Annotated in this window: 80 protein-coding genes, 1 tRNA gene and 3 pseudogenes; 41 read left to right on the top strand and 43 right to left on the bottom strand. The window is 58.3% G+C overall.

What is annotated here, in order from left to right; all coding sequences use genetic code 11:
- Positions 1 to 48 precede the first annotated feature (48 nt).
- From JWS10_RS03370 to JWS10_RS03385, 4 genes are all read left to right on the top strand, one after another.
- A tRNA-Met gene (locus JWS10_RS03370) sits at positions 49 to 125 on the top strand.
- A gap of 190 nt (positions 126 to 315) precedes the next feature.
- Entirely contained in the window at positions 316 to 585 is a 270-nt protein-coding gene (locus JWS10_RS03375; RefSeq protein WP_299504769.1) for a hypothetical protein, read from the top strand.
- Entirely contained in the window at positions 582 to 899 is a 318-nt protein-coding gene (locus tag JWS10_RS03380) for a type II toxin-antitoxin system RelE/ParE family toxin (RefSeq protein ID WP_299504771.1), read from the top strand. The genes JWS10_RS03375 and JWS10_RS03380 overlap by 4 nt, the downstream gene beginning before the upstream one ends.
- A gap of 37 nt (positions 900 to 936) precedes the next feature.
- On the top strand, positions 937 to 1,770 hold the full coding sequence (locus JWS10_RS03385) for a DUF4365 domain-containing protein (RefSeq protein WP_299504772.1): 834 nt from the start codon (positions 937 to 939) through the stop codon (positions 1,768 to 1,770).
- A 201-nt stretch (positions 1,771 to 1,971) separates the two neighbouring features.
- Here JWS10_RS03385 and JWS10_RS03390 read toward each other — a convergent pair whose 3' ends face one another.
- The 20 genes and pseudogenes from JWS10_RS03390 to JWS10_RS03480 form a co-directional block, all read right to left on the bottom strand.
- Positions 1,972 to 2,103, bottom strand: a complete 132-nt coding sequence (locus tag JWS10_RS03390) for a hypothetical protein (protein ID WP_299504773.1) — start codon at positions 2,101 to 2,103, stop codon at positions 1,972 to 1,974.
- Positions 2,093 to 4,150, bottom strand: coding sequence for a TrlF family AAA-like ATPase (locus JWS10_RS03395; RefSeq protein ID WP_366943510.1), 2,058 nt, complete (start codon positions 4,148 to 4,150; stop codon positions 2,093 to 2,095). The genes JWS10_RS03390 and JWS10_RS03395 overlap by 11 nt, the downstream gene beginning before the upstream one ends.
- On the bottom strand, positions 4,048 to 4,908 hold the full coding sequence (locus tag JWS10_RS03400; RefSeq protein WP_299504778.1) for a PHP domain-containing protein: 861 nt from the start codon (positions 4,906 to 4,908) through the stop codon (positions 4,048 to 4,050). Before JWS10_RS03400 ends, JWS10_RS03395 begins: the two co-directional genes overlap by 103 nt.
- A 337-nt stretch (positions 4,909 to 5,245) precedes the next feature.
- On the bottom strand, positions 5,246 to 5,413 hold the full coding sequence (locus tag JWS10_RS03405; RefSeq protein ID WP_299504781.1) for a hypothetical protein: 168 nt from the start codon (positions 5,411 to 5,413) through the stop codon (positions 5,246 to 5,248).
- 13 nt (positions 5,414 to 5,426) lie between these two features.
- Positions 5,427 to 6,080: a TIGR02594 family protein gene (locus JWS10_RS03410; RefSeq protein ID WP_299504784.1), complete on the bottom strand. Its 654-nt coding sequence runs from the start codon at positions 6,078 to 6,080 to the stop codon at positions 5,427 to 5,429.
- Between the two features lie 85 nt (positions 6,081 to 6,165).
- Entirely contained in the window at positions 6,166 to 6,474 is a 309-nt protein-coding gene (locus tag JWS10_RS03415) for a hypothetical protein (protein WP_299504786.1), read from the bottom strand.
- A 43-nt stretch (positions 6,475 to 6,517) separates the two neighbouring features.
- Complete coding sequence (locus tag JWS10_RS03420; RefSeq protein WP_299504787.1) at positions 6,518 to 7,264, bottom strand: hypothetical protein; 747 nt, start codon at positions 7,262 to 7,264, stop codon at positions 6,518 to 6,520.
- Entirely contained in the window at positions 7,264 to 8,715 is a 1,452-nt protein-coding gene (locus JWS10_RS03425; RefSeq protein WP_299504789.1) for a DUF2793 domain-containing protein, read from the bottom strand. The genes JWS10_RS03420 and JWS10_RS03425 overlap by 1 nt, the downstream gene beginning before the upstream one ends.
- Positions 8,716 to 8,725: 10 nt before the next feature.
- A pseudogene (locus JWS10_RS03430) lies at positions 8,726 to 12,699 on the bottom strand (glycoside hydrolase TIM-barrel-like domain-containing protein).
- Between the two features lie 10 nt (positions 12,700 to 12,709).
- Entirely contained in the window at positions 12,710 to 13,144 is a 435-nt protein-coding gene (locus JWS10_RS03435; protein WP_299504791.1) for an NlpC/P60 family protein, read from the bottom strand.
- Complete coding sequence (locus JWS10_RS03440; RefSeq protein ID WP_299504793.1) at positions 13,141 to 14,025, bottom strand: DUF2163 domain-containing protein; 885 nt, start codon at positions 14,023 to 14,025, stop codon at positions 13,141 to 13,143. The genes JWS10_RS03435 and JWS10_RS03440 overlap by 4 nt, the downstream gene beginning before the upstream one ends.
- Positions 14,022 to 14,648: a DUF2460 domain-containing protein gene (locus tag JWS10_RS03445; protein WP_299504795.1), complete on the bottom strand. Its 627-nt coding sequence runs from the start codon at positions 14,646 to 14,648 to the stop codon at positions 14,022 to 14,024. Before JWS10_RS03445 ends, JWS10_RS03440 begins: the two co-directional genes overlap by 4 nt.
- A complete protein-coding gene (locus tag JWS10_RS03450; protein WP_299504797.1) occupies positions 14,648 to 17,083 on the bottom strand; it encodes a phage tail tape measure C-terminal domain-containing protein in 2,436 nt (811 codons plus the stop codon). The genes JWS10_RS03445 and JWS10_RS03450 overlap by 1 nt, the downstream gene beginning before the upstream one ends.
- On the bottom strand, positions 17,076 to 17,240 hold the full coding sequence (locus tag JWS10_RS03455; RefSeq protein WP_299504799.1) for a hypothetical protein: 165 nt from the start codon (positions 17,238 to 17,240) through the stop codon (positions 17,076 to 17,078). Before JWS10_RS03455 ends, JWS10_RS03450 begins: the two co-directional genes overlap by 8 nt.
- Before the next feature lie 62 nt (positions 17,241 to 17,302).
- Positions 17,303 to 17,761: a hypothetical protein gene (locus tag JWS10_RS03460; RefSeq protein ID WP_299504800.1), complete on the bottom strand. Its 459-nt coding sequence runs from the start codon at positions 17,759 to 17,761 to the stop codon at positions 17,303 to 17,305.
- A pseudogene (locus JWS10_RS21210) lies at positions 17,758 to 18,408 on the bottom strand (phage tail tube protein); the annotation flags it as partial. The gene JWS10_RS03460 and the pseudogene JWS10_RS21210, both read right to left, overlap by 4 nt.
- Positions 18,409 to 18,444: 36 nt before the next feature.
- Positions 18,445 to 19,029, bottom strand: a pseudogene (locus tag JWS10_RS21215) (phage tail tube protein); the annotation flags it as partial.
- A 24-nt stretch (positions 19,030 to 19,053) separates the two neighbouring features.
- Positions 19,054 to 19,476: an acyl-CoA transferase gene (locus JWS10_RS03470; protein WP_299504804.1), complete on the bottom strand. Its 423-nt coding sequence runs from the start codon at positions 19,474 to 19,476 to the stop codon at positions 19,054 to 19,056.
- Between the two features lie 95 nt (positions 19,477 to 19,571).
- Positions 19,572 to 20,684: a ParB N-terminal domain-containing protein gene (locus tag JWS10_RS03475; RefSeq protein ID WP_299504806.1), complete on the bottom strand. Its 1,113-nt coding sequence runs from the start codon at positions 20,682 to 20,684 to the stop codon at positions 19,572 to 19,574.
- On the bottom strand, positions 20,681 to 21,940 hold the full coding sequence (locus tag JWS10_RS03480) for a site-specific DNA-methyltransferase (protein WP_299504809.1): 1,260 nt from the start codon (positions 21,938 to 21,940) through the stop codon (positions 20,681 to 20,683). Before JWS10_RS03480 ends, JWS10_RS03475 begins: the two co-directional genes overlap by 4 nt.
- 638 nt (positions 21,941 to 22,578) lie before the next feature.
- Between JWS10_RS03480 and JWS10_RS03485 the strand changes: the two genes are divergently transcribed.
- A complete protein-coding gene (locus JWS10_RS03485) occupies positions 22,579 to 22,821 on the top strand; it encodes a sulfurtransferase TusA family protein (RefSeq protein WP_299504810.1) in 243 nt (80 codons plus the stop codon).
- 172 nt (positions 22,822 to 22,993) lie between these two features.
- Here the strand turns inward: JWS10_RS03485 and JWS10_RS03490 are convergent, their stop codons facing one another.
- Together JWS10_RS03490 and JWS10_RS03495 are read right to left on the bottom strand one after the other, a co-directional pair.
- Positions 22,994 to 23,407: a hypothetical protein gene (locus tag JWS10_RS03490; RefSeq protein ID WP_299504812.1), complete on the bottom strand. Its 414-nt coding sequence runs from the start codon at positions 23,405 to 23,407 to the stop codon at positions 22,994 to 22,996.
- 484 nt (positions 23,408 to 23,891) lie between these two features.
- Positions 23,892 to 24,347 (bottom strand): Lrp/AsnC family transcriptional regulator, encoded by a 456-nt coding sequence (locus tag JWS10_RS03495; protein ID WP_299504815.1) that lies wholly within the window; start codon positions 24,345 to 24,347, stop codon positions 23,892 to 23,894.
- 127 nt (positions 24,348 to 24,474) lie between these two features.
- On the opposite strand from JWS10_RS03495, the gene JWS10_RS03500 reads away from it, so the two are divergent.
- Genes JWS10_RS03500 through JWS10_RS03515 form a run of 4 tightly spaced genes read left to right on the top strand, consistent with a single transcriptional unit; the run spans position 24,475 to position 27,710 of the window.
- Positions 24,475 to 24,792 carry a DUF1330 domain-containing protein gene (locus JWS10_RS03500; protein ID WP_299482325.1) on the top strand — a complete coding sequence of 106 codons (318 nt, stop codon included), beginning with the start codon at positions 24,475 to 24,477 and terminating at the stop codon, positions 24,790 to 24,792.
- A 5-nt stretch (positions 24,793 to 24,797) separates the two neighbouring features.
- Positions 24,798 to 25,535 (top strand): SDR family oxidoreductase, encoded by a 738-nt coding sequence (locus JWS10_RS03505; RefSeq protein WP_299504817.1) that lies wholly within the window; start codon positions 24,798 to 24,800, stop codon positions 25,533 to 25,535.
- Between the two features lie 8 nt (positions 25,536 to 25,543).
- Positions 25,544 to 26,737, top strand: coding sequence for a PLP-dependent aminotransferase family protein (locus JWS10_RS03510; protein ID WP_299504818.1), 1,194 nt, complete (start codon positions 25,544 to 25,546; stop codon positions 26,735 to 26,737).
- A gap of 40 nt (positions 26,738 to 26,777) precedes the next feature.
- Entirely contained in the window at positions 26,778 to 27,710 is a 933-nt protein-coding gene (locus JWS10_RS03515) for a cyclase family protein (protein ID WP_299504819.1), read from the top strand.
- Between the two features lie 306 nt (positions 27,711 to 28,016).
- Here JWS10_RS03515 and JWS10_RS03520 read toward each other — a convergent pair whose 3' ends face one another.
- Positions 28,017 to 29,027: a C-terminal binding protein gene (locus JWS10_RS03520; RefSeq protein WP_299504820.1), complete on the bottom strand. Its 1,011-nt coding sequence runs from the start codon at positions 29,025 to 29,027 to the stop codon at positions 28,017 to 28,019.
- A 164-nt stretch (positions 29,028 to 29,191) separates the two neighbouring features.
- Between JWS10_RS03520 and JWS10_RS03525 the strand changes: the two genes are divergently transcribed.
- The 11 genes from JWS10_RS03525 to JWS10_RS03575 all read left to right on the top strand — a co-directional run bounded on the left by JWS10_RS03525 (position 29,192) and on the right by JWS10_RS03575 (position 43,507).
- Positions 29,192 to 31,741 (top strand): molybdopterin-dependent oxidoreductase, encoded by a 2,550-nt coding sequence (locus JWS10_RS03525; RefSeq protein WP_299504822.1) that lies wholly within the window; start codon positions 29,192 to 29,194, stop codon positions 31,739 to 31,741.
- Positions 31,742 to 32,266: 525 nt separating this feature from the next.
- A complete protein-coding gene (locus JWS10_RS03530; protein ID WP_299504824.1) occupies positions 32,267 to 33,904 on the top strand; it encodes an ABC transporter substrate-binding protein in 1,638 nt (545 codons plus the stop codon).
- Positions 33,905 to 33,962: 58 nt separating this feature from the next.
- Entirely contained in the window at positions 33,963 to 34,967 is a 1,005-nt protein-coding gene (locus JWS10_RS03535; protein WP_299504826.1) for an ABC transporter permease, read from the top strand.
- Positions 34,964 to 35,812, top strand: a complete 849-nt coding sequence (locus tag JWS10_RS03540) for an ABC transporter permease (protein WP_299504829.1) — start codon at positions 34,964 to 34,966, stop codon at positions 35,810 to 35,812. Before JWS10_RS03535 ends, JWS10_RS03540 begins: the two co-directional genes overlap by 4 nt.
- Positions 35,791 to 37,464 carry an ABC transporter ATP-binding protein gene (locus JWS10_RS03545; protein WP_299504831.1) on the top strand — a complete coding sequence of 558 codons (1,674 nt, stop codon included), beginning with the start codon at positions 35,791 to 35,793 and terminating at the stop codon, positions 37,462 to 37,464. Before JWS10_RS03540 ends, JWS10_RS03545 begins: the two co-directional genes overlap by 22 nt.
- The gene (locus tag JWS10_RS03550; protein ID WP_299504834.1) at positions 37,461 to 38,561 is read left to right on the top strand and encodes an LLM class flavin-dependent oxidoreductase; all 1,101 of its coding nucleotides are present in this window, start codon (positions 37,461 to 37,463) and stop codon (positions 38,559 to 38,561) included. Before JWS10_RS03545 ends, JWS10_RS03550 begins: the two co-directional genes overlap by 4 nt.
- 285 nt (positions 38,562 to 38,846) lie before the next feature.
- Positions 38,847 to 39,956, top strand: a complete 1,110-nt coding sequence (locus tag JWS10_RS03555) for an LLM class flavin-dependent oxidoreductase (protein WP_299504837.1) — start codon at positions 38,847 to 38,849, stop codon at positions 39,954 to 39,956.
- Between the two features lie 81 nt (positions 39,957 to 40,037).
- Positions 40,038 to 41,252, top strand: coding sequence for an acyl-CoA dehydrogenase family protein (locus JWS10_RS03560; RefSeq protein WP_299504840.1), 1,215 nt, complete (start codon positions 40,038 to 40,040; stop codon positions 41,250 to 41,252).
- 40 nt (positions 41,253 to 41,292) lie between these two features.
- The gene (locus JWS10_RS03565) at positions 41,293 to 42,297 is read left to right on the top strand and encodes a ketopantoate reductase family protein (protein ID WP_299504843.1); all 1,005 of its coding nucleotides are present in this window, start codon (positions 41,293 to 41,295) and stop codon (positions 42,295 to 42,297) included.
- A gap of 59 nt (positions 42,298 to 42,356) precedes the next feature.
- Complete coding sequence (locus tag JWS10_RS03570) at positions 42,357 to 42,908, top strand: TetR/AcrR family transcriptional regulator (RefSeq protein WP_299504929.1); 552 nt, start codon at positions 42,357 to 42,359, stop codon at positions 42,906 to 42,908.
- A complete protein-coding gene (locus JWS10_RS03575) occupies positions 42,905 to 43,507 on the top strand; it encodes a DsbA family protein (RefSeq protein ID WP_299504846.1) in 603 nt (200 codons plus the stop codon). Before JWS10_RS03570 ends, JWS10_RS03575 begins: the two co-directional genes overlap by 4 nt.
- A 124-nt stretch (positions 43,508 to 43,631) precedes the next feature.
- Here JWS10_RS03575 and JWS10_RS03580 read toward each other — a convergent pair whose 3' ends face one another.
- From JWS10_RS03580 to JWS10_RS03645, 14 genes are all read right to left on the bottom strand, one after another.
- Positions 43,632 to 45,017, bottom strand: a complete 1,386-nt coding sequence (locus JWS10_RS03580; protein ID WP_299504848.1) for an FAD-linked oxidase C-terminal domain-containing protein — start codon at positions 45,015 to 45,017, stop codon at positions 43,632 to 43,634.
- A 150-nt stretch (positions 45,018 to 45,167) separates the two neighbouring features.
- On the bottom strand, positions 45,168 to 45,443 hold the full coding sequence (locus JWS10_RS03585; protein ID WP_299504851.1) for a hypothetical protein: 276 nt from the start codon (positions 45,441 to 45,443) through the stop codon (positions 45,168 to 45,170).
- A 593-nt stretch (positions 45,444 to 46,036) separates the two neighbouring features.
- Positions 46,037 to 47,248, bottom strand: coding sequence for an NTP transferase domain-containing protein (locus JWS10_RS03590; protein ID WP_366943511.1), 1,212 nt, complete (start codon positions 47,246 to 47,248; stop codon positions 46,037 to 46,039).
- Positions 47,178 to 48,491: a polysaccharide biosynthesis/export family protein gene (locus JWS10_RS03595; RefSeq protein ID WP_299504857.1), complete on the bottom strand. Its 1,314-nt coding sequence runs from the start codon at positions 48,489 to 48,491 to the stop codon at positions 47,178 to 47,180. Before JWS10_RS03595 ends, JWS10_RS03590 begins: the two co-directional genes overlap by 71 nt.
- Positions 48,481 to 49,515: an SDR family NAD(P)-dependent oxidoreductase gene (locus tag JWS10_RS03600; RefSeq protein ID WP_299504859.1), complete on the bottom strand. Its 1,035-nt coding sequence runs from the start codon at positions 49,513 to 49,515 to the stop codon at positions 48,481 to 48,483. The genes JWS10_RS03595 and JWS10_RS03600 overlap by 11 nt, the downstream gene beginning before the upstream one ends.
- Positions 49,516 to 49,522: 7 nt before the next feature.
- Positions 49,523 to 50,182: a sugar transferase gene (locus JWS10_RS03605; RefSeq protein WP_299504862.1), complete on the bottom strand. Its 660-nt coding sequence runs from the start codon at positions 50,180 to 50,182 to the stop codon at positions 49,523 to 49,525.
- Positions 50,183 to 50,229: 47 nt separating this feature from the next.
- Entirely contained in the window at positions 50,230 to 51,372 is a 1,143-nt protein-coding gene (locus JWS10_RS03610) for a DegT/DnrJ/EryC1/StrS aminotransferase family protein (protein ID WP_299504865.1), read from the bottom strand.
- 83 nt (positions 51,373 to 51,455) lie between these two features.
- Positions 51,456 to 52,178, bottom strand: coding sequence for a nucleotidyltransferase family protein (locus JWS10_RS03615; protein WP_299504867.1), 723 nt, complete (start codon positions 52,176 to 52,178; stop codon positions 51,456 to 51,458).
- 448 nt (positions 52,179 to 52,626) lie between these two features.
- A complete protein-coding gene (locus JWS10_RS03620; RefSeq protein WP_299504869.1) occupies positions 52,627 to 54,483 on the bottom strand; it encodes a calcium-binding protein in 1,857 nt (618 codons plus the stop codon).
- A gap of 485 nt (positions 54,484 to 54,968) precedes the next feature.
- Entirely contained in the window at positions 54,969 to 56,960 is a 1,992-nt protein-coding gene (locus tag JWS10_RS03625) for a Calx-beta domain-containing protein (RefSeq protein ID WP_299504870.1), read from the bottom strand.
- 223 nt (positions 56,961 to 57,183) lie between these two features.
- Positions 57,184 to 59,184, bottom strand: coding sequence for a GNVR domain-containing protein (locus JWS10_RS03630; RefSeq protein ID WP_299504871.1), 2,001 nt, complete (start codon positions 59,182 to 59,184; stop codon positions 57,184 to 57,186).
- 290 nt (positions 59,185 to 59,474) lie between these two features.
- On the bottom strand, positions 59,475 to 60,749 hold the full coding sequence (locus tag JWS10_RS03635; protein ID WP_299504872.1) for an O-antigen ligase: 1,275 nt from the start codon (positions 60,747 to 60,749) through the stop codon (positions 59,475 to 59,477).
- Positions 60,750 to 60,756: 7 nt separating this feature from the next.
- Positions 60,757 to 62,007, bottom strand: a complete 1,251-nt coding sequence (locus JWS10_RS03640; RefSeq protein ID WP_299504873.1) for a glycosyltransferase — start codon at positions 62,005 to 62,007, stop codon at positions 60,757 to 60,759.
- A gap of 42 nt (positions 62,008 to 62,049) precedes the next feature.
- A complete protein-coding gene (locus JWS10_RS03645; RefSeq protein WP_299504875.1) occupies positions 62,050 to 62,976 on the bottom strand; it encodes a hypothetical protein in 927 nt (308 codons plus the stop codon).
- A 798-nt stretch (positions 62,977 to 63,774) separates the two neighbouring features.
- On the opposite strand from JWS10_RS03645, the gene JWS10_RS03650 reads away from it, so the two are divergent.
- Genes JWS10_RS03650 through JWS10_RS03660 form a run of 3 tightly spaced genes read left to right on the top strand, consistent with a single transcriptional unit; the run spans position 63,775 to position 67,261 of the window.
- Positions 63,775 to 64,317: a hypothetical protein gene (locus tag JWS10_RS03650; RefSeq protein ID WP_299474891.1), complete on the top strand. Its 543-nt coding sequence runs from the start codon at positions 63,775 to 63,777 to the stop codon at positions 64,315 to 64,317.
- Positions 64,314 to 65,735 (top strand): polysaccharide biosynthesis C-terminal domain-containing protein, encoded by a 1,422-nt coding sequence (locus tag JWS10_RS03655; protein WP_299504878.1) that lies wholly within the window; start codon positions 64,314 to 64,316, stop codon positions 65,733 to 65,735. Before JWS10_RS03650 ends, JWS10_RS03655 begins: the two co-directional genes overlap by 4 nt.
- The gene (locus JWS10_RS03660; protein ID WP_299504880.1) at positions 65,732 to 67,261 is read left to right on the top strand and encodes a hypothetical protein; all 1,530 of its coding nucleotides are present in this window, start codon (positions 65,732 to 65,734) and stop codon (positions 67,259 to 67,261) included. Before JWS10_RS03655 ends, JWS10_RS03660 begins: the two co-directional genes overlap by 4 nt.
- Before the next feature lie 361 nt (positions 67,262 to 67,622).
- Here JWS10_RS03660 and JWS10_RS03665 read toward each other — a convergent pair whose 3' ends face one another.
- Entirely contained in the window at positions 67,623 to 68,357 is a 735-nt protein-coding gene (locus JWS10_RS03665) for a response regulator transcription factor (RefSeq protein ID WP_299504882.1), read from the bottom strand.
- Between the two features lie 695 nt (positions 68,358 to 69,052).
- Here JWS10_RS03665 and JWS10_RS03670 point away from each other — a divergent pair.
- Positions 69,053 to 69,712 (top strand): VPLPA-CTERM sorting domain-containing protein, encoded by a 660-nt coding sequence (locus tag JWS10_RS03670; RefSeq protein WP_299504884.1) that lies wholly within the window; start codon positions 69,053 to 69,055, stop codon positions 69,710 to 69,712.
- 228 nt (positions 69,713 to 69,940) lie between these two features.
- Complete coding sequence (gene fnrL / locus JWS10_RS03675; protein WP_299504886.1) at positions 69,941 to 70,687, top strand: transcriptional regulator FnrL; 747 nt, start codon at positions 69,941 to 69,943, stop codon at positions 70,685 to 70,687.
- A 27-nt stretch (positions 70,688 to 70,714) separates the two neighbouring features.
- On the opposite strand, the gene JWS10_RS03680 is transcribed toward fnrL, so the two are convergent.
- Complete coding sequence (locus tag JWS10_RS03680; protein WP_299504888.1) at positions 70,715 to 71,569, bottom strand: universal stress protein; 855 nt, start codon at positions 71,567 to 71,569, stop codon at positions 70,715 to 70,717.
- Between the two features lie 301 nt (positions 71,570 to 71,870).
- On the opposite strand from JWS10_RS03680, the gene ccoN reads away from it, so the two are divergent.
- The 11 genes from ccoN to JWS10_RS03735 all read left to right on the top strand — a co-directional run bounded on the left by ccoN (position 71,871) and on the right by JWS10_RS03735 (position 83,853).
- Entirely contained in the window at positions 71,871 to 73,472 is a 1,602-nt protein-coding gene (gene ccoN / locus JWS10_RS03685) for a cytochrome-c oxidase, cbb3-type subunit I (protein ID WP_299474911.1), read from the top strand.
- A 13-nt stretch (positions 73,473 to 73,485) separates the two neighbouring features.
- Positions 73,486 to 74,211 carry a cytochrome-c oxidase, cbb3-type subunit II gene (gene ccoO / locus JWS10_RS03690; protein WP_299504890.1) on the top strand — a complete coding sequence of 242 codons (726 nt, stop codon included), beginning with the start codon at positions 73,486 to 73,488 and terminating at the stop codon, positions 74,209 to 74,211.
- Positions 74,212 to 74,221: 10 nt separating this feature from the next.
- Positions 74,222 to 74,413, top strand: coding sequence for a cbb3-type cytochrome c oxidase subunit 3 (locus tag JWS10_RS03695; protein ID WP_299504892.1), 192 nt, complete (start codon positions 74,222 to 74,224; stop codon positions 74,411 to 74,413).
- Positions 74,413 to 75,282, top strand: coding sequence for a cytochrome-c oxidase, cbb3-type subunit III (ccoP, locus tag JWS10_RS03700; RefSeq protein WP_299504894.1), 870 nt, complete (start codon positions 74,413 to 74,415; stop codon positions 75,280 to 75,282). The genes JWS10_RS03695 and ccoP overlap by 1 nt, the downstream gene beginning before the upstream one ends.
- A gap of 87 nt (positions 75,283 to 75,369) precedes the next feature.
- Positions 75,370 to 76,788 carry a cytochrome c oxidase accessory protein CcoG gene (gene ccoG / locus JWS10_RS03705; RefSeq protein ID WP_299504895.1) on the top strand — a complete coding sequence of 473 codons (1,419 nt, stop codon included), beginning with the start codon at positions 75,370 to 75,372 and terminating at the stop codon, positions 76,786 to 76,788.
- A gap of 1 nt (position 76,789) precedes the next feature.
- Complete coding sequence (locus JWS10_RS03710; RefSeq protein WP_299504898.1) at positions 76,790 to 77,257, top strand: FixH family protein; 468 nt, start codon at positions 76,790 to 76,792, stop codon at positions 77,255 to 77,257.
- A gap of 3 nt (positions 77,258 to 77,260) precedes the next feature.
- On the top strand, positions 77,261 to 79,447 hold the full coding sequence (locus JWS10_RS03715; RefSeq protein ID WP_299504900.1) for a heavy metal translocating P-type ATPase: 2,187 nt from the start codon (positions 77,261 to 77,263) through the stop codon (positions 79,445 to 79,447).
- 3 nt (positions 79,448 to 79,450) lie between these two features.
- Positions 79,451 to 79,624, top strand: coding sequence for a cbb3-type cytochrome oxidase assembly protein CcoS (gene ccoS / locus JWS10_RS03720; protein ID WP_299504903.1), 174 nt, complete (start codon positions 79,451 to 79,453; stop codon positions 79,622 to 79,624).
- A gap of 355 nt (positions 79,625 to 79,979) precedes the next feature.
- Entirely contained in the window at positions 79,980 to 82,154 is a 2,175-nt protein-coding gene (locus tag JWS10_RS03725) for a catalase (RefSeq protein ID WP_299504931.1), read from the top strand.
- Between the two features lie 89 nt (positions 82,155 to 82,243).
- On the top strand, positions 82,244 to 82,744 hold the full coding sequence (locus JWS10_RS03730) for a ferritin-like domain-containing protein (protein ID WP_299474938.1): 501 nt from the start codon (positions 82,244 to 82,246) through the stop codon (positions 82,742 to 82,744).
- 155 nt (positions 82,745 to 82,899) lie between these two features.
- A complete protein-coding gene (locus JWS10_RS03735) occupies positions 82,900 to 83,853 on the top strand; it encodes an NAD(P)/FAD-dependent oxidoreductase (RefSeq protein WP_299504906.1) in 954 nt (317 codons plus the stop codon).
- Positions 83,854 to 83,892: 39 nt separating this feature from the next.
- Here the strand turns inward: JWS10_RS03735 and JWS10_RS03740 are convergent, their stop codons facing one another.
- The 3 genes from JWS10_RS03740 to JWS10_RS03750 all read right to left on the bottom strand — a co-directional run bounded on the left by JWS10_RS03740 (position 83,893) and on the right by JWS10_RS03750 (position 87,409).
- Positions 83,893 to 84,411 (bottom strand): alpha/beta hydrolase, encoded by a 519-nt coding sequence (locus JWS10_RS03740; protein WP_299504909.1) that lies wholly within the window; start codon positions 84,409 to 84,411, stop codon positions 83,893 to 83,895.
- Positions 84,412 to 84,735: 324 nt separating this feature from the next.
- The gene (locus JWS10_RS03745; protein ID WP_299504912.1) at positions 84,736 to 86,199 is read right to left on the bottom strand and encodes an NAD-dependent succinate-semialdehyde dehydrogenase; all 1,464 of its coding nucleotides are present in this window, start codon (positions 86,197 to 86,199) and stop codon (positions 84,736 to 84,738) included.
- A 10-nt stretch (positions 86,200 to 86,209) separates the two neighbouring features.
- The gene (locus JWS10_RS03750) at positions 86,210 to 87,409 is read right to left on the bottom strand and encodes an iron-containing alcohol dehydrogenase (protein WP_299504914.1); all 1,200 of its coding nucleotides are present in this window, start codon (positions 87,407 to 87,409) and stop codon (positions 86,210 to 86,212) included.
- 283 nt (positions 87,410 to 87,692) lie between these two features.
- Here JWS10_RS03750 and JWS10_RS03755 point away from each other — a divergent pair, with 283 nt between their 5' ends.
- The 5 genes from JWS10_RS03755 to JWS10_RS03775 all read left to right on the top strand — a co-directional run bounded on the left by JWS10_RS03755 (position 87,693) and on the right by JWS10_RS03775 (position 92,579).
- Positions 87,693 to 88,382, top strand: coding sequence for a GntR family transcriptional regulator (locus JWS10_RS03755; protein ID WP_299504917.1), 690 nt, complete (start codon positions 87,693 to 87,695; stop codon positions 88,380 to 88,382).
- A gap of 65 nt (positions 88,383 to 88,447) precedes the next feature.
- Complete coding sequence (locus JWS10_RS03760; protein WP_299504934.1) at positions 88,448 to 89,947, top strand: sugar ABC transporter ATP-binding protein; 1,500 nt, start codon at positions 88,448 to 88,450, stop codon at positions 89,945 to 89,947.
- Entirely contained in the window at positions 89,944 to 90,927 is a 984-nt protein-coding gene (locus JWS10_RS03765; protein ID WP_299504920.1) for an ABC transporter permease, read from the top strand. The genes JWS10_RS03760 and JWS10_RS03765 overlap by 4 nt, the downstream gene beginning before the upstream one ends.
- Before the next feature lie 45 nt (positions 90,928 to 90,972).
- Positions 90,973 to 91,935 carry a substrate-binding domain-containing protein gene (locus JWS10_RS03770; RefSeq protein ID WP_299504923.1) on the top strand — a complete coding sequence of 321 codons (963 nt, stop codon included), beginning with the start codon at positions 90,973 to 90,975 and terminating at the stop codon, positions 91,933 to 91,935.
- A 56-nt stretch (positions 91,936 to 91,991) separates the two neighbouring features.
- Positions 91,992 to 92,579: a DJ-1/PfpI family protein gene (locus tag JWS10_RS03775; RefSeq protein WP_299504925.1), complete on the top strand. Its 588-nt coding sequence runs from the start codon at positions 91,992 to 91,994 to the stop codon at positions 92,577 to 92,579.
- A 163-nt stretch (positions 92,580 to 92,742) separates the two neighbouring features.
- Here the strand turns inward: JWS10_RS03775 and JWS10_RS03780 are convergent, their stop codons facing one another.
- Positions 92,743 to 93,801 (bottom strand): PRC-barrel domain-containing protein, encoded by a 1,059-nt coding sequence (locus tag JWS10_RS03780; RefSeq protein WP_299504927.1) that lies wholly within the window; start codon positions 93,799 to 93,801, stop codon positions 92,743 to 92,745.
- Positions 93,802 to 93,847 lie beyond the last annotated feature (46 nt).

The following is a 93,847-nucleotide window of genomic DNA, read 5'->3' on the forward strand; positions in this document are numbered from 1 at the left end:
AGCAAAACTTGCTGAGACGTTCCCACCCAAACACACGGGAACAACCGTCGCGGGGTGGAGCAGCCCGGTAGCTCGTCAGGCTCATAACCTGAAGGCCGCAGGTTCAAATCCTGCCCCCGCAACCAAATCTAAGAAACATATCAGATGCTTAGAGCCTGACTTAAACAGTCAGGTTTTTTCGTTTGCATTTTGTGTCAACGCCATGTCAACGTTTCGAGAGTCGCGCTGAAATCGACTGCCAAAGCGCCCTTTCCACCAACGTTGAAACCATCGCCCTTCCCTGCTATATGACTCAGTCATACCAAGGAGGCGCGGATGACCGTCAAGACGACCCTCAGCTTTACCGACCGCCACCATCACTTCCTCTCGGAAAAGGTGGGGCAAGGCATCTTCGCAACGCAGAGCGCCGCTGTTGCGGCCGCGCTGGAGCAGATGATGCAGGACGAGGAAGAACGAGAAGTAGCCCTCTCGGCCCTCGGCCAAGAAATCCGCGCCCGCATGGAGACGCCCCGCACAATGTTCATCGACCAAGGCGACGCGTTCGCCGCTGCTCGTGGCACCATAGGCGCGGCTCGTGGGGCGTGATCTACCGGATCCGGTTCCACCCTCTTGTCTCCCGTGACCTCGACGCCATTGCCCAATGGATCATCGACTATGCAGGGCCGGAGGCGGCGGCTCGTAAGTTGGCCGAGATCGAAGCCGCCATCGCCACACTGAAGACCACGCCGCATAAGGGCAGCATGCGAGATGAAACCGCCCCTGGCCTGCGCGCCATCCCGGCAGGCCGGAAGGCCGTGGTGGCCTTCCTGGTTGACGATGACGCGAGCGAAGTGCTGATTTACGCGGTAACCTATGGCGGCGCGGATTGGATCGGACGCACCGGCGGGCGTCGACGATAATTGCTGTTGAGTTAGTTCCATAAGCTTCGATGCAAGCATGCCACTGCCGACGCTCTATGGTATGAGTTGCGGCCAAATCACTAGGAAATTCCATGAGCCTGAGAACGCAACGACAAGGACAGATGGGGTCAATGCAGTTGAAAAGATCGTTCTCGCGGAATGGAATGCTCGATGGCAACCTCTGGAAGCGCACAACGATGACGCAGTCGACGGCCTTATCTTCTTAGAAAGAGACGGCGAACTATCTGGTCAAATTATTTTTACGCAGGTCAAGTGTGTCAAAGCCAAAAAGCGAAGTGACGGCAAGCTCGCCGTTTCAATCGCAGCAAATCAGCTAGCAAGGAATTTGGCTGCTTGGCGGAAAGTTGTCGGCGCCGCAATTGTTGTGCTGGTCGATCCGGATGACCTAAGTGCGCGGTGGGTGGACATCAGGCCCAGTGACGCGAGAACTTCAGCTCAGATCCTTGTGCCCGGAGACCAAATGTTCGACCGTCGGGCGAGGAAGTCGATTAGTCAGTTGTGCGGAACATTAACTCAAGATTTGCAGGCTCAGAAAATCCACACTTTCGCCGGAGACTTTCCTCATCTCCGATGCTCAGAGCATGTCCAACAAGCATCCCGAAGCATCTACAAGTCCATGGCGCAGACAGCCACGACTCTCGGGCGCAACGGAGAGCGTGTTCATTTTGACCGTGAAGGTTGGCGGCACATTACCAGACCTGGCCGTAGTGAGCTCTCCAGATACCAGAGCTTCGTATTGCTTGGAGCAGCCCGCAAAATTATCGAAGAGTGCGTCACTCCGCCGATAATCTCGGCAGCAGCTTCGGCGACGATCGTAACTTCCGTTTATTTCAGATCGATAGCATGGTGACTTTTCCGTTCCGGCAGACGGGATTAGTTCGCCTGATCCTGAGGAAGTCGATGCTTGAACCTGTTCAGGAGCAGAAGCTCAAATTCTGGACCATTTACGAGCCGCGACGCAAACTTAACGGGATGGGTGTGCAAGAACCACGACGCCCATAAACCCTAAGGCTGCTTGGGGCTCTGAGTAGCTCTTGCACACTTGCGGGTCTTAGCCCAACTGGCTGACTTTTTCCACCAAAAAGGACGGGGGATGGTCGAACAGCCCAGCGAGTTCGTTCATCACCAGGCAGCACCGACCTTGGGCTTCCGCACCTCGAAACGGCGGACTATCAAAATCCATACTTCTCTCTGCGAAGATTGAACGCTGCCGCGCCGCCTTCCATGATGCGTTTTATCGCCTCACGTATATCGGGTATGTCGATAGCCCCTTCTCCAGCAATCTTGCCACCGGATTGGTCCCCAGCCTTGCGATAATCGCACCAAGCAACAAGTTCGGCATCCCCATTGACGACCAGATTGGCATTGTGGCTTACGAAAATCAGCTGACGCCGTTTTTTCGCGGCCCATATCTGCTCAACAATTTCCTGCATAACTGGATTGTCCAGGTCCTCTTCCGGTTGATCGATGAGAAGGGGCGGCCCTGCCTGGTTCAACAACGTGCGCAACAGCGCGGTCGCTTGTTGGCCTGACGATGCGTTGGAAAAATTGATGTATTCCCCTTCGCGCGAACGGTACTCAAAACGGGGCTCACTGGTAATTTCAATCAGGGATAGTGACAGCCAGTCATCCGGAGTCAATTTGCTGGCAAGCTTTTCGCAATCCGCCTTGGTCGCGCCTGCGCTTGTAAGGAACGGTGTTTCGGGCAGATGTTCCGTGGAATCCTTTGCGGAATCGAAGTTCGCAAGTGTTTCCAGGTCTTCAAGTGTGCCTATCCAGGTGCGATGAGGATCTTCCGCATTAAGTACAGATTCGGCGATCTGTTCGATCCGGTCTTTGCGGATTCCCGATCCGCTCAGCCGCTCTCTCATCAGGTCGGAGAACAGGTTGGCGTTTGAATATCTGCGAACGATAGCCCGGATTGCACCACCGGAGCGCTCGGTCAGGGCATCACACTGAGCTTGGATCAAGGCATCGCGCTGTCTTCTGAGATCGTGAAGCTGATCTTGTTCAGCTTTGTAGGATTCGCCTGCTTTCTGGAGCGACAACAGTTCGTCCGACAGACGAGTGAGCTCTCGCTGAAGTGCCGCAACCTTTGCCTCAAGCTCTTTCATCTGCTCCATGCGGTCCTTGTGAGCAGACGATTTTTCCAGAGCGGTAGAATTAGATTGGCGGTAAGCCACCAGCCGGGCGTTCCAAGCCGACCACTTACTGCCGTCTCTCTCCTCTGTGGCCCGATCAATTTTTAGCCTTGCACCGCGAAGCGCTTCAGCGATTTCAGCGACTAACACACCATATTCGGCAGACAATTCCTCTACGAGCGCTTTTTCGGGAAACTCTTCAGGCAGTTCGGTGAGTTCTCCTCGCACTTCACCGCCAGCCAACTCAAGCAGTTGATCAATGCGTGTACCTGCATCTTTGAGACGATGCCTGCGCGCGTCGACGGCCTGTTCGGCGCGATCATATTGCGAGCTGAGATCAAGGAGAGACCGGTCCTCTTCTGCAAGGCCGCCCAGTGACGCCCTTATCTTGGAAGCCTGTTCTTGGTATGAGCGCACCTGTAGCGCCACGCGGGCAGCGTCCTTTTCGATGGCCTTCTGGCGCTGTCTCGTGGAATAGCTCTTGCGGAGCTTCTCGCTTTGTTCTCCCATCTGCCTCTCAAGTTGACCGAGTTCGGTTCGGATGGGGGCGGAGATAAATCGTGCGAGTTCGTCCAGCCTTACGCTGACGTTGCTGAGTTGCTTCTGGCTGTAGGCTTGAACAGGAAGAAGCGTGCGTACTTCGTTCTCTGAACATGGCCGCAATTCATCGTCTCCGACCTTGATCTGGACGATCCCCTCTTTGCTGGACCTTCGCACAGAATGCGGCACGCCGTTCAAGGTGAACGTGACATCAACGGTCGCCCCTAGAGGCTTGAGACTGCCCTCAATTAGCCGGGAGCGGCGAGCCTGATAGTCCGGGGTATCGTCATCGCTTCCAGCAGGAGGCTGGTCACACAACGCCCAGCGAAGATACTCAAGGATCGTCGACTTTCCCGTGCCACGACCGCCGATCAGTGCATTGTACTGGGGATTGAAGGCAAGCTCCAAAGGACCGAGAAAAGAGCTGTTCTGAACGCTGATCGACGTTATGACGATTGATGGGACGCTCGGCTCTGAGTCTGAAATCCGTGACTCTTGGGCAAGGCATGCTTGGCGCAGCGCCTCCGCCGTAGGGCTGGCCCATTTGATCCAGGAAGAGTGTTTACCGAGTCAGCGTGATCTTCGCGCCGGTTGTCTGAAGTCTGGATGCAGGCTATCCGCTTGTTTCCCCAAGCTTTTTCTTTTCCGGCAATGATATTAAGGGTGCCCGATTTCAAGCCGTCTCTTGACCCATCCAAATAGCCGCCCACGCAAGGCATATCCTTGTATTTGGGAGCCATGCCGCTGCGGAGCAGCGAGAATTTCCCTTCGCCGCTGACATTGGGAAGAATTATGTAGCGGTCCTTTAGCCAGCTATGTTCGTCCAGCTTAATCTTTAGGGCTTTTAAAGAGTCGATGTGGTCAAGCCGTTCTGTCTGAATTGTCTTTGCTTCGTTTGCTGGGGCAGAAGTAATCGTCAATGCTGTAAGGACGGCGTCAAAGCGGTTGTCCTCGAAATCCGCGCCAAGCAATAGGATGGCTTGGCAAGGCACTGCGAGCGTCAACTCAATTCCCGGAAAGACGACGATACGGTCGCGACCCTGCAAAGGGCTCCCCATTGCATCGGTTTCCTGTAAGGCGGCCTGCCGGACGAATGGAATAAATGCCATGTCGTGGTGGTCGGTGACTGCAATTGCGTCGAGACCCTTTTCCCGGCACGCTGCGATGAGCGATGTGGCGTACTCTGCGCGCTCTTCATCGGTGACGCGCGCCTGGCCCGTCCATTGGCGATCCCTAGGGCTGTGAACTTGGAAGTCGCAGCGGAAGAAATGTGCACCTTTGTCCGCGCTGCTTAGTTCGCCGCCCATCCTTCGGTCTCCAATTCCTGTGCGCAATCGATTATCTTCATGGTCGTCACGCTGACCTCAGCGATGCAATGGGAAATTTCGATCTTACCCAAGGTTGTCTGCCTTCTTGCCCTCTCCGCGTCGTCCTTCAAGCTTTGCAAAGGGTCAAATACTCACTGGCCGCACAAATTGCTGACTGCCGCAGTCGGCCACCGTCCATTTTCCGGTGTTCGGCAGTCAGCCAAACTGGTTATTCGCCCGCTATTCGGCAAAGGTTTGCTTGTCTCCTGGCACTGCTAATGGGGAAACGCAGGACAAGTCGACTCGCTGGCGCATGCTGGCCGTCATCCCCCCAAGTTTACCTCCTCCGCTTGTCGGCGACAGACCAGACCGCCGAGCCGATGGTCAGAAGAGCGCCGATCACCGGCTCAAGGTCGGAGGCTTGGACAAGTCCTTTGGCGACGAGGGCGGTGCCCGCGAGAGTCAGGATTTGGCGGATGAGAGCGAGGATTGCAGGTTTCAGCATGGTGTTCTCCAGTTCACATTTCATTGGTGGTGGTGAGGAATTCGCCCGGCCTCATGGTCGGCAGGCGCTGGGGGTGGGGTGGGAAGGTGGCGGGCCAGCGCGCGCCGAGCATGCGGGATTTGGCAACGCGCGCGATGGTGACGGCGTCGGACTGGTTGCCGCCGAGGACGAAGAAATTGGCATCATCCTGGCCGACGGCGAAACCGACATGCCCGCCTGATCCGCGTTCGAACACCAGCACGGCACCTGGGACCGGCTGCACCGGCTGCCCGAACAGCAGACAATTGCGGGCCCAGTACGGATTGGTGCCCAGCGCGCCGAGCAGCGGCTCATCGGGCAGACCCATGCGGATGCAGGTTTCCACGAAATCGCCGCACCAGGGGTTCTTGCCCGGATCGCCCAAGCTGCGGCCATCGCGCTTCAGCCAATCCATCAACCAGGTGCGGTCGCGGGCTTCGTTGCGGCCCAGCGCGGTTTTCGCTTCGGTGATCCACGGCAAGGGGCCCGGCGGGGCGACGGAAGCAGCGCGGCCATTGGCGGCGATCAACTGCTTCAGGGCGCGGGCGGTGCGGACGCCCCATTGGCCATCGATGGCGCCGGGGGTGTGGCCGAGTTTGTCCAGTCCGCTCTGGATCAGTCGGATGGCGTCGATTGGGTCGGTGGTCATAGGATGGCTCCTTCTGCCCGCTGCCGGGCAACAAAAAACCCGCCGTGCAGGCGGGCTGGGGTGGATCAGGATGGTGTGTTTCGGGTCAGTCGCCCCGACTGCGCTGGAATGCCTCGAACATCAGATCCCGCATGGCGCGGATGTCGGTTTCGATGCGCTCCAGCCGGTCGGCGTCGGCCTTGCGGTCTTCAGCGCGCTGCTTATCGTAACGGTCGCGTTCGGCGGCCAATTCGTGCTCCAGGCGTTCCAAAACGGCTTCGTTGGTGAAGGCTTTGCGGGTGACGGTGGCCGCGATGGCGAGGCTACCACCCATCAGGGCGGTGATGGCGGCGGTCAGGCCGTGGTCGCGGAAGGCTTGGGCGACGCCTTCGAGAAAGGTCGGTGGTTCGGTCATGATGGGGCTTTCCAAGGTTCAAGTTTGGTGGGCGGCGCGGCCGTCACGGCGCGACATAGAACGTGGCGCTGAGCCGCCAGATCACGCTGGTGGTCAAGGGCGCGACAATGGTCGTGGCAGTATTCTGGGCCGAGGCCATGATTGCCCGCGCTGGCTCCATGGATTTCTCATAGACGCTGCCCTGCGCTGCCGCCTCGACCGGGATGGAAAACGCCAGTGCGCCCGGCAGATTGGTCGTCGTGATCACCACTGGGGTCGTGCCCGCCGTGAGGAGCGCTGCCGCATGCCGTTCGATGCGCAGGCCGGTTATGTAGTGGCGCAGGCCTGCGCCGGGCGCTGTCAGCGTCAAGGTCGCGGCTGTGCTCAGCGCAGCGGTGATCGTGGCGGCGTTGGAGGACACCTCGCCCAGCAGACGGTCGTCGAGAAGCCCGGTCGCCGCCAGAAGCGTCGCCGTAGCCGCGCCCGAGGTATAGGCCGTCACCCGAGCACGGATCTTGGCAAACCCGGCACAGGCCGCCACCCATGCGCCCGCTGCGGCGCCAGTGACGGCAGCCAGGTAGGTGCCGCCCGAAATGGACCGCACCGCCAGCAGGGTCCAGTTGGTGCCATCGACCGAACCAGCAACCTCAACCGTCAGGCTGAAGGTGCCGCGCAGGTCGAGGGAGACGGTCGAAGCGCCATCGGCGTTGATCACGTTCTCAGCGTTCAGCGCACCCAGCGCACCAGACCCCGAGATGTTCTCACGCGGATGCAGGGTGCCGGAAGTCAGGTCACGAGATAGTTTGGCCATCAGTTTGCACTCCAGTTGATTTTGACCGCACCCGAGGTCGGGTCGGAAAAGGTGGCGTTGAGGGTGATCTGGTCGGTTCCGGCCTCGGCCCAGAGGGTGACGAGATCGAGGAGGTCGGGGCTGTTCTCGTCGGCATCAAGCGACGGGGCGAGCGATACGTTAATGATGGAGGTGGTGGCGACGCCGGGAGCGGAAATCACGGTGGAGGCCTCAAGGGCGTTGTCGGCGACGGCGAGAACGCCCGTGCCGGTGATAGGCCCCAGGTTAAAATCCGCCCCGTCCGCCCGTGCGCGAAGACGCTGGGCGGTGGTGTTGAACCAGATCCAACCGTCGGCTCGGCCGGAAGGATCGGCGGCCAAGCCCCCCAGAATTGCCCCCTGCGGCAGGGTCGGACGTCCGCGGGTCCGGTCGATACTCAGTGCAGTGTTCCAGGTCGAGCCATCCGGACTGATCTTGAAGCTGAAGTCGTCGCTCCCCAGCAAACCGATCAGCGCCCGCGCCGAGAACCCGGTCTTGAAGGCAAAGGCGGCATCGTTGCCTGCTGCGGCCTTGTTCACCGTCACCTCGATCCCGGCGCCCGCGTTGTTCATCAGAACAGCGGGTGCGTTCAGCGACAGCCGGTTGGTGGCGTCAGCTGTCGCTCCGCCGAGGCCAAGTAACTGGGCCGTGAGGTTGGCCTGAGGCATGCCGACGGCCGTCACCGCATTGGCAAAGGTCACCGTCGGTGTATTCACGACCGTTGTGCCACCCGCGCCCGACGTGGCCGCGCCGATGTTGACGACAGTGTTCGATCCCGATGCGCCGCCGGTGCCGAGGTTGACGGTCTTGGTGAGGCCGGTCGTCGTTGCCCCGGTCCCCATCCCATAGGTCGAGGTTGCCGCAGAAGTGCCAATTGTGGCTGTCGCCGCCGACACGGTCATCGTGCCGGAAAAGGTCTTGTTGCCCGTGAAGGTCTGTGTCCCCGCGAGGATCGCCAACTCGCTGGATGTGTTGGGCAAGGTGAAGGTCCGTGTCGTGGCCGTCGTGATACCCGACAGAGAGAACAGCGCCCGTTTTGTCGGATCGGCATCATTCACCAGGCTGAAGATGGCGTCCGACACATCCTGTGGCACGCCGACCAGTTTCCAGATCGTCCCGGTCCAGACGGCGGCGGCGGTCTCGTCCGCGATCCATGCCAGCCAGCCGGGGCGCGGCACCAGACGCATCCAGACGCCATCGACCCAAGTTGTAACGTTCAGATCCCAGCCTGCCCAAAGCCCCGTCGCCCCCGAAGCGACGATGTAGCGATCCCCATCGGTGGGGGAACCGGGCGGGGTCGTCAGGTCGCGGTCCAGCACCGACAGTTGCACCACGGCGTCGAGGAGCCGCAGGGCTTCGTTGTGGGTGACATGCTTCTGGGCCTGGGCTGCTAGAATATAGGGCAGCAGCAGGTGCGGGGAGATATCGGACATTGTCCTGCTTTCAGAAGGTTAGAGTGACGGATCGCACGGCACCGCGCCCGATCAGGGCGGAGAGCTGATAGATGCGGATGTCGAGCTGTTGCCGGGGCCGAGCGATGCGCCCCAATCGGTGGTCTGCTGGGCTGCGGTGTAGAGGGCGCTGGTGGCCGCGGTGGAAAGGGTCCGCTTAACGGTCGCGCCATCGAGGATTTCCACCACATAAGCTTCGCTGTCCTCGGCCAGCGGTACCTCTGCCGCCTCCCAACTGTCGGCCGCCAGCGCCCTCGACCTGCGCGTCCAGCGGATTGTCAGATCGCCGGGGCTGCGCGCTGTCCGCCAAGGCTGTTCGACTTGGGCTACCGAGAAGGGCCGCAGCCCAGCGCCCTCGGGTGCGAAACTCGTGGCGACAAAGGTTTCATCGCTGACCGGACGCGACGCCGGGCCTACGCGCCAGTTCCATGGCAGACCCAGATCGGCCTCGCTGATCGGCAAGGATGCCACGGAGGTGTCGAGAACGACGACGCGCGCGCCGGTCGGCACGAGGCTGGCGACCGCGTTTTCCGTGCCGCGCTGGCCGCGCAGCAGGCGGGTCAACCGGTAGCGCCCGGCTGCGATCAACTCGGCCGAGCCTGCCTGAACGATCTCCCATTGGCCGGGGCTGGTTTCCACCGCCAGCGCATTGGCCCCGCCCAAGAGCGTGATGTCGGTGACGCTTTCCAAAGTGCCTGAGAACAGATCGACCACCAGCGCATTGCCGAGATCGAAGCGCGATACCGGCCCGGCATAAAAGTCTGCCGTCAGCACACCCATCCGGGCGCGAGTTCCAAAGGTGGTCAGCAGTGCAAAACCATCCATAGCAGGGCTGCGAAATACTGCCATCTCGCCCGGCCACGGTATGGCATGGGCTGCGACAAAGGGGCGGTGCGCAGCTTGATCGTCGCGCAACTGTGGCAGGTCCAGGAGAACGACCTCGGGTGCTCCGAACACTGTGGGCGTCGAGAGTGAGGCCGGGCGGGGATCGCCGGGTGGCAGATCATAAACCGCGCGATCCTGGCGAACGGCATCGATGCCGCGCACATCCGAGTCGGCAATAGACACCAGCTGCAGTTCTGTCAGGCGGCCATCATGATCGAGCAGGATCACATCGCAGGGATCGAGCGCCAGCCGTGAAGGCGGCAAACGGAACACCGCACTTTCCCGTCCGACCCAAGCCTCCATCAACGCGCGGCGGCAGCGGCGCTCGGCTTCCTCCGTCGGCACCGCCATCGGGAAACTCTCCGAAGCAATGCGGCTGGTGTCGACGGTGATGCGCCGCGCCTCGACTTGCGCCGCGTCATAATCCTCGTCGGCGCGGGCGACTTGCCATTTCAACGCTTGCGGCAGCTCGGATTCCTGCGCCCGGGTCAATTCCATCACGTCGCCGTTGGCGGAGGAAGCGGCGACCATGCCATCCGGGGTGATGGTGGCAGTAGCGACGCGACCGCGCATCAGAAAGCAGATGCGGCCTTCGCTTTCAACCGCATCAAAGCCGAAATGTCGGGCCAGTGTGGAAATCGAGGCGCGCGGGGATTCCAGCGCCGAAATCACATAACCCTCGACCGCGCCCCAGAGGCCTGAGACATCGATCAGGCTCGCTTCCAGCCCGGCGCGCAGGCAAAGGTGCCGCACGAGGGCCGCCAGCGATACCGCACCCAGCCGCCCGGTCAGCCAGTGACCCAGCCGCCAGTTCGGTCCATCGGTCCAGATATCGGTCAGTTCCGGAAAGAACGGATAGGGACGTGCATCCCAAGTCCAGGCGGCACATTCGGGGACGTGCACCATCGGGGCGGAATAGACCGTCGAGGCCGGGTTGTTGGTCAGATCGGACCAGAAGAGATATGTGGCTTCGAGATAGGCGCGCTGGATCGCGTCATCGCGCCATCCGCGCGAGAAATAGGGTGTAAAGCTTTCGGACGACTTCGGGTCAAAGAACACGTTGGGCTGGTTGGTGCCCCGGTCGATGGCAGGGCAGCCCAATTCAGTGAACCAGATCGGTTTCGATTGCGGCACCCATGCGGTGGCCGTCCCGCTTTCGATCCCGCCAGGGCGGTTGAAATGCGGGTTTTGCCACCAGGCCCGCAGATCCTTGAAGCGGAACACCCATGGTTTGGCCGCAGCACCATCGGTGATTGCGGTTCTGATCTGCGCCGCACGATCCGATGGGCTGGCGTAGAACCAGTCAAATCCCTCGCCGCCCACGATGTTCGATTGCAGATAGGCGCGGTCATAAATTGCCGGGGCAACGGCGGCATCGGCATGATCAAAGCCGTCGCGCCAATCGGAGAGTGGCATGTAGTTGTCGATGCCGATGAAATCGATAGCGCTGTCCGACCACAGCGGATCGAGGTGGAAGTACACATCGCTCGACCCGTCCGCAGGGTGGTGACCAAAATACTCCGACCAGTCGCCCGCATAGCCAATCTTGGTACCGGCGCCGAGGACGGAATGTGCGGCCGTTGCCAGATCGCGAAACGCTTGCACTGCCGGATAAGTTGCCGCCGCCGAGCGGATCGTCGTCAGGCCGGGCATTTCCGAGCCGATGAGGAAGGCATCGACGCCCCCGGCCGCGACGCAGAGATGCGCATAATGCAGGATCATCCGGCGCAGGCTCCATTCCCCGGCCGGGCCGGTCCAGCTGACGTTTTGCCCGGAAATGCTGAAATTGGCTGGCGTTGCCGTGCCAAACAGGGCTGCGACCTGTGTGGCGGCGGCGCCGGTCTTGTCCACGGTTCCGACATAGCCAGCCGCCGGGGAACAGGTAATCCGGCCGCGCCAAGGGAAGGTCGGCTGGCCAGCGGTGGCCGCATTGTTGGAATAGGGGTTCGGCAGGGTATTTCCGGATGGCACATCCAGCAGCAAAAAAGGGTAAAACGTCACCCGCAACCCACGCGCCTTCATCTCCCGGATCGCTTGCACCACTGCGAAATCCTTAGGCGTGCCGCCATAAACCGGTCTGTCCTCGGCATCGCGGCTTACCAGAAAGGCATTGGCGCGCGAAACGCCATCCACCACCCAAGCGGATGGTGTCGTGGCTTTTGCTGCAACCTCGACGCCGGGGCGGACCTTGCAGACGCCCGCCCGCAGGTCATCGCCGAACCACGCCACCACCAGCGACACGCTTTCCACCGCCGGGGCCATGGATTGCAACCGCTCCAGTGCCACGACAATATCCGGCGTTTTCGGGATCGCGTTCAGGTTCTCGGCCACTGTGGCACTGCCTGAACCGCTTGATTTCTTGACGGGGACGGTCGCGTAGGCGAACTCGCCCGAGGCCGGGATCATGGTGACCGCCCGTACCAGCCCTTCGGCGGTGTCGGCATCGGCCAGCGGCCGAAACACCTCAAAGCTGATCTGTGGTAGGCAGTTACCGAAGAGGGTGAGGTCCAACTCCTCCAGAACCACATATGCAGTGCCGCGATAGGCTGGCGTGTTCGCGGCCCCCATTTTGGCGAGGATGAACGGATCGGCAGTCTGCGCTTCATCGCCCGGATACCAGCGCCAGGTGACACCGGTCATGTCCATCGGCTTGCCATCGGCCCAAACGCGGCCAATGCCGGTGATTGGCCCTTCACACAGGGCAACCGCGAAGGAAGCGAAATACAAGTATTCGGTGGTCGCGACCTTTGCACCACCACCGCCCTTGCCGCCGCCGTGACTGGTGGTCCTGGTCTCTTCGCGGAAATCCGTCGCCCAGATGATGTTGCCGCCAAGTCGCATCCGGCCATAGAGTCTTGGGATTACGGCCCCTTCGGTGGAAGAGGTGATCCGCAGGCTGTCGAGCCGCGCGCCCTCGATGCGCTGCGCGGGCGCCAAGGACGACACGATCCAGCTGTCTACCGCCGAGCCAATCGTCGATCCGATAAACCCGCCAATAGCAGCACCTGACAGGCCAAGAATGGTGCCGCCGAATCCGGCACCGATCGCGGACCCAACCGCGCCGAGAACAAGAGTGGCCATGTGTGGGGCCTCAGCTGATGGGGAACAGGAAAGCGAAGGCGATGCGCCGCCGCCAGATCAGAGTCATGACTTCCTCGATGACGCCAAGGCGTTCGTAGGAATGGATGAAGCTGTCGGGCCCGGTCAGGATGCCGACATGCTTGGCGATGGCGCGCGGGGCCATGCGGAACAGTATCAGTGCGCCGGGCACTGCATCGGTGGGTGCGATTTCCGACATCATACGACGCGCGCGCTCCGCCAACACTTCGTGCGGCCCCGTCTCGCCCCAGTCCCGGCTGTAGGGGGGGATCGCGAAAGACTCCGCGCCCACCACTTCACGCCAAACGCCCCGCGCCAGACCAAGGCAATCGCAGCCGACGCCGCGCAGGCTGGCCTGATCATGGTAGGGAGTGCCGAGCCAAGAACGGGCCGTGGCGATAACAAGGTAGGGATCGGCGGCGCTCACAGCACATTCCCCTGATTGCCATCGCCCGGGCTGGCATAGCGCAGGACTGCATCCTGACCGGGGATGTTGGGAAAGCCGCGAAAGTTGCTGGTGTTGGCGAACTTCGTCCCGCAGGTCGCCATGCGCTTGTCGCAACCTGCACGCGCGATGAAACTGTCGCCCACCGCAATGGCGCGTACCGCTGCTTCCAGCAGTGTCAGCAGGGCAATGCTGCCCGCCAGATCATGCGTCAGCACTTCGGTGACGCGCCCGGCATTTGTGCCGCTGGTCCAGGTAATGGTCCCAGACGCGAACCAGCCTGAGGTGAATGCAGCCAAGCCGGTGGCCATGAACGCCCGGTCGCGCAGCAGGTCGGTCACCACGCCGGTGCCCTTGAAGGCAGCATTTTCCAGATCGATCCCGCAGCGCGTGTCGCCCAGCGCCGCGTCGCAACTGGCCTGAAACGTCCGTCCCACGGTCTGGCCCAACACATGCGCGAGGCTGCGCACCTCGGCCACGAAAGCCATGCGGCCGCGCCGGATTTGACCGACCGCCCCACGACGCAGCAACACCCGCTGGCTGGTATCGGCCCAGTTCACCCGCCAAAGCTCGACCTCCGCCGCATCCCACCGCCCATCCACGATGTCGGTCTCCGTGATCCGGTCGGAGGTCAGCACGCCTTCGGCATCCTGCGCATCGACCGAAAGGTCAGAACCAGACCTGACTTCTGAAGCCGCAAAACCGCTTTCCGGCTCAAAATCGGTGCCATCGAAGGTCAGGATCTGGTCGTGATCGGTGAAACCCAGCGTCATGCCGTCGGTGCGAGATATCCGCCAGCACCAAGACAGGGTGGTGGTGCCCTCGTCGAGATGGGCTTGAAGCAATGAGGAAAGCGACTTCATCGCCTGATCTCCAAAAGGGGGATGGAGGTGATCGACCCGAGCCGCTCGACATCCAGCGTGACGTCGAGGCTGTCGCTGTCAAACCGGACCGGCACATCGAATTCAAACCCGGCCCGGATGATCGCGCCGCTGCCAGGGGCGGTGGTGAACGTGACGGCTCCGGTCGTGGCATCCAGCGTCCAGCCCGACATCTGCTCAACCGTGCCCAGCGCCACGCGAACTGTGCCAGTGACCGGTTTGGCGATGGTTCTGACCCAAGTCTGCGCCCCGGAGGTGTAGCGTTTGGCCAGTTGGAAGGTCTTCAGGCTTCCCGTGCCGGTGCCGATCTGCTGGTCTGTCGGGGTGATCGACTGCGACGGCATGCTGGATTTGTAATCCGCCCAATCCTTGTAGCGAAACCCATAAAGGCGCGCGTTGCGGGCTTCGAAGAAACCGACCACCGCCGCCAGATCATCGGCACGGCGGATGCCGTAAGCCACATCATACCGCCGTCGAGAATTTGCCCATGACGCGTTGCGCTCTTCATCACCGCTCGCCAGTTCAACCACTTGCGTGCGGCGTTCCGGCCCACCGCGCGCGCCTCGGCTGATGTTGTCAGGAAACCTGATCTCGTGAAATGCCACTACATTCCCCTCCGGCCCAGCGACACCGTCCGGGCGATGTCCGATGCGACCTGCGTGCGCGACTGCCTGAAACTCTCGGCGTCGCGGGTCTGGATCGTGATGCTGACGTTGCCACCCGCGCCGTATCCTGAAGTCTCCTGCCGCGAGAGCACCCGCTCGCCCTTTTGCAGGATGGCTGGGACCTCGTCAGGTCGCAGCCCGGCAAAACCCCCGGAATGCATCCTCGGCGCTCCTGCAAAAGCCCACATCGGCACTGCGCGCATCGGAGCGCTGCCGCCGACGATCCCGCCCGCATGCTGGACGGCTGCTCCCACCATGGTGCCGAACAGCCCGCCACCGCCGAGACTGCCCAGCACCCCATCCAGCGCCGAAGCAATCGGGCCGAGGATGAACTTGCGCGCCGCGAGTTTCGCCAGATCGGCCAGGATCGATGTAACGAGATCGCCGAAACTCAATTTGCCGGTCTTGACGAAACTGGCCACGGCGTCTTCCGCGCTCTGGAAGGCCCCGACCAGCGTCTGGCCAACATCGCCGCCAATGTCGCGGGACTTGGCCGCATAGTCCGACAAAGCCGCCGTCACCGCTGCCCATCCGGTTGCCGCTGCATCCGCCGCCGCTTTGCCCGCCGCCCCGGCACCGCCTGCAGCCGTTCCCGCAGCGTTAAGCGCATCGGTCGTGCCATCGGCTGCAGTTGTTGCGCCATCAAGGGCTGCAGCGCCATCCGTCCCGGCTTTGGTCATTGCATCCTGCAGTGCCTGCCAGCTGGACAGAGGCCTTGAGGCGGCATCGGCCAGCATACCAGCTGCCTCGTTGTAAGCTGCGGCCCGGTCGCGGGCATCATTGGCCATTGTGCCAAGACCGAGGTCGGGTGTTTCGAGGTAAGTCTTCCCCATCGCCGCCTTGAATGCATCGGCCGCGGCAGCACCAGCAGCGGTTGCCGCACCCTCAAACGGATTGCCAACCCGGCCCAGAGTGACCGGATCGAGCGTGCCGATCTGAATGCCGCCCTCGCCGGTGGCCCAATCGGGCAGCATGTCGAGTGCCGCGTTCAAGCCCGAGATGAAGGTGTTGATCCGGGTCACCACGCCGTTCAGCATCGCCTCGACGCCGCTGATCAACCCGTTCGCGGCCTGGAAGGCGAAGTCTCCGATGGCGGACGGCAGGGCCGACCAGATCGCCTTCATCGCATCGAAGGCTCCCTGAAACACCCCGGTTGCGGAGTTTCCAAACCCCACGACGGCCACCAGCGCGCCTTGCATCGCATCGGCGATGGTTGCGGTGATGCCAGACCAACTGGCGTGCAGGCTGGCGACCACCGCATCCACGCCCAGTCCGATCCGGTCCCAGACCTCGCTGGCGAGATTGGACAACAAACCGAGGGCCGCTCCAAAGCCTCCGGCCCCTTCGACCAGTTTGGAGAACTGATAGACCAGCTCGCCCGCTCCGACGATCAACGCGCCGATGCCGGTGCGGATCAGGGCCCCTTGCAAGACGTTGAGCGACAGGGAAAAACCACTGACGCCGAGTGCGGCCGCGCCCAAAGCGATGATAAAGCGCCCGGCAAAGAAAGTGGCGAAGGCTCCAGCGATGCTGGCAATCTCTCCGATATGGTCGCCGAGAAAGCTTTTGCTGGTCTGGAAGATGCCGCCCGCCCGGGTCGCATCGGCCAGCGCGTTGGCCACGGCCTCCAAGGCTGGTGCGACGGCGACGGTGAGCTGGTTGGTCAGACCGAGCCAGACGAGGCCAAGCCGGTCGATGGCATCACCAGCGGTCCTGATTTGATCGGCATCCTGATCTGACACCGCCACGCCGAAATCGGTTATGTCCTGCGATGCCTGGCGCAGCGTCGCGCTGTCGATCCGACTGAAGGCTAGCGCGGCCTTGTCACCGAAAAGAGCCGAGGCCACAGCCGCCCGTTCCGCAGGAAGCACAAACTTTGTCAGCGCATCCTGAATTGCCACGATGCGCTCGTCGAGCGGAAGAGCCTGAAGATCTGTGGCCGTCAGGTGTAACCGCTGCAAAGCTGCCACGGCTGTGCCTGTGCCGCCCGCCGCATCGGACAGTTTCAGCGTCAGTTTCTTGGTGGCGGCCGTGATCTCGTCCATCGAGACCCCGGCCAAGTCGCCCGCAAAGGTCAGCACTTGAATACTGCGGGTCGTGGTGCCGAGCGATTGCGCAAGATTGGCCTGCGCGTCGATGGTCTCGAGGCCCGACCGGATCATCGCGATGCCAGCGGCAGCCGCAGCCGCGACGGCCACTGCCGCGGCGATCTTTACCCGGGTGGAAAAGGCCGCCAGCCGCGCGTTGGCAATTTTGGCCTCTTTTGACATGCGGCCGAAACCTTTGACTCCGGCATCGCCGACACCATCCAGTTCAGCGCGGACCTGTTTGCCGCCAACGGCCGCGAGGCGGACGGATACGCGCTTTTCAGCCATCAGGCTCTCCGATCTTTTCGTTGATGCGGCGGACCATCACCGCCTCCAGTTCCGGCAGCAGTTCGGCCACCACCATGGAATTCAGGCCCAGCGCTCGCGCCAAGGCCAAGGCCGCGCCCATGTCCCAGCCGATGACGGCTTTGCCCGCGACGCGCATCTGGCCACCTAGACGTCCGACCAGATACCAGACCTGCCAGCCGTCATCGGTCTGCGGCTGGTTCAGTCGGGCCGGGCAGTCCGCGCATTGGGTGCCGCAGGCCGCGCATTGGGTGCCGCAGGCCGCGCAGTAGCTGTCGCCCCCACCGAAGTGCCAGTCGGTGAGGGCGCAGAGCCTTTTTTTTCGGCATCCAGCAACATGCCGCGGCTGACATATTGGAGGTTGAAAGCCTCGAAGATCGGCCAAAGGGATAGAAGGGCGTCGATGCCTTCGGGCGTGACAGCCAGCGCGATTCCGTCTTCGTCGCCGACGCCCTCCCAACCCACCACGGCGCGGCGAGCCAGCGCCCCAGCAAAGACAGCCGCCCGTTCGTCGTTGCTGGCATCGACGTCCAGCGATTGAACTTCAGGGTCAGACCGGGTCGCCACCATCAGCGAGGTGGTCAGTGGCAGAAGCTGCAACCGCACGCCGTGGCCAAGGTCGAGCCATTGCGGTTCGGGTGAGAGATTGATCCGGATCATGGGTAACCTGCCAAGTTGTTGACGAGAACGACGGTGCAAATGCGGGCAGGGCTGATGGCGAGGGCTGCTTGCCAATCGAAACTGGCCTGCACACCCTTGGGGCCTTTGATCTCGATGCGCGGGCGGGGGAGATAGACGGCATGGGCGGTCAGCGTCAGGCTCTCGCCGCTGCCCAGCACGTAGCTGAATTCCAACGCTGCCGCCGTGCCATTGATTGCTTGGGTCAGCAGGGTCGTCTCAGCGAACCGCACTTCGACCTTGCCGGTCAGAGCCGCAATGGTGGGATCAGCACCGTCGATCTTGGCATCGGATCGGATGGTTTCGATCCGGTCGAGGTTGTTGGCGTAGGTCACATCGGCGGAAACGATGTTGCCCAGCGCCACGCCATCGCGCTTGATTGCCCCGTTGAAGTGGCCGAACCGTTTGAGGGCGATGGCCGCCGGTGTGCCCGCAGCCGTGGCGCCTGCAATGGTCTCGCCCTGCGCCACCAGCATGACCTTGGAACTCAAGAGGCCCGAGCGTTCCATCGACCAGGACAGCGCATCGAGGACGCAGCCCGAATACATCGCGAAGCGCGGCACTTCGGGCATACCGACTTCGATGGACATGCTGGGCAGGGTCAAGTTGCCCGACATGAATGTGTGCGAATTCAGTCCGCCGGTCAGTGTTGCCGCCGATAGGGTCCCGTTGGACGCGGGTGAAACGGACGTCGCCAGAGTGAACGTATTCCCTGCGCTGCCGAGGACATCGTAGACCATCGTCAGCGCGGTGGCCGTTCCGGTGTAGGTCGCCAGCGCCACGCCCGGCACGACGCTGGCGTTCAGCGCCACAGCAAGGGCTGTCATCGTGGCCGCCAGGTTGGCACCGATATTGACCTGGCTGCCGACAGCCCCCGAAGCCACAAAGGTAAAGGCCGTGGCGTTGATCGTAACCGTAGCGTTGACAACCGGTTGGGCCGGGAAGGTGATTGCCCCCGTCGCGGCGACCGTCCCGGCTGTGGTTGGGGCCCCGAAGGCCGCCTTTAGCCAGAACCCAAAGCCCACGGCGTCGATCGGCACCTCGACATCGCCATCCGTGGTGATCGCATCCAGCAGCGGTGCGCGGGGATCGCGGCCATAGCCCAGAAGCTCGGACGCCAGCAACGGTTGCTCCGCCGCAAGCGAACTTGTGATGAAGGGCATCTGGGTAAATCCGGACCCCGGCGGAATGCCGTAAACAGACTCGAACGCAAGCGCCATTTGCGCCCGCGCTCCTTGTGCGCGTGCCATGTCAGTGTCCTTTTGTGAGGGAAATCAGATCAGTGGGTCGGAAGTCGCATAGTGCAGCACGATGATGATCACAGCAGCTTTGAGCGCAGCCGCACCTTCGATGGGCAGATCGACCGGCTCGGGTGCTTCTGCTTCGACCCAATCGCAAAGCCCACCCAAGGTGCGATCAGCCGCCAGTGCCGAGCCGATGGATGCGGTTAGCGCATCGAACAGGGCATCGCGCCCAGTCCCCGCCTGGATCACCACTTCCAATTCGGCCCGATGCTCATAGAAATGGGTCAGCGGCGACAGCGTCACCTCGGGTTCGCCCGGCTTGCCGTCGCGCAGGATGATCAGGCCAGTGGCAGGAACGCGTTCGGGCAGCACCTCGCCGCGCAGCACCGGGGCGGCGAGGTTCAGCAGCCGCGCGTGTAGGGCGGCGAGGATGGTTTCGCGTTTGCTGGGCATAGGGTTTTCCTAGTGCCGAGTTTCCTGCGGCTTCGTTCTGACGACTGGCCGCCCGGAAATGCTATTCAACTTAAGGGGTTGGTAGTTGAACGATTTTAGGTCCACTTCCAACTCCGACGTAAATGGCTTCTTGTAGGTCTCAGCGTCGAAACCTTTGAAGTTGGCGCCAACCTTAGGCTCTGGATCGCATTGCCGGTTCCGGTCTTGGCGTGGACGGTGCCGTCGGCCCCGCGCAGCCCACCGCCGCCCAGGGTTTCGCCCGCGTGCTTGGACGGGACGGTTTTGTGCGGCTTGCGAGGCGCGCGATTGAAGTGGAAAATGAACTCGTGCGAGGGCGCCAGGCGGCCGTTCCAGTCGCCAGGCAGGCCCGGGCCCTGATCCCAGACATACCAGCCAAACCGCCGCCAACCACATTTGCGCATCCATTCCACCCATTCCTCCCAATAGGGTTGCCATTCGCTGTCGCGATGCACGAGGCCTAGGTTGACCAGGACCTGCGCGTAATGCGCGACCGGCGCTGCCGTGAACACGCCCTCCATCAACGCATCCCAATCCCCGACCTTTTCCTTCGCCGCCCCGTAGTCGCGCTGCTGGGCGTAGGGCGGTGACGTGAACATCAGCGTGGCCTGCTCGCCTTGCATCAGTTTGGCCACGGCGGATGGATCGGTGGCATCACCGCAGCAGAGGCGATGCTTGCCCAGCGCCCATATGTCTCCCGGCCGGGTGATCGGTTCGGCGGGCGGGTCGGGGATGGCGTCAGCCGCACCATCAGAAATCGACCGGTCGTCAGCATCGGCCAGCAAAGCGTCCAGTTCATCCTCGGGGATACCGATCAGCCCGAGGTCGAAATCTTCTGCCAGCAATGCCTGCAGTTCCTGCAAGAGCAGGGCTTCGTCCCAGCCGCCCAGCTCGGTCAACTTGTTGTCGGCAATCCGATAGGCGCGGCGCTGGGCTTCGGTCAGATGGCCGAGCACGATGACCGGAACCTCAGTCAGCCCAAGATGCGCCGCCGCCAAGATGCGTCCATGGCCCGCGATCAAATCGCCGTCGGCGGCGACCAGCACCGGCACCGTCCAGCCGAACTCGGCCATGCTGGCGGCGATCTTGGCCACCTGATTGGCGTCGTGGGTTTTGCCATTACGGGCATAGGGCTTCAGCTGGGCCAGGGGCCAGTATTCGATCTGCTTGGGCGAAAGGGGCGCGTTCATGCCGCAAGCCTCTTGGCCTTCAGATCGGCAAATTTCTCGCCGGTATCGGCCAGAACGGCATTGGCACCGGTGAATGACTGCCAGCGCTCGATGGCCACATCGACATAGGCCGGGTTCAACTCGATCCCGAAGCACACTCGCCCCGTTGTTTCTGCCGCGATCAGCGTGGTGCCTGATCCCATGAAGGGCTCATACACCGCCTGGCCGGGGCTGGAATTGTTCAGCATCGGGCGGCGCATGCATTCCACCGGCTTTTGCGTGCCGTGCACGGTGGCCGCGTCCTGGTCCTTGCCAGAGATGTGCCACAGAGTGGTTTGCTTCCCGTCCCCGGCCCAGTGGCCCTTGCCGGTCTTTTTCACCGCGTACCAGCAGGGTTCATGCTGCCAATGATAGTCGCCGCGGCTCAGGACGAGGCGATCCTTGGCCCAGATAATCTGCGACCTGACGGCGAAACCTGCCGCCGCCAGGCTCTCGGCCACGGTCGTGGCATGCAGCGCACCATGCCAGACATAGGCCACGTCGCCGGGGAACAGCGCCCAAGCCTCGCGCCAATCGGCGCGGTCGTCGTTCAGCACCTTGCCGGTCCGTTTGGTTCTGGCCGCACCCGCCTGGTTGCGCCAGGACGGGTCATATTCCACGCCGTAGGGAGGGTCGGTGACCATCAGCAGCGGCCTCACATCGCCCAACAGCTGCCCGACCACATCGGCGGACGTGCTGTCGCCGCAGATCAGCCGGTGCGATCCGAGTTGCCAAAGATCGCCCGCGATGGAAATCGGCGTGACCGGCGGTTCAGGAATGTCATCTTCACCCTCGACAGCACCACCTTCCGGCTGATCCGGATCGCGCAGCAGGGCGACCAGATCCTCGTCGGTAATCCCGAGGAGCGACAGGTCGAAATCCTCGGCCAGCAGCCCCGCGATCTCGTCGCGCAGCATCGCCTCGTCCCACTCGCCCAACTCGGTCAGCTTGTTGTCGGCGATCCGGTAGGCGCGGCGCTCGGCCTCGTCGAGATGACTGAGCCGGATCACCGGTACGTCCTTCAGCCCCAGCATCGCTGCTGCCAGCACCCGGCCGTGACCAGCAATCAACTCGCCATCGTCGGCCACCATGCAGGGCACTGTCCAGCCGAACTTGGCCATGCTGGCAGCAATCTTCGCGACTTGGCCCGTGCCGTGGTTCTTGGCATTGCGGGCATAGGGGCGCAGGCGGTCAATCGGCCAGGTCTCGATCTGGCTGGGCGCGAAGACGAGGTCCATCGGCGATTCTCATTTCAGGCAGGCGGACATGCCAAGGCGCGCTGGGCGATGCCAACGGCCGGAATGGGATCCGCGATATGGGGAAAAAGAAAGCGCCCGAGAGAGTTATCCTCCGGGCGCAATTCTTCGATGATCAAGGGGTAGGTCAAGGGGGGCAGCTTTGTCAAACGAAAAATGCGCGTAGATTCAACGGCTTCCCGGCAGGTGGCTTCCGTCGGCTGGCATTCGGCGCGGTGGCTTCCGCAAACTGGCTTCCCTGGATTCCGCAAAAGAATCCAGCGCGCCGGGATCGTGATTCAGCAAGCCTTTGATATTGAGTCGCTTTTTCCAAGATCAGACTGCAAGTGGCTTCCGCCTGGATTCCCAGGTGAAAGTGCCTGTCGCTAGCGAACTGCCGCGCTGCGCCCCCCCGCATACAAACAGGGCTGGGGAGGAACCATGCCAGGGGGGTAGGGCAGAAACGAAGCCGCGCGAAGTCGTTTCCAAGGAGCGCTGTTCGTAGATGCTTACTGCAACTGTCGAGAAGGGCAGGGTTGCCAAGTGCATGCCAAGTTGAGATAGCAACAATCAACAACTCTAGCCCGACCTGCAGCATGCTGAAAAGCTTTGGCTGGGCTAGCCCACAAAGGTCGACCAAAATGAACGAAGTAGGCACCCCAAACCTAACTCTGGACGTTCAAGGCATGCTTTGCCCACTACCGGTCATCAGAGCGAAGAAGTCCCTCAAATCGCTGAACGTTGGGGAAACCCTTCTCGTCATTACGACAGATCCAGTCGCGCTAATTGACATACCTCACATGTGCACTCAACTCGGCCACACGCTGCTTCAAACAAGGGATACCGATACCGGTCACTCCTTCTTGATTGAGAAGGCTAGCTAGACAAGTTACTGCGCCTTCCATGACTGGATTTTCCGCGCTGACGGATCGCCGCGACGCTTAACATACGCTTGGCCCGTGGAAAGCGTCGCCAAATTGGCCGTTTTTCCGAGAATGCGTGTGGCGTTTCTAGACGGTGCATTGGTTGAGAACGCAGCAACAAGGCCCATCTCACTTAGGAAATCATCGTCTTCTCCAGTGAAATCATCGGGGGATTGGGAACAAACTCGGCGCGGTTCAAAACTCCCTCGCGCCGTATGCCGCCGTGCCATTTCCACCGCGATGGCTCGCCAAACCCGCTGCTGTTGGCATTGGTCTGTGCATCTTTCGAGATCATAGAAGCTAGAGATTGACGGCTGAATTGCCCCTCTGCGCATTGGCCACCAACGTGTCGACAATCTTTGGCAGTTCGGTCGTAGCCGTCAGCCCCGCTTTGCAATCGGGCGTGCAGTGCGGCGATGGCTATGATGCGGTCTTGCACCAAACGATCAAGCCGCTCAATACTGAAGCGAACATCGGTCCCGGCTTGTGCAACCCCCGCCGGGGGCACGTCACCTGTGGCTTCATAACGTGCAACCCGGCGTTCCAACGCTTCGGCTTGAGCAACAAATCGGCCACACGCTCGCGGCGCGCATCTTCTGTGGTGACGGCTGCAAGTTCGGGGGCAACCACGACAATTCGGCTGATTTTCGCGGTAAAGCCGCGCACCTCCGAGATCGCGGGATGGTTTCCTCGATCCCATTGTTTTGGTTGCGCGCGACCTTTTGCAACGCGACCCAGCCAAGATCCCCAGTCAGAGTCGGCAAGCCAGCGATGACCAAAAAGGCCATCGACAACATGCGTCCCAAACTGGCGCGGGTTGGGCTGGACTTGTACTGCATCTTGCATAACCTTGAGCCCGATCAGGCTTGAGATTATGGGGAAAAATCAAAAGGCCTGAGAGTTTTTCGACCCTAGTGTGTGGCCTTTGTGGCAGCCAGCAACCAAACCGCCAATGCCGGAACCTCGCAATTGCAAGTGCCGAGCGTGCCGTTTGATTGTGATAGCGCCACGCAGCCGCTTTCGTTTTTATATTATCGCCGCGACGGCTGCATATCTTGCTTCAGAATCACCATCGTCGATGTTTCCGCCACTGCGGGAATTGATTGAAGAACATCGCGGATAAAGGTGCCAAGGGCGTCTATATCGCGCACCCAAATCCGCAGCACGTAATCTACGTTTCCCGTCACCAGCAGACACTCGGTGATTTCCCGATGCTTCGCGATGGCCGATAGAAATTGCTCTGTGCCATCGGTGCCGTGTCGCGCCAATCGCACTGACACCAGCACGCTGACATTCAGCCCCAACGCCACTTGGTCAATCTGCGCGGCATATCCGCGGATAATCCCCGCCGCCTCCAACTGCTTGACACGGCGGCCGCAGGGCGTCGACGAAAGCCCCACCCGATCCGCTAGATCAAGCATCGAAATCCGCCCGTCCCGCGCGAGCACATCAAGGATTCTGTGATCAATCGAGTCTAGCTGGGGCATAGTGATATTCTCTAAAATTTCCGTAAATCTTAGCGCATTTGCGCGTCACCTCAATCAAATTTACCGATCTTCGCAGACATTCATCGAAATTTTACGACTAGCATGGTCTGATAGCGGAGAACTCAATATGCCCTCATACTTCATCTGCACGATGTCAGTGCACGACCCTGAGACTTATCGCAAATACACCGCCCTCACCCCGGCCACTCTGGCGCGGTATGGTGGCAAGTTTCTCACCCGTGGCGACCCCATAGAGACAGTCGAGGGCCCGACCTTCACCGAGCGGATGGTCATTCTGGAGTTCCCCGACAAGACCACCGCGCTGGCATGGTATAATGACGCAGATTACCAAAGCGCGTCGGTATTTCGCCGCCTTTCATCAAAGGGTCGGATGTGCCTGCAGACTAGCGATGGCAACACCGCAAATCCCGATCCTAAGGTTTAGGGTAGATGGATTTGCAGCTTCACGGCAAAACTGCGCTGGTGTTCGGCGGCTCGCGCGGGTTGGGTCGCGCGATCGCGGCGGAACTTGTGCAGGAAGGCGCGACAGTGGTGATTGTCGCGCGCGATGCGGCACGCGTGCATAAGGTGGCAGCTGAAATCGGGTGCTTTGGCCTGCCGGGCGATTTGTCGGTAGAGGGTGTGGGCACGGCACTGGTAAAGGCCGCCACGGATCTGCTGGGTCGGACGCCCGACATTCTGGTGACCAACACCGGGGGACCGCCGACAGGCAGCTTCAGCGCGACCACGTCCGCCGCTTGGGCTGCGGGGTTTCAGGGTCTTTGGATGAGCGCTGTGGACAGTATTCAAGCGGTCTTACCCGGTATGCAAGCCAATGGCTGGGGCCGCATCCTCGCCGTCACGTCGGTTGCCGCGAAAGAGCCGCAGCCGGGACTGGTGATCTCAAACGCCTTGCGGGCGGGGATTTTGGGCATGCTAAACACGCTTTCGCGCGAAGTTGCTGGCCAAGGTATCACCGTAAACGCGTTATTGCCGGGCTATACCAACACTGACCGTATGGCCGAGCTGGGCGTGGACAATGCCTCAATGGGGGCCAAGATCCCCGCGGGCCGACTGGGAGAGCCCGCCGAGTTTGCGGCCCTCGCGGCCTTTCTTGCATCCGGGCGCGCGTCTTATATCACCGGTCAGGCCATAGCGGTCGATGGCGGTTTTCTACATTCGATCTAGGGGTTTTCATGCCGCGTCCCGCCTTTGCCAACTGGCTGTCCGAGACCAATAACGTAACGCAGATCTTCTTGGCTGCGGGTCAAATACCCGGACTTATTAACATGGCAGGCGGCTTACCCGATCCTTCGACATGGCCGATTGCCGAGCTGTCAACAATGGCGGCCCGTGCCATCGCCGATCACCCACAAGACGCGCTGGCCTATGTACCGATTGAGGGCCTGCCTGAGTTGCGAGATGCGATTGCCGCAAGGTTTTCCGCGCCTAATTTGAACCTTTGCCGTGACAACGTGTTGATCACCACAGGTGGTATTCAGGCGCTTGATCTGATCGGCAAGGTTCTGCTGGAAGAAGGCGGTCTGATCGCTGCACAAACCCCGGCTTATCTTGGCGCGCTGGATGCTTGGCGCCCTAGACGCCCCAGCTATAGACCCATGCACCTGCATGCCAATGATTTCGATCCCGAAGCTGCACTTCAGTCCGCTCAGTTTGCCTATGCCGTACCGAATTTCTCTAATCCCACTGGGCAACTGGTCGGCGTTGAAGATCGCATCGCTTTGGTTGCTGCCGCTTATGCTACCGAGACTTGGCTTATTGAGGACGACCCCTACGGCACCCTTTATTACGACGCTGCCCCGCTGCCGCGCATGCTCACGATGTCTGGCAGAAACGAGCCCATCTACACTGGCCCGGTGATCTATCTAGGCACCTTGTCAAAGGAACTTGCCCCCGGCTTTCGTGTCGGCTGGGTGATCGCAGCGCCCGAGATGATCCGAGCGCTCGTGGCCGCCAAACAAGGCTCTGACATGTGCACCTCGGGCTTATGCCAGCGCATCGCACAGGATGCTTTTGCCAGCGGCTTGACCGACCGCATCTTGCCCAACATACTGACGCTTTATCGTGACCGTCGCGATGCTTTGTGCCAAGCCATGACCACGCATCTTTCGGATTTCTTTGATTGGCAGGTGCCGTCGGGCGGCATGTTCGTCTGGGCCACAGCGCGCGATCCCGGTCTGAATACAGATCACCTGCTGGCCCAAGCCATGAAGCATGGCGTCTGTATCACGCCCTCTAGCGTGTTTGACCCTGAAGGCCGCAATCGCAGCTCGATCCGCATCAACTTTACCCTGAACGGCCCTGAAAAGTTAAATGAGGGGGTGATCAGACTGGCCGCCGCCCTGACTACTCTGACCAATGCCGCCTGATTTATTGAACCAATGCAACCTCGATTTGAAAGGGACTACAATGCGCCTAAAATCCCTCCTCAGCGCTTGCTTACTTAGCGCCACTTGCCTTGCAAGCGCGGCACAAGCTGACGATCCCGGCTTGTGGAAAGTCTACAACGATACGTTCAAATCAGCCAAATACGTCGATCTGACCCATACGATCACGCCGGATATTCCGGTTTGGGCCGGGTTTGGTGGCCCAACCTTTGCCCCCGCAACCGCTGGTGTGGCGATGGAGGGCTATGTCGCCAAGGACGAGGCGTTTACATACGAAAAACATGGGTTTGAGGCCACCAATTACATCCTGCGCACTGACCAGCTTGGCACGCAACTCGACCCGCCCGCGCATTGGGCGCCGGAGTATCCGGCGATTGACGAGTTGCCCGCAACCTACACCCTGCGCCCACTTGTGGTGATCAATATAGAGCCGCAAGTCGCCAAGGACTTCGGCTATGCCTTGCAAGTCTCCGACATTGAAGCGTTTGAAAAAGAATACGGCACGATCCCAGAAGGTTCTGTGGTGATGGTGCGCTCTGGTTGGTCAAAAGGTTGGCCCGATAAGGAATTTGCCGCGCGGGCACCCTTCCCCGGGGTCGGTCTGGACGCGCTGAAATTCTTGCATGAGCAGCGCAAGATCCTGTTCCACGGCCATGAACCGCTGGATACCGATGCCACTCCGACGTTAGAAGGTGAGCACTGGCTCATGCACAACGGCTATGCGCAGGCCGAAGGCGTGGCCAACCTTGACAAAGTTCCGCCAGTGGGCGCGCTGATTGCCATCGGGTATCCGAAGTTCGGCGGCGGGCTGGGCGGCTACGCGCGCTACGTCGCGATTTGCCCGCCTGACTGGCAGTACGGCATCTCTGTAGGTGAAGTCGCGGAGGCACCGCTGCCGAAATCAGACAAGTTGCTGAAATTCGATGCCGCGCGCGGGATGCGTATACGCGAATAACCGCGCGAATAGTGAAATGCGCGTCAGTAAATAAGCCTTGCTGACGCGCATGCAGGGTAGAAACTCCTTCGTATCAGCGCCCCGGGCACGCATTGGCAGATCAAGCAATAGCAGATACTCGACTGTAATCGGGCGGCTGAATTTTGTTTCGCCTCATCTTCAAAGGGTTCGAATTAATTGAGCCCACGCCACTGCGTTGCCACGCTTTGTCATCATCGAGCGAGGAAAGATTGCGAGGACTACGGCAAACCGGCGGCTTTGGTTTCAACTAACAGACGACGCGGAATGTCTGCGCTATGACTTCGGTCAGTTCAGCACCTGATTGCGCATCCGTCCTTCGATCAACAGGATCTGAACGGTTCGAGCGGCGTTGCTGCGCATCTCGATTGCCGCGTCGTCCGAGTAGAAAGCATTGTGCGGTGTTATGACCAGTCGCCCGGCAAGCCAAGCCGCACGTTGCCGCCAGTCGTCCAGCAATGGGTGAGGGCCCGGAGGCTCTTGCGGCAGCGTGTCAATCGCAGCAGCGGCCAGACGCCCGCTTCGCAGTGCCGCCTCCAGCGCGTTCAAATCACTGGTCAACTCGCCACGTGCGGTATTAACAAGGATTGCGCCCGGTTTCATTTGTGCAAGGCCATCTGCGCCCATCAGGTCCTTGGTGCTGGGGGTGGCCGGGCAGCGCAGCGTTACCACATCGGATTGTGCCAGCAGATCCTCTAACCGTTCTGCCCGTTCGTAGCCGACGGCTTTTTCATGGCCAGGCGGCTGGTGCGGATCATAGCCCAAAATGCGAAAACCAAAGGGTTTCAACCGGTTGATGACCGCCGTGCCGATGCGTCCCACCCCCACCACGCCTATCGTGCTACGGTTTGAGCGTGAGAGACGCTTCAAACTGTGAACCTGCCAGCCATCGGAAAAGTTGCGCGCACGGGCGTCATGTTCCCAAAGCCTGCGGTGCAATGATAGTATCATCGCCATGGCATGGTCGGCCACTTCCTCTGTGCCGTAATCTGGGTTGTTGGCAAAGCGGATGTCCGCATGCGTCAGCGCTGCAACGTCGATCTTCTCATAGCCTACACCATATCGCACAACACCCCGGCATCGGCTCAGATGGTTTATGCTGCGCGGTCCAAGACGCGCGCCCCAGACCATCAAAGCGTCCAGCCGCGCCAATCGGGCTGGATCAAAGAGCGTCTCATCGGTGGTGTCGAAGAAGTCGATCTCAACAGCGTCGCCTAAGATCGATGCTTCAAGGTCGGGCTGACCGATCATGTGATCGGTGATGCCGACCACATACTTGGTCATCGAAGTTTTTGCCATCTGTTACAGAGTTCCTTAAAGTTCAACTTAGGGCAGCGCAGTCGATAGCGGCCCGTAGGGATACGCGGTCAAGTCTAGCGCAGAATTGCTGTATTAGGTTTTCGATAATTTCTGCAGAAAGCTAAAGTTTCACCATATTGTGCCGCCGAAACGCGGGTAATCTGTTGTTTGCCCAAACATGGCCCGAAGCGGTTTATTCTTCGGCCCGCGTGCTGCGCAGCTTGGTTGTGCTGTTAAACAACAGTCCTTTGGGATGGCCTTTGTATGGCTTCGAAGTTAAAGCTCTGTCCGAGCGTGGACATGACGAGGTGTGTTATCGCTTTGCATTGCTGTCGCGGGACGCTCAAGGGCGGCCTCTCCCCGCCCTGATCCATCGGACTCCTGACATGACAGAACTGTCGCGCTTTCGCCAACATAGCAGTCACTGGGGCGCGTTCCGAGCGCGTCGTGGTGTCGATGGCGCGATCGAGATTGAGCCTTTCGTGGACGACCCGGAACCGTCAGCTTTGCTCGGCAACATTGCCGCATCGCTGGATCATCCGGCTCGTCTGCGCCGCCCAATGGTGCGCAAGGGCTGGCTGGAAAACGGACCGGGGCCTGATATGCGTCGCGGGCGTGATACTTACGTCGAGATCGACTGGGACGCGGCACTTGATCTGACCGCGCGCGAACTGATCCGGCTTGGGGCTAGGCCGGATATGGCTGATGCGGATACTCTGCCCGGCGCGCATGTTTTCGGCGGATCTTATGGCTGGGCCTCTGCCGGGCGGTTTCATCATGCGCAAAGCCAGTTGCACCGGTTTCTGAACACCAGTTTTGGCGGCTATGTCGCAGGCGTTGACACCTATTCTTCGGCGGCGGGGACGGTGATTTTGTCGATGGTTTGGGGCAATTCCCTGAAGTTGAACCGCGATCATCCGTATCTGGCGGAGCTTGCTACAGATACCGAATTGCTGATTAGTTTTGGCGGATTGCCTCTGCGCAACACCGCAATCAGTCCTGGCGGTAATTCACAGCACTCTGTCCGTCAGGCTTTGGAGGATGCTGCTGCGCGGGGCTGCGGATTTGTGTCGATCAGCCCGATTGCCGACGATATGGACGCGCTGCCGGGCTTGAGCAGGCTTGCGCCTCGGCCCGGCACTGATGTGGCGCTGATGCTTGGGATGGCGCATCATCTGCATACGACGGGTCGGGCGGATCGAGCTTATCTTGATCGCTACACCACTGGATATGACCGCTTCGTGGCCTATCTGACGGGCGAAACCGATGGTGTTCCTAAGACTGCCGATTGGGCGGCGGCAATCTGTGATGTGCCTGCGAATGAGATCACGGCGCTGGCCGAGCGTGCATCGAAACTGCGCACGCTGATTAATGTAACCTATTCGCTGCAACGGGCTGAGAATGGCGAGCAACCGATCTGGATGGCGCTGACGCTTTCGGCGATGCTGGGGCGTTGCGGCGAGGCTGGGGCGGGGTTTTGCTATGGGCTTGGCTCGATTGGCAATATTGGCAAGCCACCGCTGGAGGTACCGCTGCCGACTTTGCCACAAGGCAAGAACCGGGTCGGCGATTTCATTCCCTGCGCGCGGATCGCGGAATTACTGCTGCATCCGGGTAAAGTCTATGCGTATATGGGCGAGACGCGGCACTATGCCGATATCCGGCTGGTCTATTGGGCAGGCGGCAATCCGTTTCACCATCACCAAGACCTGACCCGTCTGACCGATGCGTTCGCGCGACCGGACACGATCATCGTGCATGACAGCGTTGGCACCGCCACGGCAAACCACGCGGACATCATCTTTCCGACCACAGTGACGGCAGAGCGCGAAGATATTGGGGCGGGCGGCAATGACCCTTTCCTTATCGCGATGGAGCAACTTGCTGCGCCCTATGGCGAGGCCCGCGATGATTTTGAGATTTTCGCAGGTCTTGCCGAGCGGATTGGTTGTGGCGCTGCCTTCAGCGAAGGTCTCGACAGCAACGGTTGGTTGAAGCGGATTTATGCTGTCACGCAGCAGGCGTTGACCGCGCAAGGGCTGCTCGCACCGGATTATGGCACGTTCCGGCAAGGCATGGTTCTTTCGCTGCCTACGCGGAAAAGCGATGGCGATATCCGGCGCTTTCACAGCGATCCTGCGGCGCATCCGTTGAAAACTCCGTCGGGTCGGATCGAGATTTTCTCGGACCGCGTGGCGGCGGCTGGCCTGCCGGGGCATCCGGCTTGGATAGCGCCGCTAGCGTGGTTGGGGGCTTCGTCTGCGGCAGAGCATCCGTTTCACTTGGTGGCAAACCAACCGGCGAACAGGCTGCACAGCCAGCTGGATTTTGGCGCGACCAGTATGGACAGCAAAAATGCAGGGCGGGAAGTTGCGCGGTTGAACCCCGCCGATGCTGCAAGTTTGGGTATTTCCGACGGCGATGTGATCAGGATTTGGAATGGCCGTGGCGCGACTTTGGCATCGGCCTTGCTGTCCGATGCGATCCGCAGCGGTGTTGTGCAGTTGGCAACCGGTGCATGGTATGCGCCGATTGATCTCGCCGGGTCGGGCAGGACTTGCGTGAACGGCAACCCGAATGCGGTGACTTCTGATATTGGCGCGTCGATTTTAAGCCAAGGCTGCGCGGGTCAGCTTTCGCTGGTTTCGATTGAGCGTCTGACCACTGAGCCGCCGCCAGTTGTGCCGCATGTGGATATCCTGCGCCGCGTCTGATCTCGGCAAACCCCAGAACCTAGAGCGCGTGACTGATTACGTAGCGCAGTCGCGCGCGGCCAAGCCCAAGCATGAATCGTGAGGCTCCGGGCGTTGGATAGGGGCTTGAAGCCCGCCCAGAGAGCCGACAGGAAAACTCGACTGTTTAGGTCGTGAAAGCGGGAAAATGCTTCCCCATCTCTACCTATCTACGAAATAGACAATAAGGACAGGTCGGTCTATCTCTTTCCATAACGAAACCGCAGCAATCGAAACCGCTTTTTCGACGTTGGTTCCGGGGAAGATCGCCCAAGTGCGCCCGGACACGACGAAAGCTGCATCATAGCGAAGCAAGGAACCCGGCATGACGGCATACCTCTGTATGCCATTGAAATAGCTATGTCTTTTTGTAGCCGTATCTGTGGCCGCTTTTGAAGTTTTGTCCCTATGCGGCCGCAGCGGCTTGTGGATCGCATATAACTATCGCCCCGCTCGTGCTGCTTTTTGCAGCCGTGGGCACAAAATCCAATCATCAGGAATTGTTCCATGACTGACCATCTGACTTCTCTTCGACTGTCGCGCCGCAGCCTGCTTGCTGGCTCTGCCGCGCTGACCATTGCCTCGTTCAGCGGAGTTTCGGCCTTTGCGCAGGCTCCGGCAGGCGGCGATATCGTCTTCTTGATCAACTCACTGGGCGACACATGGATTCCGAACAACAGCGCGATTTCCAGTTTCCAGGGCCATATCTGGGGCCATGTCTCTGACAAGCTGGTCTATGTCGATGTTGATGGCACCCCAAGCCCGTGGCTGGCCGAAAGCTGGGAGCAAAACGACACTGCCACTGAGTTCACCCTAAAGCTGAAAAGCGGCGTGACGTTCTCGGATGCCACCCCATTGGACGCAGCGGCTGTAATCGCCAACCTTGATATCTGGTATGCCGGTCGCACCGATGACGGGATTAACCCGATCGGCTTGTTCCCGAAAACATATGACCACGCCGAGGCGGTCGATCCGCTGACGGTTAAAGTGGTGTTCAAAGCCCCGACCTTGGGCTTTATTCCCACACTGGGCTATCACGGATCTATTTTGATTTCGCCTAAGACACTGGCGACGCCTGCGACCGAGCAAGCTGACCTGAGCAAAACTGCAGGCAGCGGGCCTTATGTGGTCGACTCGTGGAAAGAGGGCGATTTCGTCAAGCTGATGAAGCGCGCTGATTACAACTGGGGTCCGGCGGCGGTTGGGCATACTGGTCCGGCGTTCTTGGACAGCATCACCTACAAGCTGGTGGCTGAGCAATCGTTGCGAGTGGCGGCTGTGCAAGCGGGTCAAGCCGATATCGCCTATAACGCTTCGCCCCAAGAGTTGCAGTCGCTTCAGGAAGCTGGGTTTACCGTGGCGACACCGCGCTATCTGGGCTTTGTGAACGGCTGGGCGATCAACACCAAGCTGGCCCCGTATAACGATGTAAAAGTGCGCCAAGCCCTGCAAGTGGCGATCAATCGGCAAGAGATTATCGACACGGTTTACACGCCGGATTGGAAGCTTGCGACCTCGTTCATTCAAAGCAACGTGCCGGGGGCGACCGATCACAGTGCGCTGCTGGCCTATGATGCCGCTAAGGCGGAGGCTTTGCTGGATGAGGCAGGTTGGGTCAAAGGTGCCGATGGCATCCGAGTGAAGGATGGCGTTGAATTGCTGCTGACGCTGCATTCTAACCCGTATCTCGCGACCTCGAAATCGGTGGACGAGTTGATCGCGCAGCAACTGGGCCGGATCGGCTGGAAAGTCGAAATCCGCGCCTACGACGTGGTGACGTTTGGCGAGAAGGTCCATTGCGCGGGCGACACGATCCCTGCCTACGAAGTGACCCGCAGCTTTATCGACGCGGGCACTGTGGCGGGCATTTTGACCGACGCCAACAAAGGTGAGAACTGGTTCAACCTTGGCGAAAGCGATGCACGGATCAATGATCTTCGCGATCAGATTGCCGGAGCAGGCTCGCTGGAAGTGCGCGCACCGCTGCTGGATGAGCTGAAGGCCTATGTACTTGAGCAGGGCTACTTTATTCCCCGCACCCAGATCGTCCAGCGCATCTATGTGCAGTCGCCCGAGGTGAAAGGCGTCGTTTACAACGGCGTCGCCTACGCCAGCTACTACGCCGCGACCAAAGGCACCGCCTGATCCGGCGAAACGCTGAACCGGTCTAACCAAGCCCGGTCTAACCAAGAAAGTGAATGGCATGAGAAACGCCTATTTGAACTATGCGGGCAAACGCCTTCTACAGGCCGCCGTTGTGGTGCTGTTGGCTTATGTCTTCACCTTCTTGGTGGTCAGCATCCTGCCCGGTGATCCGATCACCAACGTGCTGCACGATCCACAGAACGCGTTCACCATGGCGCAGATTCAAGAGATCATCGAAGCGCAGGGGTTGAATGATCCTGTTGCCTTGCAGTTGTGGCACGCGCTGTCTGGCTTCGTTACTGGCGATCTGGGGCTGTCGATGCGCTCTAGCCGTCCGGTGGCCACGTTGATTTCCGAGGTGCTGCCCTCGACCCTCATCCTAGCGTCGTCGGCATTGGCGGTGGCCTTGGTGCTGGCTGGGCTGATCGCTTATGGCAGCCAGTTTCTGCCCCGGCGATTTGGTCAAGGCTTTGTGCGCAGCTTGCCGTCGCTGTTTCTGTCGGTGCCTACTTTCGTGATCGGGCTGGTGCTGATCCATCTGTTCGGTTTCCAGTTGGGTCTGTTCATGGTGATTGACCCGAACAGCTTTTGGGCGACAGTGTTTGCTTCTATCGCCCTTGGCATCCCAATCTCGGCGCAGATTGCCGAGGTTCTGGTGGCAAACCTCGACAACGAATCCGCTCAAGAATATGCCGCCGTTGCCCGTGCGCGGGGGCTGCGGCAGACGCCGCTGTTCTTCCGGCATTTCCTGAAACCCTCAGCACTGCCAGTCGTCACAGTGGTGGCGCTGATGGTGGGCGAAGTTCTCGGCGGCGCGCTGATAACTGAGACGGTTTTTGGCCGCACCGGCATCGGCAATCTCGTGCAACGGTCGGTGGTGACGCAAGACTTGCCTGTGCTGCAAGCCGTGGTGTCACTCGCCGCTATGGTCTTCGTGCTGGTCAATCTGATCGCCGATCTGGTCTATCCGCTGCTGGACCCTCGCGTGAAAATTTTGGGTGCAACTGCGGTGCGGTCAAGCGCCTCAACCTCTGACACTGCATCCCCAACGGTGACTGTATGACAATCTCCCTCGCCTCCGCCTTGTCGCGAAAACGTCTCCACGCGCCCTTCGCAGCCTTGGGAATACCGCCTAGCGTGGCCCTGGCCTTCATAATCCTCGCTTTGGTCATCGGCTGGTCACTGGTGCCCGGATTGTTCAGTGGCCACGACCCGTTTGTCGGAGTCCCGGCTGACAAATTACAGGCACCCAGCATTGCGCATTGGTTTGGCACCGATCAACTGGGCCGCGATCTTTACGCCCGCGTCGTGCATGGCACTGCGTCGTCGGTATCCAGCGCGCTGATTGCAGTAGTGATCGGCCTGTTTGTTGGCGGGTTGATTGGCCTGCTGGCGGGGTTCCTCGGCGGCTGGGTTGACATAATTTTCGCCCGTCTGGTCGATGTGTTGTTGGCGATCCCCAGCTTTCTGCTGGCGGTTATCGTCGTCACGGCGCTCGGCTTTGACACCATCAACGCGGCCATCGCCACCGGAGTCTCTGCCGTCGCTGTTTTCGCGCGGGTGATGCGATCAGAGGTGATCAAGACGCGTCAGGCCACGTTCGTTGAGGCTTCGTTCCTGTCGGGCGGCTCGCGCTGGCATATTCTGCTGCGCCACGTGCTGCCAAACGCTTCGCGCTCGGTGTTGCCGCTGGCCGTGCTGCGCTTTGGTCTGTCGATCTTGGTCATCGCGGGCCTTGCGTTCCTTGGCTACGGCGACCCGCCGCCAGCTTCGGATTGGGGTCTGCTGATCTCAATCGGCAAAGATTACATGAAATGGCCTTGGCTGATCTACGCCCCCGCCATTGCCATTATCGCCACCGTTCTCTCACTCAACAGGATCAGCCGATGGCTTCGCAAGACAGATTGAAGACGCCGCTTCTGCGGGTTGAGGGACTTTCGGTTTCCTATGGCCCAAACCAAGTGGTGCGCGATGTAAGCTTCGAGCTTGGGCGCGGCAAAAGCCTTGCGCTGATTGGCGAGTCCGGTTCGGGCAAATCGACCATCGCGCGCGCCGTGTTGCGCTTGCTTCCAGCACGGGGTCACGCCACCGGGCGGGTTGAGTTCGACGGGCAAGAGGTTTTGTCGCTGCCCGAGCGTCATTTCCGGTCGTTGCGCGGTCGCTCGGTCGGGTTTGTTCCGCAAGACCCCGGCAATGCGCTGAACCCGGTACGCACCATCGGCGTGCAGGCGCAAGAGGCGGCAGCATTGCTGGATGAGCCGAACCACGCTGTCCGCAAAGCACTCATTTTGGATGTGTTCGCGCAAGTCGGCTTGGACAATCCGCAGCGCGTCTATGACTCGTATCCGCATCAGCTTTCTGGCGGCATGTTGCAACGCGTGCTGATCGGTCTGGCAGTGCTGCCGCGCCCAGCGCTGCTGGTGGCGGATGAGCCGACCTCGGCCTTGGATGTGACAATTCAGAAGCGCATCCTTGATCTGTTGTCGCAGCTTCAGGCCGATCTCGGCATCAGCCTTCTGCTGATCACCCATGACCTTGCGATTGCCGCCGAACGCACCGATGCTCTGGTGGTGTTGAAGGGTGGCGTGGTGCAGGAAGCGGGCCGCACGGCGGAAGTTTTCGCCTCGCCGAGCACCGCCTATGCGCGCAAGCTTTACGCCGATGTGCCTTCGCTGAACCCCAATCGTTATGCGGCTTTGCGTGATCCGGGTTTGAAGCGGGCTGATGACGCTGCTGCCCCGAAGATCGAGTTTTCCGGCATCACCAAAACTTTCACCGTCGATGGCCGCACGCTGACGGCGGTGGATAACGTGTCCTTCACGGTCCCCGCTGGCACCACTCATGCGCTGGTGGGCGAGTCCGGTTCGGGCAAAACCACGGCAATCCGATTGTTGATGGGGTTGGATCAGCCCGACCAAGGCCATATCACCGTCGCGGGTTTGACGCTTTCGGATCGCACCCCGACGACGCTGCGCGAGGCTTGGCGGCATCTGCAACTGGTCTACCAAAACCCGTTCACCTCGCTCGACCCGACGTGGAAAGTCGAAAGCCTTGTGCGCGAACCGCTGGACCGCTTCCGCATCGGCACCCCTGCCGAACGCAACGACCGCGTGCGCGAGGCTTTGGCAAGCGTGGGGCTGGCCGAACATCTACTGTCGCGTAAACCTGCCGCTTTGTCGGGGGGGCAGCGTCAAAGGGTGGCCATCGCGCGGGCTTTGGTCTTGAAGCCCGACGTCATTGTGTTGGACGAGCCTACCTCGGCTTTGGATGTTTCTGTGCAAGCCGATATCGTCGAGGTGCTGCTGTCGCTTCAAGCGAAGCTTGGCCTGACTTATGTTTTCGTCTCACACGATTTGGCGCTGGTGCGGCAGCTTGCGCACAGCGTTTCAGTGATGCACCGGGGCCGGATTGTTGAACATGGCCGCGTCGCCGACATTTTCGATAACCCGCGTGAGGCATACACGCGGGCGCTGCTAGAGGCGATCCCCTCAGGCATTGGCGCGCGGGTGCGACCCGTGACATCGGCCCAGATTTCCACTCGCATCGAGGAAGTAGCATGACGATTGCCCAATCTATCAGCGCGCCCGGTGCATTGCCGGAAGGCTTCCGCCCCAAACAACGGCTCGGGTTCAACACCCGCGTGTCCTTCAACAATTGCGATGGCCCAGCGCAGGGCTTGCGCGAAGGCATCGCGTTGTATCAGGCGGCGGAGGCGTTGGGCTATCAATCCGGCTGGGCCTATCAGCGGCATTTCGACAATTATCTGTCATCACCGCTGCCGTTTTTCGCAGCCGTAGGCCAGCACACAAACCGCATCACGCTAGGCTCGGCGGTGATCCCGATGCGCTACCAAGACCCGATCTTACTGGCCGAAGCTGCTGGCACCACGGATCTTTTGATCGGCGGGCGGCTCGAACTTGCAATCGCAACCGGGGCGACTGCCGCCTTTGACGCGGTGTTTGGCACCGTCAATACCGATGCACGCAGCGAGGCCAAGCGCAGGAAGGCGCGTTTCCTTGCAGCAATCTCGGGTGAGGTTTTGCACCGCATTGATGGTCCGGGTCACAGTGCGACAGAGGGCAGCGAGTTGCGGGTAACGCCGCACAGCCCGACATTGCGAAACCGTATCCGCCAAGGCGCCGCGAGCGTCGGATCCGCCATTCAAGCGGCAGAGCTGGGCATCGGCCTGATTAGCGGCACTGTCCAGCATGATCAGGAGCCGGGGGAAAATTTCAGTGCATATCAGGCCCGCATCATCGCCGCGTATCGCAGCGCATGGCGCGCAAAATGGGGAACCGAGCCACCTTCAGTGGCCGTCGCAGCCTCTATCCTGCCCGGTACCACTGTGGAATTGCGAGACACCTATGCCGCCTATGATCTGGAACGCCGCACGCAAGGTATCGCGGCCTCACGCCCCAAAGGAGCGTTGGAACCAACGGCCCGCACCAATAACCCCGAGGGCAGCCAGATTTGCCCGGTTTATCACGGCACGCCAGATCAGGTCGTGCAGGCGGTGCTCACCGATCCCGGCCTCGCGGCTGCGGATGAGCTGGTGCTGTTCCTGCCGCCTGCTTTTAACCTAGAGCAGAACCGTCGCCTGCTTGCCGATCTTGCGCAAACGGTGGCACCAAACTTTGGTTGGACACCCAGTCTCTGAGCGGTTTCGACTTTATGCCCATACGGCCTCCCAAGCGGAGGCCGTTTTGGTTTGAGTGTAGATTTTTGCATCATTGTAAGGGCTTGTGCGAGCCTGCCGAATCAAACGCCACCTCTGGCCGCGGTATCGTCGCATTTCCGCGCGCTAGAATTGTTCTTGCTGTCCGCATGTCAAATAGAGACAGCCCTTCTCCATCCGGGGTGCAGAATAGAGAGACAGGTCGTTCTTTATACTGCTCCAAAATGCTAATCTGATCGCAGATATATAGCGACCAGAGAGGCCACCATGCCAACCGAATTTATCAGCATCACCTTCCCCAATGCGTCCAACGACATCGCCCCGATCCCAGATGCGGCAATCGACCCCGCCTATCTGGTGCGCTATGCCCGCACTTTGGACGATTACGGTTTCAACTACACGCTGATCCCCTATCACTCCTCTTCGTTTGACCCGTTCACCATCGGGGCGACAATCTTGGCGGTGACGAAAAACATTCGAATCATTATAGCTCTGCGTCCGAATACGATTTATCCAACGGTCGCTGCCAAGGCGCTGGCGACGCTGTCACAGCTGGGTGGCGGGCGCGTTGTTGTCCATTTTATCGCGGGTGGTGATCCTGCAGAGCAAGCGCGTGAGGGCGATTTCCTGAGCAAGGAAGAACGCTATGAGCGGACGGCGGAATATATTCGTATCTTGCGCCGGGCTTGGGCATCATCGGAAGCCTTTGACCATGAGGGCAAATATTACCAGTTCAAAAACTTCTCCAGCAAAGTGCGCCCTGTAGGTGGCACCATTCCGGTATCAGTCGGTGGCTCATCGGATGAGGCTTACCGAGTTGGCGGCGAGCTAGGCGATATCTTCGGGCTTTGGGGAGAGCCGCTGAAAGAAACCCGCGAGCAGATTGAGAAGATCAACGCCGCTGCTGCCGCTGCTGGACGCAAAGATCGTCCGCGCATTTGGGTAACGTTTCGCCCGATCACCGCAGAAACTGATGAGTTGGCATGGGAAAAAGCCTATCGCACGCTCGACCATCTGAATGCCGCCCGCGAAAATGGACTGGGGCGCAAACCTATCAACGCCAACCCGCCGCTGAACGTCGGCTCGCAACGACTGTTGGAAATTGCCAAGCGCGGCGACGTTCAGGATCGCGCGTTGTGGTATCCGACCGTCACGGCGACCAATGCCAGCGGTGCGTCAACCGCGCTGGTGGGGTCGCCTGAAACTATCGCGGCCTCGTTGCTCGATTATGTCGATCTGGGGGTCGAGCTGATCTCGGTGCGTGGCTACGACAACTACAACGATGCGGTGGATTTGGGCCGTTATGTGCTGCCGTTGGTACGCAAGGGCATCGCCGAGCGTGAGGCGGCAAAAACGCCGCTTGCCGAAGCGGTATAGGCCCAGAGCCAGACAAAATTCTGCCGGGGTCGGGTATGTCCGATCCCGGCTATTCGCTCCGATGACAAATGAGACCTGCCCGTGATAATCGAACCCGTGACCGCCGAAACCGAAACACAAAATGCCGTGATCGTCCCGGCAGAAACGCTTGCCCGCATCGCGGCAGCGGGGAAGATCGCGGACCGCAGCGGCAGCTTTCCGGCGGAAGGTATTCGCGCGCTGCACGATGCGGGATTGTTGCAGGCGACGGTGAGCAAACGCTACGGCGGCCAGGGCGGCGATCTCGATACGTTGGTGCAGATCATTAGCCAAGTCGGCACTGCCGATCCTTCGGTGGCGCTGATCGTCACGATGAACCTCGCCAACCATCTCGCCCAAGCCGAGCGCAACCACTGGCCGAACGATGTGTATCAGCAGATCGTCTCGGAAGGTCGCACCCGGCCAATCCTGTTGAACGCGGCACGGGTGGAGCCTGACCTCGGCTCGCCTTCGCGCGGTGGTTTGCCCCAAACCCGCGCGCGGCGCACGGCGAATGGCTGGGCGATCAGCGGCACCAAGCGATTTGTCACAGGGTCCGAAGGGCTCACGCATCACCTCGTCTGGGCTACAACGGATGAGACACCCACACGCGTCGGCACCTTCATCGTGCCAGCCGAGACGCCGGGCATCACAATTGTAAAAAATTGGGACAGTCTGGGGATGCGGGCCACGTCTTCACATGATGTGGTATACGATAACGTGACGGTGCCGATTGCGCATGTGTTGGATCTGGTTGAGGCTGGTAAGGGTCAGCAGGATAATTTGGGTCACGCGCTGCTAACGCTGGGGCTGACCTCGATTTACCTTGGCGTTGGTGAGGCCGCTGCCGCTGCCTTTGCCAAGTTCGCGCATGATCGCATCCCCGCTAATCTGGGTCGCCCGATTGCCGAAACTGAGCGCATCATCTCGGTCGCCGGAGAGATTGATTTGCTGATATCCTCGGCTCGCACTTTTCTGTTCGACGCATTCGCGCTGCATCGCGATGATACGCTGCATCTATTGCGCGTCCGTCTGATCGTAGGGCGGCAGCTGCAAGAGGCGGTGGGTCTGGCGGTGCGCACGCTTGGCAATCCCGGCTTGGCCGCCGGATTGGGGCTCGAAAGGCACTTCCGCGACATTCAGGCGGTGCTGGTTCATGCGCCGCAAGAGGATACTTCGCTGACCATGCTGGGCCGCAGCGCTTTTGCCCGGTTTAAAGCCGCCCGCGAAGCCGAAACTCTGGAGACCAACCTCCCGCTAAGGCAGGCCGTCCAATGATCGCCAGTACTTGCCAAAACTTTGCTGAAAAGGCCAGCCAATGACATATGTAATTTTTGGCGCGGGTGCTGTCGGCACCAGCCTTGCCGCGCAGTTTACCGAAGCTGGCATCGACACCGTTCTGGTGGGTCGGGGTCGCCAGCTCGAACATCTTCGCAGCCACGGTCTGCTTTACAAGCGCGCACAAGGCCCCTGGCAAATTGCACTGAATCTGAGTGATATCAATTCATTGCGCCTGAAACCCGATGACATTCTGCTGCTGGCGGTAAAGGGTCAGGATGTGGAGGAGTTGAGTGCCCAGATCGCCCTACTTCCGGTCGAAGGTGGCGGCGTGGCGGCGGATTTACCGGTGGTGACGATGCAAAACGGGCTTGAGGCCGAGCGGATCGTTGCGCGTCGTTTCTCTCGACTTTACGCCGCGGTGGTGCGGGTGCCTGCGATTTATACCGAGGTCGGCAAGGTCAGCGTCTTGGCCGAACCGCAATTCGCCAGCGTCAGCATTGGTCGCTTTCCGCAAGGCCGCGATGCGATCTCGGCTCGGCTTACCGCAGATTTGACGCGGGCGAATGCTCTCGCGGAGGAACATGCAGATATCCGGCGCTGGAAGGCGCAGAAACTGACCTACAACGTGCGCAATGTGGTTGAGCTGTTCGCGGGCACGCCAGACCAGGTGGCTTTCGTCGGTAATGCCTTGGCCGCTGAGGCTGAAGTGGTGCTGAAGGCGGCGGGGTTTGATCCTGCTGCCGAGGCCGAACGTAAGGTAAGTCTTGCGGGCTGGAAAGTAACCCGCGATCCGACCGCACCCAGCGGGCAATCCACCTGGCAAAGCTTCACACGCGGGGCGCGCAGCGAGGTTGATTTCCTGAACGGCGAAATTGTGCTGCAATCGCGGTTGCATGGGCTGGATGCACCGTGGAATCTTGCCGCGCAAAGGCTTGCCGCGGAACTGGCGGCGAGTGGCGGCGTCCCGGGCAGCATAGCACTGGACAGACTTGTCTCATTGGCGCAGTCAGATGCACAGGCCCGAGCGGCAGCGGCACATTGACGGTTTGCAGAAGAGCGCCGACAGTCAACAGATCGAGCATTGCAAGCCATATCTTGAATGTGGCGGGCGGGCTTTTCTATAGCGAGGGCATCCGCGCCGTCGGCATCGACCGGATAATCCGGGAGTCCGATATCGCCAAGGCCACGCTGTATCGGCACTATCGATCGAAGGAAGATCTGGTTTTGGCCTATCTGCGAGAACGGCATATTGCGGTGATGGCAGGGCTTGATGAAGTTTTGGCGCTGCACACGGCGCCGCGCGACCAGATAGCCGAGATTTTTGAGCGTCTTTATCAGAAGGCGGGAAACCCAAACTTTCGCGGCTGTGCCTTTGGCTTGGCTGTAGCGGAACATGGCGCAAGCGCGCGCATCGTTGGCCTTGCGCGGATGCACAAAACCGCCGTGGCCGATGAGCTAAACAGTATCGCCCTGCGCGCCGGATTGGTCGAGGCTGATCAAATCGGCCGCCATCTAGCATTGCTATACGATGGCGCACTGGCCCGCCGCGCCGTTTATGGCAACGTGGTGCCGATGCGGGATGCCAAAGAATGTGCGCTGGCTTTGTTCGATCATGCGGCGCGGAATGAGCTAATGGGAAAAATCGGGATATGACGCAGAAGATCGACTACTTTTTCGGGCTGGGCTCGCCCTGGGCTTATGTGGGGCTGGATGCTTTCACGGCGCTTGCCACCGCGCATTTGGCTGACATCGTGCCACATGTGATCCCGGTGATCGAAGAAAATGGCGGTATCTATTCGCGCAACCGTCCGCCCCTACGCCGCGCCTATTGGTTCACCGACCTGAAACGCTGGGCAAATCGTCGCGGCGTCACGCTGGAATTCGCAGGCCGCGAGGCGCTTTCGGATATTGCTCCCGCAGGCGATCTGGTGGTGGCTGCATGGCTGCGCGGCGATGATTGGCTGGCCTTAGCCCGTGCCTTCCATCAAGCGTTCTGGGGTCGTGCCGAGGATATCGGTGCTGCCGATGTGCGCGCTCGGATTACAACCGAGGCGGGTCTGGACAGTGTTAGCCTTGAAGCCTTCGCCAAAGGCCCCGAAGTCGCTGCGCGCAAGGCCGAAAGCCTTGAGATCGCGCGTAAAGCAGGGGTCTTTGGCTTGCCGTCTTACATCGTGGTCGGCGAGTTGTTCTGGGGTCAGGATAGCTTGCCGTTCCTTGACAGCCACCTGAAAGGCGAGAAGTTGATCGCCTGAGCAGTCCTAGGTAGAAGCTTCAAACTTCGCCTTCCCCTAACGCCGCCCCGGATCAAGGTCGGGGGCTGATTAGGGATGACGCAATGATCTGATCAAGGCAACAGGCTTTGGATCGGCAATCGGATCAGTTATCATCCACATCCGGTAAGATTTTGCCGGGATTGAATAGCCCCGCTGGGTCAAGTGCCGCCTTGATCCGCCGCATCACCGCTAGGGCCGGGCCATGCTCGGCGCGTAGGTATTTCATTTTGCCCAGACCTACGCCATGCTCGCCCGTGCAGGTGCCATCGACCGACAGCGCCTTTTCTACCATCGCCGCATTGATCCGATTGACGATGGCCTCATCTTCCGGTGCGTTCGGATCGAGGGCAAAAACCACATGAAAATTGCCGTCTCCAACATGCCCCATGATCGCATAAGGCACCGGACAGTCCGTCATCAAGCCTTTGGCATGTATGATACATTCGGCCAACGCACCGATCGGCACGCAGACATCCGTGGGCCAACCGCGCGATCCGGGGCGCATCGCAAGCGTGGCGTTGTAGGCAGAGTGGCGGGCCTTCCATAGGCGACTGCGATCCTCCTCGGCGCGCGCCCATCGAAAGCCTGAACAGCCGTTGGCTTCGGCAAGGCTGCGAAACACCTCAACCTGTGCCTCCACTTCTGCCGCACTGCCGCCAAATTCGACGAACAATGTATCCGCCACAGTTTCAGATAAGTGTGAAAACGCGTTGACCGCAGCGATAGCGCCCGCGTCGAGATATTCCATGCGCCCGGGTTGCAAGCCACATTGAATAGCTTCGATCGCGGTGCGGCTGGCCTCTGCCGGGCCGGGAAAGGTGCAGACGGCAGCCAGCACGGCTTCGGGGCGGCCGTGAAGCCGCAGGGTGACCTCGGTAATGATGCCCAAGGTGCCCTCTGAGCCAAGGTAAAGATGCGTCAGATCGTAACCAGCCGAGGTTTTGCGTGCCCGCCGCGCCGTACGGATAATCTCGCCCTGCGGCGTCACCACGGTCAGGTTCAGCACATTTTCGGCCATGGTGCCATAACGTACAGCACTGGTGCCCGAAGCCCGGGTGGCGCACATGCCGCCCAAGGTTGCATTGGCCCCAGGATCAACCGGAAAGAACAGCCCGGTGTCCCGCAGATCGGTGTTCAAAGCCTCGCGCGTGATGCCAGCCTCTACCGTGCAGTCCAGATCATCTGGGCTGACGCGAAGCAGTCGGTTCATCCGCATCATATCTATGCTGACGCCTCCCCGAACCGCCGCCACATGCGCCTCTAACGACGAGCCAAGGCCATGGGCGATCAGCGGGACTTTGGCGGATGTGCAGATGCGGACGATTGCGGCCACCTCCTCGGTGGTCAGCGGCCAAGCAACCGCATCCGGGGGTTGCGGCGCGTGATGGGTTTCATGGCCCGCGTGATGGTTGCGGTCGGCCAGCTTGTTCGAAAACCTCTCGCCCAACAGAGCGGAAAGGGCTGCAACAGTACTGTTTTCAATCGGCATCCGACATTTCTTCCCTTACGCGTATGATGTTCAGCCGATAGTCCGGCGTGACATTCTGGTATTGCTTTTTGAGTATATCAACGCTTGTTCGCACCCAAAGTTCGGTGAAAGTACCTCAATTTTCCGGCTGGGGTGGCTACTACATCGACCTTAAGCAAGTGACGATCTCGGTTGACAGGCGATTGCCCATGCGCGCAGGTTTGGCAGACCGGTCAGGAAACGCGTGGCGCTGTGGTCCAACGCCTGCAAGCGCCAGAGCAGAACTGCGGCATCTTGATTGCGCAAGGGCAAGGCTGACGCCCCCCAAGTGGCAATCTTTTGCAGAAGCACGTTCAGACGCAGCCCCGCCATACTGAAGTGGGTCAGTGGGGAAAACAGCGCGATCCCAGCCAGCGCCTCAACAGGTTGGCGCGTGAGATAAGACACGTTTTGTTCCCCTGACGCCTGAGGGCTGGAAACGCGGGAGAAATGGCGATGAGTCAGAACCGGATACACCAAGCGTTAGTCCACCAGTATGATTGTTATAATAAACGACCGAGCCATCGCCTTTAATGTGCGCTTTTGCCATGCCAACGTGAACTCTAAACCTGCAAGCAAAATTAGAAGATTAAACCCGTGACCGAGGGTCGAAGAGAGTATCTATATCGTGCTGCCCGACATCGGGCGCGGTCAACATCCTGAAGCTGTGCGGCAGATCATGTTTATGCATTCGAAAGCGATCACGGAAGCGATTGCAAAATAAGCGAAATCGTCATTTATTTCCGGCTTAGACCGCGCCCGCTGGCTTGGCGAAACGCCCTAGGAAGAGCACTGTCGTGCTGCTTTAGCGGCAGCTTTGGGCCGGATCCGCAAATGACACTGATGCATGCGCAGGAGGCTTGTGCTCTGCCCACTTGATCGACTCGCGGCGTCGCTCCGGGTGCGGGTCGCTAATGACAACTAAAAGCAAAATCCCAAGTCAAAGCCGCGAAAATCCTGCCACAGCTTCGTGACTATCATCATCAGACCGTTCCGCGGGATCAGAAGTGGGAGCAACCTTCCCCGCCAGTACCCGCAGCGTGCGCCGACGGCGGAATTGCTGTCGAACTTCGGCCGATCGGCTCGACGAGACTGCCCCGCCGCACTACGCAGTCTGCAAGATACGCAAATGCCGAAATCTCGACATCGTCTTCGACGGTGACGCCTGGCGCGAATACGACATTCGGCCCGATTGTTATGTCGCGTCCGAGTTTCGTGTCGAACGAAAAAAATACGGTCTCTGGCGCGGCCATAGAAACGCCACTCTGCATCGCCTCAACTCTGGCACGGCGCTGAAATGCAGCCTCGGCTTCTGCGAGTTCGACTCGCGAGTTCACTCCGCGCGCTTCATCTTGCTCGCAGAGTACCACACTGCAGTCTTTGCCTTCCGAGCGTGCGATGCTGACGACATCGGTCAGAAAATACTCTCGTCGCGAATTGTCATCCGAGAGCGCGGGAAGCCAACGCCTTGCATCGGAAGCGTCAAACGCCATCACGCCGGAATTGCACAAGGTGACGGCAGCCTCAGCTGCACTGGCCTCTCCAGACTCGACGATGCGTTGGAGGAAGCCCGCTTCGTTGCGTATCAAGCGGCCATAGCGAAACGGATGCGGTGTGTCGAAACCAAGAACCGCGACGCGCCCCGGTGCCGCAATAAGTTCGCGCAATGTGTCCGGGCGGGTCAGCGGCGTATCGGCGTACAGCACTACTATCCGCCCTTCAAATCCCCCTAATGCGGAAAGACCACACAACGCGGCATTGCCAGTACCACAAGCGCGCGGCTGAACGGCGATGATAACTTCGGGGCTTAGCCTGCGCACAGCCACAGCAACGTCTTTGGCATCGGCGCTCACCACCACAACACATCGCCGCGGTGAGAGTGCCTCGGCGGTACGCAGGGCGTGGCGCAGAAGCGATGCACCGGCGAGGTTGTGCAATGGCTTCGGGCAGTTTGAATTCATTCGTCCGCCTGTGCCCCCGGCAAGTATCACGATGGCAAGCGGGGGGCGGGGTTGCCGAAACATCTGGTCTTTCCTCGAATTGCTCAAAGCGGCGCGGAGGCGATCTTTGAAATCCCTTGATCGGCTTGGATAGCTGAGGACGATGACGATCGTATCAGGGACCGTCTGGCATCGGCGCAGTTTATTGTCGGGCCATGGTGGCGCGTTGCTGAACTTGGTTGTCAGGCGACATCCAAGACACGTGCGCAGCATTTGCTTTCCTTTTGACTTCAATCACGTCGCCGGGTTCAATCTTGCTGTCAAAGCTCGCAGGTTCGGATGTTTCAGCGCCAGCGTGAAAAATTTTGATCTGGAGGGTATCTTCCCCTTCGCCGAGGCTCGCCGGTGCGATCCCTACTTCGCGCAACCGTTCTTCGGCACTAACGAGGCGGGCGCGCTGCTGCACTGCCTCAAGTCCGGCTTTTTGAAGCTGGTCGAGAAGATCAAGGCGGCGCCGCTCTGCCGCCCGCTCGCTCTCACGCGAGATGTCGTTGCGCTGGCGTTCAAGACTCATAAGGCTGACTTGGGTTTGCAGACGGCGTGTAGACGAAAACAATGCGGCACTTCGAAAGTCTTGAAGCCGCGCCGCCGTCAGAAGGCCCTCTTTCAACGAGTTTTTAGCTTCAGTCAAAGCGTCCGCGTCGGTCTGCTCAACAGCCTTTTCGACCTCAAGCTCTTTGCGCATCACATCGGCCTGCGTTTCGATCTGCTTCAACTGCGCACTGAAGAACCCACTTTCGTTCTGAAGATTTTTGGTCACCGTCTCGTAAATATCTGCTTCCACGCGCAAAATACTTTCAATTTCGCTATTTCCTTCCGGCGCAGTTGGCCACGCGCTGCGATCAAACTCCAGATCTTCACCGACTTCTTTTTTCAAACGCCAAACACGAGCGCTGGCTGCAACGGCGGCATTCCAAGCCATCGTGTAGTCAGAGCGCAGTGCCGACAAGTTGTATCCGGGTGCGATGGGAGTTGCTGAGAGCACCCCGCCGGATGCGGCGATCACTTGCCGTACTGTCATTCCCGGCCGGAACGTACGCTCGCCCGGCTGGGTGACGTCGCCGCTTACGAAGATCGGGCGATACTCGACCACCGAAGCGGACACTTCGTCGTACTCCACGACCCGCGTTACTTGACTTCCGTCGGGCATAAACGTCGTGCGCACGCGGCTGGAAAGCGCGGCTGCGATCCGGTCGCGGATTTCCGAGAGTGGTTGGCCCGCTGCCTTGATGACTCCGACCGCTGGAAAGTTCAAAGCTCCGTCGATCTGGACTGCTGCACGCCTGCCCATTTCGGGCATACCGGTCACTGAGAATTCGATCACATCGCCCGCCTGAAGGCGATATTCCTGCGCGATCGCAGCGACACTGCACACAGTGATGCACATCGCAAACGCCGTAAATAGCCGTGATGCCCGGAGCAGGGTTGAACAATTGCGGACGTTATTATGTAGCATACTTAACCTCTTGGCGTACGCGACCTTCCTGGAATTGACTTTTCCACCAAGCCACCGTGCGCTTCATTCCTTCGCTGAACTCAACCTGAGGTTTCCAGCCGGTGGCCCGATTGAAGCGTGTGGAATCGGCAAGCAATTCTTTTACTTCGGACTTTGGCGGACGCAGGCGGCTGACCTCTTGCACCACTGGTTTTGTGCAAGAGGTCAGTTTCAATACGAGATTGACGACATCCTTCACGCTTACCGCGGCACCCGAGCCCGCGTTATACGGCACTCCGAACGATATAGAGGAGGCGCTGCCCGCCGCGAGAAACGCCGCTGCGGTGTCCTGCACGTAGGTAAAGTCGCGGATCGGTGTTAGATCTCCGACACGGATTGAGGTCACCTCCGGATCTAGCGCCTGACGCAAGATCGTAGGGATCACTGCGCGCTCACTCTGACGTGGCCCGAAAGTGTTGAACGGCCTTAGAATGACTACCGGAAGATCATGTGTGCGCGCAAACGCCTCGGCAAGCATATCGGCCCCAATTTTGGTGGCAGAATATGGCGACTGCCCCTGAAGCGGATGCGCCTCAGTGATCGGCACCGAGATTGCTGTGCCGTACACCTCACTGGTCGAAGTGTGAACGACGCGGCGTATATCATACTCTCGGGCCGCCTCGAGCACATTTAAAGTGCCCAAAATGTTGGTGTCCACGTATGACTGCGCAGCAGCATACGAATGGGGGATCGCAATTAGTGCGGCAAGGTGAAACACCGTATCTTGCCGAGAGATCAGCCTCCGCACCAACGCTGCGTCGCGCACATCGCCGCGAATTACGTTCATTTGGGCGCGCGTCGCCTGCGGTAATCGGTCGATCCATCCCAAAGAGTCAAAAGAGTTGTAAAGGCTGAGCGCTGTAACATTCGCTTCAGCCTCGACCAACCGCTCGATCAGGTGCGATCCGATGAAGCCGTCTGCTCCGGTTACCAGAACATTGCGCCCCGAATAGTTGCATGCGTTGAGGTGCTGAAAGCTTGTCATTATGGTTTCATTCCCCGGCTATGACGATATCCATTTTCCGAGCGCCTTCGGATGGCTCCGATGCGGCGGGTATCAGATCCAACTCCGGCACCTTGCCAAGTACTGCAAGGACGCCGCGTCCTATCCACAACAAATCGGTCCAGACCGTACGCCGAGAGTAATAAGCCAGATCAAGCGCTGCTTTCGCCGGGAACAGCGTCTCGCGGTAAAACTCCACCGGGTCCTTATCGGCAGGATAAAGGCAGCATTCATTGCGAAATGCGACCTGGCTCGGGCCAAAGATACCAGGGCGGTATTTCAACAACGGTAGTTCACGTGCCGTGAAGACCTCGGCAAAAGCCATGCTTTCGGGCCTTGGCCCGACGATGGCCATATCTCCGCGTATAATGTTAAAGAGCTGCGGTAACTCATCCAGCTTGGTGTGTGCGAGAAAGGCGCCAATCCGGGTCATGCGGCTGTCATGTTTCATCGTCAGTGGGCAGCCATCTGCCGAGGTGGGGTGAAACTTGCGAAATTTATACATTTTGAAAGTGCGCCCGCCCTGTGCGATGCGGGTTTGCGCGAAAAATATTGGAAAACCTGTTTCGATTACGATCGAAATCATAATCAGCAATAGCAACGGGCTCAGAACGACCAAGCCCACCGACGCGAGGATCACATCAATCACACGCCCGACCGACTGACCTTTGTATAGAGAAAATCGTGACATTTTGATCATCCATAATTGGGTGCAAATGCGCTTTCCAGAGCGGTTTCGAGGGTATTCACGACCAGTTCGACATCGGACTCATCCATCTTTGGATGAAGCGGTAATGTCAGCTCGCGCCGATGAAATTCCTCGGTCAGCGGTAGGTGCTGACCCGGAAAGCGCTGGCGGTAATACGACAGAGTGTGAACCGGCGGGTAGTGGATCGTTGTCTGAACGCCAGCTTGGTCCATTTCGGCGGCGACCCGATCACGGTTAACATCCACGGGCAACAGGACGGGCATTATGTGATGCGCTGAAAGCCCGCTTTGCGGACGCGGCACGACAAAACCGTCGTAGTGGTTTTCCAACCGGTTGAGCAGCGCGCGATACTGCCCGACAAGCGCTGCGCGCTGGCTATTCATCGCTTCAAGGCGGGAGAGTTGCACGAGGCCAATCGCCCCACGGATCTCGTCCATCCGATAATTATATCCGAGCATATCGACATCGTAATGCGGTGTGCGCGCGACGAGGCGCTGCATAACGCTGCGCGTCATGCCATGACCACGCAGTTGACGTACGCGCTCAAGCATTTCAGGACGGTGCATTATCACCATACCGCCCTCTGCCGTTGTCATATTCTTGTTGCCGTAAAAGCTGAATGCACTTCCGTCGCCGTATTTGCCCACGCCAGCGACGCCGACCGCATGGGCGGCATCCTCGATCAGCAACAGACCGTGGCGCGCAGCAAAGTCGCGCCATGCCCTCATTTCGGCCATGTGTCCTGCATAATGCATAAGCATAATGGCGCGTGTGCGAGGCGTGATCTTGGCCTCTGCCTGCTTGATAGACATCAGCGGATGCTGAAGCGCTTCAATATCGACGAGTACCGGATCAGCGCCCACATAAAGGATAGCGTTGACAGTTGCCACAAACGTGAGCGAAGGCGCTAGAACCTCGTCGCCCGGACCAACCCCAAGCGCTTTTAAAACTAGATGCAGGCCAGCAGTGCACGAATCTACGGCAACGGCATCCGCTACGCCATGAAGCTCGGCGAATGCGCGCTCAAAAGTACGCACCCGCTCGCCTAGCGTGATCCAGCCAGATTCTAGGACTGCGATCACTGCGGCACACTCTTCACGACCGAGAAACGGCTCAGCAACGAGCAACATGGAATACCTCTCGATAACTGTTAGAACTTCAAAGTTCTGTTACAATGATGGGGCGCTGATACATGGCTTTGCGGCCGCCCTGACTAAGCCACGAATTCCATGCGTTCATACGCTGGAGCTTCTTCATCCCAATTCAGTGTCTGGGCGAGCTGAAAGTCCTCGACCCGCCCGATATCGAGCCATAGCCCAGCATGTGAATAAGTCTGGAGACGTTCACCCCGATTGAGCAGACAAAAAGCCAAGTCGTCAAAACCAAATGGAATCCTATTTGGAATGAACTTAAAGACTTCAGGCTCCATGCAATAAATGCCCATGCTCATTTGGTTGGTGAATGAGGGCTTTTCCTTAAAGCTGGTTACGCGACCGTCCGAGGACTCGATCACGCCAAAATTCATGACCGTATCGCGTTGCGCGGTTGCGACAGTTACAATGGCACCGCTGCTTTTGTGACAAGCTGCGAAGGCTCCAATGCTTAGATCGGTTAAAACGTCGCCGTTGATCACCATAAACGTTGAGGTAAGCTCAGACTTTAACATAGAAATAGGGCCGATCGTCCCGAGCGGTTCTTTCTCATCCGTGTAAGTGATCTTCATATCCCACTGCTGGCCATCACCGCAGAAGCTTTTTATTAGATGGCCGAGATAACCCGTCGTGATATATATTTCACATATATCATTGCGGCGCAGCCATTTTATCAGCATTTCTAGGACGGGTTTTGACTGAATCGGCATCAATGGTTTGGGTAGAACCATGGTATAGGGACGCAGCCGAGTTCCCTTTCCACCGCACTGAATAACAGCTTTCATGTTTTACACCCCCTGAGCGATTCAATTCATTTCAGTTCATTAGCTTGAACGCTTGCCGCGCAACTGCATAGTTTTGTAACGAATCCGTGACATATGGTAACGGGAATGGCCTCCCAAGCGAGGTCAATAACGGATAAGCGCAAAAGGGCTAGCTGCGATGCCCCTTTGGCGCAACACACGCGAGATGAGTATCGTTTTGGTTATCTAGCCCTTAGGCGGTATGCGTGGTGTTTATCCAACGAACGGAAAAATCACTTGTTGGCAGCGGTCGGCTGACAACCCAGCGACCAGAAATGTAACCCTGTCGAACAGACAAGCACCGCCGGTCGTTTGCGACCAGCGGTGCTATTACCCTAGGGTTAACCGCGAACCGATCCTCGTTTCTTAACAGACGGAGGATCGGCTTAGTCACTGAGGCGGACCCAGCCGCGGCACCAGAGCCCGGCGATTACACGATGAAGAAATCCAGGTTGGTCACTGCTAGGCTTGGATTGAGCGTTGCAAACAGCGCGGCCGCGCCAGAGCCGTTGCCGTCGGCGTCGAAGAACACTTTGCCAGTGTCGGTCTCGTAGACGATACGGTCAGTGGAATCGGCTGCCAAGCCAGACGCGTTGGCGCGGAAGGCACTGGAACTTAGTACGCCTTCCTTCAGTCCGGTAAAGTACGTATTATCTACGCGCATGGTATCATCGACGACGCTAAAATCGGTGATCCGGTCGACGTTCTCTTTGTTCAGCGCGCTGCTGAACACAAACGAATCCGCGCCGGTTCCGCCCGTCAAGGTGTCATTTCCACCTCCTCCGGTTAGAATGTCACTGCCCGCACCGGCGATGAAGATATTGGCCAACGTATTGCCAGTCAGCTGATCGTTGCCGCTCCCCGCAATTATATTTTCCATATTGATCAGCGTATCAGTGCCTTCTGCTGTGACCCTCACGGTTGACAGTGACAGGTTCACCGTCACACCTGCGGTTCCGCCGTAAATCGCAAAGTCGCTGCCACCCCCACCGTCGATCAGATCGTTGCCCGCGCCTCCGGTTAAACTATCATTGCCCGCACCGCCGTAGAGCGAGTCGCTGCCCGCTCCTGCGCTAAGACTGTTGGCGAAAGAGCTGCCTGTTAGTTTGTCATTGCCACTGCCCGAAGTGACGTTTTCGATGTTGAGCAAAGTGTCGGTTCCTGCGCCAGTGACCTGCGCCCCGGTCAGCGAAAGATTAACCGTCGCGTCCGAGGATCCGCTGTAAATGGCAAGATCCGTGCCCGCCCCGCCGTCGACCAAATCGTTGCCAGCACCTCCAGTCAAAATGTCATTGCCAGTGCCGCCATAGAGCGAGTCGTTGCCATTACCGCCGACAACACTGTCGTTTCCGGCACCACCAGTCAGAATGTCATTGCCAGCGCTGCCCGACAATGTGTTGCTGCCTGCTTGTCCATCATTGCCGTCTGTATGCCGGCTAATCCATCCGTCACGTGCCTGCGCCCAGTAGTCGCGCGCTGCTTGTCCTTGCAAGATAGTCCATCCACTCGGGGGTTTTGGATAGTCGCTAGGCAACGGGTCATCAGAAAGGTTCAGGAAATAGTTATTTTTTGACTCAATTGTGTGAGCCCATGCGTCCTTCATGCTTCGGTAGCTGTGGTGGTTGACATCCTCGAGGGCAAACACGTTGTTCACAAAGCGCAGGTTGGGTGTAACCGTGCCATTGGTGGACGAGTCAGTCTTTATGAAAGCAGAATGCGTCATTTCGCCTTCATAAAGCGAAGGTTGCAGTCGTAGCAGAACACCATCAATCAGCACGGTTTCTTTGTGACCATCGACGGGATTGGATTTGTCCGGATCTATGCTGAGGCCACCGAATGATCCGTCAAATAGACTGTCACGAATTGTGCCGCTTTGAAGCCGATCATTCTCGATGGCATCATCGCGAATATCACTGGCCCAGACGTCTTCGATTACGAAATTTTGGCTATTCCATGAGACGCGGACAGCATCCCAGCTGTGCGAAATGCGCCAGTCGCGGATAGTGGCGCCGGGTGCGTCTTCGGTTCGAACGGCGGCAGAGTTACCCATCGCGTAAACCTTCGTCCAATCACTCTTTTGGTCGATGTTGCCGATGATTGTGCCACCTTCGATAATCACCTTAGGGGCTTTGTATACCAACACCGGGTAAGCGTTGCTGTGGCCATCGCTTGAATTATTGTCCAAGATCCAGCTCGCATTGCTGGCGTCGATGACAGTTCCGGCGGCGAGACCGCTGATCCTATATGCAGAGTATCCGTAGTCCTGATTGAGGGTAATCGTGCTCATTTGCAGGTTCCTAGCATTGTTGATTTGCTTTCCGACGTGTCAAAAGCGCAATGCCTATTTAAAAGTCAATCAGGCGCACCAAGCCTATGGCTGGTTTCCGCTTTGCCGATTCGACGCTAAAGAGTGAAAAAGGCAGCAAATTGGCGCTGCAGCGACAAGACCCTCACCGGTTCTTTCCCTGCATTCAGGATTTTAGGGTGTGCTTTGAATTTTAGTTGATAGCTGGAATTACCAGATCACTTTTCCGCCTAACTAGAAATCATCGGCGGCGGTTTTACGCCGTGAAAGGCTGGACGGCGGTCAATTATTCGCTTGCAATACCGTGGGCGAGCGAGATCAGATCGGAGAATGACGCTTTTCTCGGCGCATTTCGGTAATTCTTTAGCTGATTCTATTGGAAAGCGCGTGCCGGTGCCCCGACACGCGCTCTGCTGAAAAACTCGAACTCTGGCTGCCACGGCTGGCTAACCGTCGGGGCCGCTAGCTCAAACGACGAGCCAATTATTTTGCCCGGGGTCGCCGAGATCAATCTCAATCAAGCGGCCATCCGCCACGTGGCTTTGGCCGTAATCGGCCACATATAGATGCGTTTCGCCCGAGCCGTCGCTTGCTGGTGCAAACTCAATGTCTTTAACAGCGACACGATAGTCGTGATCCGGAGAACGCAAGTCCACCAATGCCGTTATGGTGTCGATCACATTGCCATTGCGGTCGAGTTTCCAGATCAGGTCGCTAAACCCGCCGCCGACATAGAATACGTTGTTCGCGGAGTCGAAGGCCAGTGCCTCGGGGTCCACAATCATTGACGGCAAAACGAAGCTACTGATCTGCGCGATGCCTTTGTTGTCCACCTCTATAATCGCGCGGTCGATGCCGTTTACGATGAACAAGTTTCCGGTTTTCGTATCGACGGCAATGTCCTCGGGATCATAACCGCCGAGGTTTTTCGTGGTGAACGACCATTTAACCACGGTTGGACTGTCGGCGCTCACGACCGTCACCCGATATTTATCGTCATCAGTGATATAAAGGTTTCCTCTTGTCGCGTCATAAGCAAGTCCGGTCGCTTCGGCAGTGAAAGGCAAAGCGGTCTTTGAGATTGCGCTGCCGTCAAGGCCCACCGAATACAGATCTTCGGGCCGCGAAAACGGCGCCTCGTCTACTTCGGAGTCGGATAGGATCAACGAATTTGAAAACGGATTATAGGCGATCGCCGAGGGATCTATCATGCCCATGGCCACAAGGTTCTGGACCGCAACAACGTTGGGGCCTTCGTCGGTGATGCTGGCGTTCGCGATACCCGAGCCAACTGCTACGGGATTGCCACTTCCAGCAAAAACCGCTGAATTGACCACCAGTGAAAAGTTTTCGACGCTTTCCGCCGTGTTGTCGTTCAACATGGCCACCGGCACATAGGCCGTCGTTTGCCCAGCCTTTATCAAAACATTGAATGATGACAGAGCCGTGAAATCCTGCCCGCCGATCGCCGTCCCATCAACGGTGCTGCACGTTATCATGACGTCTTGGCTCTCGGCACGGGATAGCGCGAACTTGAAATAGACTGAGCCGTCGTCTTCGGCTCGCGGCGATGTCTCCGTCGTAGCAACAGCTAGCGACGCAGCAGACGGCGACTCGGGTGCGCCAAAAGCAATGATCTGATCTGCAGCAAGCGTTGTGCTCGTGGTGATCTGCGAGATCCTGACCGGCTTGATCTTATCAATCCCGTCGGCATCCCAAAACAATTCGGCCTTCACCGCATCAAACACGAACTGGCCATGCCCAACCACCGTCGCGGCACTGCCTGTTACGAAGTAGCTCGCATCCAGCACGCCGCCGTTCAGTCCCGCTCCTTCCGAGAGACCGAATTCACTGGCCACGATGCCGAGTTTGTCCCCAACCGAATAATCGTAAATCTTATCGTAGATCCCCGACTCCGATTTCAAAACAAATGTGTCGGCGCCCAAGCCCCCGGTGTAATAGTCTCGGCCAGATCCACCTATCAGGACATCGTCGCCATCATAGCCATAGATCGTGTCCGCGCCTCCGTCGCCAAACAACACATTGTTGGCATCATTGCCTTTGATGTTATTGTCGAGCGCATTGCCTGCACCATCAGCTGCAGCGGAGCCCACAAGGACCAGTTTCTCAAGAAATGCACCAAGTGTGTAACTGATCGAGCTGTTCACCGTGTCGATGCCTCCGTCGTCCTGACCAGCTATGGTCATCTCGCTGACCAAGTCGCCTACATCATCAACTCGGTAAGTATCGTCACCAGCTCCGCCGAACATCACGTCCCGACCGATACCGCCATCCAGCGTATCATTGCCAGTTCCGCCGTAAAGCGTGTCGTCCCCGGCCTTAGCGTATAGCCGATCATTGCCAGTCAGCCCCCAAATCAAATCTGATTTGACGGTCCCCACCAAATCCTCGTTCTGATTGGTTCCAATGATCTGTCTCGTCCATATCTGCTTTCCCACCCGCGCATCTCCTCCGCGAAATTAGCTGCAAAAAAAGCGACCTGTCTAAAAGCTTAGCCGTGTTAGCTCTGACCCAAGTGTCACTGGTCTATTATAAGTTCTCCCCCGCTAAATTTTCTTGCAATTCGGAGTAGGAGGGTCAGCCTTCGGGGTGATAACGCTTCGCGCAATTATCGGTGCCACTGGCCTCGTGTCAGCCGACCACTGCGCGAGCTGGCACCCATCAAGCAGGTACGGGCGACATAGCCACAGGTTCGCTGTAGCCGCCACGCCGATGAGCGCGCAGATCGACTTGGTTGACCACCACGGCAATCGGAATGCCTTGCGCTGTCGCTGAAGACCGCAACTGTTGCACGGCGGCAAGGGCTGTTCCCGCCTCGGTCACGCCCCAACGCACCGTGAAGATAACGCAATCTACCATCATCGCCAGAAGGCGCGTTTCGGTGGCTCCGCCTACTGGCGCACTGTCGATCAAGATGCAGTCGTAGTTTTGCCGTTGCTGTTTGATCAGGCTTGGGAAATCGTCATTCAAAAGGACCGTTAGCGGGTCCACAGGTAAGCGCGGAATTGTTAAATAGTCGATGCCGTCTTTCTTTGCCGTCCGGATCAGCGCTTCCCACGGTAAGTCGTTCGTGTCGGTTTGCGCGCCGGGCGTGCTCTCTCGTTTGCCATCATCAATCAACCGCGAGATTTGAGGGTGACGCAGATCGAAATCTATCACCAACACCCTCTGACCGAGCCGCTCTGCAAAAGCGGCCAAGCTTCGCACAAGCGTAGATTTTCCGTCTCCCAAGGCACTGGAAGTCACCAAGATGCTGCGCGCGGAACCCCGAGTTGCTGCAACATAGACTGATCGTATAGCCTCGGTATAAGGTGCATAGGGTTCATTGCGCAGCAGTTGCGCTATATTTGCGCGCATACCGCTTGGCACCGTTGGCACCATTCCGATGCAAGGAGCGTCGAGAGTCTCCTCAACATCACGTTCACTGCGCAAGCGTTGGTCTAACCGCTCTAACAAAACCGCGAGAAAACCCCCAATAAGAAGCGAGGCAACCAGCGCCGGAGCCACGAAAAGCAGCGGATTCGGCGAGCTCGGAAGATCAGGCACGTCCGCCATGCTGACTATACGCACAGAGAGACGGCCATTGCCTTGGCCTCGTAGATCATTTTGCTGGCGTTGCAGGTTCTCATATGCCTCGCCTGCCGCATTCGCCTCGCGTTCCAGTTCGCGCAGACGTATCCACGCCGGTGTCGTTTTGGCGTTCGCCTCTTGCAGGGTCGCCAGTCGCTTCTCGATATCGCTCACGCGCGCTGCGACTGCATCGCGGCCAAGCATAACTTGTTTGATCTCATTCTGCTGATCTTCGCCTAACGGCTGGGTAGCATCACTGCTCGCATGAACCGTCTGATCCTTGCCCACGACTTGCTCAATACCATTTTGACTCTCGGCATTGCCCTCCGAGATGCTACGCTGTTGCTCGCTCAGGGTCTGGAGCTTTGCGTTACGCGCGGCAAGATCGGACTGAGCGATGATAAGTTGTCGGGAAAATTCTCCGATCTGGCGGTCGTTTGGATCAAAGCCCGCAGCACCGGAATCAGCCAAGCCGAATTTGATTTTATGTTCGCGCAAAGCGCCTTCGGCCTGATCGATCCTCGCAAGCGCGTCAGGCATGCGCTCGGATACTGTGCGCAGCGCTTGCGCACGCGCCTCCCGCTGAAAATCAGACTCATGTTCAAGGTAGAGTTTGACTGCGCGATTTGCTACGAGTGCAGCCGTTTCAGGGTCAATGCTGCGGAATGTAACTGCAACCAGCCGCGACTGGCGCTCTTTGTAAACGTTCAGACCCTGATCAAGCGTGTCGTAATCCAGCACTGGCGGTGATGATTTGGTGGTTTCGGTTTGGGCAAGCTCCGCCGGTGTGATCTCTGATGTATCGCTTGGGGAAGGCTCCAAACTTTTTGCCAAGCGGCGTAACTGGCCAGGCGAGTTCAGCATTTCGACCAGCGTGTCCACCGCAGAGTCTTCAGAGCGCTCGGTTGCGACCTGTGCGTCAGCCTGATAAAGCAGTTGCGCCTTCGCGGTGTAATAAGGCGGAAGTGTTAGCCCTATTCCCGTCGCTGCGGCTCCACTCAAAAGTACAATCGAAGCGATGAAAACGCGGCGCCTTTTCAGCAGTAGCATGATCTGACTAAAGTGCAGATCGTTAGAACGGCGATGTATCATAGTGCAATACCTTCGAGAAAACAGCGGCTTGAGGGCAGCCGGTGCGAGCAGGAACCGACGTTTTGATTTTCATCATAAGCAACGTTTCAACGTTGGTTTTATCGTTTCGCAGCGCCTATGCTTTCGTCTGACTCTCGCCCACTTTCGACTTGTACGTCTCAATGTAGCTTAGTTATCGCACAGGCTGAGTTATGCGCGAAGCACCATATGGAGTAAGCGCACTACCCCCAAAGAGGTGCTGATACATAAATTTCCACGATTTTTTTGCGCACAGCAGGTGGTTCGCTTTGCTATGAATATGCGCGACCACCTCTGTCTTCTTGAACCGCGCGCCGCGGTGGCACGCGGGGCGATAGGCTTTTGACCGTCCCCGTCATATCGAGCAAGCACAGCACGATACCAAACCAAAAAATCGGTTGCCGTAACGCGTAGTGAAACATGCTGAATACTAAAAGCCCGGCAACGAGCCCCGCCAACGCCGGATGTCCCGCTCGCGCTGCAGCCAGCAAGGCCGTCACTGAAATCCAGACGAAAGCCACCATCGCCACGATGCCACCTTGAGTGAGAAGATCGAGAAGGGTGTTGTGAACTTCGAACTTGTCGGGCGGGGGGCGCTTGAATGACTTGCTGGTCAAATGCGGTCCCGGGCCGAAACCGGCAAGCTTAGATTGGATGCCTTTGTCTATCGCCTCGGCCCATAAATGCAGCCGAGTGTCGCCTTGATCATTGTCAGCGTAGACCTGATTTGAGACGTTCTCGATGCGGCTTAATGCTGCAGATGTGAAGGGCACCGAAATCAACAGGGCAAGTGGCAGCGTTAATATCGCGAGCACCACCGCCGCTCCGCGCATGGTAGGCGCCATCTCAGTATCGCGCAGCCAGCTTACGGATTTCAAAGTGACAAATAACCCGCCCGACACGAAAATTCCGATCATGAAACTATCGCTGCGAGACATAACTCCAGCCACGATCGCCGGAGCGATGGCCGCTAAAGCCCGCAATGCCTCGATTTTAGTGGTGGCCTGATCCGCAAGATGTAGGCCCAGAAGTGCTATGAAAAGCGCGAAAAAACCAAGCTGATTAGGATTTTCCGCCCATCCTCTAAGGCGGTCCCAATACCAAGGATCAACACCCGGCATCGGTACTTTCCCCAAGCCGCTGCCAATCTGCAGAATCAGCGATATGCTACCGATCAGCACGATGCTCCAGCTAAGCTGTCGCCGGTCTGCAGCGTCTGACATAGTGACGGCCATCATCACGCTAAAGCTGAATACAAATGCGTAAGCGACAGTATCGCGGAGCATGCCGCCGTAATCTTGAAACGGTTCTACCAACAGACCGACGGTCATCCCCACGCACAAGCAGACAACCATGACAAACCAAAAAGACAAAACCCGCGCCAGCGCCGCGTTTAGGATCAGCGGACGCGACAAGAGTTGACGTAGACCAGCAAGACACAGCCAAACCAGCAACACGAGTTCTCCCGGGCCCAAGGGTAGCCCCCCGGCGCGCAATTGCGTCGCAGCCGTGATCACCAATCCAAGAGCAAGCACGATCTCGATCATAACCGGCTCATTCGTCCGGGTCGGACACAGATCGCGCAGACGATCCGAAAGACCGGGCAAGATCGGCCGATGCATCTAGTCCCGTCTTGGTTGCAGTTGCCGCGCGGGAATTTGACCTGTCGGCGAGCAATGCGCGATACAAGGCGGCATGGCGCTCGGCTCCGCCTGCGACCGAAAAATTTGTACGAACTCGTTCCGGCAGCCGTGCTGCCATCGCGGCGCTTTTGTCCCGGTGAACCAAAGCTGCGAGAATTTGCTCGGCAAGCTTTTCTGGCGAGCGAGGCGGCACCACCCTGCCAGTAATTCCGTCCTCAATCACTTCTAAACAGCCCGGCATGCTGGTCGTAATGATCGGCAGGCTGGCCAAAGCCGCCTCGAGTAAAACCCGAGGAACCCCTTCGGAATATTCCGTCGGAAAGGCAAACACATCCGCCATCCTCAGCAAAGCGGGCACATCCGTTCGGGGACCAATGGCGATCACGTAAGATTCATGCGCCGCAAGATCGGCCTCAGAAATCGCCAGCGGACCTTCGCTTTCGCGCGGACCTGCCAGCAGAAACCGCACTTTAGGGCGCTGCCGATGCACAAGCTCAGCGGCTCTCAAAAGTGCAGGTACTCCTTTCTGACGCGTGATCCTGGAGACGGTTATGACCACCTCAGCACTGCCCAGCCCAAGTTCGGCGCGCAGCGCCGCAGCAGTCGGCGCGCCTTGCAACGCCTGTTCAAAACTCTCGGGGTCAATGCCGCCGCCGCCCGCCGGGATTACCACTCCTTGCGCGCCTGCTATGCCATGTCCTTCGAAGAAGGCGCGGTCGCTCCGGTTTTGAAACACTGTGGCATTTGTGCGGCGCGCGGCAATCCCGTGCAATGCCCGATAGGCAAGCCTCGCGCACATTGCAGCAGGAGAACGCGACGAATAAACCCATCCCCGCCCGCAAATCGTGCGGATTACCAACAGATCAGGGTCGCGGGCGGCGAGAGGCAACATCAAGCACGGTTTGGTGTCAAAGCCTTGCGCAATATCGGGCCGAAGTTGGGAAAGGATATTGCGCAGACGGCGGATCGCGCGCCAGTCGCTAAGTGGCGAGATAAAGCGATCAAAGGGAAATTGCACGAATTCGATCCCGGCACGATCGAAGGCCGCCCCACCGCCGCTGGCAGCCATACTGACCCGAAATCCGTGATCGCGCACCGCGCGGACGAACGGCAGGCGCAAGTCGGCATCGGCCCCCGCGATGAACAGGATATGAGCGGTCATGATCGCATTCCTCTCTGTCAAAACATCACAACATGCTCGCGATCATCGCATTGACGCGAAATACCGCGTGTAAAGTGACTGCAGGTCCGGAAAGTCGCTGCCATCCGCGGTGGAGAGGCTGGGACAAGCGTGCTTTGTTTGCTCTCCCCATGAGTAAGTCATGTCGAAGGGGCGCGTCTCTGGGGGCAACAGTTCGTCCCAAATAGCCAAGATCTCGGTCATTTCTTCTTCGGTGGGAAGACGATACCACTTCGTCTTGGCGTCAGAGCAGGATTGACCAAAGGCTTGGAAAACCGGCACCAGCCGCTCGATGGGGATTCCTGCGGAACGCGCGCGCCCAACACGCTCCGCGATCTTGTCCATCTCGCAGCGGGCCTTTTTCGTGTTGCAAGGATAGACCACCACACCAATAAGATCGGCCGCATCGGCCAATTGCGCAAACTCCTCCGGAAACTTGAAGCCACCGCTCACCGCGATAAAGCTGCGCCCGTCTGGATCGTATTGGTGGATCAATGCGGTGCGCTCGGCAATTTGCTGCGGGGCCGTCGGACATACCGACGGGTGCGGCGTGTCTGCAATGAAATAGATGCCACTGAACTTGGGATTGCGATGTGCCGCGCGGACAATGTCCGCCGTCTCCTCATCGCTGGTCTGCCATGAACATTTCGCATTATTATAGTTGCGCATCCATAAGATACCTTTTGTGCCTTCCGGAAGCGCATCGAGCGCTGCAACTGATGAGACATCGGCGAGGTTAAAGCCTATCGCCACGGCCTGCGAAAAATCTTTTCGGTGATTTACTGTGAAGTGCAGCGGCGCATCCTCGCCTATGGCGCGGCTCGCGGCTGCCTGCCAAAACCATCCCATCATACCGATGATAACGATCAACAGCAGCTTCCAAAGTGATCTTGATGTGCGTTGATCGTCAATTGAACGGCATTCACTGGCCTTTGACGCAAAATAGCGCATCGCATTCTCCCTTTACAATTTCGGGACAATGCCGATGTCGGGCAGGGGGGAAATGGCGATCTCGCGTCACGTCCCGAGCCTATCCGACATTGGGCTTGTCCTCATGTTAATATTTGTCCTCATGTTAATATCGTCATGACAAGCCAAACACTTGGTTCCGCAAATTCTGATTGGATATTCAGTATCCCGTGTCCCGCTTCGACTCGACAGTGTTCAAATGGGTGGGGCCTAACTCTTAATAGGTAAGCGTGCCCTGCCTGTAGGTAGGCGACTGCGAAGGATGTACTCTTAAGAGTTCTTTCACCGCTAAGTTGCGGTGCGCTAGGGTGCGACGGTTAGACGAATATTTTGGAAAGGCTCAACGGATATGTGCCTATTTCGGCTTTGCCATTTGAACATGCGACAAATCAAGAGTGCGGGTCATGACAGGCTTATTGGCTGTTTATCCGATCGTGTAACCACGCAACCATCTAGGGTTTCGCTTTCGCGGTGGTGGCGGTGACTCTCGGCGGCAGTCCTTCGGGTCACTTTCGAAGCGAAGCGACTCAAAACCGTATGCCCTTTGCGAATGGGGTTAGCCCACATGGTCAGGATTTGGACGATGGCTTACGTGGACGGATTCACATTGAGATATTTGGGCCGCCCGGAGCAGGAAAGACTACGCTTGCGCGTGCGGCAGCGGCGGATTTGGCACGTCATGGTCTGGCTGTGCGGCTTGCGATCAGCGCGCGTCCAAGCGAATCCGTGGCAAGTCGCAGATTTGCCCTAACATCAAGGCTTTCCAAGTTGGGAGGCGCGGTGTCGCAAATTCTTTCAAGCGATCCAGTGACCGAGCGTCTGCTGAAGTTGATGCCACTCCCTCGCTGGTCGGCTTCACTGCGACGACGGCGATATATCGCGGGCTTGGCTCGATTTGCGCGTGTGGATGGGGTATTAGTTCAGGATCAGGGTTATCTTTGCGCAATTGCAGGCTTGGCGCTCGATTCCAAGCGCACCGATGAAAGCATAATCGCGCAGGCGCTTGATGTCGTCCCTCTGCCGGATATTGCGGTAGGGTTGTGCGTTTCAAACGAAGTCTCTGCCAAAAGGCTTAACCAACGACATGCAAATCAAGGGATTGCAGCACGCGTGCTAGAGCGTCCGCCAGCGGACAACGAATGTCTCGAGCAGATTTTTGCTGTGATTGATGCAAAGCTACAAATGCGCAGCCTTTCCGTCCTTCGGGTCTTTGGCCGCGATCAATCTGACCTAAAGGCCGCGGTGAGCCTGATCACTAAAGGCGCCTTGGCGATTGACCATGCGCGCGCGCTCGGTCGTTTGCATGGAGCAGCCGTTCCATGAAGGTTGACGCAATTCAAAACACCGATGCTACGTTGCACAAAAATTCGGAAACGGCGTTGGCCGGCCTGCGACTCCTGTCAACCAGTTCCAGTGCTTTTATGGTCCTTGTGGCGGGGGCCGCGCTTAGCTTTGGCGTGCAGTTGGGGACCGTGCGGCTGATCGGAGCTGAGAGCTTCGGAATATTTGCCTATGTTATCGCTTGGGTAACCATGCTCGCCTATATTTCCACGCTCGGGCTTAGCACCTCATTGCTGCGCTTGTTGCCGACCTATCGGGTGCAGGGTGACTGGGCGCGGGCGCATGGCGTGATGCGCTTCGCGTTCCGAGGCGGAACCATTGCTGGAATTGGCGTGGCGGCACTTGCTATCGCAGCAGAGCGATTGGTGCTTCACGCGCAAGGCGAACTTGCGCGGGCCTCGCTGATCGGAGCCATCGTAGTCCCGCTGATGACGCTTCGCTTGATCGGCGCATCGGCGCTTCGGGCATTTGGCGCGATCATCGTGTCGATGCTGCCGGAACGGATATTGCGAGACTCTGTAGCATTCGTGATACTCGCAGCGTTGGTGCTGGGGGGGCTCGCCCCCCCCGACGCGGTGACCGCGATGGCTGCGACGCTTGCAACGGCAATCATCACTTTGATCTTCATCCAACGGTTCCTCGTCAGCCGAAAACCGACCGAGCTTATATCCGCCGCACCTCGCTATGCGATACGCGACTGGCTGCGCCCAGCGGTTTCTCTCACGCTCATCATGCTGGCCGACACAATCATGTCGCGCGCGGGCATTTTAATCATCGGCCTGCGAAATGATACACTCGGCGCGGGCATCTTCGCTGTCGCCTTCAGTCTGGCACAGCTGGTGGCTTTGCCCAGGATGGCGCTCTCGTCGCTTTTTGCACCAACGGTATCCACTCTCTACGCCCGTAAAGACATGGTGGCACTACAGCGACTGATGGCGCGGTCTGCCGCGCTTTCGCTTGGCTTGACGATGGTGGTCGCGCTGCCGTTGATCGCCGGAGCTCCGATCTTTCTGCCTTGGTTTGGTCCGCAATTCGTGATTGCCGAACCGGTGCTCATCATTTTGATCTTTGGGCAACTCGTGGCGGCGGCAGCTGGACCACAACAGCACCTTTTGACAATGACCGGTCACGAGCGGCAGGGCGCTACTTTGATGGCGGGTGCAGCCGCAGCCACGATGCTTGGCGCAGCTTTGCTTGTCGTTCCGTTCGGCATGACGGGGGTCGCCGTTGCAACCACTATAAGCATGGTCGGTTGGAACATCGCCATGGCCATTTTCCTGTCGCGCCATTTGCAGCTGCGTCCCGGCCTCGCGTGTCGGGAGCATTTATTATCAGAAACAATGGCGGCGACATTTTCGCGGTGGGGTAGGGCCGTCCGGAAATTGCGGGGCGAGTCATGAATGAAGCTTTGCTCAATCAGAACATCGGCTGTGCAGACAGCCCAAAATCCGCATATGGCGCGTCAGATGCTGGCCCGATCCGCAATCTGGTTGCGGCGCTAAAGCAACGCCAGGTGCGCTACTGCCACTGGAAAAGCAATATCCGCCTGGGCGTCAGTCTTAACGGTCAGGAAGATTTGGATCTGCTGGTGCTGCGATCTGACGCCACGCAGTTCTTCGAGGCATTGGTTGGCTGCGGATTCAAGCTCGCCAGGTCGCGGGACATCGGGGGCCACCCGGGTGTCATACATGCCTTTGCTCTGGACACGAGCAGTTTGCAGTTGGTGCATGTCCATGCCTACTTCCAGATCGTGACAGGCGACAGCTTGGTGAAAAGTTACCATCTGCCGCTGGAAAACATCTTGCTGGCAGACCCGCGTGAGTTGATGGACGTCCCAGTGCCAGCCGCCGAGGCGGAACTGGTCGTGTTCTTGCTTCGCGTTGCGCTAAAGCACACCAGTTTGTTCGAGATCTACATGGTGAACCGACACTATTCAGACATTCCGCGCGAGCTTGCTTGGCTGCAAGATCAAGCAGATGAAAACGCTGCCAAGCGGCTCTGGAAAGAATTCGTCCCAACCGCGCGCGCGGGAGAGTTTGAAGATTTAGTGGCGGCCATACGCAACCCCGCGCATAAAATGGCGCGCATTAGGATCGGCGTAAGATTGGCGTGGCGACTGCGAGATTGGCGACGTCTGGGTTATTTTGCAGAGCTCGTCTCGAGGTTTCGCCGCATTTATATGTTGGTTGGGTCCCGACTGCGAAAGCACAAATCTGTAAACCTTGTGTCGGGCGGCGCACTTATCGCCATGATCGGTCCCAAAGCGAGCGGCAAGTCAACGCTTGGAGCCGCCTTGGCAGACCGACTTGGCAAACAGCTTGATGTACGCCGCATCCATATCGGTAAACCGCCAGCAACTTTGGTTTCGGCACCGGTCCGACTGCTGTTGCCTATGCTGCGCCGCCTACTTCCAAGCGAGCGTTCCGGGCAGTACCAGAAGCCAGAACGCCGTGTGGAGTTAGTCTTTTCATACGCTTACGTGGTGCGCATGGTGTTGCTGGCTTATGATCGCAGGGCTCTGATCTTCAAGTCGCGACGTTTGGCGACGGCTGGCGCTATTATCATTACGGATCGCTATCCCCCGTCGGGAGTCGGTGCCATTGACGGCAGACAGTTCGGCGAAGCTGCGATTGCGGCTTGCCGGTCGCGACTGAAGTCGGCGCTCATGCGTCTGGAAGCGAGGCTCTATGACGATCTTCCCAAACCTGACCTTGTCATACGACTAAGTGCCCCTATTCAAACGACTCTGCTGCGCGACGCGTCCCGAATTAAAGTTGACGGTCCGGATCCAAGCAGCGTTCTGCGGCGACGCGATCTTGAGTCAACGGTTGAGATTGCCGACACTCCGGTTCTGATGCTGGATACCGATGTGCCGATAGAGCAGTCTGTCTCAGAGATACTAACTGCGGTATGGGAACGGCTGTAGCTCTAATCCAAATGTCCCGCCAGAAGGGTTATGTTAACCGCAACGACGAAATTCCTGATCGGATTATCGCGTCAATTACGACACGGCTAAATATGAATATGTGCCGGTTGGTCAATTTTTAAACCTCAATAGTCAACTCGCGAGCGCACGATAGAGCCATCAGCTTTGAACGATCAAATAGTCATTTGCGTCATTTTCGTTGGGGGGGCCGCGACAGCAAAGCAATCCTTGCGGTGAGCGTAAGATTTGCGATAGCCAAAGGATTCGCCTGTCCCACACCGCTTCATTAGATGAGACACGCCATTTGTCGAGCAGCGGTAAAACGTGCGTTTTGTATATTCGCAATCAGCCTTGACACAACCTAAAATCTCTCGATGCTTGACGCCCTACCCAGCGACGGAGCTTTTATAACCCCATTTAGCTTCTTATTTGCCAGCTCATCAAGGTATGGCTTGGCTCCGATACCTTGTACCAAAAGCGCGGCATCTGTTCTGTTTCGCGAACCGGTCTTTCGCAAAATGGCCTTCACATGAACTTTGACCGTCGACTCCGAAATCCCGAGATCTTGGGCTATGACCTTGTTAGCCATTGCATTTGCAAGCAATGCGAGCACGCGCATTTCGCTTGCAGACAGCGTTTCAAGCGCTGAAGTTGTGGGGTTCAAGCGGCCGTCTGGGGGCTGTTTCACCGACGCGTCAGGCGGCAGGGGTGGAAACACCCGCTCTCCAAGTATCAATAATTCGATAGCTTTTGGAAAAGCCGCAATATGGATCGTTTCAAGAATAAAGCCATCAAATTCAGCTTTTATTGCATCCCTAATGCGATCTGGATCAGAGGACTCTCCAATGAGGGCTATCCGAGATCCCGGATATGCTCGCCGAAGCTCCGTCACCGTCTCTTCACATGGCAGCGCATTTTTTGCCTGATTCAACAGTATTGCCTCAAGGTTGACAGCGGGTGGTGCGCAGTCGATTGCTTCGCTAACAGATCTCCAGCGGTTGACGATGTGGAACCCACGCCCACTTAAAGCGTGCTTAACGCCTTCGCTTGAAAGAGAATCAGAGTCTATAACTGATACTTGATAAATTTTCCTCACAAAAATCCTCCAAGGCGCTGAATAAAATTTAAAATTGTTCAGCAATTAGTAAGAACTAAGAAGGAAAGTTAAACATGAAGACCAATACTTAGGCGCGACCAGAGCGGTACATTCGAAAACTTTAACATAAGTTCAAGGAAGCGTAAACTTTGATTTGCTGTTGCTGCTCGGGTTGGTGCAAAATGCGGTTATCCTGAGCCTATCGTCTCCGTTTTTATTCCCTGACTGGGAAACAAGTGGTATGACATGATAGAGTCAAAGTTACGGACGCCCAGAAGGGCGCTCTACATCGACCACAGCAAGGACGGCACGCTTAAAGCCTAGATTGGCCGCTAGGCCGAAAATCAGCCCAACATCCTCGGCAAGATAATGTCCCCTGAGTCACCGACCGAGACGAAACGGCTGAAACGGTCGACGGCGAAAACGGTTGAAAGATAAGTCTAGAGCGCTTGCTATGCTGCGGATACGTTGCCGTTTCGTCGCCTGTCCAGCGCGACGTCCCCAGCGAAACTGCTTGACATGTGGTGGCATTAGGCGCGTGTACTCAGTGATAATTATTTAAACTCATTAACTTGGCGCCCGGTTCTGCACCGGGAGCAAAATGCGATTTTTATAGGGAATACAATATGTTCAGATCATCGGTCTGCGCCGCAGTAATAATGGTTGGGTTTGCGGCCCCCAGCTCTTCGGCAACCATGAAGGTCGAATTCAGTGGTAGCGTTTCTAAATCGACCGACCAGAGCGGGATATTCGGTCAGGGAAGTGGATCGGCCCTTGATGGGTTGGCATACACGCTCACCTATATCTACGATACTGCGGTTGGTACGCGAACAGCCTTGAACGGTAAGAATGATCAACTCAAGGGCGGGACCGCTTACGGCGCCGCTAATCCCACTACATCGGCGGTTCTGACGATCAACGGCCAATCACAATCCGTGATGGGATCCTTTGGCAGCAGTTATTACATCGAAGATGATTCATTCAATCTGCTCGATCAATTCGCCCTTGTTGCACAGGATAGCACGGTGGGGAATGATGGCTCGTTCAAGGGCGGTTATCTTCAAGCCATCTTTGCGTCTTTTTCCGAGTTCATCCCAACCAATTTAGAATCATCGTTTTTTGCCAACATTCCGGCAGGCGAAATAGGCTCCTTCTCCTTTAAAGATTACGACGGTGTCTCGAATGCCTTCAAGACTTTCACCGAGGGGGATCTATCCTTGGACCAAGTTACCGTGACACGCACCGACGTGGCAGCGGTTCCGCTACCTGCTTCGGGCCTCATGCTCCTAGCGGGCCTTGGTGGCATCGCCCTACTCGGCAGCCTGAGGAAAAAGCGAAGCGCCTCATTGCTCTGACGCATCGCGTCACATCAGCTCGAATGAACGGCCCCCTTGTCAACCATCGGGGCCGTTGCTCGCAGTGCAAAGCACATGGGCCGCAAGGCGACGGTTCCATTCCCGCCTTGGACTTTCCGGCAAGATCACGCCGCCGTGCAAGTGTCGCAGCGGCTTATTTGATGGTTTGCTGGAACTTTCAGTTTCCCGGCCTTTCGGAAGCTGTTAATGATAAACTGGGAGGTCCAAATGTCATTATACACGGACCTGAAGTTTCAGCAAAATTGCGCCAACTGTCCGATTCACTACCGTGCAATCTGCGCGATGTGCGAACCTGACGAACTCCGCCTTCTGGAGGACATCAAGTTTTATCGCAGTTTTGAGGCCGGGCAAACCGTGATTTGGGCCGGAGACCGAATGAACTTTGTCGCGTCTGTCGTAACGGGCGTTGCGACATTAACGAAGACTATGGAGGACGGGCGCACGCAGATGGTGGGTCTGATGCTTCCGTCGGATTTTGTCGGGCGGCCCGGCCGCGACACAACCCCGTATAACGTCACTGCTGTCACAGACCTTCTAATGTGTTGCTTTCGCAAGAAAGAATTTGAGGCTATGATGGTCCGCACGCCGCATATTGCCCACCGCCTGCTTGCGATGACGCTAGATGATCTGGACGCCGCGCGGGAATGGATGCTGTTGCTGGGTCGCAAGACTGCGCGCGAAAAGATTGCGAGCCTGCTTGGGATAATCGCGCGTCGTGATGCAGAGCTAACCAAAGCGGTTGCGGCAAGATCGATCGCTTTTGACTTGCCACTGACGCGCACCGCTATGGCCGACTACCTTGGTCTGACGCTGGAAACCGTCAGTCGCCAGATCACGGCCCTGCGAAACGACCGCGTAATCGTGTTGCAGGGTCTTCGCCATGTAATAGTGCCCGATCTTCGCCGTCTTATCGCCGAGGCAGGATCAGACGATGTCATGGAGATGCATAGCTAAAATGTCCGTGCCTAAGGCCGCACTTGTTCAACGCGCCATAAGCACCGGGATTTCGGCCAATTCAAGCATGTCGCGGGTGGCACCACCAAGCACTGCCTCGCGAAACCGCGAATGGCCGTAGGCACCCATCACCAAAAGATCTGCCGCTTTGTCTCGTATCAGCCGGTTCAGCACATCTGTCACACGCGGCAGCGTTTTGGCGAGCACCGTCACTTCGGCGTGAACGCCATGGCGGGCCAACAATTGAGCCAATGCGCCGCCGGGGTCAGACCGCTCAAAACTGCGAGTCGGCGGGTCAATTATCGCAATCGTGACGTGCTTTGCGGCACACAGCAGCGGCAATGCAGACCGCACCGCCACCAATGCCTCGGAACTTTGGTTCCATGCGACAACAATTTCTTGGCCAAGCGTCATATTCCCGAGCGTTACCGGTAAACCTGCGGTTGGAACCACAAGCACTGGCGTTTGTCCCTGAAACAACGCCGCTTCAAGCACGGTTTCCGCATAAACCGATGCGTTTTTGCCGTATGGTTTTGGCAAGATCACCAAATCTGCGTAGCGCGCGCGTCCGGCAATTAGGTCGGAGACAGCGCCAAGATAAGCAATCGCGGTTTCAGATGACCAACGTAAACCTTCATTTATCAAATGTGTGTTGACCAAATCTGCTAGCGTCGCCGCATCCTGTTCTGCTCGTTCAATTTCATCCTGCAATATCACCGCCACCGAACCGGGGTAGTAATACCCAACCTGACTGTTATCGACCCCGACGCAAAGCACATCCAGATGCGCGTCTTCGCGCCGTGCTAGGGCAATGGCGGCGGCCAAGGTGTGTGTAACTGTGGCAGGATCAGTAACAACAGTGAGAAGCGATTTATAGGCCATGGCGATTTCCCTTCGGTGCATTGGCCGAGGCGTCACGCCACGACTGTCTTCCGCCACACTATCGCGTCGTCGGCACCCCTTGCATTGACGTGGATCAAAGGCATCCGCGAACAGCCAATTGTGGGCATCGTCGCCGACCTGACAGTTATTCGCCAGACACCCCTTATTCATTTGCTGATTGAGTAACGAAAAGCTGGCCCGCTTGACATGGATCAAGGCTGTTAGTCGCAAGATGACGCACCTCTGCTGCGACAAGGCGCAGTTTCTTCGTTCGGTACCGCGCGAGACAGAGGGATGCGGAATGACGGATTATCTCAAGTTGACCGCGCTAGGTCTGGTTGCGCTTCTCGCAGCCATTGCGGCAAACTTTGCGCGCGATATGGCCTACATGGTACACGCGCAGCTTATCATGCTGGTGGCGGGCGGCCTGTTTTTATGGGTCATCCGTCGTGCGGGTGAACCGCGTATACCTATCCGTCAAGATCAGTATATGGACGGAGTCATACGCTATGGGGTAGTGGCCACGGCGTTTTGGGGCGTCGTCGGCTTTATGGTAGGGGTGATAATCGCCTTTCAGCTGGCGTTTCCGGTGCTTAATCTTGAGTGGGCACAAGGCTTCGCCAACTTTGGCCGCCTGCGTCCTCTGCATACCTCTGCCGTTATCTTTGCCTTTGGCGGCAATGCCCTAATCTGCACGTCCTTCTACGTCGTTCAACGCACCAGCGCCGCGCGGCTTTGGGGCGGCAATCTGGCGTGGTTCGTATTCTGGGGCTACAATCTTTTTATCGTGCTGGCCGCCACGGGTTATTTGCTCGGGTCAACGCAATCAAAAGAATACGCCGAGCCTGAGTGGTATGTCGATATCTGGCTGACGGTGGTGTGGCTTGCTTATCTCGCCGTTTATCTCGGTACGATCATCAAACGACGCGAGCCACATATCTACGTCGCCAACTGGTTCTACCTCTCGTTTATCATCACCGTGGCGATGCTGCATGTGTTCAACAATATCTCGATCCCGGTGTCTGTCTTCGGGTCCAAGTCGGTGCAGGTGTTCTCTGGTGTGCAGGACGCAATGGTGCAGTGGTGGTACGGTCACAACGCCGTCGGCTTCTTCCTGACCGCCGGCTTCCTCGGAATGATGTACTATTTCGTGCCTAAACAGGCAGAGCGTCCGGTCTACAGCTACAAGCTGAGCATCATTCACTTTTGGGCACTGATTTTCCTGTATATTTGGGCCGGTCCGCATCACTTGCACTACACCGCCTTGCCCGATTGGGCCGCAACCCTCGGCATGGTATTTTCGATCATGCTTTGGATGCCAAGCTGGGGTGGCATGATTAACGGGTTGATGACGCTTTCGGGGGCTTGGGACAAGCTGCGCACCGACCCGGTGTTGCGTATGATGGTCGTCGCCATCGGTTTTTACGGGATGTCCACTTTCGAAGGCCCGGTGATGAGCATCAAGGCTGTCAACTCGCTCAGCCACTACACAGACTGGACGATTGGCCATGTTCATTCCGGCGCTCTGGGGTGGAACGGGATGATTACCTTCGGTGCTTTGTATTTCCTGACGCCCCGCCTGTGGAACCGTGACCGGCTCTATAGCCTTTCGCTGGTCAGCTGGCATTTCTGGTTGGCCACCATCGGCATCGTTCTCTACGCCTCGGCGATGTGGGTGTCGGGCATCATGGAGGGCCTGATGTGGCGCGAGGTCGATGCCAACGGATTTCTCGTCAATGCCTTCGCCGACACCGTGGCTGCTAAGTGGCCGATGAACGTGGTGCGGGGCATTGGCGGTATTCTCTACCTCTCAGGCGGCATCATTATGTGCGTCAACCTTTGGAAAACCGTGACTTCAGTGCCGGGTCGCAATTTTGTTCCCGTCGCCGTCCCTGCCGAATAAACGAGGAAGCCACATGTCCATCCTTGATCGTCACAAGCCTATCGAACGCCACGTTACCTTGTTGCTGGTTCTAAGCTTTCTGGTCGTCAGCATTGGCGGACTGGTGCAAATTGTTCCGCTGTTTTATCTGGAGAACACCATCGAAAAGGTGGCGGGGGTACGCCCTTACTCGCCTTTGGAACTCACGGGCCGAGACATCTATATCCGGGCGGGCTGTTACGTTTGCCATAGCCAGATGATCCGCCCGATGCGCGACGAAGTCGAACGTTATGGCCACTATTCGCTGGCGGCCGAATCCATGTATGACCACCCGTTTCAATGGGGGTCTAAACGCACCGGGCCTGATCTCGCCCGTGTGGGGGAAAGATATTCCGACAACTGGCATGTCGATCATCTCACCGATCCGCAGTCGGTTGTGCCGGAATCGGTAATGCCGAAATACGGTTTCTTGCTGAACCAAATGATTGACGGCACCTACGTCGAGGAGTTGATGGCCACTCACCGCATGGTCGGGGTCCCCTACACCGACGAGATGCTTCAGAACGCGCGGCTAGACTTCGCGGCCCAAGAAGACCCCAACCTCGATTATACTGGGCTGCAAGAGCGCTATTCCGGCGCACAGTCCCGCAACTTTGACGGCCAGCCCGGCATCTCAGAAATGGACGCCTTGATCGCCTACCTGCAAATTCTCGGCACCATGGTGGATTTTTCCACTTTCACCCCAGACGCCAATCGGTAAGGAGCTCACCATGCACACCTATAGCCGGCTGCGTGAATTTGCCGACAGCTGGATGCTGCTGGCCCTGACGATCGTGTTTATTTGCGTGATCTTGTGGGCTTTTCGCCCCGGCAGCCGCAAAACGCATGATGCAGTCGCCAGCGCAATTTTTCGCAACGACTCCCGGCCCGCCAGTGACGCAGCCGAAACGGAGCAACTTTGATGAGCCGCAGACCTGCCCAAAAACCCCCAGAGGTCGGCACCACCGGCCACCAGTGGGATGGCATTGAGGAGCTGAACAATCCGCTGCCGCGCTGGTGGCTGTGGACGTTCTACGCCTGCATCGCATTTGCGCTAGTTTATAGCGTGTTATATCCCGCATGGCCGATGATATCGCGCGCCACGCCGGGCCTGCTTGGCTACTCGACAAGGGGGGCAGTCGCGGCCGAGATCCAAGCTTTTGCTGATGCAAATGCCCCGATCCGCGCGCAACTTGTCGCAGCCGATTTGTCTGAAATCGCCGATAAACCAAAGCTCAACGAATATGCCACCAACGTCGGCGCCTCAGTGTTCCGCACATGGTGCGCACAATGTCACGGATCGGGCGCGGCGGGCGTGCAAGCTGCGGGTTATCCCAACCTGTTGGATGACGATTGGTTGTGGGGAGGCGATATCGCCAGCATCCACACCACCATCACCAACGGCATCCGTAACACGACCGGTTCTGACGCGCGCTATTCCGAAATGCCAAAGTTCGGCGAAATTCTGACGGGTGACGAGATCGCTCAACTGGTCCAGTATGTTCGCTCTATCTCGGGCCAAAGCAATGACGCCGTCCTTGCCGCCAGCGGTGCCGCCCTCTTTGCCGATAATTGTGTCGCATGTCATGGCGAGGCCGGACTGGGCAACCGCGACCTTGGCGCGCCTAACCTGACCGATGCAATCTGGCTCTATGGCGGTGACGTAACCGCGCTGACCCATACCATCACCTACGCCCGCTTCGGCGTAATGCCCAACTGGTCCCCCAGGCTTTCCGAAGCCGATATTAGGTCGGTTGCGGTGTATGTTCATGGTTTGGGCGGCGGCGAGTAATCCGTCGAGAACCTCGTTACCGAAAATGTCGATTAGTAAGCTATCCCATACTGCCTCTCTCTCCAGCCTCTCACCGTGGAGCCTCCCTTGAGCAGCCCCGACACACATCCACCCAGTCTCTATGCTGCCCGAGAGCCGATTTTCCCGCGTCGGGTAAAAGGTTGGTTTCGCACTCTGAAATGGTGGATAATGGGCCTGACGCTGGGCATCTACTATATCACGCCGTGGTTGCGATGGGACCGCGGCCCTAACTTGCCTGATCAAGCGGTGCTGATCGATCTGGGCGGGCGGCGGTTCTTTTTCTTCATGATAGAGATCTGGCCACACGAGTTTTATTTCGTCGCCGGTTTGCTGATAATGGCGGGATTGGGCCTGTTCCTTTTCACGTCGGCGCTTGGCCGGGTCTGGTGCGGCTATGCCTGCCCGCAGACGGTCTGGACCGACCTTTTTATTCTTGTCGAACGTTGGGTAGAGGGGGACCGCAACGCGCGGTTGCGCTTACATCGCCAAAGTTGGAACTGGGCCAAAGCCCGCAAACGGGCGCTGAAATGGACGGCTTGGCTGCTGATCGCAGTGGCTACTGGTGGAGCATGGGTTTTCTATGTTGCTGACGCGCCAGGCCTGCTGCGCGATCTCGTCACCCTGCAAGCCCATCCCGCTGCATGGCTGACAATCGCCGGACTGACTGCCACGACATTTGTTTTTGGCGGTTTCATGCGCGAACAAATCTGCATCTACGCCTGCCCTTGGCCGCGCATTCAGGCGGCTATGATGGACGAAGATACGATAACCGTCGCCTACCGCGAATGGCGCGGCGAACCGCGCGGCAATGCGTCTGTGACAGACTCTGGCGATTGCATAGACTGCATGGCCTGCGTCAATGTATGCCCCACGGGTATCGACATCCGCGACGGCCAGCAACTTGCCTGCATAACCTGCGCTCTGTGCATCGACGCCTGCGACGACACGATGGCAAAGATCGGTAAGCCTCGAGGCTTGATAGATTACCTTGCGCTGACCGATGAGGTGCTAGAGCGCAGCGGCAGCCCGCAAAGAGCGATATGGAAGCATATCCTGCGACCCCGAACCATCCTTTACACGGCGCTTTGGTCAGCTGTGGGCGTCGGGTTAGTGCTCGCCCTGTTTCTGCAGTCCGACATCGGGCTGCACGTAACGCCGTTGCGCAATCCCATTCTGGTTACTTTGTCGGACGGTTCGATCCGCAATACTTATGATTTGCGGTTGCTGAACAAGCACGGCGAGCCGCGGACATTTCGCATTTCTCTGACTTCGGACCAACCGCTTGAGTTGTCACTGGAAGGCCACGTCTCGCAGACGGTCACGGTGCCGGGCAATGCGACCACGACGCAGCGCGTCTACGTCGTCGCCCCGTCAGGGTCAGAAGCGGCGGGCAAAGACCGCACCGACCTGCGCCTCTGGGTGGAAGATCTGGGCAACAACGACCGCATTCACGCTGACACGATTTTCAATGGAAAAGGCGACTGAAATGGCGCAAGTTGACGCACGCGAACTGACCGGCCGCCATGTGCTTGCGATCACGGTCTGCGCTTTTTCCGTAATTATCGGCGTGAATATTACGCTGGCATATCAGGCAGTTTCCACCTTTCCGGGGCTGGAAGTCAGTAATTCTTACGTTGCCAGCCAGACCTTTGACGCCGACCGCAAGGCGCAGCAACGGCTTGGATGGACACTTGCGACCAGCTATGACGCGGGCCATCTGCTGCTGACGTTTCGGGATGCACAAGGGCTGGCTGCACACGTACAAGGGCTTGATGTGCTGGTCGGTCGCACCACCGAGGCGCGCGATGACACCCAACCCGTTTTTGTGCAAGATGGCGGGGTATTCGTTGCCCCGTTGGCACTTCACCCGGGCAAATGGATGCTGCGTGTGCAAGCCACAGCACCCGACGGCACGGCGTTTAGGCAGCGCATCGACCTGTTCGTGAAAGGTTAACCGATGACCTACGTCGAACATCCCTCGCTAATGGCCTGTCCCGCCTGCGCCGTGGTGCCATCTGCGGAACGTCTGGCCTCGCTTGCCGCTCCGCAATCAACCCGCCTCATGCTGTCGCTGCCAACCGCGCACTGCGCGCTCTGCATGACGACGATCGAACATGGGCTGGAAAACTTGCCCGGCGTGAGATCGGCGCGGGTCAATCTGTCTTTGCGCCGCGTTAGCGTCGATGCGGACGCCGATGTTACCGCCGACCGCCTGATCCTCAATCTCGCGCGGTTGGGCTACGAGGCGCACGAACTCGATGCAGGCTTGCTTTCCGCGACCGAGACCGACCGACAGAGCCAAGAGCTGTTGATGCGGCTCGGCGTTGCGGGTTTTTCAATGATGAACGTGATGCTGTTGTCGGTGGCTGTCTGGTCGGGTGCCGAAGATGCCACCCGGCAACTGTTCCACTGGATTTCCGCGATTATTGCGCTGCCGACCGTGGCCTTCGCCGGTCAGCCATTTTTTCGCAGCGCTTGGGCTTGTATCAAGGCACGAAGGCTTGGAATGGATGTACCGATCAGTCTCGCGCTGATACTGGCCTGCGCCATGTCGCTGTTCGAAACCGTGATGGGCGGGCGCTATGCCTACTTCGATGCGGCGGTGTCTTTGACGTTTTTCCTGCTAGCGGGGCGCTACCTTGATCACCGGACGCGGGCTGTGGCACGGTCCGCCGCCGAGCATCTCGCGGCATTAGAGGTGCCGCGCGCGCAGGTTCTACGGGAGGGCGCCGAGATCGTGCTGCCTCTGGCTCAGGTGGTGGTCGGTGATCTGGTGCGCGTTCGCCCCGGCGGACGCATGCCCGTCGACGGCGTGGTTATGGACGGGGCCAGCGAGGTGGACCGGTCACTGCTGACCGGCGAAACCTTACCCGTCTATACTGGGCCTGGCAGCAGGGTAAGCGCCGGCGAAGTTAACCTGACCGGCCCTCTGACACTGCGCGTCACCGCGGCTGGGCGGGATTCATCGCTGCACCAAATGGCCGATCTGGTAGCCGTCGCCGAAAGCGCGAAGACGCTCTACACCGGTTTGGCCGAACGCGCTGCACAGATTTACGCGCCTCTTGTGCATTTGCTGTCTGGCGGAGCTTTTGTGTTTTGGCTGTGGCAAACCGGGGGCGACGTTCGCTTTGCCATCAATATTTCGGCGGCAGTGCTGATCATCACCTGCCCTTGTGCGCTGGGCCTCGCAGTGCCTGCGGTGGTAACGGCGGCGTCGGGTAAGCTGTTTCGCAAAGGGCTTTTGATAAAGCACGGCACCGCACTGGAACGGCTTGCCGAGGTAGACACTGTAGTCTTTGACAAGACCGGCACCCTGACGCTTGGACTGCCAGAGCCGGTGGGCCTAAGCGATTATCCCGCAGAGGTTATATCCGTTGCCATGGCCTTGGCTGCTGCGTCATCGCACCCGCTGGCAGTGGCGCTGGCGGCCCACTCAGCGGCGCAAGGCATTCGGCCTGCGGTACTAACCGCGCTACACGAAGTGCCGGGATACGGTGTTGAGGGGCAATGGCAAGGCGAGCTTGCCCGACTTGGCCGCGCGACTTGGGTCGGGGCCACACCGCTTTCGGTAACGGCAACGTATTTGATGCTGAACGGTGCGACATTTGCCTTTGCCTTCACCGACCGCCTCCGCCCCGGAGCCGAGGTCGCGGTAGCCGCGCTAATGGCGCAAGGCAAGCAGGTCGTTCTGCTCTCGGGCGATGGCGAAGGCGCCGTTGCTCCAATGGCGGCACGACTCGGCATAACCGACTGGACGGCGAACGCCTTGCCCACTGACAAGGCGGCACGCGTGGCGGCGCTGACTGCGCATGGGCATAAAGTGTTGATGGTAGGTGACGGTCTGAATGACACTGCGGCGCTGGTGGCTGCGCATGTGTCGATCAGCCCGGCTTCGGCCCTAGATGCGGCGCGGGTCGCGTCCGATATTGTGCTGCTGGGGCAGGATATGGCCCCGATTGTCGATGCGCTTAGGATAGCGTCGCAAGCACGGCGCAGGATCAAGGAAAACTTTGCGATCTCTGCAGCTTATAACATCGTGGCAGTGCCATTGGCGCTTGCCGGATTGGCGTCACCGCTTGCGGCAGCACTGGCGATGTCACTTTCGTCGATAACCGTATCACTGAACGCCCTGCGGTTAAGGTGAAAGATGGACATTCTGATCTACTTAATCCCCGCATCCCTGTTGCTTGGCGGTATCGGACTTGCAGCGTTCTTTTGGGCGCTGAAAGATCGGCAATTCGAAGACCCGCTCGGCGATGCCAACCGCATCCTGAAACCGGATTGGGAAGACCATCCAGCACCGCAATCCAAGTCTGCGTAATCATAAGCTGAGGTGTAACGCTACGTTGTCCGAATAATGTGGTGGGCTTTGGACGGTCCTTCACTAGGCGTCGCTGTCCGCAACGGCTGCCCAGCTCGTTTTAGATAGGGCATTTCAACAGCTTGCTGATTGCGCACACTGCTTATTGGGTACCGAAATTCCAGCTCGCTCCGCGCCAGCATCGCAAAACTACTTCGGCATCAATGGCCAGCAAGCGGTTACCTGCACACTTGGGCGGCAATTTAGAAGTCCACATCGACCGTCCATAATTCTGGGAACCTATTGCGGCGAACTTGGTTCTGCATACGCCTCGCCGACTTTCAATACGGCATTTCCTGCACCCCGGAGATATTTGATGACCGATTCCGCTTCCAAGCCCGCCGGCTTCCGCTACAGCACCGTTCCTGCACCTACGCAGAAGGTTGATATCACCACATCAGATCAACAGCCGTCACGCGGGCAGGGTGGTGAACTTCATCAGACCGTGGCGGATGGTGCCGACAAGCTAACCACCTCGCAGGGTGTAAGCGTTTCCGACAACCAGAATTCGTTACGAGCAACCGATCGCGGACCTCTCTTGCTTGAGGATTTTGTGCTGCGGGAAAAGATTTTCCATTTTGACCATGAGCGTATTCCGGAACGTGTCGTGCATGCCCGCGGTTACGGTGCGCATGGCCATTTTATCTGCACAAAGCCCATTCCGGGCATAACCCAAGCCGCACCCTTTCAGGCCGAGAACAAAGAGACCTCGGTTTTTGTGCGTTTTTCCACCGTCGCCGGAGCGAAGGGTTCGATGGATCTAGCACGTGACGTGCGGGGATTTGCCGTCAAGTTCTACACCGAAGAAGGCAACTGGGACTTAGTTGGTAACAATATTCCGGTGTTTTTTATTCAAGACCCGATCAAATTTCCTGATCTAGTGCATGCGGTCAAACCTGAAGCTGATCGGGGCTTTCCGCAGGCGCAATCTGCCCATGACACGTTTTGGGATTACATTTCTCTGACGCCCGAATCAATGCACATGGTGATGTGGCAGATGTCGGACCGGACCATCCCGCGCTCCTTTCGGATGATGGAAGGGTTTGGCGTTCACACGTTCCGGTTTGTGAATGAAAGCGGCGAGTCCACTTTCGTGAAGTTTCATTGGAAACCCCATCTTGGTTTGCAATCGGTGCTTTGGGATGAAGCTGTCAAGATCAACGGCGCGGATCCCGACTTCCATCGCCGCGACCTGTGGAATGCAATACAATATGGGGACCATCCGAAGTGGAACCTGTGTGTGCAAGTGTTCACGCAGACGCAAGCGGACAAGCTCGACTTTGATATTCTGGACCCGACAAAGATTATTCCCGAAGAAATAATCCCCCTCGTAGAAATCGGGACGTTGACTCTTACGCGGATGGTGGACAACTTCTTCCAGGAAACCGAACAGGTCGCCTTTTGCACGCAGAACGTGATCCCCGGCATCGATTTTACCGATGATCCGCTGCTTCAGGGCCGAAATTTCAGCTACCTCGATACGCAGTTAAAGCGCTTGGGTGGGCCGAATTTCACGCAAATACCGATCAATGCACCGCGCGGCTGTCCGGTACATAACTATCATCAAGACGGTCACATGCAGACGCAAAATCGCAAAGGCAGAGTGAATTACGAGCCAAACGGATTTTCGGACGGTCCGCGGGAAGATCCTCTCAAAGGCTATGTCAGTTTCGCAGCCCGGTCGCCGGAAGGTTCCAAGCAGCGGCTGCGGCCTGAAAGCTTTGCAGACCACTACAGCCAAGCCCGTCTGTTCTACCGAAGCCAGACCGAAATCGAACAACATCACATTGCGGATGCGCTCGTTTTTGAACTGAGCAAGTGTCAAATGCTCGATATCCGCAAGCGAATGGTGGCGCATCTGCTTAACATTGACGAAGATTTGGCCCAACAAGTCGCCAACGGTCTGGGCTTCAGAGATATGCCGACCCCCGCCGTCACAGCGGTGCCTGCGCGTGATCTGGATCTTTCGCCAGCACTCAGCATCTTGGGCACGCCGCCCAATATGTTCCTCGGTCGCAAACTGGGCGTGATCATTGCGGATGGGTTCGACCGAGATGTGCTTGGAGAATTGGCCGCCGAAACCATCGCTGAAGGCGGTGTGATGGAAGTTATCAGCGTGCGCGTCGGCGGTGCGATTGCCGCAGATGGCTCGTTTGTGCGCGCCGATCACTTGCTTCGCGGTGCCAAGTCCGTGTTGTTTGATGCTGTGGCTATACTGGGGGGTGATGCGCAAGCATCGCTCGCTCGTAACCCCGCGGCCCAGGAATTCCTGAGCGATGCGCATAACCATGCAAAATTCATCGGACATCACGGTGTGGACGACCTTCTGAGTTCGGCCGCAGGCATCGTGCAAGACGAAGGCTACACCGACCTGACTGCCCCCGGAGCCGCGGCCGATTTTCTCGTGGCCTGTCGGTCTTTGAGGTTGTGGTCGCGCACCACCGCGCTTCCACGCGAAGCAGATGCCGAGTCTTTGGCACCGACGGCTTAATGATCAAAACCTGGCTAGGCCGCGCAACCACACACAAAACCGCGCGTTGTCTAGCACCTACAACCGTGTCACCAAGAAAGGACGTAATGATGAAAAACCCAACCCTTGAAGGTCTGTTTCACGAAACCCTCCGTGATATCTATTATGCAGAACGCCGCATTCTGAAGACGCTTCCAAAGATGATGCGGGCAGCTCAGTCCGAAGATCTAAAGGCGGCCTTTGAAAAACACCGCGGCGAGACTGAGGTTCAGATCGAACGGCTTGCTCAGATATTCGAGATCATCGGCAAGCGCCCACAGGCTAAAACTTGCCCTGCGATTGATGGCATCATCGACGAGGGCGAAGAAGTTATGGAATCGTTCAAAGGCGCTCCAGCGCTGGACGCGGGACTGGTCGCAGCGGCCCAAGCTGTCGAGCATTATGAGATGGCCCGGTATGGCACGCTGCGCGCTTGGGCGGCCTGTTTGGGGATGACTGATGCGGAACAGTTGCTGATGCAAACGCTTCAGGAAGAGGAAGCGACTGACGAGGCGCTGACACAGCTTGCCGACACCTCCGTTAACGAGGCTGCTCTGGACAAGGCCGCTTGAACTGGTCGACTGACTTGTAACACCAAACCCGCCACGCGCGGGTTTGGTTTTCTTTATGTCGGAAGTAAGCGCCCTTCGTCGTACCGCGAGGTGGGACCGCCGAAATTTTGTGATTAGCCAGCAACTCTGCGTTTTAGGCCAAATGGCTCGGCGACATGAAAGATCAGATTTATGACTGCGTAATCGTCGGCGGCGGGCCGGGGGGGCTGACGGCTGCGATTTACCTTGCGCGCTCTCACCTCAGTGTGGCGGTGGTTGACGACGGACACAGTCGCGCCGCTATGATTCCGCTATCCCGCAATCAGGCCGGCTTTCCCGACGGCATATCGGGAAGCGATCTGCTTGCCCGAATGCGGTCGCAGGCGAGCAAATACGATGTCACCATTCAGACAGGCCATGTTGAAGCGCTTGTCAAAACCAATGATGTCTTTGTGCTCCGCTTTAGCGATAGCAATGTCATACGCGCCCAATCTGTTCTCTTGGCCACGGGTGTCCGTAATCGCCGTCCTGCCATGCCGGATGTGGATCACGACGCAGCGGTTGCACGCGGGCTAATGCGGTATTGTCCGGTATGTGACGCCTACGAGATCACTGATCGGCGTATTGGAGTGATCGGCACTGGCGATCAAGGCATTGGCGAAGCCGTATTTTTGCGAAGCTTTACTGACGATATTACGTTTATTTCACCAGACGCTCGTCACGATCTTTCTTGCGATCAAAGCGCACAGCTTGAAGCTCTCGGCATTAAAACAATCAGCGGACCGATCGCAGGCTACGAGTACCACGACGATGCAGTGACCGTTATAACAGCCGAAAGCAAAACATCGTTTAGCTCGGTTTATCTTGCCCTTGGTTCAGATGTCAGGTCTGGATTGGCGGAAATGGTCGGCGCGGAATTGACCGAAGATGGCTATGTGAGCGTCGACAGGCATCAGCGGGCCAGTATTGCTGGCCTCTACGCTGCCGGCGACGTTGTGCTCGGTCTCGATCAGATTACCAATGCGATGGGCCAAGGGTCAGTTGCGGCAATTGCAATTCGCAACGATCTTTTTGGCCGATATCCATCTATGACTTTAAGACGTATCCGAAAGAGTCTCGCTGAAATATAGATTTACCGCGCCTTTATCCACCACCTTAAACGTAACCGTTCAGTCGATCGTCAGCGTCGACAAGATTTCGCCCAGCTTGGATTTTGTATCGGCCAGCGACAGCACAATCGTCAGGTGGTTCAGATTAGGTTCCGACCGTAAAATACAGGGTTGCCCGTTGCTTTGAAGCATGTTGGATAATGCAGCAGCGTGATCTTGGAACGGGGAGGTTTCAAGCGACCCCCGCGTTACAATGCGTTTGGGCACCGGCAGATGTAACGACGTCAGGGGCGACCAAGCCGCCGCCTCTGCTTCCCTCATTTTCGCTTCGTTTTTCAGGAAACTGCTGGGAATGCCCGACAGATCATAAATACCGCTGACAAGAAGAAGCCCTCGGATTGGTGGAAGCTTTGGCGGTTGTGCTGCCTCCTTCGGGCCGATCGCTGCAAGATAGCTCGCCAGATGCGCGCCTGCAGAGTGACCGCTGACAGTAAAGCGGGCGGGGTCGGCCCCAAGGTCGGGTGCGATTGCCAATAGATGATGGGCGGCCGCGCGTATCTGAGCAACGATGCCGCCCAAGGCGCGTTACCGGCATCAAATCATAAGTGACAATCGCCGCGATACCTCCCGCCGCGAGTACCGGCGCTGCGACAAGATGATGGTCTGTTTTTGACCCGGCGCGCCAATACCCACCGTGGATGAACATATGCAACGGCGCGCCCTTTGCCAAACTTGGCGGCAACAAGATATCCATCCGCTCTCGCACAGACGCGCCATAGGCGACGTCTGCTTTGATTTCTACACGTGCCGCAAGTTCGCGCGACCTTGCAGCGGTCTCGAGCATGATCGCATCGAAGTCGGGGATGAAATCGCGGTTGCGGTAGAGATCCTGCATCAGTGCTCCTAAAAGTTTACCGCGAAATACTTCGGCTCCATGAATTCGAGAATGCCGGTGACGCCACCCTCTCGCCCCAGGCCACTTTGCTTTGTGCCGCCAAACGGTGCCGCCGGATCAGACATCAGGCCACGGTTGATTGCGACCATACCAGCTTCAATACCCTTGCCCACCCGCAGCGCCCGCGAAAGGTCGCGCGAAAACACATAGGCCGCAAGCCCGTATTCGGTGGTATTGGCCAGCCGGATGGCTTGTTCCTCGGTCTCAAAGCGGTAGATCGGTGCGACCGGGCCAAAAATTTCCTCATGGGCGATTTCCGCATCGTGGGGTACATTTTCGATAACAGTGGGCGGATAGAAATAACCTGAGCCGGGCAGGGGGGAACCCCCCGTCGTTACATGTGCGCCGCGCGCGACGGCCTGGCTCACCAACCTGTCAATCTTGACCACAGCCTTGGTGGTGATCATCGGACCCACTTGAGTCGCGGGATCGGTGCCTGCCCCAATCTTCAGCGCTGCCATGCGTTTGGTCAGGCCCGCAACAAAGGCATCATGAATGCCCGACTGTACATAAAACCGATTGGCAGCAGTGCAGGCTTCTCCTGCGTTGCGCATTTTGGCGATCATTGCGCCATCAAGCGCGGCCTCAAGGTCGGCATCGTCAAACACCACGAATGGCGCATTGCCGCCCAACTCCATCGAGCAGGACACGACGGTTTTTGCAGCTTCGGCTAACAGGGTGCGGCCCACGCCGGTCGATCCGGTGAAAGACAGCTTGCGTACGCGCGGATCAGCCAACATGGCGCTGACAACAGGGCTGGGTTGCGTTGTCGTCAGCACATTGACAACGCCTGCAGGCACTCCCGCTTCTGCGCCCAGTCTCGCCATCGCGTAAGCTGTAAGCGGGGTTTCAGAGGCAGGCTTTAGAATTACAGTGCATCCCGCAGCCAATGCAGGGCCGATTTTGCGCGTCGCCATCGCCGCTGGAAAGTTCCATGGCGTGATCAACACAGAAATTCCGATCGGATCATGGTCGACAAGGATATGATGCGCCCCAGAGGGTGCATGGCGAAACTCGCCGGGGATGCGAACCGCTTCTTCTGAGTACCAACGGAAGAATTCGGCGGCATAAGCCACCTCGCCACGCGCGTCCGGCAAGGCTTTGCCATTCTCAAGCGAGATAAGCATTGCGAGATCTTCAGCGTGTTCAGTCATCAGCACAAACCAGCGGCGCAGAATTTCAGCGCGCTGCCGGGCGGGGGTAGCCCGCCATCCAAGCGCGGCGGCGTCCGCCGCATCGACAGCACGTATGGCATCAGCAATCGTAGCGTCCGGCACCTCGGCCAGTACCAATGCAGTCGATGGGTTCACCACCGCAATACCATGACCCGGCAGCCACTCACCACCGATGAACAATCCTTTGGCATGTGTACCGGGTTCAGCAAACGCGCCGATGGGGGAATCGAGGCTCATTGTCTTTCCTTTAGTTGATGAGGCTGGCGTCGCCCTTAAAGGCGGCCGTCAGCAAAAGATGCATATCTGCGCGGCTGAGCGCGCGCGGGTTGTTCTGAATAAGCCGCTCTATCCCACAGGATTGCTCGGCCACCCACGCGATGCGATCCTCGGCCAAGCCAAGTGCCGCAAGCGTCGGCGGGATTCCGATCCGTGCGAACAGCGCGGCTATGGCTGGGATCACCTCATCCGCAGTGCCTACGCCAATAGCGCTGGCGATCTGCTCTAACTCTGGACCTATAGCGGGGCGATTCCATTCCATCACCCACGGCATCAAACAGGCCACTCCTTGACCGTGGGCGGTATGGGTCAGCGCCCCCACGGGATACTGAATTGCATGGGCGGCAGCTGTCCCCGCGACACCAAAAGCAAGACCCGCAAATGTGGCACCCTGCATCACCTGCGCGCGGGCCGTCGCGTCCGCACCGTTGATGTAAGACGCCTCCAGCCCTTTCCACAGCAGGGAAATTGCCGTCAACGCAAACTGGTCCGAAATCGCATTCTTCCCGATGAACACGCGTTCTTGCGTCAACCCTGTGGTCACTGGGCGACGGGTGGCAGTGAATGCCTCAATAGCATGAGTCAAAGCATCGGCCCCTGCGATGGCAGTCAGGCCCGGGGGGCAGGTCAGCGTAAGATCCGGGTCACAAATCGCCACCGTTGGGATCAGGTGTGGGCTGGAAATTCCCACTTTCAAGCTGCGCTCGGCATCGGACAAGACGGCGACGGGAGTCACCTCCGAACCCGTTCCAGCCGTGGTCGGAACGGCAATCAACGGCAAAATCGGGCCCGGCACCTTTAACTCGCCGTAATAGTCTTGCGGGCGTCCACCATGCGAAATCAAAAGGGCGACGCATTTTGCCATATCGAGGCACGAGCCGCCGCCCACCGCGATCACCAAATCTGGCGAGAACCCGCGCGCGGCATCCGCAGCGATGATGGCAGATTGCACAGGAACGTCCGGCAGCGTGCCGCTTTCAACGCGCAGAATCAATCCGGCCGCCTGCAACTCCTCTAGCATCACAAGAAAATCGGGATCCCCGGCGAGCCGAACGTCTGTGACCATCAGCGCCCGCCGACCCAATTTTGCAGCAATCGCTCCAAGGGTTCTGCGCTGCCCTGAACCAAACACTATCTCGCGCGGCGCTCTGATGGTGCCAAAATATTCCATGGTTTATTCCTCTAGTACTGGGTCAGGCGGCCAACAGGGCCCGCAATTCTTTCATCAAGCTGGTCGCGCACATCGACCCCGCCTCGCTGGGCGGTGGCGCGGCGGATGCGCGTCCCGTCGCCCGACACTGCTATTGGATGGACCTGTTCAGTTGGGCGAGAGCCGCGCAACTGAGGGCAGGCTATAATCCTATATCGGATCGTATATGATATTGTGTTTGACATTTGATACCATATTTGCGACTCAGTCGCTTGTGTCAAGTCGAAGATGCAGGAGTGACGAAATGGGTATGGCGGCAGATCGAGCGGGCAAGCGAACGGCGTCAGTGCGTCCGGTGAGCATCGTTGATGGGGTCTACAACAACATTTACGAACGCCTGATGTCGCTTGAAATCGCACCCGGCGCGCGCATCCCAATCGACGTTATTGCCCGTGATCTTGATGTGTCGCAAACCCCTGTTCGGGAAGCTTTGTCGCTTCTTGAACGTGAAGGTCTGGTGCGAAAGGCACATTTGATCGGCTATTCGGCTGCTCCACAACTGACGCGCAAGCAGTTCGACGACCTTTACACGTTCCGCCTGCTGCTAGAGCCGGAAGGCTCGCGGCTTGCTGCGCTGAATATGACGCCCGAGTCGTTGAAATTGCTGGAAGATGCTGCGGCTGACATGGGCAACGGGGCGGCTCCGGTTGATAGGACCAGCCGTTATTCCCGCTTTGCCCGCGCGGATGCTGATTTTCATGATGCGATCCTGAAGATCGCCGGAAATGATGTGATCCGCCTCACCCTATTCAATCAGCATGTGCATCTGCACATATTCCGTCTGATGTTTCACTCACGCGTTACACAAGAGGCGCTCGAAGAACACGAGAATCTTCTGGTCGCGTTCCGGTCGGGCGACCCATTGGCCGCCGAGGCTGCGATGCGCAATCACGTCTTGCGCTCTCGCGACCGCCTGTTGTCCGCGTTCGAATGATTATGACCGAGGCATTACCCACCTTTGGCTTGGCATCCGCAGAGTTGGTTGCGAACGCTCCCACGATGCGCACGGAAGCGTTGTCCAAATCTTACGGACCGATCACGGTGCTGTCGGACGTTGCGCTGGAAATCCTTCCGGGTGAAATCCATGCAGTCATTGGCGAAAATGGCGCCGGCAAATCGACTTTGATGAGGCTGCTGTCCGGTTATACCGCGCCGAGTGCCGGGTATCTGGAAATGTCGGGTCAACGCGTCCAATTCGATACCTCGGTGGCTGCGGAGGCAGCAGGCGTCGTGCTGGTGCATCAGGAAATCCTGCTCGCTCCCGACCTGACGGTTGCAGAAAATCTGTTCTTGGGTCGCGAAGTGTCGCGCGGCTTCATGGTTGATGACCGTGAGATGAACCACCGTGCAGCGAAGGTTCTGGCCTCTATCGGTGCGCATTGCCATCCGCGGGACCGCGTGGACGATCTGCCGCTTGCGCAGCGGCAACTTGTGCAGATCGCCCGCGCCTTACTGGAGCCGCGCAAGGTCGTAATCTTCGACGAGCCGACGGCGGTTCTGGCCAATGACGAGGTTGCAGCACTGTTGGCCGTCGTGCGCGGCCTGCGCGATCAAGGGGTGGCCGTGCTTTATATCTCGCATCGGCTGGACGAGGTTGAGGCTTTGGCTGACCGCATAACGGTATTGCGTGATGGCCGGATGATCGGCACTTGGCCTGCAAAAGGCTTGACGCAGCGCGACATGGCCGAGTTGATGGTCGGCCGCAAGCTCGACATGCTCTATCCGGCCAAACGCCATGCATCTTCGGCAGAGCCGTTGCTCAAGGTCGAAAATCTCGTTGTGGATCATGGGGCAGTAGAGGGCAGCTTTGCTGTCCAACCCGGCGAGGTGCTGGGCATTGGCGGCATGATCGGCTCTGGCCGAACCGAATTGTGCGAAGGGTTGATTGGCCTGCGCCCGTCGCAGGGGCGTGCCTTGATAAACGGCAAAGTCATGTCGCATCGGTCGGTAGCGGCATGGCAGGCGGCGGGGTTGGTTTACCTGACCGAGGATCGCAAGGGCAAAGGTCTGTTGCTGGACGAACCCCTCGCCAGCAATTTGACGCTTCAAGCGCTGGATACGGTGCATGGACGGGTCACCTTGGATCGACGCAAAGAGACCACTGCACTGGATAAAGCTGTCCTCGACTACGATATTCGCGTCCGATCGGTGCATCTGGATGCAGGCCAGTTATCGGGCGGCAACCAGCAAAAATTGTTGCTCGCCAAGGTCATGTTGACCGACCCGGCTGTCGTGATCATCGACGAGCCGACACGCGGCATCGACATCGGCAACAAGAGCCAGATTTACGAGTTCATCGACAAACTGGTCCGCTCTGGCAAAGCCTGCATCGTGATTTCATCCGAATTGTCGGAACTCGTCGGGTTGTCTGACCGCGTGTTGGTCATGCGCGGTGGGCGGATCGTGGCAGAGCTTACCGGCGATCAGATCACTGAACAAAACGTCGTCTATGCCGCAACCAGCGGCGAGGCACATGCTGCAAGAGGAACACACCCATGACAGCCGCGATCGCACCTTCAAGCGCCGGGCCGCGCCGTATCCGCCTAGCCGATACCGGGCCATTTATCGCCTTGGCGCTGGTAGTTTTAATCGGCGTACTGATCAATTCCAGCTTTCTGAGCGGCACTAACATCGCCAATGTCGTCACGCGATCTGCCTTTGTGGCGATCATCGCCGTGGGCGCAACCTTTGTGATTTCTTCCGGCGGGCTGGATCTGTCGGTTGGCTCAATGATGGCCTTCGTGACCGGCATCATGATCATGACGATGAACCGGCTGGAACCGTCGATGGGATCGAACGCAATCTTCGCCGGTGCCGGGATCGGCCTAGTCGTCGGGGCGCTTTGTGGTTTGCTGAATGGCCTGATTGTCACGGTCGGCAAAATCGAGCCGTTTATCGTGACCTTGGGCACCATGGGCATTTTCCGCGCCTTGATCACCTGGATGTCCGACGGCGGTTCTATTCCGATCGACCGCGCGCTGCGTGATCCATATCGGCCCGTCTATTTCGGCAACGTGCTTGGCATCCCGGTGCCAGTGTTTCTGACGCTCATCGTGGTGCTGATTGGGGCCTTCATTCTGTACCGGACAAAATATGGCCGCCGCTGCATGGCTGCCGGGTCAAATTCCGATGTCGCGCGCTTCTCTGGCGTATCTGTGGCCAAAGTCCGCACCATGGCCTTCGTGATCCAGGGTCTCTGCGTTGCCATAGCGGCGATCTGCTACATTCCGCGCCTTGGTGCTGCAACACCCACCACCGGGCAGCTTTGGGAACTGCAGGTCATCACAGCCGTGGTGATCGGCGGAACAGCTTTGCGCGGTGGCAAGGCACGGATTTGGGGGACAGTGGCGGGTGCCCTGATCCTTGAAGTGATCGCCAACCTGATGGTGCTTTCAAACTTGGTTTCCGAATACCTCGTCGCTGCCGTTCAGGGGGTGATCATCATTCTGGCGATGCTTGCCCATCGCTTCATCAAATAACCGTCCGGGAGGGACGGGATTATTTTTCAAAGGGAGGAACTACCAATGACAACCATCACCAGACGGACGCTCGGGCTTGTGACCGCTGCCAGCATTTTGGCAATGGCCGCAACCGGCGCATTTGCCCAAGATAAGAAGGTTATCGCTGTTTCAATTCCAGCCGCGACGCATGGTTGGACGGGCGGCGTAGTCTATCATGCCGAGCAGGCGGAAAAAGAAATCGAGGCCGCCTTTCCGAACATTGATGTGATCGTGAAAACCTCACCTTCTGCCGAAGCGCAAGTCTCGGCACTAGAGGATCTCTCTGCCAGCCAAAAGCTCGACGCGCTGGTTATTCTGCCCTTCACTTCGGAAGAATTGACCGGCCCAGTCGCACAGGTCAAAGCGAATGGCACGTTCATCACCGTGGTGGACCGCGGCTTGGCTGACCCGTCGATCCAAGATCTGTATGTCGCGGGTGACAACATTGCAGTTGGCGCAAATACTGCCAAATGGTTGGCGGAAAAACTGGGCAACGAAGGCAAGATCGTCGTTCTGCGCGGCATTCCCACAGTGATTGATGATGAACGCATCCAAGGCTTCACGGATGTCATCAAAGGCACGAAAATCGAAATCCTTGATATCCAATATGCCAATTGGAACAAGGACGAAGCCTTCACGCTGATGCAGGACTATCTGGCCAAGTACCCGCAAATCGATGCGGTCTGGGCCAACGATGACGACATGCTGCTGGGCGTGCTGGAAGCTGTGAAGCAATCGGGCCGGACAGAGATTAAATACGCACTTGGCGGCAACGGCATGAAGGATGTGGTGAAGATGGTCATGGACAAAGACCCGATGACGCCAATCTCGACCCCATACCCACCATCAATGATCAAATCGGCGATCTACATGGCGGCTGCCCAGTTCGTCGGCCAAGCGCCGATGCGCGGTAATTTCAAACTGGATGCGCCGCTGATCACCCCCGAGAACGCCGATCAGTTCTATTTCCCCGACTCGCCGTTCTGATAATCACAGGCGCCCGTAACCGGGCGCCCGCTCTACCAATCCATAGGAGAAACGAAATGCCCGGTAAAAAAATCCTGATGCTCTGCGGTGAATTCACCGAAGAATATGAAATCTTTGTGTTCCAACAGGGGATGGAAGCCGTCGGCCACACTGTCCACGTCATCTGCCCCGACAAGAAAAAAGGCGAACGTATCCAGTCCTCGCTGCATGATTTTGAGGGACACCAAACCTACATTGAACGCTTCGGTCATCTGATCGAGATCAATAAGACCTTCTCAGAAGTTGTGCTCGACGACTACGATGCGGTCTACTGTGCTGGTGGGCGCGGGCCGGAATACATCCGTACAGATAAGCGGATTCAAGCAATGGTCCGCCACTTCCACGACACGCAGAAGCCGATTTTCACCATTTGCCACGGTGTGCAGATTTTGGTTGCCGTCGATGGCGTGATACGCGGCAAGAAGGTTGCGGCCCTTGGCGCTTGCGAGCCGGAAGTGATCCTCGCCGGAGGCACCTACATCGACGTCAATCCCTATGAAGCCTATGTCGATGGCACCATGGTTTCGGCAAAAGGCTGGACCGGTCTTGGCGCTTTCATGCGGGAATGCATGAAGGTGCTTGGAACCGAGATTACTCATAACTGATTGCAAACACATGTGGCCGTTTGTCGACACGGTTTGCCTGACGGCCATCGGCTCGCCACGTTGTGTGCTAAAGGAAACCTTTTTCTCTCCGGCTGCATTGCGTGCTTAATAACGACAAAGGCTCGCCATTTGGCGAGCCTTTGAGTGTTTCTTGATCGAAGGGTTAGTTTTCGTAGTTTGGCATGGCTTCGAGCTGTTCTTTGGTTTGGTTCACATAGACGCGCAGATCGTTGCCTTGGGTTTGGCGGAGGATATCGACGTCGGTCAGCTTCATTGCAACCGGCTTTTGGCCCATCCCCAAGAAGCCACCAACATCAATCACCACATCCGTCACTTTGCCGTCCGCCGACAGCACGAGGTCGGCGACCTCGCCAATTGACTCGTCATTTGCGTCGTAAACGCTCGCACCGGTGAGGCTTTCCGAGGTCAGATAAGAGGCATCGGCGATCTCATAACCCTCGCGTGCCATCGGCTGACGGGTGGCCGTCCCCGCAGTGGTGTCTGTGCCAGCGGCGCTGTCGGTCCCGGTGGTGGCACCAGTCGCCGCAGTCGCATCAGTTCCCGCAGTGGTGCTTGTACCCGCCGCGGTACCCGTACCCGCCGCAGTGCCTGTTCCTGCAGTGGCATCGGTACCACCCGCAGTGCTATCGGTGCCGACAGCCGAACCAGCCCCACCAGTGGTGCTTGTGCCCGCCGTAGTGTCAGTACCAGCAGTGGCATCCGTGCCAGCGGCGGTGGTCGTACCAGCTGTGGTGTCGGTTCCAGCTGTACCCGCAGCGGGTGCCACCGCATCGCTGTTCATCGAGTAGTTTGGCGCGGCTTCGAGATCGGCACGCGCGGCGGACATCACCAGAAAGAAGTCATCTGGTGCATCACCGGTGGCGCTGTCGCTCACAAACTTGATGGCCTCCATGCCGACGGCGACCTGACGCTCACCTGCACCCAGAAAACCGCCAATATCTACCAGCACGGCATCGACTTTTCCGTCCCGCGACAATACCACGTCATTGATCTCGCCGATGTCGTCCCACCCTTCCTGAGCGCCCGCATACTCGGTTGCATCAAGCGGCGCTTCGGACGCATAAACCCGCATTCCGATAAAGTCGGACGCGCGCACATTCATCGGATCCATCGCCGCACGGAACATGCTGCCTGCGTCCTGCCCGAAAGCCGAACCCGCAAGAGCGGTAAAAACCGCCGTGGAAAGCATAAGTTTTTTCATCATCATCTCCAGTTGATGTATGTTTCGATGACGCAGAGATGCGCTG

It is taken from the genome of Cypionkella sp. (assembly GCF_028290025.1).
Lineage (GTDB): Bacteria > Pseudomonadota > Alphaproteobacteria > Rhodobacterales > Rhodobacteraceae > Cypionkella.

Bases quoted from the DNA above. Each gene is read 5' to 3' on its own strand.
- JWS10_RS03375 (WP_299504769.1), top strand. From the start codon at position 316: ATGACCGTCAAGACGACCCTCAGCTTTACCGACCGCCACCATCACTTC.
- JWS10_RS03385 (WP_299504772.1), top strand. From the start codon at position 937: ATGCCACTGCCGACGCTCTATGGTATGAGTTGCGGCCAAATCACTAGG.
- JWS10_RS03390 (WP_299504773.1), bottom strand. From the start codon at position 2,103: ATGGATTTTGATAGTCCGCCGTTTCGAGGTGCGGAAGCCCAAGGTCGG.
- JWS10_RS03400 (WP_299504778.1), bottom strand. From the start codon at position 4,908: ATGGGCGGCGAACTAAGCAGCGCGGACAAAGGTGCACATTTCTTCCGC.
- JWS10_RS03405 (WP_299504781.1), bottom strand. From the start codon at position 5,413: ATGCTGAAACCTGCAATCCTCGCTCTCATCCGCCAAATCCTGACTCTC.
- JWS10_RS03410 (WP_299504784.1), bottom strand. From the start codon at position 6,080: ATGACCACCGACCCAATCGACGCCATCCGACTGATCCAGAGCGGACTG.
- JWS10_RS03415 (WP_299504786.1), bottom strand. From the start codon at position 6,474: ATGACCGAACCACCGACCTTTCTCGAAGGCGTCGCCCAAGCCTTCCGC.
- JWS10_RS03420 (WP_299504787.1), bottom strand. From the start codon at position 7,264: ATGGCCAAACTATCTCGTGACCTGACTTCCGGCACCCTGCATCCGCGT.
- JWS10_RS03425 (WP_299504789.1), bottom strand. From the start codon at position 8,715: ATGTCCGATATCTCCCCGCACCTGCTGCTGCCCTATATTCTAGCAGCC.
- JWS10_RS03440 (WP_299504793.1), bottom strand. From the start codon at position 14,025: ATGAAGTCGCTTTCCTCATTGCTTCAAGCCCATCTCGACGAGGGCACC.
- JWS10_RS03450 (WP_299504797.1), bottom strand. From the start codon at position 17,083: ATGGCTGAAAAGCGCGTATCCGTCCGCCTCGCGGCCGTTGGCGGCAAA.
- JWS10_RS03455 (WP_299504799.1), bottom strand. From the start codon at position 17,240: ATGCGCGTCGCGGGCAAAGCCGTCATCGGCTGGGACATGGGCGCGGCC.
- JWS10_RS03460 (WP_299504800.1), bottom strand. From the start codon at position 17,761: ATGATCCGGATCAATCTCTCACCCGAACCGCAATGGCTCGACCTTGGC.
- JWS10_RS03470 (WP_299504804.1), bottom strand. From the start codon at position 19,476: ATGCCCAGCAAACGCGAAACCATCCTCGCCGCCCTACACGCGCGGCTG.
- JWS10_RS03475 (WP_299504806.1), bottom strand. From the start codon at position 20,684: ATGAACGCGCCCCTTTCGCCCAAGCAGATCGAATACTGGCCCCTGGCC.
- JWS10_RS03480 (WP_299504809.1), bottom strand. From the start codon at position 21,940: ATGGACCTCGTCTTCGCGCCCAGCCAGATCGAGACCTGGCCGATTGAC.
- JWS10_RS03485 (WP_299504810.1), top strand. From the start codon at position 22,579: ATGAACGAAGTAGGCACCCCAAACCTAACTCTGGACGTTCAAGGCATG.
- JWS10_RS03495 (WP_299504815.1), bottom strand. From the start codon at position 24,347: ATGCCCCAGCTAGACTCGATTGATCACAGAATCCTTGATGTGCTCGCG.
- JWS10_RS03500 (WP_299482325.1), top strand. From the start codon at position 24,475: ATGCCCTCATACTTCATCTGCACGATGTCAGTGCACGACCCTGAGACT.
- JWS10_RS03505 (WP_299504817.1), top strand. From the start codon at position 24,798: ATGGATTTGCAGCTTCACGGCAAAACTGCGCTGGTGTTCGGCGGCTCG.
- JWS10_RS03510 (WP_299504818.1), top strand. From the start codon at position 25,544: ATGCCGCGTCCCGCCTTTGCCAACTGGCTGTCCGAGACCAATAACGTA.
- JWS10_RS03515 (WP_299504819.1), top strand. From the start codon at position 26,778: ATGCGCCTAAAATCCCTCCTCAGCGCTTGCTTACTTAGCGCCACTTGC.
- JWS10_RS03520 (WP_299504820.1), bottom strand. From the start codon at position 29,027: ATGGCAAAAACTTCGATGACCAAGTATGTGGTCGGCATCACCGATCAC.
- JWS10_RS03530 (WP_299504824.1), top strand. From the start codon at position 32,267: ATGACTGACCATCTGACTTCTCTTCGACTGTCGCGCCGCAGCCTGCTT.
- JWS10_RS03535 (WP_299504826.1), top strand. From the start codon at position 33,963: ATGAGAAACGCCTATTTGAACTATGCGGGCAAACGCCTTCTACAGGCC.
- JWS10_RS03540 (WP_299504829.1), top strand. From the start codon at position 34,964: ATGACAATCTCCCTCGCCTCCGCCTTGTCGCGAAAACGTCTCCACGCG.
- JWS10_RS03545 (WP_299504831.1), top strand. From the start codon at position 35,791: ATGGCTTCGCAAGACAGATTGAAGACGCCGCTTCTGCGGGTTGAGGGA.
- JWS10_RS03550 (WP_299504834.1), top strand. From the start codon at position 37,461: ATGACGATTGCCCAATCTATCAGCGCGCCCGGTGCATTGCCGGAAGGC.
- JWS10_RS03555 (WP_299504837.1), top strand. From the start codon at position 38,847: ATGCCAACCGAATTTATCAGCATCACCTTCCCCAATGCGTCCAACGAC.
- JWS10_RS03565 (WP_299504843.1), top strand. From the start codon at position 41,293: ATGACATATGTAATTTTTGGCGCGGGTGCTGTCGGCACCAGCCTTGCC.
- JWS10_RS03575 (WP_299504846.1), top strand. From the start codon at position 42,905: ATGACGCAGAAGATCGACTACTTTTTCGGGCTGGGCTCGCCCTGGGCT.
- JWS10_RS03580 (WP_299504848.1), bottom strand. From the start codon at position 45,017: ATGCCGATTGAAAACAGTACTGTTGCAGCCCTTTCCGCTCTGTTGGGC.
- JWS10_RS03590 (WP_366943511.1), bottom strand. From the start codon at position 47,248: ATGCTGCGCACGTGTCTTGGATGTCGCCTGACAACCAAGTTCAGCAAC.
- JWS10_RS03595 (WP_299504857.1), bottom strand. From the start codon at position 48,491: ATGCTACATAATAACGTCCGCAATTGTTCAACCCTGCTCCGGGCATCA.
- JWS10_RS03600 (WP_299504859.1), bottom strand. From the start codon at position 49,515: ATGACAAGCTTTCAGCACCTCAACGCATGCAACTATTCGGGGCGCAAT.
- JWS10_RS03610 (WP_299504865.1), bottom strand. From the start codon at position 51,372: ATGTTGCTCGTTGCTGAGCCGTTTCTCGGTCGTGAAGAGTGTGCCGCA.
- JWS10_RS03615 (WP_299504867.1), bottom strand. From the start codon at position 52,178: ATGAAAGCTGTTATTCAGTGCGGTGGAAAGGGAACTCGGCTGCGTCCC.
- JWS10_RS03620 (WP_299504869.1), bottom strand. From the start codon at position 54,483: ATGAGCACGATTACCCTCAATCAGGACTACGGATACTCTGCATATAGG.
- JWS10_RS03630 (WP_299504871.1), bottom strand. From the start codon at position 59,184: ATGATACATCGCCGTTCTAACGATCTGCACTTTAGTCAGATCATGCTA.
- JWS10_RS03635 (WP_299504872.1), bottom strand. From the start codon at position 60,749: ATGATCGAGATCGTGCTTGCTCTTGGATTGGTGATCACGGCTGCGACG.
- JWS10_RS03640 (WP_299504873.1), bottom strand. From the start codon at position 62,007: ATGACCGCTCATATCCTGTTCATCGCGGGGGCCGATGCCGACTTGCGC.
- JWS10_RS03645 (WP_299504875.1), bottom strand. From the start codon at position 62,976: ATGCGCTATTTTGCGTCAAAGGCCAGTGAATGCCGTTCAATTGACGAT.
- JWS10_RS03655 (WP_299504878.1), top strand. From the start codon at position 64,314: ATGAAGGTTGACGCAATTCAAAACACCGATGCTACGTTGCACAAAAAT.
- JWS10_RS03660 (WP_299504880.1), top strand. From the start codon at position 65,732: ATGAATGAAGCTTTGCTCAATCAGAACATCGGCTGTGCAGACAGCCCA.
- JWS10_RS03670 (WP_299504884.1), top strand. From the start codon at position 69,053: ATGAAGGTCGAATTCAGTGGTAGCGTTTCTAAATCGACCGACCAGAGC.
- fnrL (WP_299504886.1), top strand. From the start codon at position 69,941: ATGTCATTATACACGGACCTGAAGTTTCAGCAAAATTGCGCCAACTGT.
- JWS10_RS03680 (WP_299504888.1), bottom strand. From the start codon at position 71,569: ATGGCCTATAAATCGCTTCTCACTGTTGTTACTGATCCTGCCACAGTT.
- ccoN (WP_299474911.1), top strand. From the start codon at position 71,871: ATGACGGATTATCTCAAGTTGACCGCGCTAGGTCTGGTTGCGCTTCTC.
- ccoO (WP_299504890.1), top strand. From the start codon at position 73,486: ATGTCCATCCTTGATCGTCACAAGCCTATCGAACGCCACGTTACCTTG.
- JWS10_RS03695 (WP_299504892.1), top strand. From the start codon at position 74,222: ATGCACACCTATAGCCGGCTGCGTGAATTTGCCGACAGCTGGATGCTG.
- ccoP (WP_299504894.1), top strand. From the start codon at position 74,413: ATGAGCCGCAGACCTGCCCAAAAACCCCCAGAGGTCGGCACCACCGGC.
- JWS10_RS03710 (WP_299504898.1), top strand. From the start codon at position 76,790: ATGGCGCAAGTTGACGCACGCGAACTGACCGGCCGCCATGTGCTTGCG.
- JWS10_RS03715 (WP_299504900.1), top strand. From the start codon at position 77,261: ATGACCTACGTCGAACATCCCTCGCTAATGGCCTGTCCCGCCTGCGCC.
- ccoS (WP_299504903.1), top strand. From the start codon at position 79,451: ATGGACATTCTGATCTACTTAATCCCCGCATCCCTGTTGCTTGGCGGT.
- JWS10_RS03725 (WP_299504931.1), top strand. From the start codon at position 79,980: ATGACCGATTCCGCTTCCAAGCCCGCCGGCTTCCGCTACAGCACCGTT.
- JWS10_RS03730 (WP_299474938.1), top strand. From the start codon at position 82,244: ATGAAAAACCCAACCCTTGAAGGTCTGTTTCACGAAACCCTCCGTGAT.
- JWS10_RS03735 (WP_299504906.1), top strand. From the start codon at position 82,900: ATGAAAGATCAGATTTATGACTGCGTAATCGTCGGCGGCGGGCCGGGG.
- JWS10_RS03745 (WP_299504912.1), bottom strand. From the start codon at position 86,199: ATGAGCCTCGATTCCCCCATCGGCGCGTTTGCTGAACCCGGTACACAT.
- JWS10_RS03750 (WP_299504914.1), bottom strand. From the start codon at position 87,409: ATGGAATATTTTGGCACCATCAGAGCGCCGCGCGAGATAGTGTTTGGT.
- JWS10_RS03755 (WP_299504917.1), top strand. From the start codon at position 87,693: ATGGGTATGGCGGCAGATCGAGCGGGCAAGCGAACGGCGTCAGTGCGT.
- JWS10_RS03760 (WP_299504934.1), top strand. From the start codon at position 88,448: ATGCGCACGGAAGCGTTGTCCAAATCTTACGGACCGATCACGGTGCTG.
- JWS10_RS03765 (WP_299504920.1), top strand. From the start codon at position 89,944: ATGACAGCCGCGATCGCACCTTCAAGCGCCGGGCCGCGCCGTATCCGC.
- JWS10_RS03770 (WP_299504923.1), top strand. From the start codon at position 90,973: ATGACAACCATCACCAGACGGACGCTCGGGCTTGTGACCGCTGCCAGC.
- JWS10_RS03775 (WP_299504925.1), top strand. From the start codon at position 91,992: ATGCCCGGTAAAAAAATCCTGATGCTCTGCGGTGAATTCACCGAAGAA.
- JWS10_RS03780 (WP_299504927.1), bottom strand. From the start codon at position 93,801: ATGAAAAAACTTATGCTTTCCACGGCGGTTTTTACCGCTCTTGCGGGT.